The sequence below is a fragment of the Nocardioides sp. Root240 genome (assembly GCF_001428825.1).
Lineage (GTDB): Bacteria > Actinomycetota > Actinomycetes > Propionibacteriales > Nocardioidaceae > Nocardioides.
Window position 1 is genome coordinate 430,440 of sequence record NZ_LMIT01000010.1, and the last position, 99,361, is coordinate 529,800.

The 99,361-nt window shown below is 72.0% G+C and carries 90 protein-coding genes and 1 tRNA gene (1 of these 91 running past the window's edge); 34 read left to right on the forward strand and 57 right to left on the reverse strand.

The features are described from left to right. The 3 genes from ASE20_RS12170 to ASE20_RS12180 all read left to right on the forward strand — a co-directional run. Positions 1-491, forward strand: the 3' portion of a protein-coding gene (locus ASE20_RS12170) for an HpcH/HpaI aldolase/citrate lyase family protein (protein WP_056894801.1). It extends 373 nt beyond the left edge of the window; 491 of the gene's 864 nt are visible here — the last part of the coding sequence; the start codon falls outside the window, past its left edge; its stop codon occupies positions 489-491. A 97-nt stretch (positions 492-588) separates the two neighbouring features. Next, the gene (locus ASE20_RS12175) at positions 589-939 is read left to right on the forward strand and encodes a TraR/DksA family transcriptional regulator (protein ID WP_056894802.1); all 351 of its coding nucleotides are present in this window, start codon (positions 589-591) and stop codon (positions 937-939) included. A gap of 12 nt (positions 940-951) precedes the next feature. Beyond that, complete coding sequence (locus ASE20_RS12180; RefSeq protein ID WP_056894803.1) at positions 952-1,356, forward strand: secondary thiamine-phosphate synthase enzyme YjbQ; 405 nt, start codon at positions 952-954, stop codon at positions 1,354-1,356. On the opposite strand, the gene ASE20_RS12185 is transcribed toward ASE20_RS12180, so the two are convergent. Further along, the gene (locus ASE20_RS12185) at positions 1,337-2,257 is read right to left on the reverse strand and encodes an SGNH/GDSL hydrolase family protein (protein WP_056894804.1); all 921 of its coding nucleotides are present in this window, start codon (positions 2,255-2,257) and stop codon (positions 1,337-1,339) included. The two genes, ASE20_RS12180 and ASE20_RS12185, sit on opposite strands and share 20 nt — an antisense overlap. Next, positions 2,254-3,432, reverse strand: coding sequence for a PucR family transcriptional regulator (locus tag ASE20_RS12190; protein ID WP_225869097.1), 1,179 nt, complete (start codon positions 3,430-3,432; stop codon positions 2,254-2,256). Before ASE20_RS12190 ends, ASE20_RS12185 begins: the two co-directional genes overlap by 4 nt. A gap of 106 nt (positions 3,433-3,538) precedes the next feature. Here ASE20_RS12190 and ASE20_RS12195 point away from each other — a divergent pair, with 106 nt between their 5' ends. The 4 genes from ASE20_RS12195 (at position 3,539) to ASE20_RS25160 (ending at position 7,079) form a co-directional block, all read left to right on the forward strand. Further along, positions 3,539-4,669 (forward strand): ferredoxin reductase, encoded by a 1,131-nt coding sequence (locus tag ASE20_RS12195; RefSeq protein ID WP_225869098.1) that lies wholly within the window; start codon positions 3,539-3,541, stop codon positions 4,667-4,669. A 26-nt stretch (positions 4,670-4,695) separates the two neighbouring features. Beyond that, positions 4,696-5,937, forward strand: a complete 1,242-nt coding sequence (locus ASE20_RS12200) for a fatty acid desaturase family protein (RefSeq protein WP_056894806.1) — start codon at positions 4,696-4,698, stop codon at positions 5,935-5,937. A 93-nt stretch (positions 5,938-6,030) separates the two neighbouring features. Beyond that, positions 6,031-6,825 (forward strand): crotonase/enoyl-CoA hydratase family protein, encoded by a 795-nt coding sequence (locus ASE20_RS12205; RefSeq protein ID WP_056894807.1) that lies wholly within the window; start codon positions 6,031-6,033, stop codon positions 6,823-6,825. Between the two features lie 104 nt (positions 6,826-6,929). Further along, positions 6,930-7,079, forward strand: a complete 150-nt coding sequence (locus ASE20_RS25160; RefSeq protein WP_164483673.1) for a hypothetical protein — start codon at positions 6,930-6,932, stop codon at positions 7,077-7,079. Between the two features lie 4 nt (positions 7,080-7,083). On the opposite strand, the gene ASE20_RS12210 is transcribed toward ASE20_RS25160, so the two are convergent. Next, positions 7,084-8,790: a hypothetical protein gene (locus ASE20_RS12210; RefSeq protein ID WP_162261011.1), complete on the reverse strand. Its 1,707-nt coding sequence runs from the start codon at positions 8,788-8,790 to the stop codon at positions 7,084-7,086. 139 nt (positions 8,791-8,929) lie between these two features. Between ASE20_RS12210 and ASE20_RS12215 the strand changes: the two genes are divergently transcribed. Beyond that, positions 8,930-9,229: a DUF1294 domain-containing protein gene (locus tag ASE20_RS12215; RefSeq protein WP_056894809.1), complete on the forward strand. Its 300-nt coding sequence runs from the start codon at positions 8,930-8,932 to the stop codon at positions 9,227-9,229. On the opposite strand, the gene ASE20_RS12220 is transcribed toward ASE20_RS12215, so the two are convergent. From ASE20_RS12220 to ASE20_RS12235, 4 genes are all read right to left on the reverse strand, one after another. Continuing rightward, positions 9,198-10,769, reverse strand: coding sequence for a glycosyltransferase family 2 protein (locus ASE20_RS12220; RefSeq protein ID WP_056894810.1), 1,572 nt, complete (start codon positions 10,767-10,769; stop codon positions 9,198-9,200). The two genes, ASE20_RS12215 and ASE20_RS12220, sit on opposite strands and share 32 nt — an antisense overlap. Positions 10,770-10,859: 90 nt before the next feature. Next, positions 10,860-11,783 carry an oxidoreductase gene (locus ASE20_RS12225; protein ID WP_056894811.1) on the reverse strand — a complete coding sequence of 308 codons (924 nt, stop codon included), beginning with the start codon at positions 11,781-11,783 and terminating at the stop codon, positions 10,860-10,862. Between the two features lie 8 nt (positions 11,784-11,791). Next, positions 11,792-12,607, reverse strand: a complete 816-nt coding sequence (locus tag ASE20_RS12230; RefSeq protein WP_056894812.1) for a maleylpyruvate isomerase family mycothiol-dependent enzyme — start codon at positions 12,605-12,607, stop codon at positions 11,792-11,794. Positions 12,608-12,870: 263 nt separating this feature from the next. Then, positions 12,871-14,736, reverse strand: a complete 1,866-nt coding sequence (locus ASE20_RS12235) for an acyl-CoA dehydrogenase (protein ID WP_056894813.1) — start codon at positions 14,734-14,736, stop codon at positions 12,871-12,873. 183 nt (positions 14,737-14,919) lie between these two features. Here ASE20_RS12235 and ASE20_RS12240 point away from each other — a divergent pair, with 183 nt between their 5' ends. Continuing rightward, positions 14,920-15,378, forward strand: coding sequence for an RrF2 family transcriptional regulator (locus ASE20_RS12240; protein ID WP_056894814.1), 459 nt, complete (start codon positions 14,920-14,922; stop codon positions 15,376-15,378). A 179-nt stretch (positions 15,379-15,557) separates the two neighbouring features. Continuing rightward, positions 15,558-18,167 carry a hypothetical protein gene (locus tag ASE20_RS12245; RefSeq protein WP_056894815.1) on the forward strand — a complete coding sequence of 870 codons (2,610 nt, stop codon included), beginning with the start codon at positions 15,558-15,560 and terminating at the stop codon, positions 18,165-18,167. Positions 18,168-18,177: 10 nt separating this feature from the next. On the opposite strand, the gene ASE20_RS12250 is transcribed toward ASE20_RS12245, so the two are convergent. Next, positions 18,178-18,846: a hypothetical protein gene (locus ASE20_RS12250; RefSeq protein ID WP_056894816.1), complete on the reverse strand. Its 669-nt coding sequence runs from the start codon at positions 18,844-18,846 to the stop codon at positions 18,178-18,180. A gap of 116 nt (positions 18,847-18,962) precedes the next feature. Here ASE20_RS12250 and ASE20_RS12255 point away from each other — a divergent pair, with 116 nt between their 5' ends. After that, a complete protein-coding gene (locus ASE20_RS12255) occupies positions 18,963-19,418 on the forward strand; it encodes a nuclear transport factor 2 family protein (RefSeq protein WP_056894817.1) in 456 nt (151 codons plus the stop codon). 70 nt (positions 19,419-19,488) lie between these two features. After that, positions 19,489-19,977: an FBP domain-containing protein gene (locus ASE20_RS12260; protein ID WP_056894818.1), complete on the forward strand. Its 489-nt coding sequence runs from the start codon at positions 19,489-19,491 to the stop codon at positions 19,975-19,977. 13 nt (positions 19,978-19,990) lie between these two features. On the opposite strand, the gene ASE20_RS12265 is transcribed toward ASE20_RS12260, so the two are convergent. The 5 genes from ASE20_RS12265 to ASE20_RS12285 all read right to left on the reverse strand — a co-directional run bounded on the left by ASE20_RS12265 (position 19,991) and on the right by ASE20_RS12285 (position 25,697). After that, positions 19,991-20,623, reverse strand: coding sequence for a DUF2461 domain-containing protein (locus tag ASE20_RS12265; RefSeq protein ID WP_056894819.1), 633 nt, complete (start codon positions 20,621-20,623; stop codon positions 19,991-19,993). Positions 20,624-20,642: 19 nt separating this feature from the next. Then, the gene (locus ASE20_RS12270) at positions 20,643-22,685 is read right to left on the reverse strand and encodes an SMP-30/gluconolactonase/LRE family protein (RefSeq protein ID WP_056894820.1); all 2,043 of its coding nucleotides are present in this window, start codon (positions 22,683-22,685) and stop codon (positions 20,643-20,645) included. Positions 22,686-22,705: 20 nt separating this feature from the next. Then, positions 22,706-23,872, reverse strand: a complete 1,167-nt coding sequence (locus ASE20_RS12275) for a hypothetical protein (protein WP_157538509.1) — start codon at positions 23,870-23,872, stop codon at positions 22,706-22,708. Then, positions 23,847-24,599: a hypothetical protein gene (locus ASE20_RS12280; protein ID WP_157538510.1), complete on the reverse strand. Its 753-nt coding sequence runs from the start codon at positions 24,597-24,599 to the stop codon at positions 23,847-23,849. The genes ASE20_RS12275 and ASE20_RS12280 overlap by 26 nt, the downstream gene beginning before the upstream one ends. A gap of 276 nt (positions 24,600-24,875) precedes the next feature. After that, positions 24,876-25,697 carry a DUF3592 domain-containing protein gene (locus ASE20_RS12285; RefSeq protein WP_056894823.1) on the reverse strand — a complete coding sequence of 274 codons (822 nt, stop codon included), beginning with the start codon at positions 25,695-25,697 and terminating at the stop codon, positions 24,876-24,878. 69 nt (positions 25,698-25,766) lie between these two features. Between ASE20_RS12285 and ASE20_RS12290 the strand changes: the two genes are divergently transcribed. Continuing rightward, positions 25,767-25,997 carry a hypothetical protein gene (locus tag ASE20_RS12290; RefSeq protein ID WP_056894824.1) on the forward strand — a complete coding sequence of 77 codons (231 nt, stop codon included), beginning with the start codon at positions 25,767-25,769 and terminating at the stop codon, positions 25,995-25,997. 14 nt (positions 25,998-26,011) lie between these two features. On the opposite strand, the gene ASE20_RS12295 is transcribed toward ASE20_RS12290, so the two are convergent. From ASE20_RS12295 to ASE20_RS12305, 3 genes are all read right to left on the reverse strand, one after another. Beyond that, positions 26,012-26,087 (reverse strand) — tRNA-Gly (locus ASE20_RS12295). 31 nt (positions 26,088-26,118) lie between these two features. After that, positions 26,119-26,892: an SGNH/GDSL hydrolase family protein gene (locus tag ASE20_RS12300; protein WP_056894825.1), complete on the reverse strand. Its 774-nt coding sequence runs from the start codon at positions 26,890-26,892 to the stop codon at positions 26,119-26,121. Positions 26,893-26,925: 33 nt separating this feature from the next. After that, positions 26,926-27,381 carry a hypothetical protein gene (locus tag ASE20_RS12305; protein WP_056894826.1) on the reverse strand — a complete coding sequence of 152 codons (456 nt, stop codon included), beginning with the start codon at positions 27,379-27,381 and terminating at the stop codon, positions 26,926-26,928. Positions 27,382-27,409: 28 nt separating this feature from the next. On the opposite strand from ASE20_RS12305, the gene dcd reads away from it, so the two are divergent. Continuing rightward, the gene (dcd, locus tag ASE20_RS12310; RefSeq protein ID WP_056895176.1) at positions 27,410-27,985 is read left to right on the forward strand and encodes a dCTP deaminase; all 576 of its coding nucleotides are present in this window, start codon (positions 27,410-27,412) and stop codon (positions 27,983-27,985) included. A gap of 104 nt (positions 27,986-28,089) precedes the next feature. Then, positions 28,090-29,082: a siderophore-interacting protein gene (locus tag ASE20_RS12315; RefSeq protein WP_225869099.1), complete on the forward strand. Its 993-nt coding sequence runs from the start codon at positions 28,090-28,092 to the stop codon at positions 29,080-29,082. Here the strand turns inward: ASE20_RS12315 and ASE20_RS12320 are convergent, their stop codons facing one another. From ASE20_RS12320 to ASE20_RS12365, 11 genes are all read right to left on the reverse strand, one after another. Then, positions 29,083-30,999 carry a CocE/NonD family hydrolase gene (locus ASE20_RS12320; protein ID WP_056894827.1) on the reverse strand — a complete coding sequence of 639 codons (1,917 nt, stop codon included), beginning with the start codon at positions 30,997-30,999 and terminating at the stop codon, positions 29,083-29,085. Between the two features lie 101 nt (positions 31,000-31,100). Then, positions 31,101-31,232, reverse strand: coding sequence for a hypothetical protein (locus tag ASE20_RS25840; protein ID WP_263969873.1), 132 nt, complete (start codon positions 31,230-31,232; stop codon positions 31,101-31,103). A 154-nt stretch (positions 31,233-31,386) separates the two neighbouring features. Beyond that, positions 31,387-32,223, reverse strand: a complete 837-nt coding sequence (locus tag ASE20_RS12325; RefSeq protein ID WP_056894828.1) for a DUF4097 family beta strand repeat-containing protein — start codon at positions 32,221-32,223, stop codon at positions 31,387-31,389. Positions 32,224-32,248: 25 nt separating this feature from the next. After that, entirely contained in the window at positions 32,249-32,794 is a 546-nt protein-coding gene (locus tag ASE20_RS12330) for a pilus assembly protein HicB (protein ID WP_225869100.1), read from the reverse strand. Between the two features lie 69 nt (positions 32,795-32,863). Next, complete coding sequence (locus ASE20_RS12335; RefSeq protein ID WP_056894829.1) at positions 32,864-34,492, reverse strand: AMP-binding protein; 1,629 nt, start codon at positions 34,490-34,492, stop codon at positions 32,864-32,866. A 157-nt stretch (positions 34,493-34,649) separates the two neighbouring features. Continuing rightward, entirely contained in the window at positions 34,650-38,042 is a 3,393-nt protein-coding gene (locus tag ASE20_RS12340) for a (Fe-S)-binding protein (protein ID WP_318655573.1), read from the reverse strand. A gap of 225 nt (positions 38,043-38,267) precedes the next feature. Then, a complete protein-coding gene (locus ASE20_RS12345) occupies positions 38,268-40,781 on the reverse strand; it encodes a hypothetical protein (protein ID WP_056894831.1) in 2,514 nt (837 codons plus the stop codon). A 125-nt stretch (positions 40,782-40,906) separates the two neighbouring features. Continuing rightward, complete coding sequence (locus tag ASE20_RS12350; protein WP_056894832.1) at positions 40,907-41,737, reverse strand: hypothetical protein; 831 nt, start codon at positions 41,735-41,737, stop codon at positions 40,907-40,909. Next, positions 41,734-42,066 carry a hypothetical protein gene (locus ASE20_RS12355; RefSeq protein WP_056894833.1) on the reverse strand — a complete coding sequence of 111 codons (333 nt, stop codon included), beginning with the start codon at positions 42,064-42,066 and terminating at the stop codon, positions 41,734-41,736. The genes ASE20_RS12350 and ASE20_RS12355 overlap by 4 nt, the downstream gene beginning before the upstream one ends. Continuing rightward, positions 42,063-42,575 (reverse strand): hypothetical protein, encoded by a 513-nt coding sequence (locus ASE20_RS12360; RefSeq protein ID WP_056894834.1) that lies wholly within the window; start codon positions 42,573-42,575, stop codon positions 42,063-42,065. Before ASE20_RS12360 ends, ASE20_RS12355 begins: the two co-directional genes overlap by 4 nt. A gap of 55 nt (positions 42,576-42,630) precedes the next feature. Further along, the gene (locus tag ASE20_RS12365) at positions 42,631-43,176 is read right to left on the reverse strand and encodes a hypothetical protein (protein ID WP_056894835.1); all 546 of its coding nucleotides are present in this window, start codon (positions 43,174-43,176) and stop codon (positions 42,631-42,633) included. A gap of 83 nt (positions 43,177-43,259) precedes the next feature. On the opposite strand from ASE20_RS12365, the gene ASE20_RS12370 reads away from it, so the two are divergent. The 3 genes from ASE20_RS12370 to ASE20_RS12380 all read left to right on the forward strand — a co-directional run bounded on the left by ASE20_RS12370 (position 43,260) and on the right by ASE20_RS12380 (position 47,618). Further along, a complete protein-coding gene (locus tag ASE20_RS12370; RefSeq protein ID WP_056894836.1) occupies positions 43,260-44,744 on the forward strand; it encodes a M1 family metallopeptidase in 1,485 nt (494 codons plus the stop codon). Between the two features lie 53 nt (positions 44,745-44,797). Then, positions 44,798-46,345, forward strand: a complete 1,548-nt coding sequence (locus ASE20_RS12375) for a hypothetical protein (protein ID WP_056894837.1) — start codon at positions 44,798-44,800, stop codon at positions 46,343-46,345. A gap of 103 nt (positions 46,346-46,448) precedes the next feature. Further along, positions 46,449-47,618, forward strand: coding sequence for a CaiB/BaiF CoA transferase family protein (locus ASE20_RS12380; RefSeq protein ID WP_056894838.1), 1,170 nt, complete (start codon positions 46,449-46,451; stop codon positions 47,616-47,618). Here ASE20_RS12380 and ASE20_RS12385 read toward each other — a convergent pair. The 13 genes from ASE20_RS12385 to ASE20_RS12445 form a co-directional block, all read right to left on the reverse strand. Beyond that, positions 47,608-48,075, reverse strand: coding sequence for a GNAT family N-acetyltransferase (locus tag ASE20_RS12385; protein ID WP_056894839.1), 468 nt, complete (start codon positions 48,073-48,075; stop codon positions 47,608-47,610). The two genes, ASE20_RS12380 and ASE20_RS12385, sit on opposite strands and share 11 nt — an antisense overlap. Before the next feature lie 101 nt (positions 48,076-48,176). Then, complete coding sequence (locus ASE20_RS12390; protein WP_056894840.1) at positions 48,177-49,283, reverse strand: ring-opening amidohydrolase; 1,107 nt, start codon at positions 49,281-49,283, stop codon at positions 48,177-48,179. Between the two features lie 2 nt (positions 49,284-49,285). Further along, positions 49,286-50,233, reverse strand: a complete 948-nt coding sequence (locus ASE20_RS12395) for a carbamate kinase (RefSeq protein ID WP_056894841.1) — start codon at positions 50,231-50,233, stop codon at positions 49,286-49,288. Positions 50,234-50,255: 22 nt separating this feature from the next. Continuing rightward, the gene (locus tag ASE20_RS12400) at positions 50,256-51,050 is read right to left on the reverse strand and encodes an SDR family oxidoreductase (RefSeq protein WP_056894842.1); all 795 of its coding nucleotides are present in this window, start codon (positions 51,048-51,050) and stop codon (positions 50,256-50,258) included. Between the two features lie 25 nt (positions 51,051-51,075). Next, on the reverse strand, positions 51,076-53,103 hold the full coding sequence (locus ASE20_RS12405) for a hydantoinase B/oxoprolinase family protein (RefSeq protein ID WP_225869101.1): 2,028 nt from the start codon (positions 53,101-53,103) through the stop codon (positions 51,076-51,078). 1 nt (position 53,104) lies between these two features. Further along, entirely contained in the window at positions 53,105-55,192 is a 2,088-nt protein-coding gene (locus ASE20_RS12410) for a hydantoinase/oxoprolinase family protein (protein ID WP_056894843.1), read from the reverse strand. 252 nt (positions 55,193-55,444) lie between these two features. Next, positions 55,445-56,848 (reverse strand): amidase, encoded by a 1,404-nt coding sequence (locus tag ASE20_RS12415; protein ID WP_056894844.1) that lies wholly within the window; start codon positions 56,846-56,848, stop codon positions 55,445-55,447. Then, complete coding sequence (locus ASE20_RS12420; protein ID WP_056894845.1) at positions 56,845-57,468, reverse strand: SRPBCC family protein; 624 nt, start codon at positions 57,466-57,468, stop codon at positions 56,845-56,847. Before ASE20_RS12420 ends, ASE20_RS12415 begins: the two co-directional genes overlap by 4 nt. Beyond that, positions 57,465-59,870: an aerobic carbon-monoxide dehydrogenase large subunit gene (cutA, locus tag ASE20_RS12425; RefSeq protein WP_056894846.1), complete on the reverse strand. Its 2,406-nt coding sequence runs from the start codon at positions 59,868-59,870 to the stop codon at positions 57,465-57,467. Before cutA ends, ASE20_RS12420 begins: the two co-directional genes overlap by 4 nt. 61 nt (positions 59,871-59,931) lie before the next feature. Continuing rightward, positions 59,932-60,429, reverse strand: a complete 498-nt coding sequence (locus ASE20_RS12430) for a (2Fe-2S)-binding protein (RefSeq protein ID WP_056894847.1) — start codon at positions 60,427-60,429, stop codon at positions 59,932-59,934. Next, positions 60,426-61,304 carry an FAD binding domain-containing protein gene (locus ASE20_RS12435; protein ID WP_056894848.1) on the reverse strand — a complete coding sequence of 293 codons (879 nt, stop codon included), beginning with the start codon at positions 61,302-61,304 and terminating at the stop codon, positions 60,426-60,428. Before ASE20_RS12435 ends, ASE20_RS12430 begins: the two co-directional genes overlap by 4 nt. Beyond that, positions 61,301-62,668, reverse strand: a complete 1,368-nt coding sequence (locus tag ASE20_RS12440; protein ID WP_200952786.1) for a uracil-xanthine permease family protein — start codon at positions 62,666-62,668, stop codon at positions 61,301-61,303. Before ASE20_RS12440 ends, ASE20_RS12435 begins: the two co-directional genes overlap by 4 nt. A gap of 176 nt (positions 62,669-62,844) precedes the next feature. Further along, positions 62,845-64,074, reverse strand: a complete 1,230-nt coding sequence (locus ASE20_RS12445; protein WP_056894849.1) for a PucR family transcriptional regulator — start codon at positions 64,072-64,074, stop codon at positions 62,845-62,847. 119 nt (positions 64,075-64,193) lie between these two features. Here ASE20_RS12445 and ASE20_RS12450 point away from each other — a divergent pair, with 119 nt between their 5' ends. The 3 genes from ASE20_RS12450 to ASE20_RS12460 are packed head-to-tail and all read left to right on the forward strand — an operon-like array spanning position 64,194 to position 67,887. Further along, positions 64,194-65,006: a DUF2877 domain-containing protein gene (locus ASE20_RS12450; RefSeq protein ID WP_157538511.1), complete on the forward strand. Its 813-nt coding sequence runs from the start codon at positions 64,194-64,196 to the stop codon at positions 65,004-65,006. After that, positions 65,003-66,475: an FdrA family protein gene (locus tag ASE20_RS12455; protein ID WP_056894851.1), complete on the forward strand. Its 1,473-nt coding sequence runs from the start codon at positions 65,003-65,005 to the stop codon at positions 66,473-66,475. Before ASE20_RS12450 ends, ASE20_RS12455 begins: the two co-directional genes overlap by 4 nt. Next, positions 66,472-67,887 carry a DUF1116 domain-containing protein gene (locus ASE20_RS12460; RefSeq protein ID WP_056894852.1) on the forward strand — a complete coding sequence of 472 codons (1,416 nt, stop codon included), beginning with the start codon at positions 66,472-66,474 and terminating at the stop codon, positions 67,885-67,887. The genes ASE20_RS12455 and ASE20_RS12460 overlap by 4 nt, the downstream gene beginning before the upstream one ends. Before the next feature lie 108 nt (positions 67,888-67,995). On the opposite strand, the gene ASE20_RS12465 is transcribed toward ASE20_RS12460, so the two are convergent. Next, positions 67,996-68,640, reverse strand: a complete 645-nt coding sequence (locus tag ASE20_RS12465; protein ID WP_157538512.1) for a serine/threonine-protein kinase — start codon at positions 68,638-68,640, stop codon at positions 67,996-67,998. 89 nt (positions 68,641-68,729) lie between these two features. On the opposite strand from ASE20_RS12465, the gene ASE20_RS12470 reads away from it, so the two are divergent. Next, complete coding sequence (locus tag ASE20_RS12470; protein WP_056894854.1) at positions 68,730-69,710, forward strand: GGDEF domain-containing protein; 981 nt, start codon at positions 68,730-68,732, stop codon at positions 69,708-69,710. Here the strand turns inward: ASE20_RS12470 and ASE20_RS12475 are convergent. From ASE20_RS12475 to ASE20_RS12525, 11 genes are all read right to left on the reverse strand, one after another. Further along, positions 69,679-70,968 carry a dihydrolipoamide acetyltransferase family protein gene (locus tag ASE20_RS12475; RefSeq protein WP_056894855.1) on the reverse strand — a complete coding sequence of 430 codons (1,290 nt, stop codon included), beginning with the start codon at positions 70,966-70,968 and terminating at the stop codon, positions 69,679-69,681. The two genes, ASE20_RS12470 and ASE20_RS12475, sit on opposite strands and share 32 nt — an antisense overlap. A gap of 12 nt (positions 70,969-70,980) precedes the next feature. Further along, positions 70,981-71,958, reverse strand: a complete 978-nt coding sequence (locus ASE20_RS12480; RefSeq protein ID WP_056894856.1) for an alpha-ketoacid dehydrogenase subunit beta — start codon at positions 71,956-71,958, stop codon at positions 70,981-70,983. Next, the gene (pdhA, locus tag ASE20_RS12485; RefSeq protein WP_056894857.1) at positions 71,958-73,085 is read right to left on the reverse strand and encodes a pyruvate dehydrogenase (acetyl-transferring) E1 component subunit alpha; all 1,128 of its coding nucleotides are present in this window, start codon (positions 73,083-73,085) and stop codon (positions 71,958-71,960) included. The genes ASE20_RS12480 and pdhA overlap by 1 nt, the downstream gene beginning before the upstream one ends. A 109-nt stretch (positions 73,086-73,194) precedes the next feature. After that, complete coding sequence (locus ASE20_RS12490) at positions 73,195-74,076, reverse strand: hypothetical protein (protein WP_056894858.1); 882 nt, start codon at positions 74,074-74,076, stop codon at positions 73,195-73,197. Positions 74,077-74,155: 79 nt separating this feature from the next. Then, positions 74,156-74,647, reverse strand: coding sequence for a hypothetical protein (locus tag ASE20_RS12495; protein ID WP_056894859.1), 492 nt, complete (start codon positions 74,645-74,647; stop codon positions 74,156-74,158). Beyond that, positions 74,644-75,630 (reverse strand): putative zinc-binding metallopeptidase, encoded by a 987-nt coding sequence (locus ASE20_RS12500; RefSeq protein ID WP_056894860.1) that lies wholly within the window; start codon positions 75,628-75,630, stop codon positions 74,644-74,646. The genes ASE20_RS12495 and ASE20_RS12500 overlap by 4 nt, the downstream gene beginning before the upstream one ends. Before the next feature lie 34 nt (positions 75,631-75,664). Next, the gene (locus ASE20_RS12505; protein WP_056894861.1) at positions 75,665-76,540 is read right to left on the reverse strand and encodes a transglutaminase family protein; all 876 of its coding nucleotides are present in this window, start codon (positions 76,538-76,540) and stop codon (positions 75,665-75,667) included. After that, positions 76,537-79,026: a circularly permuted type 2 ATP-grasp protein gene (locus ASE20_RS12510; RefSeq protein ID WP_056894862.1), complete on the reverse strand. Its 2,490-nt coding sequence runs from the start codon at positions 79,024-79,026 to the stop codon at positions 76,537-76,539. The genes ASE20_RS12505 and ASE20_RS12510 overlap by 4 nt, the downstream gene beginning before the upstream one ends. Beyond that, on the reverse strand, positions 79,023-82,319 hold the full coding sequence (locus ASE20_RS12515) for a DUF2126 domain-containing protein (protein ID WP_056894863.1): 3,297 nt from the start codon (positions 82,317-82,319) through the stop codon (positions 79,023-79,025). Before ASE20_RS12515 ends, ASE20_RS12510 begins: the two co-directional genes overlap by 4 nt. Before the next feature lie 189 nt (positions 82,320-82,508). After that, a complete protein-coding gene (locus ASE20_RS12520) occupies positions 82,509-83,243 on the reverse strand; it encodes a DUF4878 domain-containing protein (RefSeq protein ID WP_056894864.1) in 735 nt (244 codons plus the stop codon). Continuing rightward, a complete protein-coding gene (locus ASE20_RS12525; protein ID WP_056894865.1) occupies positions 83,240-83,650 on the reverse strand; it encodes a hypothetical protein in 411 nt (136 codons plus the stop codon). Before ASE20_RS12525 ends, ASE20_RS12520 begins: the two co-directional genes overlap by 4 nt. A 101-nt stretch (positions 83,651-83,751) precedes the next feature. Here ASE20_RS12525 and ASE20_RS12530 point away from each other — a divergent pair, with 101 nt between their 5' ends. From ASE20_RS12530 to ASE20_RS12545, 4 genes are all read left to right on the forward strand, one after another. Beyond that, on the forward strand, positions 83,752-84,453 hold the full coding sequence (locus ASE20_RS12530; RefSeq protein WP_056894866.1) for a GntR family transcriptional regulator: 702 nt from the start codon (positions 83,752-83,754) through the stop codon (positions 84,451-84,453). A gap of 212 nt (positions 84,454-84,665) precedes the next feature. Beyond that, positions 84,666-85,058, forward strand: a complete 393-nt coding sequence (locus ASE20_RS12535) for a phage holin family protein (protein ID WP_056894867.1) — start codon at positions 84,666-84,668, stop codon at positions 85,056-85,058. Next, positions 85,058-85,573: a low molecular weight protein-tyrosine-phosphatase gene (locus tag ASE20_RS12540; protein ID WP_056894868.1), complete on the forward strand. Its 516-nt coding sequence runs from the start codon at positions 85,058-85,060 to the stop codon at positions 85,571-85,573. Before ASE20_RS12535 ends, ASE20_RS12540 begins: the two co-directional genes overlap by 1 nt. Before the next feature lie 102 nt (positions 85,574-85,675). Then, the gene (locus ASE20_RS12545; RefSeq protein ID WP_056894869.1) at positions 85,676-86,530 is read left to right on the forward strand and encodes a 3-hydroxybutyryl-CoA dehydrogenase; all 855 of its coding nucleotides are present in this window, start codon (positions 85,676-85,678) and stop codon (positions 86,528-86,530) included. A gap of 63 nt (positions 86,531-86,593) precedes the next feature. Here ASE20_RS12545 and ASE20_RS12550 read toward each other — a convergent pair whose 3' ends face one another. After that, on the reverse strand, positions 86,594-87,097 hold the full coding sequence (locus ASE20_RS12550; RefSeq protein WP_056894870.1) for a MarR family winged helix-turn-helix transcriptional regulator: 504 nt from the start codon (positions 87,095-87,097) through the stop codon (positions 86,594-86,596). Between the two features lie 113 nt (positions 87,098-87,210). On the opposite strand from ASE20_RS12550, the gene icmF reads away from it, so the two are divergent. From icmF to ASE20_RS12565, 3 genes are all read left to right on the forward strand, one after another. Beyond that, the gene (gene icmF / locus ASE20_RS12555) at positions 87,211-90,381 is read left to right on the forward strand and encodes a fused isobutyryl-CoA mutase/GTPase IcmF (protein WP_056894871.1); all 3,171 of its coding nucleotides are present in this window, start codon (positions 87,211-87,213) and stop codon (positions 90,379-90,381) included. A 118-nt stretch (positions 90,382-90,499) separates the two neighbouring features. Then, positions 90,500-90,850 (forward strand): YciI family protein, encoded by a 351-nt coding sequence (locus ASE20_RS12560; protein WP_235538811.1) that lies wholly within the window; start codon positions 90,500-90,502, stop codon positions 90,848-90,850. Between the two features lie 53 nt (positions 90,851-90,903). Continuing rightward, positions 90,904-92,163, forward strand: a complete 1,260-nt coding sequence (locus tag ASE20_RS12565; RefSeq protein ID WP_056894873.1) for an RNA polymerase sigma factor — start codon at positions 90,904-90,906, stop codon at positions 92,161-92,163. Here the strand turns inward: ASE20_RS12565 and ASE20_RS12570 are convergent, their stop codons facing one another. Further along, positions 92,164-93,420, reverse strand: a complete 1,257-nt coding sequence (locus tag ASE20_RS12570; RefSeq protein WP_056894874.1) for an MFS transporter — start codon at positions 93,418-93,420, stop codon at positions 92,164-92,166. 148 nt (positions 93,421-93,568) lie between these two features. Between ASE20_RS12570 and ASE20_RS12575 the strand changes: the two genes are divergently transcribed. After that, the gene (locus tag ASE20_RS12575; RefSeq protein ID WP_056894875.1) at positions 93,569-94,066 is read left to right on the forward strand and encodes a thioesterase family protein; all 498 of its coding nucleotides are present in this window, start codon (positions 93,569-93,571) and stop codon (positions 94,064-94,066) included. A gap of 19 nt (positions 94,067-94,085) precedes the next feature. Here the strand turns inward: ASE20_RS12575 and ASE20_RS12580 are convergent, their stop codons facing one another. Together ASE20_RS12580 and ASE20_RS12585 are read right to left on the reverse strand one after the other, a co-directional pair. After that, positions 94,086-94,439, reverse strand: a complete 354-nt coding sequence (locus tag ASE20_RS12580) for a DUF2568 domain-containing protein (protein ID WP_056894876.1) — start codon at positions 94,437-94,439, stop codon at positions 94,086-94,088. Between the two features lie 61 nt (positions 94,440-94,500). Continuing rightward, the gene (locus tag ASE20_RS12585) at positions 94,501-95,394 is read right to left on the reverse strand and encodes a family 16 glycosylhydrolase (RefSeq protein WP_056894877.1); all 894 of its coding nucleotides are present in this window, start codon (positions 95,392-95,394) and stop codon (positions 94,501-94,503) included. A gap of 131 nt (positions 95,395-95,525) precedes the next feature. Here ASE20_RS12585 and ASE20_RS12590 point away from each other — a divergent pair, with 131 nt between their 5' ends. Both ASE20_RS12590 and ASE20_RS12595 read left to right on the forward strand, forming a co-directional pair. After that, on the forward strand, positions 95,526-96,308 hold the full coding sequence (locus tag ASE20_RS12590) for a helical backbone metal receptor (RefSeq protein WP_056894878.1): 783 nt from the start codon (positions 95,526-95,528) through the stop codon (positions 96,306-96,308). Between the two features lie 120 nt (positions 96,309-96,428). After that, on the forward strand, positions 96,429-96,662 hold the full coding sequence (locus ASE20_RS12595; protein ID WP_056894879.1) for a hypothetical protein: 234 nt from the start codon (positions 96,429-96,431) through the stop codon (positions 96,660-96,662). 90 nt (positions 96,663-96,752) lie between these two features. On the opposite strand, the gene ASE20_RS12600 is transcribed toward ASE20_RS12595, so the two are convergent. Then, positions 96,753-98,402, reverse strand: a complete 1,650-nt coding sequence (locus ASE20_RS12600; protein ID WP_056894880.1) for a helicase HerA-like domain-containing protein — start codon at positions 98,400-98,402, stop codon at positions 96,753-96,755. 57 nt (positions 98,403-98,459) lie between these two features. On the opposite strand from ASE20_RS12600, the gene ASE20_RS12605 reads away from it, so the two are divergent. Both ASE20_RS12605 and ASE20_RS12610 read left to right on the forward strand, forming a co-directional pair. Continuing rightward, positions 98,460-98,756, forward strand: coding sequence for a type II toxin-antitoxin system VapB family antitoxin (locus ASE20_RS12605; RefSeq protein ID WP_056894881.1), 297 nt, complete (start codon positions 98,460-98,462; stop codon positions 98,754-98,756). Between the two features lie 5 nt (positions 98,757-98,761). Further along, positions 98,762-99,298: a LytR C-terminal domain-containing protein gene (locus ASE20_RS12610; protein ID WP_056894882.1), complete on the forward strand. Its 537-nt coding sequence runs from the start codon at positions 98,762-98,764 to the stop codon at positions 99,296-99,298. The last annotated feature ends 63 nt before the right edge of the window (positions 99,299-99,361 follow it).

Consider the following 99,361-nt stretch of genomic DNA (forward strand, 5'->3'; position numbering starts at 1 on the left):
TGGTCGAGACCCCGATCGGCATGCTCAACGCGCTGTCGATCGCGACCGCTTCCGAGCGGCTCACCGGCTTCGTGATGGGCACCAACGACCTCGTCAAGGAGCTGTACGCCGAGCACGTCCCCGGCCGCCAGCCCGTGATCACCGGCCTCGGCCTCGCCCTCCTCGCGGCCCGCGCCGCCGGCATCGTGATCATCGACGGCGTCTACAACGACGTGAAGAACATCGACGGCTTCCTCGCCGAGGTCGAGCAGGGCCGCCAGATGGGCTTCGACGGCAAGACCCTGATCCACCCCGGCCAGGTCGAGGGCGCGAACACCGGCTTCGCCCCGAGCGAGCAGGCCGTCGAGGACGCCCGCGGCCTGATCCAGGCGTGGGAGGACGGCAAGGGCTCCGGCGTGGTCACCTACAACGGCAAGATGGTGGAGAACCTCCACGTCGAGTCCGCCGAGCGCACGCTCTCGATCCACGACGCGATCCAGGCCCTGGCCTGACGGGGGTTCGTGACCTGTTCCTGCGGTTGATGACGGTTGCAACCGTCACCAACCGCAGGAATCCCCGCCGGAGCGGGGATTCCTGCACCATGGAGTGATGGAGCAGGACGACGTACGAGCACGGCTCGACGCCGAGCGCGACGCCGCCCTGCAGCGGCTGGCGGACCTGAGCTGCGACCACGACGCGATCGTCGCCGCCTCCCGCGACACCAACGCCGACGACGAGCACGACCCCGAGGGCGCGACGATCGCCTTCGAGCGCGCCCAGGTCGACGCCGTCGCCCGGCTCGCCCGGCACCAGCTCCTCGAGCTCGACGCCGCCCTCGCCAGGCTCGCCGCCGGGACCTACGGCGCCTGCGAGGCGTGCGGGCTCCCGATCTCGCCCGAGCGCCTCGACGTCCGCCCCGCTGCGCGCACGTGCATCGCTTGCGCCGCCGCGCGACGCTGACAGGATGGCGGGGTGGACAGCGAGACCCGCACCTACCGCACCGGCGACCGCGAGGCCGTCCTCGACCTGACCCGCGACTGCGAGGCGTACGTCGCCGACCGCGCCGACGGCCTGCTGCACGTCTTCGTCCCGCACGCCACCGCGGGCATCGCGATCCTCGAGACCGGCGCGGGCAGCGACGACGACCTCCTGGCCGCCCTCGCCGACCTCCTCCCCGCCGACGACCGCTGGCGCCACCGGCACGGCTCGCCCGGCCACGGCCGCTCGCACGTGATGCCGGCGCTCGTGCCGCCGTACGCGACCGTGCCGGTGCTCGGTGGCCGGCTCGCCCTCGGCACCTGGCAGAGCATCTGCCTGGTCGACCTGAACGTCGACAACGAGGTGCGCGAGGTGCGGTTCAGCTTCCTCGCGGGCTAGAAACCAGCTTCTCCAGCAGGTCCGCGACGGCGTCCTGCTCCTCCGCGTACGGGTGGTACGGCAGCGCGTCGCGCTCGGGCGCTGCGCCCGCGATCCACGGATCCTTCGAGCACATGTCGTGGCCGGCCATCACGTCGGTGAGGTCGAGGAACTCCGCGCCGCCGCGCTTCGCGCCGTCGCGCTGGGCCCGCACCATCTGCTCCACGATGGCGTGGGCGAGCGGGTAGTCGCCCTTGGCCAGGGCGAGCTGGTCGCAGGTGCCCCGGGCGGGGAAGACCTGCGGGTAGCCGATCACGACGACCCGCGCTCGCGGCGCCCGCTCGGCGATCTCCGCGACGGCATCGTCGATCCGGTCGGCGATCATCTCGATCTGGTCCTTCAGCGGTACGTCGAACTCCTTGACCAGCTCCGTGCACGGCGCCCCGTCGGGGTCCTTCACGCCGAGCCCGATGCAGGTGGTGACGAGCCGGTTGAAGATCTGGCGGTCGTTGCCGCCGATCGTGAGCGTGACGAGCCGGGTGTCGGAGGTGACCGCGTCCAGCTGCGGCGGGACGGCCGGGCCGTTGACGGGCTTGTGCTCCTCGGTCAGCGCGGAGGAGTCGGCACCTCCGCAGCTCACGTCCACGAGGTCGAGCTCCAGCTGCTCGGCGAGCAGGTGGGCGTAGTTGCCGGCGGTCTGGGCGCAGCCGGTCGAACCGGTGTCCACACCGAGCTCGGGGCCGGCGGCGTAGGAGTCGCCGAGGGCGACGTACCGGCTGCCGGGGCCGATCGACGTGCCGGCCGACGGGGTCGGGTCGACGGTCGGGGGGTTGTCGTCCCCGCAGCCGACGGTGGTCGCGGCGACCACGCCGACCACCGCTGCAAGGAGCCAGCGCTCGGCCACGGATCCAGGCTTGGTCACGACCCGTCCTCCTCCATCCCCAGTGCGAGCGTCAGCGCCAGCACGGTATCGGGGTCCTCCAACCGGTCGCCGTAGAGCTCCCTCAGCTGGGTCATGCGGTACCTGATCGTCTGCGGGTGCACGAACAGTGCCGCGGCCACGTCGTCGCGCCGGCCCTGGTGGAGCAGCCAGGCGCGCAGCGTCTCGCGCAGCTTCTCCGCGGCGGCCGGGCGGAGCTCGGCCAACGGCGCCAGGACGACGGCCCGCAGGTCCGCCAGCGCCTCCGGGTCGGCCGTCAGCACCAGGCGTGGCAGGTGCTGCTCGGTGTCGCCGGTGAGGCCGAGGGCCCGCGCACGGACGACCCGGTCGTAGGACTCGCGGACGTCGAGCCAGGGGCGCGGCGGACCGACCAGCGCCTCCCGGTCACGCACGGCGCGCAGGAGCACCGCGCGCCCGCGGTCGTGGGCGTCGGGCACCATCAGCAGGGCGGCGCCGTCGAGATCGGGCAGATCGGCGGTGAGCAGGGTTCCCCGCCGCAGGGCGCGGAGCAGGGAGCCGGCCTGGGACTCGGGGACGATCACGGCGGTCAGCGTCGTCGGCGGCGTCCACTCGGCGCGCTCGGCGGACGCGAGCAGGGTGGCCTCGGGGGCACCGGTGATCAGGTGGCGGGCCAGCCGCTCGGCCATCCGCTGCCGCAGCCGCCCCTCGGTGGCCGACTCGTCGCGGTGCCCGGCGACCGAGGCCGCGGACAGCTCGTCGATGTAGGCGAAGACCAGCTCGGCGAAGGACGCCATGGTCGCTGGGCCGATGCCCTGCTCGACGGCCTTGGCGGACAGGTGCTGCCAGGAGACCCGTGCCCCGATCCGGTACGCCGACAGGAGGGCGTCCGTCGTACGCCCGCTCCGCACCTCGCCGCGCCCCAGCTGGTAGGCCCCGTCGACGGCCGAGGAACGCGGTGCCAGGGCGTCGGGGCCGCGGCGGTCGCTGATCAGGGAGAGGAAGCCGCCGAGCGCCACCTGCACGGCGCCGCGGATGGTCTCGCCCATGGGTCCGCTGAAGGCGTCCTCGTAGGGCGGCACCTCGCGGATGATCTGGTCGACGACGTCGTCGGCGACGGCGGCCAGCTCGCTCCGGATCGCGACGACGGTCTCGTGAGGGAGCAGGACGCTCTCGTCCGACCGTGGTCGGCGCAACACTCGACGCGGCATACCGCCCTCTTTTACTCCTGGCGAACAAAAGCAGTCCGAAGATTCACCGGCTGTGGTCATGAGTTTAGCGGCAGATGTTGGGAGTCTTGATGTTGTGAGCACCACGACTGCACGTCCCCGTACCGGGCGCCTGACGGGCGGGCTGCGCAACCTCCTCGACGCGGCGGTCACGCCGCTGAGCGTCGACGACCTGCTCGACCACTTCGCGCCGCTGCGTCCCGCCGCGACGGGCCTCCAGGGCCGGATCGTCGCGGTCGACGCCGAGACCGCCGACGCCGCGACCATCGTCATCAAGCCGGGCCGCGACTGGGCCGGGCACATCCCCGGCCAGTACGTCCGCGTCGGCGTCGACGTCGACGGCGTGCGCCTGTGGCGCACCTACTCGCTCACCCACGGCCCGCGCCGCGACGGCCGGATCTCGATCACCGTCAAGGCGATCCCCGGCGGCGCCGTGTCGCAGCACCTCGTCCGCACCGCCAAGGTCGGCCAGATGGTGCAGCTCGCGCAGGCCGAGGGCGACTTCGTCCTGACGCCGCCGGCCAACGGCGCGAAGCACAAGCTGCTCCTCGTCACCGCCGGTTCCGGCATCACGCCGGTGATCGGCATGCTGCGCAACCTCTACTCCCGCAACGAGGACGAGGCCCGCGCGGCCTACGACATCGTGCTGGTCCACTCGGCGATGAAGCGCGACGAGGTCATCTTCGGCCCCGAGCTGCGCGCCCACGCCGACGCCGGCCGCCTGCGTCTGGTCGAGCGGCACACCGACACCGACGGCCTGCTCACCATGAGCGACCTCGAGGCCGAGGTCCCCGACCTGGCCGAGCGCACGGCGTACGCCTGCGGCCCCGCCGGCCTGCTCGACACCCTCGAGGCGTTCTACGACGAGCGCCGCCTGACCCTCCACACCGAGCGCTTCCGCCCGACCGTCGTGGCCACCGGCGCCGAGGGCGGCACGATCAGCTTCACCGGCCCGTCCGGCACGACGGTCGAGGTCGACGGCGCCACGCCGATCCTCGACGCCGCCGAGTCCGCCGGGGTGCTGATGCCGAGCGGCTGCCGCATCGGCATCTGCATGGGCTGCGTCCTCCCGATGAAGTCCGGCGCCGTGCGCGACCTGCGCAACGGCGAGCTCACCGTCGCCGTCCCCGGCGAGACGCACCCCGACGGCGTCCCGATCCAGACGTGCATCAGCGCCGCCGCCGGCGACTGCCACATCGACCACTGACCTCCCCCACCCCCGAAAGGCTGACGATGACCACCATCACGCAGAAGCCCAGCAACCCGATCGCCCACCTCTCCCCCGAGCAGATCGAGGCACTCGGCGCCGAGCTCGACGCCATCCGCCAGGAGGTCCTCGACTCGCGCGGCGAGCGCGACGCGGCGTACATCCGCAAGGTCGTCGACGTGCAGCGCAAGCTGGAGCTCGGCAGCCGCGCCGTGCTGCTCGCCAGCATCTTCCCGCCGGCGTGGGTCGTCGGCACCGTCGGCCTGAGCGTCGCGAAGATCCTCGAGAACATGGAGATCGGCCACAACGTCATGCACGGCCAGTGGGACTGGATGCGTGACCCGAAGATCCACTCGACCACGTGGGAGTGGGACAACGCGACGCCGTCGGACGCCTGGAAGCACTCGCACAACCAGGTCCACCACGCGCACACCAACATCGTCGGCAAGGACAACGACCTCGGCTACGGCATCATGCGCGTCGACGAGGAGCAGCGCTGGCACCCGTTCTTCCTCGCGCAGCCGATGTGGAACTTCATCAACGCCTGCTTCTTCGAGTACGGCATCGCCGCCTACGACCTCGAGCTGGGTCGCAACCTGCGGGTCCCCAAGGAGAAGCGCAGCGAGGCGTTCAAGGCCAACCTCAAGGGCACGCTGACCAAGATCCGCAAGCAGGCCACCAAGGACTACGTCGTCAACCCGGCCCTCGCGATCCCGACCGGCTCGTTCCTCCCGGCCCTGGCGGCCAACTTCACCGCCAACCTGGTGCGCAACATCTGGTCGCACTCGGTCATCATGTGCGGCCACTTCCCGGAGGGCGTCGAGACCTTCGAGCTCAAGGCGATCCCCGCCAACGAGACCCGTGGCGAGTGGTACCTGCGCCAGATGCTCGGCTCGGCCAACTTCTCCGGCTCGACCGCCATGCACATCATGAGCGGCAACCTGTCGCACCAGATCGAGCACCACCTCTTCCCCGACCTGCCCAGCAACCGGTACGCCGAGGTGGCCCCCAAGGTGCGGGCCGTGTTCGAGAAGTACGAGCTCACCTACCTCACCCGGCCGTTCGTGCCGCAGGTCGCCAGTGCCTGGCACAAGGTCGTCCGCCTGTCCTTCCCCAACGGCTGGCTCGCCACGACCAACGCCAAGAACCTGCCCAGCCAGCTCAAGCTGCTCTACGCCATGACGACCGCCGACAAGCGCAAGCGCCGCGTCATGCAGCGCCTGCTCGACAGCGCGGCGCGCAAGCAGGAGCTCGCCCAGGCCGCCTGAGCGGACTCCGCCCGACCTAACGTCATAGGCACCGTGGGCTCCAGCCCACGGAACCTATGACGTTAGGTGGTTACTGACGGGTAGCATGGGCCCATGAGCACCGTGAGCTGCACGATCACCGACGGCATCGCCCACGTCCGGCTGGACCGTCCGGACAAGCTCAACGCGCTGACCCTCGAGACCCTCGAGGACCTCGTCAGCACGGCCCAGCGCCTGCGCCGCGACAAGACGCTGCGCGCGGTGATCGTCAGCGGCGAAGGCGACGCGTTCTGCGCGGGCCTCGACTTCGCCTCCGTGATGCGCAACCCCGCCGGCATCGCGAAGGCGTTCCTCCCGCGCCCCCTGCGCGGCACCAACACCTTCCAGGAGGCCCCGTGGGCCTTCCGCCGGATCCCGGTCCCGGTCATCGCCGCGGTCCACGGCCACTGCCTCGGCGGCGGCCTCCAGATCGCGCTGGCCGCCGACTTCCGCATCGCCACCCCCGACTCCCGCTGGTCGGTGCTCGAGGGCAAGTGGGGCCTGATCCCCGACATGTCCGGCATCCAGGCCCTCAAGGAGCTCGTCGGCATCGACCAGGCCAAGCTGCTCACGATGACCGCCGAGGTCTTCGACGGCAGCCGCGCGTTGGAGCTGGGCCTCGTCACCCGGCTCGACAACGACCCGCTCGCGGGAGCGCTGCGCCTCGCGAACGAGCTCTCGCAGAAGTCGCCCGACGCCGTCGCGGCCGCCAAGCGGCTGTTCAACGACACGTGGGCGTCCTCGCCCCGTCGTACCTTCGCCCGGGAGCGGGTCGAGCAGGCCTACCTGCTGGCCGCCCGGAACACGAAGGCCGCCCGCGAGGCGGCGTTCAAGAAGGCCGAGGCGGTCTACGGCCCCCGCGGTCGCTGACCGATCGGCCCCACCCGCAGGAAAAACCTCCACATCTGTCGTATCTGGCCGATGTCGTTCGTGGTCCTAGTGAGAGCACCCAGCGACACGAAGGAGACAGGGCGATGTGGACCAACACCAGCCACCAGCAGCACCTCAGCCACGACCTGCCGTGCCCGGTCTGCGGGCACGCCGCGCACACCTACCTCGCGTGCAGCGACACGTGCGCCTGCTCGCCGACCGTGATGCCGGGCTCGGTGCAGGCAGCCGCCTGACGACCTAGCCGCGCCGGGCCACCGCACGGTGGAGGAGGGCGTGGACGGCGGCCCAGGCCGCGAACCCGTCGAGCACCCACAGGGCGGGCAGGGCGACGGCGTCGAGGCCGGCGCGCCAGCCGCGGCGCCGCACGAGCACGCTCGCGGCCACGACCGTCGCGATCGCCACCACGAGCGCCACCTCGCCCAGGGCGACCCGGGCAGCCCGCTCGGCGAGCGATCCGTCCAGCACGGTGCTGCGCAGGGCGGCGACGAGGCCACCACCGAGCACGACCGGGTACGACAGGACGAGCGCGACCGAGCCGGTCCCGGCCACGATCTCGCGCAAGGCCGGCCACGAAGGGCTCCCCCTCCGCAGGGTCGCGACCGTCTCTGCCAGCTCGCGTTCCAGTACGTCGGCGCGGTGGGCCATCCAGTGGCGGTCCCGTGCCTGGGCGGCCCGGGTCGACCACGAGTCCAGGGTCTCGACCCGCAGCGGCGGCTCGCCGGCCGCGGACCGCCCGCGGCGGTCGAGCAGCAGGCCGAAGCCGCCGTACCGGCGGAGCAGGCGCATGTTGAAGTGCACGGACGTGACGTCGGAGGAGCGCAGCGGACCGCCGGCGCCGGCGACGTGGAGGACGACGTCCGCTCCGGGCCCACCGGGCGAGACGGTCCGCTCCACGCGCAGCCCGACGAGCGGGGACGGGGCGAGGCGGCCCTCGAGCCGCGCGGCCAGGTCCGCCTCGAAGACCGCGACGGCGCGGCGCAACTGGTCCGGCGCGGGGCGCTCGTCCTGGTCGTAGGCGACGACGTAGCGGCCGCGGGCGAGAGCGAGGGCGTGGTCGCAGGCCCGCACCACGTCGAGGAAGTCCGCGTCGGGCACCCGCGCCACCCGCACCCAGCCGCGGGGGTTCGTGCCACGCAGCGCGCCGACCGTCGCGGTGTCGCCGCGCGCGACGACCAGGATCGCGTCGGTCCGCTCACGGGGGTAGTCGACCGCACGGAAGTTGTCGAACAGCTCCTCGAGCCCGGCCGCGCCGCCACCGACCCGCACGATCACCGTGTACAGCGGCAGGTCGCGGTCCGCCTCCTCGTCGCCGGGCGAGCCCTCGGGCAGCCGGTGGGCCGTGCGGGCGTCCTCGGCCAGCAGCGTGTAGCCGGTCGCCGCCTGGATCACCCCGCCGACGAGGAAGACCACCGACGCCACGAGCAGCACCACACCGAGCGCCCCGAGCGGGAGGACCAGGGCCCCGACCGCGGCGAGGAGGGCCCCTGCGACGGCCAGGCACCAGTGGACGGGCCGCACCGGCCCCGGGACGGAGCCTGACGCCCTGTCCCCGATCCGGTTCAGCCGTACGTCGAGCGCGACCCGGTCGAGGTCGTGCTGCGTGCACGCGACGAACCCGACCTCGCGGTCCGGGAACACCTCCAGCACCTCGACCACGAGGTCCTCCGTCGGCGGTACGGCCGACGCGACGACCACGCGTCCGTCGTCGGTCAGCTCGCAGGCCAGCCAGCCCAGCTCGACGGCCCGCTCGACGTCGATCTCGGCGAGCAGCGCCGGGTGCGGTGGCGCGGCGACGAGGTCGCGCCGTCCGTGCCGCCACGCGCGGGCCAGGGCGGCGTGGAAGTCCTCGGCGCTGATCAGCCCGGCGTCGATCAGGTGCTGGCCGACCTGGCCGCCGCGCTGGCGCTGTCGCTCGACCGCCCAGTCCACCTGGTCACGGTCCACAAGTCCTTCGTCGACAAGCCGGTCGGCAATCGGTTCCACGCATGACCCCGTCACCGACGATACGGCGTCGCGGTCCTGATTCCCTCGCTCGGCGAGCAACCTTTACCTTCCGCTCAGGCGACGTGAAACGCTGCGCACCGTGGTGATCGAACGCGGCGACGTCCTGCTCGCCCTCGCGACGGCGTCCGTCGTCCTCAGTCTCGTGGCGCTGTTCCTCTACCGCGCCGACAAGCGCGCCGCGCAGCGCGGCACCTGGCGCACGCGCGAGTCGACCCTGCACCTGGTCGCCCTGCTCGGCGGTTGGCCGGGCGCGCTCGTGGGGCGCCGGCTGTTCCGCCACAAGACCCGCAAGCAGCCGTTCGTGACCATCCTCTGGCTGACCGTCGTCGCCCACTGCGCCGGCGCGGTCAGCCTGCTCGTCGCGGCGAGGCCGTCCTGACAACGAGCGCCGCGACCGCGACCCAGGCCGCGACGGCGTGGAGCAGCCAGTGTGCCGGCAGGGCGAGGGCGTAGAGCGCCGCCACCCGCCCCCGGCGCCGCGCGACCGCGACCGCGGCCACCACGACCGCGCCGCCGAGCACGATCGCCGCCTCGCCCATCCCGAGCCACGCGATCTGCTGCGCGAGGGCACCGTCGGCGCCGGTGCCGCGCACAGCGGCGACCAGTGCGCCCACGACGGCGACGGGGTAGGCCAGGAAGGTGAGCGGGATCAGCACCTCCCGTACGACGACGGGGTGGCCCGTCGCGCGCGCCCTCCGGACCGCCCGCACCCACGCCTCGGCCCGGTCGTGCGTCCACCGGATCGGGCCGGGATCCGCGGCACGCACCGAGATCGAGTCGAAGGGTTCGATCCGCACCCCGGCGGGCAGGTCGCTGCTCGCCAGCGCGAAGCCCCCGTGGCGACGCAGCAGCCGCATGTTGAAGTGCGTGGAGGTGGGCACCCGCTCCTCGGTGAGCCCGCCGAGGTCGAGCGCCTCGTCGACCGCCGTCATCCGCGCGAAGCCGGACCTCCCGGCGGCATCGGCGCGGCGGGCGGCGCGCAGGCCGACGAGCGGCACCGCCCCCGGTCCGGCCGAGAGGCCCGCGTCCAGGTCCGCCTCGAACGCCGCGACCGCGCGCCGGAGCTGGTCGGCGGCCGGTCGCTCGTCGGCCGCGAAGGCGACGACGTAGCGGCCCCGCGCCAGCGCGAGGCCGTGGTCGAGCGAGGCCACCGGGTCGTCGTACCGCTCGGCGGGGACGGGGACGACCCGCACCCACTCCGGCGGAGCCGCCCGTCGTACGCCGGCCGCGGTCGTGGCATCGTCGGCAGGCACCAGCAGCAGCGCGTCCAGCCGGTCGGGCGGGTAGTCGAGGCGGCCGAGGTCGGCGAGGGCGTCGCGTACCGATGCCTCGTCGGCGGCCGGCAGCAGCACGGTGTAGGCCGGCAGCAGCGTGTCGTCGCCGTCGCCCTCACCCGCCGCGACGACCGGCGTCAGTCCTGAGTAGCTCCCCACCGACTGCGACGCAGCGCCCAGGAGGAACACCAGCGCGAAGCAGAGGACGACGACCGCCAGCACCTCGAGCGGTACGAAGAAGGCCGCCACCAGTGCTGCCGCGCCCAGCACGGCGACGAGCGCGTAGTGCAGCGGCCGGACCAGGTCGGCGGGGGGCGGTTGCGCCGCGCCACGGGGCTGCCGCAGCCGCAGCGCCGCCAGCGCGACCGCGTCCAGGTCGCGGCGGGTGCACGCGACGAACTCGATCCTGCGCCCGGGGAAGCGCTCCTCCACCTCGGCGAGCAGCTCCTCCACGGCCGGCACGGACGTCGCGACGACGAGCCTCCCGTCGACCGTCAGCTCGCAGGCGACCCAGCCGAGCTCGACCACCAGCTCCGGGTCGACCTCGGCGAGCAGGTAGTCCTCCGGGGGACTCGCCACGAGGTCGCGTGCCGGCAGCTGCAGGTGCTCGGCAGCCGCGTCCAGCCGGCTGCCGTCGGGGTCCACGCGGGTGAGACTAGGCGGGCCGCTGCGCGATCGTCCTCGGATCGCCCGAACCTTTGCCTGAACCGGTGACGGTCAGCCTGCGTTCAACGCTCAGGGGTACTGCAGGTCGACGGTCTCCTCGCTGATCTCCCACAGCTTCCGGGCCGCTTCCTCGTTGCGGGCCAGCCTGCTCCGGCCGACGATCCGCGGCGGTCCGATCATCTGCCGGGGGCCGCTCGGTCCGACGAAGGTGTTGCCGGGCAGGTCCGCGGTCGCCGCCATCAGCGACGGCCAGGCACCGGCCGCCGCGGACTGCGACACCGCCTTGATGCCGGCGTCGAGGATCGTGGCGATGCCACCGGACGAGCGTCCGTACTGGCCGTTCGCCGCGAGGTGGGTGCCGGCGAAGCCGGGGTGCGCGGCGAGCGCCCGCACCGGGAGGTCGGCCTCGGTGAGTCGCCGGTCGAGCTCGGCGGTGGCGTAGAGGTTGGCGAGCTTGGTCTGTCCGTAGACCTTCCACCGGTGGTAGCGCCCCGACTGCTCGCGCGGGTTCCCGAGCGGCGCCTTCCCCGCGAAGGTGTGGAACAGCGACGCCACGTTGACCACGCGCCCGTCGCCGCTCTGCACGAGCTGCGGCAGCAGCAGGCCGGTGAGCAGGAAGGGGCCGAAGTGGTTGGTCGCCATCTGGATCTCGAGCCCGTCGGCCGTGCGCGAGTACGGCGTGCCCATCACCCCGGCGTTGTTGACCAGGACGTCGATCGAACCGATCTGCTCGGCCGCGGCAGCCGCGGCGCGCACCGACGCGAGGCTCGCGAGGTCGAGGTGCAGGGCCTCGAGGGTGGCCTCCGGCACCTCCTTGCGGATCGCGACGACGGTCTCCTCGACCTTCGCCGGGTTGCGCCCGGCGAGCACCACGCGGGCGCCCCGGCGGGCCAGCTCCAGCGCGGTGTGGTGCCCGAGGCCCCCGAGCGTCGGGCCGGTGACGATGACTGTGCGGCCCGTCTGGTCCGGCAGGTCGGCGACATTCCACTTCATGGTCGTCCTCAGGGGGTGGTGGCGAGCCGGTCGGCGATGCGCTGACCGAGGTCCTGGTCGCCGGAGATCCGCACCGCCCCCGGTACGGCGGGCCGGCGGCCGCCCGCGAGGACGATGAACGTCTCCCGGTCCATCGTCAGGCGTACGTCGGGGTCGGCCGGTGCGACGTCGAGGCGCCGGCCGCGGCCGTCCTCGCCGATCCCGACCGCGAAGGGGTCGCTGCCCGCGACCTCGAGCACCGCCGTCGTTCCGGCGGGAGGGGAGACGCGCTTGCCGACGACGAAGCCGAACGCCTCGACGAGGTAGTCGGCGGTGTGCTGGGCGCCGGCGGAGTCCATGCCGCCCGGGCGGCCGACAGCGCGGCGTACGTCCTGCTCGTGCATCCACACGTCGAGCGGCCGGTTGCGCAGCAGGGTCCGGGTGTTCCACCCGATCAGGCCGAAGATCCCGTGCGCCGTCGCGCCGGGGTCCGTCGGCGGCGCGGCCTGCAGTGCGGCGTACCGCTCGGCGGTGCGGGTCCGGAGCTCGTCGACGATCGACGCCGGCTCGCGGTCGCGCCGCGTCACCACGCCGATCTCGGTGAACTGGCTCATCGGGCTGGTTGCGTGCGGAGCGTCGCCGATGTCGGCCTGCTCGTCGGGGCCGCCGGCCAGCAGCGACTCGAGGTGCGCGGTGTGGGAGGCGACCGCCTTCACGTCCCAGCCGGCCAGGTCGGTGGGCCGCGCCCAGTCGTCCGGCCCCAGCTCCTCCAGCAGCGCGACGAAGTCCTGCACGGAGCTCCACCACGCGTCGACGTACCGGCCCAGCAGCTCGCCATCGCTCACGTCGCCGATGCTAGTGGTCATCCCCGGAAGTTGTACGGGGATGGCCTGTGTTCCGGGTGCGTGCATCGCAAGGCTCCGGCGCGCAGCCATACCTGTCGTCCAGCAAGCGTCGGCAACGCCGCGAGGTGCGCACCCGGGGCACAGGACACCCGTGGAGCTTCCGGGGATGACCACTTGTCACGGACAACCCCGGGAGATGCCGACGGCCGCCCCGGTGGACCGGGGCGGCCGTCGTACTGCACCAGCTGCGACTGATCAGGGGATCAGAACGCGGCCTCGTCGAGCTCCATCACGTCCAGGCTCGTGCCCTGGGCGATCTTCAGCTCGGCCGAGAGGCGCGGCAGGTTGAGCTGCGCGAACCACTGGGCCGCGGCGACCTTGCCCTCGTAGAAGGCCGTGTCGGCACCCGAGCCGCCGTCGAGCTCGGCCAGCGCGACCTCGGCGCCGCGGAGCAGCAGCCAGGCGCACACGACGTCGCCCAGCGCCATCAGCACGCGGGTGGTGTTGAGGCCGACCTTGTAGATGTTCTTGATCTCGTCCTGGGCGGACATGAGGTCGTTGATCATCAGGCCGACGATCGCCTCGGCGTCCGCGAGCGCGTTCGCGAGGAGCTCGCGCTCGTTCTTGAGCCGGCCGTTGCCCGCCTCGGACTCGATGAACGACTTGATCTCCGCGGCGAGGTGGCCCAGCGCCTTGCCCTGGTCCTTGACGATCTTGCGGAAGAAGAAGTCCTGGCCCTGGATCGCGGTGGTGCCCTCGTAGAGGGTGTCGATCTTCGCGTCGCGGACGTACTGCTCGATCGGGTACTCCTGCAGGAAGCCCGAACCACCGAAGGTCTGCAGCGACTCGGTGCCCAGCAGGACCCACGAGCGCTCCGAGCCGTAGCCCTTGACGATCGGCAGCAGCAGGTCGTTGACCGCCTCGGCCAGCTCGTTCTTCTCGCCGGCGGCCTTGGCGATCTGGACCTGGTCCTGCCACGTCGAGGTGTAGATGACCAGCGAGCGCATCGCCTCGGCGAAGGACTTCTGGGTCATCAGCGAGCGGCGCACGTCGGGGTGGTGCGTGATGGTGACGCGCGGCGCCGCCTTGTCGGAGGCCTGCGTCAGGTCGGAACCCTGGACGCGCTCCTTGGCGTACTCGAGGGCGTTGAGGTAGCCCGTGGAGAGCGTCGCGATGGCCTTCGTGCCGACCATCATGCGGGCGTTCTCGATGACGTCGAACATCTGGCGGATGCCGTCGTGCACCTCGCCGAGCAGCCAGCCCTGGGCGGGCTCGCCGCCGCCGACCTGCGGGTCGCCGAAGGTGAGCTCGCAGGTGTTGGACACCTTGATGCCCATCTTGTGCTCGACGTTGGTGACGTAGACGCCGTTGCGCTCGCCGGTCAGCTCACCGGTCTGGTGGTCGAAGTGGTACTTCGGGACGAGGAAGAGCGAGAGGCCCTTCGTGCCCGGCCCACCGACGCCCTCGACGCCCTTCGGGCGGGCGAGGACCAGGTGCATGATGTTCTCCTGCAGGTCCGACTCGGCGCTGGTGATGAAGCGCTTGACGCCGGAGATGTTCCAGGAGCCGTCCTCGTTCGGGGTGGCGAAGGTCTTGCCCGCACCCACGTCGGAGCCCGCGTCGGGCTCGGTCAGCACCATGGTGGCGCCCCAGAGGCGCTCGACCATGATCTCGGCGATCCGGACGTCGCGCGCGACGCCGTTGGCGTTCTTGAAGACGACCGAGCCCATCGAGGGGCCGGTGCAGTACATCCAGATCGGCGCCTGCGCACCGAGCACCATCTCGCCCGAGGCCCACACCAGCGACGGCGGAGCGGTCGTGCCGCCGATCTCCTCCGGCAGGCCCAGGCCCCAGAAGCCGGACTCCATCCAGGTGTCGTAGGACTTCTTGAACGACGCCGGGACGGGCGCGGTGTTCGTCTTCGGGTCGAAGACCGGCGGGTTGCGGTCGGAGTCGACGAAGGAGGCCGCGAGGTCCTCGCGGGCGATGCGCTCGACCTCGGAGAGGATCTCGCGGGCGGTGTCCGCGTCCATCTCCTCGTAGAGGCCGGTGCCGAGGTACTGCTGCACGTTGAAGAGCTCGAAGAGGTTGAACTCGATGTCGCGCAGGTTGCTCTTGTAGTGGCTCACTGTTCCCACCGTTTCCAGGATCGGAATGCTGTGTCTGATGGCGGCTACTCGCCAGTAACTTCCATGATACGGGCGGTGCTAACTGCCTGCAAGCAGAACCCCCGATCGAATGGCTCACACCCCATTCGGCACCAGAGCACGTAGGTCGACTGAATCGATCGAGCAATCTGAGACACTTGACCCATGCGCGTCTCCGCCAAGTCCGACTACGCCCTGCGCGCCCTGATCGCGATGACGGGGCGCTCCGACGGCCGCGCCGTGAGCGCGGAGGAGCTGGGCCGGCTGCAGGACATCCCCCACGGCTTCCTCCAGGCGATCCTCGCCGACCTCCGCCGCGCCGGCATCGTGATGTCGCAGCGCGGCCAGTCCGGCGGCTGGCGGATGGCCCGCGAGGCCGGCACGGTCTCGGTCGCCGACGTGATCCGCGCGGTCGACGGCCCCCTGGTCTCCGTCTACGGCCTGCGCCCGGAGGCCGTGAACTACAACGAGTCCGCCGAGGTGCTCCAGCACGTCTGGATCGCCGCCCGCCGCGCGCTGCGCGAGGTGTTCGAGAACGTCTCGATCCAGCAGCTCGCCGACGGCTCGCTGCCCGAGTCCGTCAAGGCGCTCACCGTCGACGAGGACGCCTGGGCCCCGCACTGAGTCGTTTGGCCGTCGCTGCGCTCCGGCATGTCGCGCCGCCTGCCAACGCCGTTTCTTCCTCCCCCGCTCGCTCGTTCCTCGCTCGCTCNNNAGATGCTTTCCGCCTCGACGGTTGGGACCCCCTCCTGACTCTGGGGGCAACGGCTCAGCCGCACCGGTGAGCCACCGATCCGGCAGGCATGCGCCGCCTCATCGTGTCCTTCGCCCTGGGACTCGCTTTCGTCGTACCGTCCGCCCTCACGCACTTCTCGGACGCGCCGCTGCAGGAAGCGCGCTGCCCGAGCGGTGACGGGCTCGACTGGGTGCTGCCCGGTGCGTGCGAGCACGCCGACGAGGCGCCGCCGGGCGTCGACGTGACGGAACCGGTCCCGACCGCCGAGCTCAAGGAGCGCGACGGCGGCGGGGCGGAGGCGTACGCCGCGGCCCAGGAGCTCGGCGTACCCGCACCGGCACAGGCGGCCGCGACGAGCCCGGCCGTGACCTGCGAGGGCGACGGCAGCGCCGGCTACCGCACCCAGGCGATGTACGTGGTCGAGGCGGGCAGGACCAACCGCTTCTCCGCACTGCAGGCCAGCTTCCAGCTGTGGGCCGCGGGCGTCGACGACGTCGTGAACCGGTCCGCGGCGCTGACCGGCGGCGTGCGACACGTCCGGTACGTCACCGAGGCGTCCGGCGGCAGCTGCGTCGCGAAGGTCCTCAACGTGACCGTGCCCGCGGGCTCGCTCGCCTCCTTCAACTCCTCCATCGCGGCCATCCAGGCGCTCGGCTACACCGAGCCGAGCCGCAAGTACCTGATGTGGACCGACGCGACCGTGCTGTGCGGGATCGCGTCGATGTACCCCAACGACAGCGACAGCCAGGGCAACCCGAACAACGGCAGCTACGCGCAGTACGCCCGGGTCGACTCCGGCTGCTGGGGCTTCGGCGACGGTGCCACGCAGCACTCGGTCGAGGCGCACGAGCTGCTGCACACCTACGGCGGCGTCATGAGCACCGCGCCGCACGGCACCCGCGCCGGTCACTGCTGGGACGAGTCGGACACCATGTGCTACGCCGACGGCGGCGGCTTCGCGATGCAGCAGGTCTGCCCGGCGGAGCGCGAGTACCTCTTCGACTGCAACAACGACGACTACTACTCGACGTACCCCGACCCGGGGAGCTGGCTCGACGGCCACTGGAACGCCGCGGACTCGCGCTTCCTGATCGGCGGCGGCAACGGCTCCGGAGGCGGTACGCCGGGCGCGCCCACCGTGCTCGGAGCGACCATCGCGGTCAACAACCCCGCCGTCCCCGGTCTGGCGACCCAGGCCTCGGTGACCCCGGCGCTGCCCACCGGCCGCACCGTCGCGAGCGTGCAGTGGAAGTCGCCAAAGGCGGACTGCTCGTTCAGCACGCCGACCGAGGTCCAGACCGAGGTCACCTGCAGCGCGACCTCCTCGACCGCGACCACCGTGACGGCGACCGTGACCGACTCGACGGGTGCGACGAAGGCGGTCACCAGCCCGCTGACCTTCGCCACCGGCACGACCCGCGCGGTGAGCATCGCGCTGGGCGCGGCCGGACAGTCCCCGGCCGATGGCGGCACGGCCGGCGTGTGCACCGGCGCGGCCTTCCCGTTGAACGCGACGGTCCTCGACACCGCGAGCGGCCGGCCGGTCAAGGGCCTGGCCACGGCGCTGACCAAGCAGACCACGACCATGACCGCCCCGGCCAGCGCCGGCTCACCCGTCACCGGGGCGACCGGTGTCGCGACCCAGCCGCAGACCGCGACGGTCTCGACGACCTACCGCGGCCGGACCGCCGCCGGGAACGTGTACGCCGCCGCCGGCCCCGCGACTCTCGTCGCCGCACCGGCGACGTGCACGACGTCGCTCACGGCCGAGCTCGCCGCCGACCGGGTCTGGTACGGCGACACCGTCGCCGTGACGGGCGACCTGAGCGCCACCAGCGGCGCGGCCACCGTGGTCCCGTCGGGCGTCAGCCTCGCGGTCCGGCTGACCACCGACGCCGGCAAGGGGCTCAGCCTCGGCACCGTGAAGACGGCTGCCGACGGGTCGTACTCCTTCGCGGCGAAGCCGACGGCCAACGGGACGATCAGCGTGGCCCTCACCGCCGGCACGTCCTACACGGGCGGGGCGGCCACCGCCGGCACGATCACCGTCGACGTACCGGACACCCTGATCACGGGTGCCGTCGACAAGACGTCGGTGGCGTACGGGCAGACCGTCACGGTGACGGGCACCTTGCGCCGCGACGCCGGCGGGACCACGTCACCGCTCGCGAGCAAGTCGGTCAGCGTCTACGTCACCCCCGCGGGCGGCACGGCCGTCAAGGTGGGCGCCGCCTCGACCAAGGCGGACGGGACGTTCAGCATCGCGGTCGCGCTCAAGGTGAGCGGCACCCTCTCGGTCTCCTACGCCGGCGCCTCCGGCCAGCCCGCAGCCAAGGTCGACGTCGGAGCGGTCACCGCGGTGTCCTGGAGCACGGCGGTGACGGCGTCCGCGTCGTCCTCGACGGTCGCTGCCGGCGGGTCGGTCACGCTCTCGGGCTCGGTGTCGCGGACCTGGTCAGGCGCCACCTCCCCCGCCCCGGCGATCAAGGTCAAGGTCACCTTCCGGGCGACCGGCAGCAGCACCACGACCGTGGTCTCGTCCGTCACCACGACGACGAGCGGGACCTTCACGGCGAAGGTCTACCCGAAGGCGAGCGGCACCTGGACGCTGACGGTCAGCGACGTGGCCGGCTATGTGAGCGCCAACAGCAGTCCGTTGACCATCACGGTCAGCTGAGCCAGGAGGGTCAGGCGACCTGGCCGAGCCTGCGCTTGAGCTTTCGGCGCTTGCGGTCGAGCTCCTCGAGCCGGACCTCGAGGGAGGCGTTGCGGCGGGCGAGACGCTCGAGCTCGCGCAGCGCGTCGGGGAGCGACTGCACCGGCCCGGTGGCGTTCGGGACCGTGTCGAGGCGCAGCGACGCCGTCCCGAACCCGACGAGCTTGCCGAACGTCTTCCAGACGTCCCTGGGCTCCCTGCCGTCGGTCTCGATGACGTGCAGGCGCTCGGGCTTGCGGACAGCGGACGCCCAGCGACCGAGCGTGGCGGTCTCGTCGTCGATGCCGGTCGTGACGACGACGTGGACCTGGTAGCCCGCGAGTCCGTCGACCAGCAACGCCACCTGCTCGGGCGCGGCGTGGGCGAGGAGCGGCTGGCTGAAGACGAGGTCGGACCTCGTCCGCTGCGCACGGCGCACCAGGCGGGTCCACTGGCCCTCGACGTCCGCGCGCTTGAGGCCCCAGTCCTTGTGGGCACGGGTCATCTCGACGGCGGCACGGAAGCTCTCCGCCGGCGCGTGGGCGAGCGAGGCCACGCCGAGCTCGACGAGTGCCTCGTGGTGGTGGGCGAGCGCGGGTTCGATCACGTCGCCGGTGCCCGGCATGCCGACGTGGATCCACGCCTTGAGCTTCTTGGCCATGCTCGCACGGTGACAGCGGCCGATGAGCGCTCCGTGAACCGTCGGTGACCGGCGGGCGTGCTGCTCGGTGACATCAGCCACTAGAACCTGTTCTAGATTCGCCCTACGCTGGCCCCATGATCACCTCCGACGCGATCGTCTGGAACGCCGCGAACGATCCGCACCCGGCCCGCGCCGCCTCGCAGCGCTCGTACTCCGCCGTCGCGAAGGGCGACCTCGCCGAGTGGCTGACCGTGTACGCCGAGGACGCCGTCCTCGAGGACCCGGTCGGCCCGTCGATGTTCGACCCGGAGGGCAAGGGCCACCACGGGCACGCCGGCATCGCCGCGTTCTGGGAGAAGGCCATCGCCCCGATCGACACCTTCGAGTTCCAGATCAACGATTCCTTCGCGAACCCGGGCAGCAACACCTGCGCCAACATCGGCCGGATCAAGACGTCCTTCGCCGACGGCTCGCACACCACGACCGACCTGATCATGGTCTACGTCGTCGACGACGAGGGCCGCGTGAAGTCGATGAAGGCGTTCTGGGAGCCGGACCGGACGATGGCGAGCTTCACCGCCGCCGGCTGACCGGCCGTTCGCGGCTCCGTCGCGGCTCCGTCATCAAAACGGGTGGCGCGGGTTCGTAGGGTGGATCGACGTGAGCCCCCTGACCGAGCAAGAGATCCGTGCGTCCTTCGTGAACTGCTCCAAGGGCGAGGCCAAGCGGCTGAACGTCCCTCGCGACCTCGCCGACCAGCCGTGGGACGACCTCGACTTCCTCGGCTGGCGTGACCCGCAGTCGCGCACCCGGGGCTACCTCGTGGCGGAGCACGACGGCGCGCCGTACGGCGTGGTGCTGCGCGCCTCCGACGCCGGCGGCAACGTCCCCCGCAAGAACCTCTGCAGCCTCTGCCTGACCCCGCACTCCGCCGGCGGGGTCGCCCTGCTGGTCGCGCCGCGTGCCGGGAAGTCCGGCCAGAACGGCAACTCCGTCGGCACCTACATCTGCGCCGACCTGCAGTGCTCGCTCTACGTCCGCGGCCGGAAGAAGACCGACATGGGCCGCCTGCCCGAGTCACTCCCGATGGAGCAGCAGGTCGAGCGGCTGCAGGCGAACCTCGGGGCCTTCTTGGCGCGCGTCGGCTGATTCACGCGTTTCCCTAGGGGGTCGTCGCGGTCTCGATCCAGTTGACCAGAGGCCGCAGCCGCCGCCAGTCCTCCCGCACCTTGTCGAGCAGCTCGGCGGTGTGCACGAACGGCTCGAACCCGTACGACCGCATGCCCAGCACCGTCTTCATGCGCAGCAGGTCGATGCGCGGGTGCTCCTTGTCGTAGCCGCGCGGCACCGTCTTGAGCCGCTCCCCCGCCACCTCGAAGCCACCCTTCTCGAGGTCGCGCAGGATCCGCTGCAGCGCCTTGCCCGTCTTGTCATCGGCCATCGCCTCCCGCAACGCGGCCAGCCGCTCACCGCCGGCCTCGTAGATCCCCCCACCGACCCGTACGCCGGGCGCGGCCACCTCGACGTACCAACCGGTCGCGGCAGCGACCCCGACGAAGGCGCCCTGGTGGGTCTTGTAGGGCGTCTTGTCCTTGGCGAAACGGACGTCGCGGTAGGGCCGGAACACCTTCGCGGCGCCGAACTCCTGCGCCAGCGCGTCGGTGAGCGCGACCATCGGCGCCTTCACCGCGTTGTCGTAGGTGGCCTTGTGGGCGTCCCAGAAGGACTTGGTGTTGTCGACCTCGAGGTCGTCGTAGAAGTCGAGGGCGGCGACGGGGAAACCGGAGAACTCCACGGCGCGAGCCTACGACCCGTCAGCGGATCGCCACCGTGTACGCCGAGTAGCGAGCCAGGCTCGTGTACCCGGCTCTCGCCGCGGTGACCCTGACCCGGATCTTGTGGCCGCGGGTCGACGCAGGAAGCTTGAGGGTCCGCGCGGTGGCCCCCTTGATCGCCGTACTGCCCCGGAACCACTGGTAGCGGTAGGTCAGCCCGCCGGGGGTCCAGGTGCCGCGGTTGGCGGTGAGAACGTGGCCCACGTGCCGAGTGCCGGTGACGGACGGAGCAGCACTGTTGGTGAGGATGCCCGCTGCCACGGCACCGGTCTGAGCCGACGTCGCGGTACCGGTGGCGTACCCGCCCTTCGATGCCGTCACCCGCACGCTGATCCGCATCCCCCTCACGCCAGCGGTCGGCGTGTACGTCGAGCCGGTCGCTCCGCTGATCGCCGAACCGTTCGCCTGCCATTGGTAGGCGTAGCTGCCGGCGGGGTTCCAGGTGCCGGGGGAAGCGCTCAGCCGGACTCCCACCCGCGGCGTCCCACTGACCTTCGGTTGCGAGAGCGCCGTCATCGGCAGCCCGCCCTGCTCCGAGACGACGACCCCGGACGACGTCGCCGAAGCAGGGGCGAAGCCCGCCTTCGATGCGGTGACCCGCACGCTCACGGTCGTGCCCACATCGCCGGCAACCAGGGTGTGGGAGTTGGCGGTCGCCCCGCTGATCGCACCCCCGTTCCTCAACCACTGGTACGTCGGCGACGTGCCTGACGGCGTCCACGAACCGGCGGCAGCAGTGAGCGTGCCGCCCGGCTCGGCTGCACCCGCGATGGTGGGGAGCTCGACGTTGGAGACCACACCGGCTTGGACGACCTTCGATGCCGAGGGTGCCCAGCGCGGTTCTCGGCCGTCCTTCCGCGCCTGGACCCAGACCGTCAGAGCTCGCCCTGCGTCGGCGGGCCCGGGTGTGTAGGTCGAGGCGGTCGCCCCGGCGATCACCGTCCCGTCGACGACCCATTGATAGGCGAAGGTCGTCGGTGCCGGATCCCAGGAACCGGACGTGCTCGCGACCTGGGCGCCGACGGAGGGCGTGCCGACGATCGCCGGCGGCACCGTGTTGACGATGACGGAGTCACGCGCCACGAACTTCTGCACGTGACCGTGGAAGTCGCTGACATAGATGCCGCCGGTCGCATCCACCGCAACTCCGAAGGGCGCCGTCGTGGTGGTCCCGTTCGGGACGGTCCACGTGCTCACGAGCGTGCCCGTGATGGAGAACTGCTGGATGCGAGAGCTAAAGGCATCGGCGACGTACAGGTTGCCGGCGGCGTCCACCGCGGCCCCGTGCGGCACGACGGTTCCACCGTCGAGGTCTCCCTCGACGTTCCACCGGGCGAGGAATCCACCGGAGCTCGTGAACTTCTGCACCCGGTTGTTGAACGTGTCGACGACGTAGACCTTCCCGCTGGTGTCGACCGCGATGCCGGAGGGCGAGCTGAACTGACCGTCAGCGGAACCGGCGGAACCCCACCCGGCCAGGAACACCCCGGAGCTCGTGAACTTCTGCACGCGGTCGTTGTCGGAATCGGCGACGTAGACGCTCCCGTCGGGCGCCACGGCGATGCCCAGCGCGCCGCTCAGCTGGCCTTCGGCCGAGCCGTGACTCCCCCACGAAGCCACGGATGCGCCGCTGGCGGTGAACTTGAGCACTCCCAGGTAGTAGTCGACGACGTAGACGTACCCGGTCTCGTCCGTGGCCACGGCGACAGGCGCGGGCAGCAGGTCGGTGCCGCCCCACTGGCCCACGAACTCGCCCTCGGCGGTGAACCGCTGGATCCGGTGGTTGCCCGTGTCCGCGACGTAGACGTCCGAGGCGCCACCCACCGCGATCCCGTAGGGGAAGTCGAACTGCCCCTCCCCCGCGCCGGAGCCGCCCCACGTCCTGACGAGGACGGGTGGGTCCGAGGGCGCAGCCCAGGCCGCCGGGAGCAGGCCGGTCAACAACGAGACCCCCGCCAGCAAGGACGTCAGGATCAGCCTCGACCTCGTGCCTGCACGCGAGGCGGCGTTCACGGTGGACATGAAGGGTGACCGCTCGCTCGCTACTTGATCGGCACCGTGAACGCCGAGTACCTCGCGGCGCTCGCGTAACCCGTCCGGGCAGCGGTGATCCGCACCCGGATCCTCTTGCCTCTCACGCCTGCCGGGAGCTTGTAGGTCCTGCCCGTCGCGCCGGTGATCGCAGCCGTTGCCTTGAACCACTGATACCTGTAGGTCAAGCCAGTCGGCGACCAGCTACCGACGGAGGCCGTCAGCCGATATCCGACCCGCTTCGTCCCCGCGATGGTGGGCAAGGACCTGTTCGTCACGATGCCTGCGGCCACCAGCGCCGTCTTCGCCGATGTCGCCGAAGCCGATGCGAGACCGACCTTCGACGCAGTGGCCCGAACGCTGATCCGCCTGCCCTTCACGCCTGACGTCGGCGTGTACGTCGCCGCGGTCGCCCCCACGATCGCCGAGCCGTCCGCGAGCCACTGGTAGGCGAAGGTCGCGCCCGACGGGCTCCACATGCCGGGCGACGCGGTCAGCCTGACTCCCACCCGGGGCGTTCCGACGACGGTGGGCGGCGCCGTGTTCTGCAGCGCGTCGGGGGTCGGCGGCACCTCCCCGATGGTGAAGCTGGTCGTGTTCACGGCGGGCTCGCAGGGGAACTGCAGCCTCGCGTCGAGGGACGCCGCCAGGAAGGCCGTCGAGGCCTGGTCGTCGTAGAAGGCGTCGATCGTCCAGTTCGAGCCGACGAAGCTGGCCGTCACGGTGAACGACCCGTCGAAGGTGCCGGACTTCGCGACGATCTCGCGGTTGAAGCCGCCCTGGCAGCCATCCCAGCTGAATTGGATGCCGTAGCCACCTTCGGGAAAGGCCGCGATGCCCTCGGCGTGGTACCCCACGGTCATGGTGTCACCGTTCACGGCGAGGCCCGTCAAGGAGACGAGGGGGGACGAAGTGGCGTCACCGGCACCGTCGTGGGCCACGGACGCGGCGTAGGACGCCAGCACCGTGTCCGTCGGGCCAGCATCGGCGGCGGCGCTGGCTGCGAAGGCGAGGACGAGGGAACAAGCGACCCCCATGATCGCCACGAGACCTCTGGAGCTCTTCATGAGCGTGATCCTCCTGCGAAGAGGTCCTCCGGAGACGGCGTCGGACCGTTTCCGGACGAACCCCGGACACCACGCCGGCCGTTCCCTACGGAATGCGGACCCACTCGACACCGACGCGGAAGGCGGCGGGCAGCGAGCTGATCACGACGAGTGCGATGAACCCGCTGATCACCTTGTCCCCCATCGACGTGACGAGGTTCGAGAACCCGACCGCGGCAACCAGGCCGTTGCCGAGATCGAGGAACGTCTGCGTGATGAAGTCCTGGCCCTGCCCCACCGAGCCCCCGAAGACGACGACCAGGATGGGGACCGCCACCAGCGTGCAGGTCGTCGCGACGAGGACGTTGAGCAGGAGGAAGCGCGGCAACGTCCGGACCATCCGAAGACGACGGGCGCCGTAGCCCCAGACCAGCGCGCCGGCGACGTTGACCAACGCGAACGGGATCGACACCCAGCCGCTGCCGACGGCCCCGACGACATTCGTGGTCGCGCCGACCGCCGCGCCTCGCCATGGCCCGAGCGCGACAGCGGCGATCGCCGTGCCCACCATGTCGAGGTAGATCGGAAGGTGGAGCACATCCACCATGACGCGGCCCACCAGGTTCGCAGCGATGCAGGCCGTCGCGAGGACGAGGGCCTGCCGCAGCGTCGGAGGAGCAGCCGCCAGCTCGTCCGCCGGCGCCCTGTGCGCGTCACGAACCCACTGGTCGACGTCCGCCACCGTCCCGCCCAGAGCCTCGGCGATCTCGTACAGGAAGTCCACGTTGAGCCGGGCCCGTCCCGGACGGAGCGAGTCGTACACGGTCGACCTGGCCGCACGGGCCGCGTGGGGACTCACCCCCGCACCTTCGCGCGACTCCGTGATGCGCTGCGCTATCACTTCGTACGACGGATTCCCTGCGCTCTGGCGAAGCTCCTGAAACCTCGCCACGACGCCGTCCCACGGGTTGTGGAGTGGTGGGCTCAGTTCTTCCCGGGACAACTCCAGACCTCCATGGCGAGCGGTGAGCGTGTCATCCCGAGTGACGTGGCGACGGGAGGATCCTAGGGGACGAGGAACGCCCGGAGCGGTCGCTGGGACGACGGACGGGCGGTCCGTCGGTGTCGCCGGACGTCACGGCCGGCGCGCGCGGTCACCGGGGCCTCGGTGGCCGCTCTCCATGTCAGGAGCTGTGACCGGCGGCACCTCGGCCACGCGCGGGACCGGCACGTTCCACCGCAGTGCGTGCTGCATCGCCACCACCATCGCCCGGTCGTCCGTCGGGTCCGCCGGGTCGTACCAGACCGTCGTGCGCTGCCCCTCGAGCACGAGTCCGTGCTGCGGGATCGTCATCCTCCGGTGCAGCCGGTAGGCGTGGTCGCCGATCACGAAGCGGAAGGTGACCGTGGTGATCACGTTCGACGCCTCCTCGAAGTCGTCGGGGTCGAGGCCGGAGTCGAGCACCGTCGCAGGTACGGCGGTGCCGCGCGCGATCAGGTCGAGCTCGTGGCGGTAGCGGCGACGCCGCCGGGAGACGGCGACGTAGCCGAGCACCATCGCTACCGCACCGGCGAGGGCGAGGCCGATGGCGACCAGGGCATAGGTGTCGCCGGCGCCGAGGTGGGAGGTGGCGATCAGCAGGCCGAACGCACCGGCGGGCAGCGACGTGCCCCAGGAGTGGAGCTGGCCGACGGCGAGCGGGTGGCTGTCGACCATGAACGACCACATGACGAGGCCGACCACGGCGATGATGCAGCCGCCGATGGTGGCGATCCCGATGTCGTCGCCGGCGACGTACGACGCCGGGGCGTCCTCGTTGGCGTCGATGACGGTGCAGCCGATGCCGTAGCCCGCGAGCAGGCTGCCGGCGAGCAGGAGGACCTGCGCGACGGCCAGGCCGACACCGTGCGTGGGACGCGGGACGAACTGGAAGGGGGACGGCTCCGAGACGGCCATGGCGTCATGAGACCGTCCCGGACGGCCTTTCGGCAAGGGGTCTCCCGGCCTGTGGCGAATACTGGTCGCATGGCGAAGAAGCGATGGAGCGCCCTGGACCCCCGAGCCCGCAAGGCGATCCTGGTGGCGGGAGCCGTCGACGGCGTCCTGCGGGCGGCCGCGCTGATCGACCTCCAGCGACGGCCCGACGACGAGGTGCGCGGCTCGAAGCGTCGCTGGGGAGCGGCTCTGGCGCTGGTGAACTCTGCAGGCGTCCTGCCGGCGGCGTACTTCCTGCGCGGGCGTCGTCCGAGGGCCTGAGCAAGACCAAGGCGTGGAGCGGATGACGAGGTTCGAACTCGCGACATTCAGCTTGGGAAGCTGACGCTCTACCAACTGAGCTACATCCGCACGACCCCGGTTGCCCGGAGCGTGGAGGATGCTACCCGATGGGTGCGAGCGCCGGACGCTTCGGCTCCACCCCGTCGCCCGACGACCGGCCGGTGACCCGGCGCTGGACCCAGGGGGCCAGGTGGGAGCGGGCCCAGGCGAGGTCGGCGGCGCGCTGCTCCCGCGCGCTCAGGACCGGTACGACGACCGGCGGCAGCGGCTGCAGGTCGTGGGCCACGCCCAGGGCGTCCAGCGCGGCGATGGCGATCGACTGGTGGCCGACGGCGTTGAGGTGGAGGCGGTCCTCGTCCATCACCTCAGCGACGGTCCAGCCGCGCATCCGCCACATGTCGACGAGCGTGGCGCCGTGCTTCTCGGCGATCTCGCGGACCCACTCGTTGAAGATCGCGGTCCGGCCGCGGATCACCTTCATCATGCCGCTGTTGCCGGTGTCGGCGATGGTGAAGACCACGACGTGCGCGCCGCTGCCCGCGATCCGCCCGATCGCCTCGTCGTACGACGCCGCGAGGTCGTCGAGGTCGACCTTGGGCCGCAGCACGTCGTTGCCGCCGCCGTGGATGGTGACGAGGTCGGGGCCGAGCGCGAGGCCGGCGTCGACCTGCTCGTCGATGATCGCGGGGAGCTTGCGGCCACGGATCGCGAGGTTCGCGTAGCCGAAGTCGACGCCGGCGGCACGGGCGTCGGCGGCCAGCGCCTCGGCGGTGCGGTCGGCCCAGCCGCGCAGGCCGTTGGGACGTGCCGGGTCGGGGTCACCGACCCCTTCGGTGAAGGAGTCGCCGAGCGCGACGTACTTGCTGAAGGTCACCGATCCATTGTGCGCGGCGGGTCGAACGGCGCGTCAGAGGGGCAGGGACGCGAGGTCGGCGGCGATGATCTCGCGGTCCTCCTCGTCCTGCTCCGTCGCGAGCAGCGCCAGGCCGCGGTCGCGGGCAGCGAGGGCGCCCGGCCGGTCGTCGGCGAGCAGCAGCGCGCGGGCGAGCGCCTCCTCGGCGGAGGCCCGCATCCATGCGGCAACCCCGGGACGGGCGGCGTACGCGAGGCAGCGGCGAGCGTGGTGCAGCGCCGGCTCCGGGCGGCCGAGCTCGACGTACACCCGCGAGCACTGCCACTCCCCGCCGGCGCGGTTCTCGTCGGTGCCGACAGCGTCCCAGTGGAAGCGGGAGGCGTGCGCCATGTGCAGCATCCGGTCGGTCTCGTCGTCGGTCCGGCCTGCCTTGTCGAGCAGCGCCCACGTCCCGTTGAAGAGCGCCACGGCGAGCGCGCGCTGGTCCACCTGCTGTTGCTCGTCTGCCATCGGGGCTCCTGACGGTAGTGTGCCGACCGTGCTGCTCAGCGACAGGGACATCACAGCAGAGATCGACCGCGGACGGATCGCTCTGGAGCCCTACGACCCCGCGATGATGCAGCCGTCGTCGATCGACGTGCGGCTGGACCGGTTCTTCCGGGTCTTCGACAACCACAAGTACCCCTCGATCGACCCGGCGGCGGACCAGTCCGACCTGACCCGTGTCGTCGAGCCGGAGGGCGACGAGCCGTTCATCCTGCACCCGGGCGAGTTCGTGCTCGGGTCGACGTACGAGGTCGTGACCCTGCCCGACGACATCGCCGCGCGCGTCGAGGGCAAGTCCTCGCTCGGCCGGCTCGGGCTGCTCACCCACGCCACCGCGGGCTTCGTCGACCCCGGGTTCTCCGGCCACGTCACGCTCGAGCTGGCGAACGTCGCGACGCTGCCGATCAAGCTGTACCCCGGCATGAAGATCGGCCAGTTCTGCTTCTTCCGGCTGACCTCGCCGAGCGAGCACCCGTACGGATCCGAGAAGTACGGCTCCCGCTACCAGGGCCAGCGTGGTCCGACGCCGTCGCGGTCGTTCCAGAGCTTCCACCGCACGTCGATCTGACAGGTTGCTGACGGGTTCCTGCGGTTGTTGACGGTTGCAACCGTCATCAACCGCGGGAATCCCCGCCTAGGCGGGGATTCCTGCAGTTAGGTTAGCCTGACCTCATGACCGTCGAGCAGAACGAGTACGTCGCGACCCTGCCCATGCTCCTGAGCGAGCTCGAGGTGGTGCGGGTCGAACGGGTCACGCCGTCCTTCGTCCGCATCGAGCTGGGCGGCGACGAGCTCGCGGAGTTCGGTACGCCGGGGCCCGTGCTCGACCAGCGGATCAAGATCGTCTTCCCCAACGCCGCCGGCGAGCTGCCGTCGTTCGCGGACGCCGACGAGTCCTGGTGGACCACCTGGATGGAGATCCCCGAGGACCAGCGCGGCTCGATGCGGACCTACACGGTCCGCGACGTGGTCGGCACCGGCACCGACACCCGTCTGGTCGTCGACATCGTGGTGCACGAGACCGACCACCGGGGCGCCGACGACCCGCTCGACGGCGCCGGCAACACGTGGGCGCTGCAGGCTCGCGCCGGCCAGCGGCTCGTCGTGATGGCGCCGCGGCGCGGCCACGAGTTCGGGGGGATCGAGTGGTCCCCCGGCAACGCGAGCAGGCTGCTCCTCGTCGGCGACGAGACCGCCGCGCCCGCGATCCGCGGCGTGCTGCGGGACCTGCCCGCCGACGCCCGGGGCGCGGCCTTCCTCGAGGTGCCCCTCGACGCGGACGTCCTCGACGACGTGGCCGCGCCGCCGGGCGTCCAGCTCACCTGGATCCCCCGCAACGGCGGCGCACGCGGCGAGGAGCTGCACGCGGCGGTCCTCGCCCACCTGACGGGGAGCGCTCACACCGAGGCGATCACGGTGTCCGACGACGAGATCGACCCGGACCTTTGGGAGACCCCGGTGTACTCGTCGTCCGGCGAGCAGGTGGCCGAGGCGACCGCCGTACCGACCGAGGGGACGCCGTACGCCGGCCTCTACGCCTGGATCGCGGGCGAGTCCAAGGTCGTGACCGGCCTGCGGCGCAAGCTGGTCAACGACCTCGGCCTCGACCGCAAGCAGGTCGCCTTCATGGGCTACTGGCGCGAGGGCGTCTCGATGCGCTCCTGATCAGGGGCGCACGGCCAGCGTGATCGACGACGGGTAGGCCGTCCCGGTCCGCACCGTCACCGGCACCAGCTGGGAGAGCAGGTCGGTGAGCGGCGAGAGCAGGTGCGGGACGTCGAACGCCTGCACGGCGATCCGCAGCCGATGTCCCGGCTGGATCGCGGCGCCGGTCGGGAACACCTCGACGTCGACGGGTGCCACCTGTCCCGAAGGCAGCTTGGACTGGGTCGCCTTGGTGAACGGGTGGTACGGCTGGAGCAGCTTCCCGTCGAGGTAGCGCGACCTCGCCGTGTCGAGCGTGCGGTGGGAGATGACCTGCCAACCGCCGGTGATCCTGTGAACGCTCCCATCGGGCGCGACGTCCTCGATCGCGACCGAGAGCATGCCGTCACCGGTCGGCGTGGAGACGTAGAGCCGCGCGTTGACCGGGCCCTGGAGGCGCACCGCCCTGGTGACCGGCGGGGTGTCGAAGGTCAGGCCGCCGTAGTCGTTGAGCTTGTTGTTGGTGAAGCACGGGAAGTCCTTCAGCAGCATGTTCGCCACACCCGCGGTCCACTGGTTGGCCGAGCGGGTGCACAGGCCGGTGACGGGGATCGGCGGGACGATCGAGGAGCCAGCTGCCGGCGTACCGGTGACGAGCCCGCCGGTGCGGCCACCGACCGCCGAGCTGCCGGACAGCTTGTAGACGCGGGCCGACAGGTCGCTGTCGATCCACTTCGCCTTGCGCACCCACTTCCCGGTGCCCTGCTCGTAGTAGGTCAGCGGCGCGATGCTGGCGAGCTGGCCGTCGCGGCCCTTGATGTAGTGGTCGAACCAGCGCAGCTGCAGCTCGGCGAGCGTGCCGTAGCCGGCCTTCGCCACCTCGGCGCCGGACGAGCCCTGCAGGTGGTCCCACGGGCCGAGGATGAACTTCGTCGGGACGCCGTTCCTCTGCAGCGCCTCGAAGTCGAGCGGGGTGCCGCGCTGGAAGAGGTCGTACTCACCGCCGACGAAGAACGTCGGGACCTTCACCTTGTTGATCGTCGTGATCGGCGAGCGCTCACGGTAGAACGGGCCGTCGTAGGCCGGGCTGCCGCCGAGCAGCGCCTGCACCGCGAGCGGCAGCGTGAACCCGAGCCCGCCCATCAGGTGGTCGGTCGCCATCTTGAAGCCGGCCGCCGGCTCCTGAAGGCCGTACGCCGGCGGAATCACGCCGGTGACCGTGACCAGGCCCAGCCACAGCGGGATGAAGCCGACGTCGATCTGGCCGCCGGAGGCGACCACATCGCGGTAGACGTCCGCTGCCGGCACCTGCGGGAAGATCGCCTTGAGGCCGGCGGGCTGCTGGGCAGCGGCGAGGAGCTGCGAGATGCCCATGTACGACGCGCCGGTCATGCCGACCTTGCCGTTGCTCCACGGCTGGCGGGCAGCCCAGTCGACGATCGCGCCCGCGTCCTTGCCCTCCCGGGCGCTGAACGCGGCCCACTGGCCCTGCGACGTGCCCGTGCCGCGGGCATCGACGGTGAGCTGGGCGTAGCCGCGCTTGACGAGGTACCCCGGGTCTGCGCCCGCGAGCACCGCACCACCGCCGGCGGAGAGCACCAGCTTGTTGTAGGCGGTGATCGTCACGATCACCGGCAGCCGGGTGGTGACCGGCTTGCCGTCGGCCGTCGCCGGCCGCTGCAGGTCGCCGCGCAGGATGACGCCGTCGTCCATCGTGATCGCCAGGTCGCGGGTGGTCACGGTCTGGGAGTACTGCTCGCCGCGGGGCGTCCAGCCGCCCGCGGCGGCCGCCACGGCGGTCGGGACGGAGGCGGTCGCAGCAGGTGCGGCGGTGGCCGCGGGTGCGGCCTGGGCGGGCGGGGCGGCCGGGACCAGGGTCGCGGCGGCGAGCACCGCCCCGGCCAGGGCGGCCACGGGGCGCGGCAGACGGACCTTCATGCGGGTTCTCCCTCCTCGCGGACCCCTGCGGGTCCACGAGGAGCAACGAGGGAGATACGCCGTCCGTCACGGCGTACCAGAACCGGTTCTTGCGAAGGTCCTCAGAAGAGGGCGAGCGGCGTACGACGGCCCCGGGCCGCCTTGGCCCGGGCGACCACGCGCTGGCGCGCGGCCCGGCGGATCCGCTCGTCGACGTCCTGGCGGCTGCGTTGCTCGTGGAGCATCTCGAACATCACGGACTCCTTTCGTTGGGTCCCCCGCGTAGGTTTCCGCCGCACGTCGCGCCGCCCGCCGTTTCTGGACGGAGGAGCGAGCGAGGGATGAGCGAGCGGGGGAGGAAGAAACGGCGTTGCAGGCGGCGCGGCCGGCCGAGCGGAGCGAGGGCAATCAGGCGGGGACGAGGGCGACGTCGCCCGAGACGGTGGTGGCACGGATCTCCACGTGGTCGACGCCCGGCTCCGGCTGGCCGGTGGACGGCAGGGTCGAGCTGATCCGTCCGGAGATCGACGTGATGTCGGTCCAGACCGGCGTTCCGGCGGGGACGCCGACGACGATGTCGCCCGATGCTCCCTTGGCACTGATCCGGCCGCGACGCGCGCTGCGGATCGCGACCCGTCCGGAGCCGGTGGTGCTGGCGATGTCGTCCTCCGACCGGAGCACCTCGAGGTCGCCCGAGCCGGTCTTGACGACGACCGGGCTCAGCGCGTGGCCGATCCGGATGTCGCCCGACCCGCTGGAGATCGAGGTAGTCCCGGCCGCCGAGTCCAGGACGACGTCGCCGGACCCGCTGCGGACCTTGAGCGCGCCGGCGACGGCGCCGATCGCGACGTCGCCGGAGCCGGTGTCGACCACGGCGCTCTCGCCGATGCACTCGAGGCGCACCTGCCCGGAGCCCGCCTTCACCTTGGTCGCGGCGACCTCACCGGTGACGTCGATGTCGGCGCTGCCGCTCTTGGCGACGAAGCTGCTGCCGGTCGGCACCTCGATCTCCATGTCGAGCGACTGGTCGCCACGGAAGAGTCCCCCGCGCCACTTGGGCGCGATCACGCTGATCCGGTCGCGGTCGTGGGTCACGGTCGCCTCGTCGGCGCGGAGGCCGGCGACGCGGACGTGCGTGATGGCGGTGTCGGTCGCGACGACGACGATGCGACCAGCGCCGTTCTCGACGTACAGCTGGACGGGGGCGGGGGTGTCGAAGGTACGGACGAGGGGTTCGCCGTTCATGGGGTGCTCCTTGGAGGGGGTGGGCTCAGAGCCAGCCGGTCATCCGGCGGTTGCCGGGCCGGCCGCTGCTGAAGGGGAAGTCGCCGCCGAACGGGACGCTCGACAGGTCGACGTCGACGTGGACGGCGCGCTCGCTGGTGGCGCTCCGGATCAGGTTGACCAGCCAGGTGTTGAGCGACTGGCCCGCCTGCGCGGCAGCATCGTCCGCGCGGGTCTTCAGGGACTCGGGCAGCCGCAGGCTGACCCGGGCCAGGCCCTCGTCCTCCGCGGCGGACGGAGCCGGGGGAAGCGGGACGGTCGACGCGGCGGGTGCCGCCGGGGCGTCCGGAAGGCCCTCCTCGACGACGAAGTCGAGGTCGCGGCCGTCGAGCCGGACGTCGACGCTGCCGCTGGACATCGCCGCGGTGATCTCGGAGGCGGCCTGGCTGATCGCCTCCATCACGGCCAGCCGGACGGCGGGATCGAGCGCGTAGCCGAGCCGCTCGGCGCTCTGCCGCGCCTCCGGGCCGGCGCTGTCGGCAGCGGCCAGGAGGTCGCGGCGGAGGCTGTCGACGTACGGCGTGAGGTCCATGGACATCACTATGACGTCACGATGACGTCATGTCAAGGAGATGTGGCGTCACGGTGACGCCTCGCGGCGTCAGCCCAGGCCGAGGAGCTCCGTGGACCGCTCGCGCATCTCCACCTTGCGGACCTTGCCGGTCACCGTCATCGGGAACTCCTCGACCACGAGGACGTAGCGCGGGATCTTGTAGTGCGCGAGCTTCCCGGTCGCGAACGCCTTCACGCCCTCCGCGTCGAGCGCCGGCGCGCCGGCGCGCATCCGCACCCAGGCACACAGCTCCTCGCCGTACTTCTCGTCGGGGACGCCGACGACCTGCACGTCCTCGACGTCGGGATGGGTGTAGAGGAACTCCTCGATCTCGCGCGGGTAGATGTTCTCGCCGCCGCGGATCACCATGTCCTTGATCCGGCCGACGATGTTGCAGTAGCCGTCCTCGCGCATCACGGCGAGGTCGCCGGTGTGCATCCAGCCGTCGGCGTCGATCGCCTCGGCGGTCTTCGCCTCGTCGTTCCAGTAGCCGAGCATCACCGAGTAGCCGCGGGTGCAGAACTCACCCGGCTCGCCTCGCGGCACCGTCTCCCCCGTCGCCGGGTCGACGATCTTGATCTCGACGTGGGGCGCGGCCCGCCCGATGGTGGAGGTACGGCGGTCGAGGTCGTCGTCCGCGCGGGTCTGGCAGCTCACGGGGCTGGTCTCGGTCATGCCGTACGCGATCGACACCTCGGCCATGTGCATGTCGTCGATGCAGCGCTTCATCACCTCGACCGGGCAGATCGAGCCGGCCATGATGCCGGTGCGCAGGGTGGACAGGTCGTGACCGGCGAAGTCGGGGGCGTTCTGCATCGCGATGAACATCGTCGGCACGCCGTACACCGCCGTGCACCGCTCGTCCTCGATGGCCTGCAGCGTGATCGCCGGGTCGAAGCCGGGCGCCGGGATCACCATCGTGGCACCGTGGGTGATGCAGCCGAGGTTGGCCATCACCATGCCGAAGCAGTGGTAGAAGGGCACCGGGATGCAGAGCCGGTCCTGCTCGCTGAACCCGATCAGCTCGGTCACGAAGTAGCCGTTGTTGAGGATGTTGCGGTGGCTCAGCGTGGCGCCCTTGGGGAAGCCGGTGGTGCCGCTCGTGTACTGGATGTTGATCGGGTCGTCCGGCAGCAGGGCGCGCTGACGCTCGGTGAGCGCGTCGGCCGGGAGCTGCTCGCCGGCGGCGACGAGGGCCTGCCAGTCGTCGGTGTCGACGTAGACGGTCCGCTCGAGGCCGGGCACCTCACCCTTCGACGTGACCTCCTCGACCATGCCGCGGTAGTCGCTGGTCCTGAAGCTCGTGACGGTCAACAGCAGGCGCAGGCCGGACTGGTTGACGGCGTAGGCGAGCTCGTGGGTCCGGTACGACGGATTGACGTTGACCAGCACGGCACCGGCCTTGGCCGCGGCTAACTGGACGATCGTCCACTCGGCGCAGTTCGGCGCCCACATGCCGACCCGGTCGCCCTGCGCGATGCCGCTGGCGATCAGCCCGCGCGCGACCTGGTCGACCGCGTGGTCGAACTCCCGCCAGGTCCACCGGCGCCCGCTCGCCACCTCGACCAGCGCCTCGCGGTCGGGCCACAGCCCGACGGTGTGCTCCAGGCGAGCGCCGATGGTCTCGTCCAGCAGGGGCGTCGTGGTCTCTCCGGCGGCGTACGACAGCTCGGTCATGGGTCCATCGTGCCGCGCCGGTGACCGCCGTCACACCCCTCGAAAGGAGGTGGGTGGGTCAGTGGTGCAGGAATCCCCGCTCCGGCGGGGATTCCTGCGGTTGCTGACTGTTGCAACCGTCAGCAACCGCAGGGAAGGGTCAGCAACCCTCGATCCCTCAGAGGTCGAACAGGGACTCCGCCGCGTTGATGTCGACGTCCGTGCGGGGCTGGTGGGCCTCGCCGGAGTACGACGCGGGCTGGGCCGGGGCGGCGGCCGCAGGGGCGGCGGTCGGCTCGGCCTCGGCCTCCGGCTCCGGCTCCGGCTCCGGCTCCAGCTCAGCCTCGGGCTCCGGCGCCGCGACGGGCTCCTCGACCGCGACCGGCTCGGGTTCGGCGGCCGGGGCCTCCTCGACCGGTGCCGCGACGGGCTCCGGCGCTGCAGCAGCAGCAGGACGCTCGACCGCAGCGGCCTCGGGGGCCGCGATGTCGAACAGCGAGCCCATGGCGTTGATGTCGACATCCGTCTTCGGCGCGCTGGCGGTGGAGCTCGAGGACGCCGGGGCAGCCGCGGACGTCTCAGCGACCGGAGCGGGCTCGGGAGTCACGGGCTCGGGCTCGGGCTCGGCGGCCGGCTCCGGGGCAGCGGCCGGGGCGGGGGCCGCGGCGGCGGGCTCGGGAGTCACGGGCTTGGCGTCGGTCGCTTCGCTCCCCGCCTGCTTCGCATCGGGGGTGGCGATGTCGAACAGCGAGCCGCCGGCGTTCAGGTCGACCGACGGTTCCGGAGCGGCCGGCGCAGCCGGGGCGGGGGCAGGAGCCTCCGCCTTCGGCGCCTCGGCTGCCTCCGCAGCGGGAGCAGCAGCGGGCGCCTCCTCGGCCGGGGCGAGGTCGAACAGCGAGCCACCAGCGCCCAGGTCCGCGGCCGGCTTGGCCTCGGCAGCAGCGGGCGCGGCGGCCGGCTTCTCCTCCGCCGGAGCAGCCGGAGCAGCGGGCGCGGGCGTGTCGAACAGCGAGCCGCCGTCGTCGAACAGCGAGCCGCCACCCGCCGGCTTCTCAGCCGGCTTCTCGGCCGACTTCTCAGCGGGCTTCTCTGCCGGCGCCGCGGGAGCGGAGTCGAACAGCGAGCTGGAGTCGTCGAAGAGCGAGCCGCCACCGGCCGGAGCCGCGGGCTTCTCCTCGGCGGGAGCAGCCGGGGCAGGGGTGTCGAACATCGAGCCCGGGTCGTCGAACATCGACGAGCCACCGGACGCCTTCGCGGCCGGGCCGACGTCCTCGGTGGCCACGACCGTGTCGTCGCTGATGGTGACGTCGCCGGCCTCGGGCTCGGCCTTGGTCTCCACCGACTGCTTCTCGGTCGGCGCAGCAGGAGCGGCAGCAGGTGCGGCAGCCTTCGGCTGCAGCGGCGTGCCCTCGCCCGGCTTGAGCTTGGTGGCCTGCTCGCCCTTGACCGACGCGAGCAGCATCTGCGCGACGTCGAGGACCTCGACCTCCTCGCGCGCCTCGCCGTCGGCCTGCATCTTGGTCAGGCCGTCGGAGATCATCACGCGGCAGAAGGGGCAACCCACGGCGACCTGGTCGGCGCCGGTGCCGACGGCCTCGGCGGTGCGGTTCAGGTTGATCCGCTCACCGATGGTCTCCTCCATCCACATGCGGGCACCACCGGCGCCGCAGCAGAAGGACTTCTCCTTGTTGCGCTCCATCTCGGCGAACTCGGCGCCGGGCAGGATCTCGAGGAGGTCGCGCGGCGGCGTGTAGACCTGGTTGTGGCGGCCCAGGAAGCAGGGGTCGTGGTAGGTGACCTTGCGGGCGTGCGCCCCGGCACCCGTGGCCACCGGGGTCAGCTTGCCCTCGCGCACCAGGCGGTTGAGCAGCTGCGTGTGGTGGATGACCTCGAGCTCGAGACCGAGCTGGCGGTACTCGTTCTTGAGGGTGTTCATGCAGTGCGGGCAGGTCGAGACGACCTTCTTGGCCTTGGCGTCGTTGAGCGTCTCGATGTTCTGCTGGGCCAGGCCCTGGAACACGAACTCGTTGCCGGCGCGGCGGGCCGAGTCACCGGTGCAGGTCTCGCCGTTGCCGAGTACGCCGAAGCTGACGCCGGCCAGGTCGAGGAGCTCCGCGACGGCGCGGGTCGTCTTCTTGGCCCGGTCCTCGTAGGCACCGGCGCAGCCGACCCAGAACAGCCAGTCGACGGACTCGAGGTCCTCGATCTGGTCGCCGACGACCTTGACCTCGAAGGGCAGGTCCTTCGCCCAGTCGAGGCGCGCCGTGGCGGACATGTTCCACGGGTTGCCCTTGTTCTCGAGGCCCTTGAAGAGGCCGTTGAGCTCGGACGGGAAGTTCGACTCGACGAGGACCTGGTAGCGACGCATGTCGACGAAGTGGTCGACGTGCTCGATGTCCACCGGGCACTGCTGGACGCAGGCACCACAGTTGGTGCACCCCCACAGGGCGTCCTCGTCGATGACGAAGTCACCGCCCTCGGGGTTGTAGAAGTAGTCGAGGACGCCGTCGGACTGCTCGCGGTCGGTCTTGCCGACGAGGGCACGCGGCTCGGCGCCGCCGGCGACGGCGTACGCCTCCTCGCGCATCGCCATCATCATCAGCTTGGGCGAGAGCGGCTTCTCGGTGTTCCAGGCGGGGCACTGCGACTGGCAACGGCCGCACTCGGTGCAGGTCGTGAAGTCGAGGATGTCCTTCCAGGAGAAGTCCCAGATGGAGCCGGCGCCCAGGACGGCTTCCTCGTCGAGGTCGTCGACGTCGTCGAGCGTGATCGGCTTGCCGCCGGAGGTCAGCGGCTTGACCGCGCCGAGAGCGGTGCGGCCGGACTCCTCACGCTTGAACCAGATGTTGAACCACGCCGTGAAGCGGTGCCAGGCGACACCCATCGTCAGGTTCGTGGAGATGACGATGAGCCAGATCATCGCGGAGGTGATCTTGAACATCGCGATGAAGAAGATGATGTTCTCGAGCGAGCCGATCGAGTCGTGGCCACTCGGGTAGAGGTTGCCGACGTACTGCGAGATCGGGAAGTGCGCGCCCGTGGCATGCCCCAATGACTCAGGGTTCTCGACGCCGTGGGCCCGAGCCAAATTGTGCTCGGCGCCGCGGATGAAGAGGATCGCGGAGCTCTCGAGGAGCACCATCGCCTCGACGAAGAAGGCCTGCCACTGCGTCGAGCCGAAGAAGCGGCTCCTGCGGCCGAGCTTCCGCGGCTGGTGCGAGAGGCGGTAGTAGATCAGCGGGAGGATCGCGAGGGAGCCGAGCAGGCCGAGGATCTCGGCGGTCCACTCGTAGACGGCCCACTTGCCGATGATCGGGATCGTCCACTCGGGGTCGAACAGCTGCGGGAACGCCGCCGCGACCGCGGTCGAGAGGAAGAGGAAGGCTGCGAACGCGAACCAGTGCAGCGCGCCGACCCACGTCCACTGCAGCATGCGCGTGTGGAGGAAGGTCTCCTTGAGCATCGTGACCGTGCGGCCGACCGGGTTGCCGGTGCGGCCGGGGGCCGGCTGGCCCTTGCGGATCACGCCGAGCATCGCCGCGACAGCGCGGGCGGTGAGGGCGATGGCCACCACCGAGATGGTCAGCGAAACGACGATCGCAATGGTCTGCATTGGCGACAACTCCACTCGTCTGCAGGATCAGGGCACGCACGGGTACGCGGGCCGAGCCTAGGGCCAACGTCGGCTACGGCGAACCAAAGGCTAGCCTTACCAACGCCGGGACAGGCGCGGCTGACGCCCGCATACTACCGGCAGGTAACTTCCTGCGGAGCGTGACGAATGCCTCAGCAGTCCTCAGGAGAAGGCCAGCCCGCTGACCTTCCCGGCGCTCGTGAAGCTCACCCGAACCGGCACCTTGGCGCGGGTGGCGGTCCGCGCGCAGAAGGAGTACGTCGTCCCGAGCCGCTCGAACGGCTGGCCGACCGCCCGCAGCACGGCCTCGGTCGTCATCCCGGTCCGCACCAGGCCCTGCACCTCGCTGACGCTCTTGCGCAGGTCGGCGTTGCGGCACGAGTCCGCGCGCACGCCGTACGAGCGCTCCCACATCTGCAGGTAGGCCTCGGCGCCGCGAGCCATGTCGTCGACGATCTTCTCGCCGTCGCCGGCGTTCTGCGCGTCGGCGATCCTGCGCAGGTCCTCCACCCAGTCGGGGTAGAGGCCGTACTGCGCGACGCCGTCGACGTTGATGTCCCAGGTGCGCTGGCCCGCCTGCTGCTTGTCGATCGTCACGCCGCCGAGGCCGGTGAACGGGTAGGTCACCGGGTTGGCGACGTCGGCACCACGGGGGTTGCCCTGCGCACCGAGGCCGTTGATGTCGGCACCGAAGCCGAACCCGAAGTAGTAGCGCGAGTCCGCCCAGCCCAGGTGGCGACGCCACTTCGCGACGAAGCCGGTCGAGTCGCCGGCGTACGGCGTGATGAAGCCGCCGGCCTTGTAGATCCGCGGGTAGGTGTCCGGCGTCGACCACGAGTGGCTCGAGATCACGCCCGGGTAGGCGAGGTCCTCGATCACGTCCATCGAGGCGGCCCGCGCCTTCACGGAGAGGTGGTCGGGGTCGAAGATCATGTTCCGCTGCGCCATGCCCTTGATCGTGTGGACGCCGAGCTCGGTCAGGCCGCGCTTGTTGCAGTGCGCGGGCGGGCCGTAGAGCGGGGTTGCGGGCAGCAGGCCGAGGATCTTGCCGACGGCACCGAAGAGGGCGTCCTGCTGGTCGGCGTCGAGGTCGGGGAGCACGGCGATCTGCGGGTTGTCGGCAGACTCCCCGTCGGCAGGCTCGCAGTGCTCCATCGCCCAGAAGGAGCCGGTCTCGAGGAAGTTCGCCGTGTTGACCAGCGGGCCGATCGCACCGGCGTCACCGGCGACGCCGGCGAGGGCGTTGTCGAACTTGTTGACGAGCTCCATCTGGCGCACGCCGAGCGCCCTCATCTCGTCGAGGTTGGCGTCGATCTCGGCCGTGGTGCAGGCGGGGAAGTCCTTGCCGAGCAGCTTCTTGTACGTGCAGCCGAACGGGATCGAGGTCTCGATCCCCATGACCACGGCCATCTTGCCGCTGTTGATGACGCGGCGCGCCTCGAACGGGTCCTTCACGATCCGGTAGAAGCCCTTGCCCGGTCCACCGAACTGCGCGTCGATGTAGTCCTGCATGATCCGCATGTCCTTGGCCTGCAGCCGGATCGAGGTCATGTCGTCGCAGGAGTTCCGCTTCAGCGGGTAGAGCTGGCAGAGCTTGTTGTTCTCGACGAGCAGGTTGACGAACACCCGCTGGCCGCCGCGCCACGCGCGCTCCAGCCAGCGGTAGTAGGTGCCCTCGTGGGTCAGCGACTCCGGCGCCGGCCAGTCCTTGAAGGTCGGCCAGCCGACCGGGTCGTGCGACGCCTCGCCCGACAGCACCGACTCGAGCAGCGCGCCCTTGCCCTGCGTGAAGGTGTGGTCGGGGCAGTCGACGAGCGCGTACGGCGCGCCGTACGCGTGCCACGGGCGGCCGCAGTGGACCTTGCCGCCGAGGAACTCGAACGCCATCCCGTGCGTGTGCGCGTCGACGAAGCCGCGCACCTCCTGGTAGGTGGTCTCGCCGGCGAACGGGTCACCGGTGACGTTGATGTCGGCCTCCGGGTACGACGGGCAGCCGGTCGCGGTCCGCAGCGAGAACGTCGTACCGGCACCCTTGGTGAGCTTGCCGGCGACGACGGTGAGGGCCTTGCCGAGGCCGACGTCGAAGCGGAAGCCGCCGACGACCTTGGTCGCGGTCCAGTCGGCGGCCGCGCTCGGCTTGGCGGCGACGCCGACGCCGGTGCCCTGGACGGCGAGCTCGCCCTGCGGCGTGTGCAGCAGGTAGCCGCCGAGGCGGGTCGCCTTGAAGTAGTAGGGGCCGAAGGCCTTGCCCGCGCCGGTCAGCGCGTAGCAGCCGCCGGCCATCGCGTAGCGGTCCGCCGGGACGGCGGTCCGGGCCGGGTAGGCGGCGACGTGCACGAGGTTCGGGTCGGGCAGTGCGCGCTGCTCGTCGACGTAGGCCTCGGCCGCGGTGCGCTCGGCGGCGGTGGTCGGGTCGACGGCCTCCTCGCCGACGGCCAGGCCGCGGGAGACGTCGTTCTTCGTCGCCGGGTCGTTGTGGTTGTGGGGAGCCAGGAGCGCGTCGTCGTGCGGGATGCCCTGCGCCGACTTCTGCTGCTCGACGGCCGCGGCGAGGCTGGTGACACCACCGCCGCCGGTGGGCAGCGAGACGGCGACCCCCACGAGGACGGCCGCCACCGCGCCGGCCACACCGATCCGACGGACCAGACCCTGCTCCGTCCGGGACTCCTGCGCCACGACCCACCTCCGCTTCTCGGGGCACCTCGAGGTGACCCCGGTCACCCCTGCAACGACTCAGGGTGGCACGAGTGACGCAGGAAAGTGAATAGCGGTCAGGTTTTGGGACCGGGCCGCCCGACGGACTACTTGACCGCCCAGGCGCCCGGGTCGTTGATGGTGTCGCTGGCACCCTCGGAGATGCTGGGCCACTCGTTGCCGGCCAGGCCGCCCGAGGTGCCCTGCAGGGCCAGCCAGTTGATCGTGTCGACGGTGGCCTGGTTGGTGAAGAACTCCAGCAGGATGTCGCCGATGTCGACGACCTTCTGCCAGACCTTCGCGGCGGCCTCGAGCGCGGTCGGCACCTCGAAGGAGATCACCTTCGACGCATCGGTGGCACTGGCCAGGATCTCCAGGATGTCGGTGTAGCTCGACGCGAACTCGTAGATCAGCTTGCGCCAGAGCTCGAGGATCTTCAGCGCCGCGGCGCTGGTGAGCTTGCCGCCCTCCTCGAGCGCCTCGCCGAGCTTCTCCAGGTTGGAGACCTGCACGGTGGCGACGGTGGCGTACTTGCGGGCCGCGTCACCGCCCCAGGCGGCGTCGATGTCGCTGGCGATCTCGGCGTCGTTGCGCTGCTTGAAGATCATCGCCTGCGCGGTGACGTAGTTCTCGGCGTAGATCTGCAGCTTGCCCGGGTTGCCGGCGAGGTCGTTGATGGCCTGCTGGACCTTCTCGACGATGTCCTCCATGCCCTTCACCAGGGCCGGGAAGATCTCGGCGTTCCACTTGTCGATGGCCTTCGACAGCACGTTGCCGTCGAAGGGGTTGATGTCGGAGAGGAACTTGCCGAACGAGCTCAGTCCGTCGTTCAGCATGTTGGCGATCTTGTTGACCGCCTCCCAGTAGTCCTCCTGGAACTGGACGTACTTCTCGTTGAACTGCTCCAGCAGGTCGGCGAAGGTGGTGGGGTCACTCACGGCTCGATCATCCTGTCGAGGACGGCGAACTCGGTCTTCACCGTGGAGTCCACTCCGTCGTAGTCGTTGGCGGTGCTGGTCAGGGCGGCGTCGAGGTAGGTGAAGTTCCCCTTGGCCTTGTCGACGGCGGCGAGCATGTCGTTGCTCCAGTTGTCGTAGCTGGTGGCCACGCCCGACGAGCCCGCGAGCACGCCGAAGTCGTTGCCGTGCCCGACGCCGGGGAGGATCTCGGTGTGCGCGCTGGCCATGTCGCTCGCGGCCGTCGACCACATGGTCGCGGCGGCCCGGAGCGTCTGGCTCTTGACGTAGAAGGAACCGCGGTCGGTCATCGCTCGTCTCGCTTTCGGTAGGCGTCGGCGAAGGCCTGCGTGATCGCATCGCCGACGTTGGAGGGGCGGGCATTGGCGAGCCAGCCGGGATCGGCGACGACCGGTCCCCACGAGCTGGCGAGGGCGAGGGTCACCGTGACGCACTCGTTGGCGGAGATGCCCTCGGTCGGGCTGAAGCGGCGCTCCAGCAGCGCCGTCGAACGCGGCGCGCGCGGCCGGGCGACGTGCTGGCCCTGGCGGTTCTCGACGGTGCGGATCGGAGGGTGCCCGTCGAGACCGGCGATCCGGCGGTCGGGGTCGAGGCCGCGGTCGGGATAGAGCGCCTCGAGGCGGTCCATCACCGCGGCCCGGTAGGCGTGCTCGACGGCCGCGGCGAGCGCGGCCGGGTCGTGCACCGAGTCGCGCTCGCGGACCTCGACCTGGCGGACCCGGTCGGTGGCGTCCACGGTCACCGTGACCGCGCCCGTGGGCTCGTCGCCGGTGCCACCGGTTTCGTTGGCGTAGGTCATCGTCCTGCTTCCGGGATGAGAGGTGTGGATGGGTGGAGGGAGGGGCGACACATGTTCAGTAGGTCGCCTCGGCGCTGCTCGCCAACGCCGCGAGGCCGGCGCGCAGCCGCTCCCCCGGGGTCGGTACGTCGGCAGCGAGCTGGATCTCGACGACGCGGTCGTCGTCCGTGAGCAGCACGGCCTTGGCCACGCCCGTGTCGGCGCCGGTCGGGAAGGCCCGCACGCACGCGGTGACGTCGGTGCCGATCCAGTCGGGGTCGACCTCCGGCTCGGGCGCGTTGTCCCGGGGCAGCAGGGCGCAGCGCTCGTCGTACCGGTCACGGCCGGTGCCGACGGCACCCACGGTGACCACGCTGGAGCCCGCGGACCGCTCGCACCGACCGGCCTGCTCGCCGGCAGCGGCCGACGCGGTCCAGCCGAGCGAGGTGAGCGCGGTGTCCGGGATCAGCTCCGCGCACGCCGTCGTGGGATCGGCCGTCGGCGAGCCGGACGTGGCGACCGTGGTCGGGTCGTCGCCGGTCCGGTCCACGTCGGGGTCCTCACCGCACCCGGCAGTGCCGAGCGAGAGGGCGAGGGCCACGACGAGGAAGCGGAGGTGCACGCGGCGACTCGTTCCCCGCACCCCGGCCACCAAACACCCGGGGCACCGGCATGATGGCGGCACGATCCGGGAAGGGACCCTCGATGAACCGCACTGCTGGTGGGGCACGCCTGCGTACCGGCGCGCTCGTCCTGCTGCCCGCGCTCGCGCTCGCGGCGTGTGGCAGCCATCGCGTCCCGTCCGGCCAGGCGCCCACCGCGGCGCCGACGTCGACGCCGTCCGGCACCCCCTCGGATACCGGGGCCGGCGACCTCGCGATCGCGCGCAGCGAGACCCGCGAGGACTCGGTCTACCCCGACATCGGTGACCCGTTGGTCGACGCGCTGCACTACGACCTCGGCCTCACCTGGGATCCCGCGAAGGACCGGCTCACCGGCCGCGAGGTGCTGACCTTCCGTGCCACCGGCGACTCCGCGACCATCCCGCTCGACTTCAACGAGCAGCTCGCGATCTCCGAGCTCACCGTCGACGGCCAGCCGGTCGAGCACACGGTCGCCGGGACCCACCTGACCGTCGAGCACCCGATCGAGGCGGACGAGCAGTACGAGCTCGGCCTCACCTACGCCGGCACGCCCGCGCCCGCGCCCGCCCCGAGCACCCGCTCCGACTTCACCCAGGGCGTCGGCTGGAGCGTCACCGGCGACCACGAGACGTGGACCCTGCAGGAGCCCTACGGCGCCTTCACCTGGTACGCCGTCAACGACCAGCCGTCCGACAAGGCGCTCTACGACTTCACCCTCACCGTGCCCTCGCCCTGGTCGGGCGTCGCGAACGGCGTGCTGCGGAGGACGACCACGCGGAGCGGGCAGACGACCAACCGGTGGCACCTCGCGGAGCCGGCGGCGTCGTACCTGGTGACGGTGGCGTTCGCCGACTACCAGCACACCGACCTGAAGTCGGCGAGCGGCGTGCCGATCCAGGTCTGGGCGCCCGCCGGCGGGAAGGCGCTGCCCGGGGGCACCAGCACGGCGCCGGCGGCGATCGACTGGCTGGAGAAGGTGCTCGGTCCGTACCCGTTCGACTCCTTCGGCGTGGTGGTCGTCGACAACGACAGCGGCATGGAGACCCAGACGATGGTCACCCTCGGCGACACCGACTACTCGCTGTCGCCGGCCGTGATGGTGCACGAGGCCGCGCACCACTGGTACGGCGACACGGTCACCCCCGCCGACTGGTCGGACGTGTGGATGAACGAGGGCATGGCGATGTACCTGCAGGGCATGTGGGAGGCCGAGCAGGAGGGCATCACGATCGAGGACAAGATGGACCAGTGGGCGGCCTTCGAGGTCCAGCTCCGCGAGGCCGCCGGGCCGCCCGCGGCCTTCGACCCGGCGCAGTTCGGTGACGGGAACATCTACTACGGGCCGGCGCTGATGTGGCAGGAGCTGCGCGAGCGGATCGGCGACGACGCCTTCTTCCGGGTGCTGCGGGAGTGGCCGGCGGCGCAGGAGAACGGCACGGCCGACCGCGAGGAGTACTGGGACTGGATCGAGCAGGAGACCGGCGAGGAGCTGTCGGACTTCTTCGACGCGTGGTTGCTGGGCAAGCAGACGCCGGCACGCGACTGAGGCTTTGCCTCGCACCCCTTCCCCCGCACTGGAACACGTTCTAGTCTCCGGGGATGCGCCCCCGCTCCCTGGCCGCTGCCGCTGCTGTCGGCATCCTCGCCCTGGCCCTCGGCTCGCCCGCCGCACCCGTGCACGCCGACGACGGCTTCGCGCTGCCCGGGCTGCCCGCGCTGCCCGCGCTGCCGACGATCCCGGGGCTGCCGATCCCGCCGCTGCCGACCGACCTGCTCGTGCCGCGGTTCACCGGCGCTCCGGTCACGGCGCAGCCGCTGGAGGCGCCGCCGGTGCCGCAGAACCCGTGGCTCGCACCGAACGGTCGCAGCAGCATGCACAACGACGCGTACAGCTCCGACGCCTACACCGTCGCGGGGCCGACCGGGCGGGCGCTGACGATGCGGACGGCGTCGTACGGCATCCGGGAGTGCGCGACGATGGGCTTCGACTCGCACGACCGGATCGTCGGGCTGTGCGGGGGTCTCGAGGGCTTCACGATGATGGTCATCGACCCGGTGACGCTGCGCGCGATCTCGCAGCTGCAGGTGTCGGCGCGCGACTTCAGCAAGGCCGCGAACCCGTTCACCGACCTGTGCGGCGGGACCTACTTCTTCCTCGACGCCGAGGACCACGCGTTCGCGACGACGACCGACTCGTCGATCGCCGAGGTCGTCGTCGGCGTGGACGGCAGGCTGACCAAGGGCCGCAGGTGGCCGCTGGCGTCGTACCTGGGCGCGGACGACTGCCTCGTCGCGACCGGCGTCGACTGGTCGGGCAGGGTCTGGTGGTTCAGCCAGGACGGCACCGTCGGCACGCTCGACCGTGCCACCGGCGTCGTGAGGAAGCTGGAGCTGCCGGAGGGCGAGGGCATCTTCAACTCGGTCTCCACCGACGAGACCGGCGGCGTCTACTTCGTCTCGACGCACCAGGCCTACCGCCTCGACGCGGCCGCGGACGGGACGCCCGAGATCACGTGGGCGATCCCCTACGACCGCGGCACGACGGTGAAGCCGGGCATGCTCTCGCAGGGCTCCGGCACCTCGCCCACGCTGATCGGCGAGCGCTGGATCGGCATCGCCGACAATGCCGAGCCGCAGAGCCACGTCATCGTCTACGACCGGCGGCGCGGCGTCCCGGCCGGCGAGCGCGAGCACTGCTCGGTGCCGGTGCTGCAGTCCGGGGCCAGCACGACCGAGAACAGCCTCGTGGCGGCGGGCAACTCGCTGATCATCGAGAACAACTACGGGTACGCCGGCATCACCTCCACGCTGCTCGGGAGGTCCACGACCCCCGGCGTCTCGCGGGTGATGATCGACGACGACGGCTGCCACGTCGCGTGGACGAACTCCACGGTCGCGCCGACGTCGGTGCCGAAGGCCTCGCTCGGCAACGGCCTCGTCTACGTGTATTCGAAGCCGCCGCGCAAGGACCTGCTCGACGCCTGGTACGTCACCGCGATCGACATCCGGACCGGCGAGACCGCGTGGAGCCGGCTGACCGGCACCGGCATCCAGTGGAACAACCACTACGCCGCGATCTACCTCGGCCCTGACGGGGCGTTGTACGTCGCGACGATCGTCGGCCTGATCCGGCTCGCCGACGGCTGATCGGCGGCTGATCGGCGGCTGATCGACGGCACAGACCGCAGGTGGCGGCGTTGGCAACTGCTGCCATGTCGCCGCCGGCGGCGCGCGGCCTAGCGTCGCCGACATGTCTGCACCACTGGCCGATGTGCTCGTCCTCGACCTGACCCGGGCGCTCGCGGGACCGCACGCCGCGATGATGCTCGGCGACCTCGGCGCGCGGGTGATCAAGGTGGAGAGCCCGGGCGGGGACGACACGCGCGGCTGGGGGCCGCCGTTCGCCGTACCGGAGGAGGGGAGCCGGGAGTCGACGTACTTCCTCTCGGCGAACCGCAACAAGGAGTCGATCACCCTCGACCTCAAGGACCCGGCCGACCAGGAGGTGCTGGCGCAGCTGATCACGCGCGCCGACGTGCTGATGGAGAACTTCCGCGTCGGCGTGCTCGACCGGCTCGGCTTCCCCGTGTCGCGGCTGCACGAGCTCAACCCGCGGCTGGTCGTCCTGCAGATCACCGGCTTCGGGCACGACGGCCCGGAGGCGCACCGCTCCGGCTTCGACCAGATCGCGCAGGGCGAGGGCGGGCTGATGTCGCTCACCGGCATCGCGGAGCCGACCAAGGTCGGCGTACCGATCGCGGACCTGCTGGCCGGCATGAACGGTGCCTACGGCGTGGTGGCCGCCCTCTACGAGCGCGAGCGCACCGGCCGCGGCCGCGTCGTGCACACCTCGCTGCTGGCCGGCATGGTCGGCGTGCACGCCTTCCAGGGCACCAAGTGGACCGTCGCCGGCGAGGTCCCCGGCCTGGCCGGTGGGCACCACCCGTCGATCGCGCCCTACGGCATGTGGCAGACCGCGACCGGGCCGGTGCAGATCGCGTGCGGGTCGGAGAAGCTCTGGCAGGCGTTCTGCGCGGAGTTCGGCCTCGACGCCGACCGCCCGGGCCTGGCGAGCAACCCCGAGCGGGTCGCGAACCGTGCCGAGGTGATCGCCCTGGTCGACTCGCTGCTCGCCGACCTGTCGGCCGAGGAGGCGCTGCACCGGCTCGACCGCGCCGGCGTACCGGCGGGGAGGGTGCGCTCGCTCGAGGAGGTCTACACGTGGGACCAGACGCTGTCGCAGGGCCTGGTCCTCGAGGTCGAGCACGCGACGCTCGGCCCGGTGCGCCTGCCCGGCCCGGCGCTGCGCTTCGACGACAACGCGTACGCCGGCGGGCGGGCCGAGCACGTCGCTCCCCCGACGCTGGGGCAGCACAACGAGTCCGTGCGGGAGTGGCTGGCGGCCGACCTCAGCGCGTGAGGTCGGCGCCGAACACGAGCGCAGGTCCGCCGGACTTGACCACCTCGCGCTCGAGCGCGAGGCCGATCCCGCGCGCGACGCCCTGGGAGGCGAGGTTGTCCGGGCGGATGATCGCGACCAGGTGGGCGATCCCCGCCGCCCGAGCGGCGTCGCGGACTGCAGCGGCGGCCTCGGTGGCGTAGCCCTTCCGGCGGAGGGACGCGTGCACGTGCCAGCCCGCCTCGACGTACCAGTCGCCCTCGACCTCCTGCATCGTGAGCCCGCAGTCGCCGACGAACACGCCGTCGTGGGTCTCGACGATCCACAGGCCGAAGCCGTGCTCGGCGTAGTTGTCGCGTTGCCACTGGATCCAGCCCTCCGGCCCGCGCGACCCACCGAGGTCGAGCGTCGAGACGGCCGGCAGGTCGGCCTCGGTCATCTCGCGGAAGCGGAGACGCGGGGTCGGGTCCGGGAGCACGCCGCCACGCTACTGTCCGCGGTCACCTCCCCTGCCCGTCCAGGCGCGCCGAGGGGCCCGACGCCTCGCACGGTCGGGCCCCTCGGACAGGCGGTCGGGAGTCAGCCCAGGTCGACGATTGCGGCGACCGGGCCGCCACCGTCCGGACCCTGGTGGGCAGCGGAGACGGAGACGAAGACGGCCGGGTCGCCGGTGACGGCCGCGGTGACGCCGCCGACGCAGGACTTGATCTGGCGGTGCCAGTGCACGTCGGAGTCGTCGAGCATCGCGTTGCGGCGGCCGCGGACCTGACCGTCCTGGGAGACCTCGCACTTGAGGAAGACGTTGACCAGGCGGCCGTCGAGGTCGGCGGTGCGGGGACGCTCGGGCAGGTCGAGGCCGGCGGACCTGATGGCCTCCCAGATGCCGTCCTGGTCGAGGGCGTCCTTCATGACCGAGTGGCCGATGCGGTAGCGGCCGCCGACGCCGGCGGCGTTGCCGACGACGACGATCTGGGCCTGGTCGAGCTCGACGCCCGACGAGCAGGAGGCGACCGAGGAGTAGAGGTCGCGGTTCTTCATCACGTCGGCGTCGGTGGGCATCTCGATCTCGCCGAGGGCGACGGCGATGCCGAGGCCGGTGACACCGTTGGAGAGGTCCATCGACTCGTGGGTGTGCTCGGTCCAGACCTGCTGGCCGCGGCTGTGGGCGTCCCGGATGGTGTGGATGGTGAGCAGCGGGGTCTTGGTCTGCACGTAGTGCACGTCGGAGGGGTCGGTGATGCCGGCACGCTCCATGGCGACCTTCACCCCGGCGGCGACCTTCTCGATCATCGCGACGTACCCGATCTCCTCGGGCAGGATCGGCTCGCTCATCGCGAAGCCCACGGTGAGGCGCTGCTCGGCGCGGCTCGGGTCGTCCTCGGGTACGTCGACCGTCGCGAAGATCGTCGCGTGGGGGCTGATCACGCCGTCGGTGCCGCCGGACCACACGATCGGGACCTGCTTGACCTGGTCCGCGGGCGCGCCCTTCGCGACCAGCACCTCGCGGAAGGCCCGGTCGGCGATGATCCGGGTGTAGTCGTTGACGCCGCCGTTCCCCTCGGTCTTGCCGATGATCGCGATCACCCGGTCGGCGGCGAGGACGCCGTCGTCGATCAGCGTGGCCAGCTCGGAGGCGTCCGCGACGGAGTGGATCGGGACCTTGCGGACCTCGATGGCTGCGGGCATGGTCAGGCTTCCTTTCGGTTGGGGGTGACGATCGTCCCGACGCGCCCGGAGGCGGCCGCGACGATGGAGTGCAGATCAGTGATGACGCCGCGGCGTCCGGACTGCTCGACGAACCGGCACACGGCGTCGACCTTCGGGCCCATGGAGCCGCCGGCGAAGTGGCCCGCGTCGGCGTAGGCCCGCATCTGGTCGAGGTCGACCTCGCCGATGTCGTGGGCGTCCGGCGTACCGAACCCCAGGACGGCGTGGGCCACGTCGGTGGCGATCACGAGCAGGTCGACCTCGACGGCGCGCGCCAGCAGGGCGGCACCGAGGTCCTTGTCGATGACCGCCTCGACGCCGGCGAGGGTGCCGTCGAGGTGCCGCACCGTCGGGATCCCCCCGCCGCCGTTGGCGATCACGACGAAGCCGGCGTCGACGAGGGCGACGACCGCGGGGGCGTCGAGCACCTCGAGCGGCTCGGGTGAGGCGACGACGCGGCGCCAACCGCGCTCGCCGCGGTCCTCCCAGGTCTCGCCGTGCTCGATCATGGTCTGCGCCTCGTCGGCGGAGAGGTAGCGCCCGACCGGCTTGCTCGGCCGGGCGAACGCCGGGTCCGCGCCGTCGACCAGGGTCCGGGTGACCAGGGCTGCCGTGGGCCGGGAGATGCCCCGGGCCGCAAGGGCGCCGTCGAGGGCGTTCATCAAGATGTCGCCGAGGGTGCCCTGGGTCTGTGCGCCGCACCAGTCCAGCGGGACGGGCGGGACGACCTGCGCGGCGAGCTCGTTCTTCACCAGCAGGTTGCCGACCTGGGGGCCGTTGCCGTGGGTGATCACGACGTCGACGCCCTCGGCGACGAGGTCCGCGACGGCCACCATGGCCTCGGTGGCCGCGGCGATCTGGTCCTCGGGCCGGGCCTTGCCGTCGGGCGACGTCATCGCGTTGCCGCCCAGCGCCAGGAGGATTCTCATGCAGCGAACCTAGTGAGCCGGATCACGGCCGTTCATCGTCGGGAACAGCCAACGCGGGCGGGCAGGGCTGGCAACTCCTGCCAGCCAGCACGTCGGCGGCCGGGCGGGGCGAGCGGCCGAGCAGGGCGGCGAGCGGGACGCCGCCGGTGGGCAGGCCGTGGTCGTCGTAGTAGGCGAACATCGCGCGCAGCCACGGGTGCTCGTCGGCGGCCGGCTCGATGCGACGTGCGGTGGCACCGAGGGCAGCGGCGAGCTCGGCGACGGTGACGAGCGCAGGTCCACCGAGCTCGTACGTCGCGCCGGCGTGGCCGGGCCGGGTCAGCACCACGGCCGTCGCCTCGGCGACGTCGTCGAGGTCGACCAGGCCGAAGGGCCGGTCGACGGCATAGGGCACGTCGAGGTGGCCGGTGGTCGCGGCGGCACGCGCCGCGGGGAGGAGGTTCTGGGCGTAGGCGCACGGCTGGAGCAGGGTCCAGTCGAGGCCGGAGCGGCGGACCAGGTCCTCCGCGACGGCCTTGCCCAGGTGGTGCGGCATGGCGGGGACGTACGGCGAGGCGACCGAGTGGTAGGTGACGCGAGCGATGCCCGCGGCACGGGCGGCGGCCAGCGCCGCGGCGACGAGCCCGGGCTCGTCGGGGTGAAGGTTCGGCGCGATCACGTGGACCGCGTCGGCACCGGCGAGTGCAGCCGACAGCGACGAGGGCAGGTCGGCGAACGCGGCCCGGCCCAGGGGGCGTGTCGCCACGCCCACCCGGGCCAGGGCCGCACCGACGGCACGGCCGGTCTTGCCGGATCCACCGAGGATCGCGACCTCCATCGAACGGGTCCTCCGGAGCGCGGCGTCAGACGCCGAGCAGGTCGACCGCCGCGGCCGAGGCTCCCCCGGAGAGGGTGCCGTAGCCGGGACCGCGGTCGAAGAAGGCGTCGTCGGCGGCGGGTACGGGACGGGAGGCCCGCTCGGAGGCGGTGGCCGCGGCGTCGTACCCGAGCTCGGCCTGTCCTGAGCCTGTCGAAGGGTCGTCGGCCAGCTCCCCGGTGAGGACCACGCCGTAGTCGGCGAGCGCCGCCTCCGGCGAGACCTTGCGCCACACCACGTCGCGCACGACGAGGGCGGGGTCGCGCTCGAGCGGGTTGCCCCAGCCGCCACCGCCGGTGGTGCGGATCCGGATCGTCTCCCCCGCGACGACCGGCTCGGCGTCGGCGAGGGCGTCGACGTCGCGCTCGTTGGGGCCGCCGGGGTCGATGGTGACCTGGAAGGGCCGCCCCGCCTTGCCGCCCTTGACGCCCCAGCAGGCGAGGATCGAGCGGTCCGCGATGGACATGAAGTGCGCGTCCTTGAGCATCCGGATGTGCTTCTCGTAGCCGAGGCCGCCGCGGAACTGGCCGGCGCCGCCCGAGTCGAGGGCGAGGCCGAGCGACTCCACGACGAACGGGAAGCGGGACTCGGTGAACTCCGTCGGAAGGTTCCGCGAGTCCGGTACGACGTGGATGGTGTCCTCGCCGTCGGCGTAGTAGCGGCCGCCGGAGCCCCCGCCGAGCACCTCGCGCATGAGGTACGACCGGCCCTCGAGGTCCTCGCCGTAGACGCCGGTGTAGCGGATCGTCTCCTGGTCGGCGGGCATCCGGCCGTCGACGGCCTTGGCGAGCACCCCGGCGAGCACGCCGAGCAGGCGCAGGATCACGAAGGTGCGGGCGTTGGTCGGCGCGGGGAACACCGGCGTGAGCAGGGTTCCCGGCGGCGGGAAGCGCATGTCGATGAGGGGGACGACGCCCTCGTTGACGTCGAGCTCGGCCATCCGCTCGGGGGTGTCGGCGAGGTTGCGCAGGATGGGCGCCAGCCACTTCTTGAGGAAGACCCCGTCGGAGTAGTCGCCGCAGTGGTTGATCGGCCCCTTGGCCTGCGGGCCGGTGCCGGCGAAGTCGAGGACCAGCCGCTCCCCCTCGGGGTCGTCGGCAGCCGTGCGGGTCAGCGTGATCCGCTGGGTGTGCAGCTGGGGCTCGTCGACGCCGTCGTGCTCGGCGTAGTCCTCCCAGGTCCAGGTGCCGACCGGGATCTTGGCGAGGATCTCGCGCCGGTAGGTCTCGGTGGACCGGTCGATGATCGCGTCGAAGCAGGACTCGACGGTCTCGGTGCCGTAGCGGTCGAACAGCTCGCCGAGCCGGCGCGCGCCCATCAGGCAGGCCGAGCACTCGGCGTCGAGGTCGGCGGCGAGCGACTCGGGCATCCGCGAGTTGCGGGTCATGATCGTCAGCGCGGCGCGGTTGGGGACGCCGGCGTCCCACAGCTTGATGGGTGGTACGGCGAGGCCCTCCTCGAACACGCTGGTCGCGTGCGAGGGCATCGACCCGGGCACCGCACCCCCGATGTCGTCGTGGTGGCCGAAGGCCTGGATGAACGCGACGACGCGCCGCTTCCCCTCCGGCCCGGCGAACACGGGGACCGTGACGCAGAGGTCGGGAAGGTGACCGATGCCGCCCTCGGAGAGGTAGACGTCGTTGTGGAAGAAGACGTCGCCCTCCTGCATCTCCTCGATCGGGAAGTCGCGGGCGACCGGGTGGACCAGGGCGGAGTACGAGCGCCCGGTGAGCTTGCGCAGCAGGCGGTCGTGGATGCCGGCGCGGAAGTCGTGGGCGTCGCGGATCATCGGGCTGCGCGAGGTCCGCGCGATCGCGGTCTCCACCTCGTGCTCGACGGCGGCGAGCGAGCCCTGCACGATCTCGACCAGCACCGGGTCGGCGCTGCGGCCGGCGTCAGCGGTAAGCGTCCCGAACGGGAACTGGGTCGGCGCCCGGCGCGAACCGGTGTCCGCGTCGTGGTGGTGGGCGGCGGGAGCGGAACCGTTGTGGACGGTCTGGCAGCTCAGGCACATGTCAGCTCTCCTCGGTCTGCTGGGTGCGCGTCACGATGATGTTGGCGAAGTCGTCGACCCGCGCGGTGAAGCCGGGGTGGACGGGCACGGTGGAGCCGAACTCCTCGATGACCACCGGGCCGGTGAGGACCTGCCCCGCCGGCAGGTCGGGACGCCAGAAGATCGGCGTCTCGACGTACCCGGCCTCGGCGTCGAAGCAGACCGACCGGGTGCCGGTCGGTTGCGGCGCCGGCCTGGGTGCGTCGGCACGCAGGATCTCGGGACGCTTGATCGGGCCGATGCCGGACACGCGGAGGTTCACCACCTCCACCTGCTGCGACGGGTCGCCGGAGAAGTCGTAGCCGTAGAGCACCCGGTGCTCGGCGTGGAAGCGGTCGGCGACCGTCGTCAGGGTCTCGGTCGTGACCGGCCCGTCCGGTACGCCGACCCGGACCTCGAACGCCTGGCCGAAGTAGCGCACGTCGGCGGTCCGCACGAACGCGTGGTCGGCCTCGGCGAATCCCTCCTTCGTGAGCGCCGCGGCGGCGCGCTCGGTCAGGGCGTCGTAATCGTGCTGGAGGTCGGCCGGGTCGAGGTTCTCCTGCAGGGCGACGTGGGTCTGGACGTAGTCGTTCTTCACGTCGACGGTCAGCAGGCCGAAGGCGGACACGTTGCCGGGGTTGGGCGGGACCAGCACGGTCGGCACGTTGAGGATGTCCATCAGCCGGCACAGCAGCAGGGAGCCGGAGCCGCCGAAGGTGGTGAGCGTGAAGTCGCGGACGTCGAGGCCGCGCTTGACGGTGACCTGACGCAGCGCGTTGGCCTGGTTCCACGCGGAGATCTCGAGGATGCCGGTGGCGCACGCCTCGGCGGTGATGCCGAGCTTGCCGGCGAGCTGCTGGATCGCCGCGCTGGCCGCGTCGACGTCGAGCGGGATCTCTCCGCCGAGCAGGTGCGGGGGGATCCGGCCGAGGAAGACGTGCGCGTCGGTGATGGTGACCTCGGCCCCGCCCTTGCGGTAGCAGATCGGGCCCGGGTCGGCACCGGCCGAGTGGGGGCCGACCTTGAGCGTGCCCTCGGGCGAGAGCCACGCGATCGAGCCGCCACCGGCCCCGACGGTGACGACGTCGATCATCGGGATCTTCGACGGGTACACGCCGACGCTGCCCTCGGTGGTCAGCGTCGGGTCGCCGTCGATGACGACGGACACGTCGGTCGACGTACCGCCGCCGTCGGAGGTGAGCACCTTGTCGAAGCCGGCGACCTTCGCGATCAGCGCGGCGCCGAGCGCGCCGGCGGCGGGGCCGGACAGGACGGTGGTGATCGGCTGGTGCACGACCTCGTCGGCCGAGAGCACGCCGCCGTTGGACTTCATCACGTAGAACGGGACGGTCCGGCCGCTCTGCGTGGCCAGGCGGTCCTTGATGTTGGTGACGTAGCGGCTGAGCTTGGGCTTGACGGCCGCGTCGACGAGCGTGGTCATCGACCGCTCGTACTCGCGGTACTCGCGCAGCACCTCGCTGGAGATCGAGACGACGGCGTCCGGGTGCTCCTCGGCGAGGATCGCGCGCATCCGCTCCTCGTGCGCGGGGTTGGCGTAGGCGTGAAGGAAGCAGACACCGAGGGTGTCGATCCCCTTGGCCCTGAACCAGCGCGCGACCCGGCGGGCGCCGTCCTCGTCGAACGGGCGGATCTCCGCGCCGGTGAAGTCGAGCCGGCCGCCGACGCCCTGCACCAGGTCGCGCGGGACGATCCGGTCCGGCTTCACCCAGAAGTACGAGTTGCCGTAGCCGTCCGGCACCGACTGCCGGGCGATCTCGAGCATCGCCTCGTAGCCGGCCGTGGTGATGAAGCCGAGCGCGTCGACCTTGCCCTCGAGGAGCTGGTTGGTCGCGACCGTCGTACCGTGGCTGACCGCGACCACGTCGTCGAACTGCGCGCCCGCGATCTCCAGCACCTTGTCGATGCCGGCCAGGAACCCGTCGGCCGGGTTGCCCGGCGTGCTCGGGGTCTTGGTCGTGACGACCTCACCGCTGTCCTCGTCGAAGGCGACGACGTCGGTGAACGTGCCGCCGGTGTCGATGCCGATCCTGATCCGCCTCGCTGTCATGACTCACATTCAAGTGAACCTGCGCGGGGTGCGACGACGGCATCATCTGCCGATCAGGGAGAGGATCGCGGGCAGATGTTGCCCGCCGGCGCGATGGGAGTTTCACCGGCCGGCCGGTGATTCTCCCGACCTTGGACGACAAAACTCATGCTGGGACGAGGAAACTTCGTCGTCCAAGCGTGAGTTTCACCGGCCGGCCGGTGAAACTCATGCTGGGACGACAAAACTCCCGCGCGGCCAGCTGGGGACCGGTCAGGCGCGGAGCCACTCGAAGGCGCGGGCGACCTGCAGCAGGCGGAGGTCGGCGCCGTGGGGAGCGACCAGCTGGACGCCGACGGGGAGGCCGTCGGCCGTCGTACCGGCGGGGACGGAGATGGCCGGGCAGCCGGTGACCGTGATGAAGTACGCCGACCTCATCCAGTCCAGGTACGACGCCATCGGCCGGCCGTTGATGGTGGTCGGGAACTCCTGGTCCGCCGGGAACGGCGGCACCTGGGAGACCGGCAGCACGAGCAGGTCGTGGTCGGTGAAGAAGGCGCGCATGGTCTCGCTCAGCGCGGTGCGCTGGGCGTATGCGCGGGCGACGTCGGCACCGGTCAGCGACGCACCGGCGCGGATGTTGTCGGCGAGGGAGGCCTTGAAGGACGTGGGGTGCTCAGCGAGCAGGGGGCCCAGGCGGGCCTGGAAGTGCCAGGCGCGGAGGGTGCGGAAGGTGTCGTCGGCCAACCCCAGGTCCGGGTACGACGACCGCACCACCGCGCCCGCGGCGGCCAGCGCCCGGCCTGCCTCCTCCACCACCCGGGCCACCTCGTGGTCCACCTCGAACGCAGCCCCGAGGTCGACGGAGAGCCCCACGCGGAGGCCGCGCAGGTCGGCGGGCGCCGGGCCGGCGAAGACCGCCCCGGGATCCCCGAGGGCTTGGGGAGCACGCGGGTCGGGCCCGGCCAGGACCGAGAGCAGCAGGGCGAGGTCGCCGACGTTGCGGGCCATCGGGCCACCGACGGAGGTGGTCTCCCAGTGGTTGAGCTGCGGCCACTCGGGCACGCGGCCCAGGCTCGGGCGCAGGCCGACGACGCCGCAGAAGGACGCGGGGTTGCGCAGCGAGCCGCCCATGTCGGAGCCGTCGGCGAGGGGCACCATGCCGGATGCGAGGGCGCAGGCCGCTCCCCCGCTCGAGCCGCCGGCGGACCGGGTGGGGTCGACCGGGTTCAGCGTGGTGCCGAAGACCGTGTTGAAGGTGTGCGACCCGGCCGCGAACTCCGGCACGTTGGTCTTGCCGATCGTGACGGCACCAGCGGCGCGGACCCGCTCGACGATCAGTTCGTCGCGATCGGGGACGTGGTCGGCGTAAAGGGGCGAGCCCCAGGTCGTGCGCCAGCCGCCGACCTGGTGGGTGTCCTTGAACGCGAACGGCAGGCCGTGCAGCGGACCGACCTGCTCGCCACGGGCCAGCGCCTCGTCGGCCGCGGCCGCACCCTCGCGGGCCCGCTCCTCGTCGAGCGAGACGATCGCGTTGAGCTGCGGGTTGCGCTCCGCGATCCGCTCGAGGTGCAGGTCGAGCAGCTCGCGGGCCGAGATCTGCCGGCTCCGTACGGCGGCCGCCTGGTCGCGCGCGCTGGAGTCCGGGGTGAGGGAGACGGTCGCGGGGTGATTCATCGACGACGGCCCAGCACCGCGCCGACCACGACGCCGGCGAGGACCAGCCCACCGCCGACCACGACGCCGGCGAGGAAGGAGTCACCGCCGACGGCAGCGCCACGGGAGGACTTCGGCGCCGCGGAGTAGACCGGCGTGCCCTCGGCGGACACCGAGGCCTCGACCGGCGCGGCGACAGGCAGGCCGTGGGCGATGACGCCCTCGACGTTGCCGAAGAACTCGGCGGCCATCCGGCGCGAGACACTGGTGAGCATCCGCTGGCCGACGCCACCGATCATGCCGCCGACGACCGCGTCGGCGTCGTACGACAGCACCGTCCGGCCCCCGTCGTCCTTGAAGGTGACCAGCACGGTCGCGTCGATCGTGCCCGGCGCACCGGCGCCCTTGAGCCGCATCGTCAGACCCTCGCCCTCGCGGAGGTCCTCGAGGACGCACGAGCCCGAGTAGGTGCCGCGGATCGCGGCGACTCCGGCGCTGACGGTCATCGCGTAGGCGTTCGTGCCGGTCGCCTCGAGCTGCTCGCAGCCGGGGATCGTCGCGACCAGCACGCGCGGGTCGAGGATCGCCTCCCAGACCTGGGCGACGGGGGCGGCGATGGCGTTCTCACCGGAGATCTTCACTTCGGCTCCTGGGCGTGGGGGACGTGGGCCGCACGGAGCGCGAACAGCTCCGACGGCGAGATGGGCATGGCGGTGATGCCGAAGGTCGGCGACACCGCCCGCTCGGCGTCCTCGATGGCCGCGGCGAAGGCGGCGGACCCGGGGATCACGCCGGCCTCGCCGGCGCCCTTGATGCCGAGCGGGTTGAGCGGGGAGGGCGTCTCGAGGTGGTCGATCTCGATGCTGGTCGGCACCTCGGTGACGTACGGCATGAGGAAGTCCATGAACGAGGCGTTGAGCAGCTGACCGGACTCGTCGTAGGCCATCCGTTCGTAGAGCGCGCCGCCGACGCCCTGCGCGACGCCGCCGTGGATCTGGCCCTCGACGATCATCGGGTTGATCAGGTGCCCGCAGTCGTGGACCACGGCGTACTTGAGGATCCGGATCTCGGCGGTGTCGACGTCGGTCTCGACGATGACGGCGTGCATGCCGGACGCGAAGGTCGAGCGCGGCGGCGAGTAGAAGTCCTTGCCCTCCAGGCCCGGCTCGTCGTCCTCGGCGACCGGCGGCTTGTCCGGGTCGCCGACGTTGAACTGGGTGGCGGCCTTGGACGCCTCGTCGAAGGCGTAGCGCAGCGGGTTCGACAGGACGGCGATCGTGCCGAGCGGGATCGAGCTCTCGGTGCCCTTGACGCTGACGACGCCGTCGACGATCTCGAGGTCCTCCACGTCGGCCTCGAGCGCGTCGGCCGCGATCCGCAGCGCCTTCTCCTTCGTCCGCTTGGCGGCGAGGTGGATCGCGGAGCCGCTCATCACGGCCGCACGGGAGGCGAAGGTGCCCACGGCGTACGGCATCCGGCGGGTGTCGCCCGTGGTGATCTCGACGTCCTCGAAGCGCACCCCGAGCTCGTCGGCCACGATCTGCGCGAACGCCGTCTGGTGGCCCTGGCCCTGGGTGGTGAGGCCGGTCGCGACCTTCACCTTGCCCGACGTCTCGATGTGCACGTGGGCGCCCTCGTAGGGGCCCACGCCGGTGCCCTCGACGTAGCAGGCGAGGCCGAGGCCGACCCGCTTGCCGAGCGCCGCCTGCTGCTCGCGGAAGGCCGGGAAGCCGTCCCAGTCGACGAGCTCCTTGATCTTCTCGAGCATCGCCGGGTAGTCGCCGGAGTCGTACTCGAGCTCGCGGCCGTCCTGGAAGATCAGCCCGTGGTCGTAGGGGAACTCGTCGGGCTGGATGAAGTTCGCGGCCCGCACCTCCGCCCGGTCCATGCCGAGCTCGGCGGCGATCGCGTCCATGGTCCGCTCCATGACGAAGCAGCCCTGCGGCCGGCCCGCGCCACGGTACGGAGTCACGATCACCGTGTTCGTGTAGAGCGAGTCGAAGCGGACCCGGTAGGCGCCCGGCTTGTAGGGACCGAGCAGCTGGGTCGAGGTGATGATCGGGACGATCAGGCCGTACGGCGTGTAGGCGCCGTGGTCGTGCCAGAACCGGACGTCCAGCCCGAGCACGCGGCCGTCGTCGTCGAAGCCGACCTCGACGTGGTGCACCTGGGCACGCTCGTGCGCGGAGGAGATGAAGTGCTCGCGCCGGTCCTCGGTGAACTTCACGGCACGGCCGAGCCGCTGCGCGGCGAGCGGGACGAGCAGCTCCTCGGGCCACGGGTGCACGATCTTGACGCCGAAGCCGCCGCCGACGTCGGGGGTGATCACGTCGACCTGGCCGAGGTCGAGGCCGAGCTTGGCGGCGACCGCGGCGCGGACACCGGTCGAGGTCTGCGTCGACGACCACACCTGCAGCCGGCCCTGGTCGGGGTCCCAGCGGGCGACGACGCCGCGGCCCTCCATCGGCATGCAGGCGCTGCGCTCGATCTGCAGGTCGAGCGCGAGGCGGTGCGGCGCGGCCGCGATGGCCGCCGGGGCGTCGCCGTTGGACTGCTCGGTCGTGGCGGCGACGTTGCCGGGCACGTCCTCGTGCACGAGCAGGTCCGCAGCGCGCGCGGCCTCGATGCCGACCACGGCGGGGAGCAGCTCGTAGTCGACGACGATCCGTGCGAGGGCGTCCTCGGCGACGTACCGGTCCGTGGCGACGACGAACGCGATCGCCTCGCCGACGTGGTTGACCTCGTCCTTCGCGAGCGCGTACTGCGTGCGGCCGTGGGTCAGGGTCGGGTGCGGGATCAGCAGCGGCAGCGGCTCCGCCATCGCGCCCTCGAGGTCCTCGTGGGTCCAGACCGCGTGCACGCCGTCGAGGTCGAGGACGGCGTCGACGTCGATCGACAGGATCCGGGCGTGGGCGTGCGGGCTGCGCAGGACCGCGGCGTGCAGGGCGTCGGGGGCGACGTCGTCGACGTAGCGTCCGTTGCCACGGACGAAGCGGTCGTCCTCGACGCGCTGGACCTTGGCGCCGACGAGCTTGGCGCTCATCGGGGTCCCCGCGAAGTTGTTCGGGGGAGCGAAGCGGAGGAGAAGAACTTCGTGGGGTGGTTCATGCCGAATCCCTGTCCTCGCGGGCGATCTCGGCCGCGCGGCAGACCGCCTTGACGATGTTCTGGTAGCCCGTGCAGCGGCACAGGTTGCCGGCGACCATGTCGCGGGCCTCGTCCTCGGTGGGGTCGGGGTTCTCGGCGAGGCCGGCGGTGATCGTGGTCAGGAAGCCCGGCGTGCAGAAGCCGCACTGCAGGCCGTGGCACTCGCGGAAGGCCTGCTGGACCGGGCCGAGCGAGCCGTCGGGCCGGGCCAGGCCCTCGACGGTGGTGAGCTCGCTGCCGGCCGCGGAGACGGCGAACGTCAGGCAGCTGCGCATGGGGGCCCCGTCGACGAGGATCGTGCAGGCGCCGCAGACGCCGTGCTCGCAGCCGACGTGGGTGCCGGTCAGGCCGAGGTCGTGGCGCAGCGCGTCGGACAGCAGCCGCCGGGCCGGGACCGCCACCTCGTGCTCGACCCCGTTGACGCGGAGCCGGATGCGGTGGATCTCTTCGGTCACGACTGCTCCTGACGGGCGTGCTGGCGGGCGTGCTGGTGGGCCGCGGTGACGACCCGCGCGGTGAGCACCCGGGCCAGGTGCGCGCGGTAGTCGGCCGTGGCGTGGATGTCGGTCTCCGGCTCCAGTACGGCGAGCGCGGCGTCGGCCGCGCGGGCGAGTGCTGCCGGTGTGGTCTCCCCGTCGAGCGCCTCGGTCAGGTCGACCACCGCGGGGACGTCGGACACCGAGAGGTAGCCCGCCCGGGCGCTGACGACGCGACCGTCCTCGACGGCGACGACCGCCGCGACGCCGCACATCGCGTAGTCACCGTGGCGTCGCGCGATCTCCTCGAACGCGACCCCGCTCCCGCCCGCCAGGGCCGGGAAGAAGGCCTCCACCGCGATCTCGTCGTGGTGCAGGCTCGACTCGAGCGGCCCGACGTACAGGTCGTCGGCGGCGATGGTGCGCCGGCCCTGCGGTCCGACCACGTCGACCGAGCCGTCGAGCAGGCGCAGCACCATCGGCATCTCGGCCGCGGCGTCGGCGTGGACGAGCGAGCCGACCGTCGTACCGCGGTTGCGGATCGTGGCGTGCGCGACGTCGGCCAGGGCCAGCGGCACGAGCGGCTGGACCCGCGCGACGTCCGGGTCGCGCAGGACCTGCGCGTGCCGGGCGAGGGCGCCGATCCGGACTCCGTCGGCGTCGGCCCGGACGTGGTCCAGGTCGGGCAGGCCGTTGATGTCGACCAGCACCGCCGGGGCGGCCAGCCGCATCGACAGCAGCGGCACCAGGCTCTGGCCGCCGGCGAGGACCTTGGCCTCCGGGTGCCCGGCCAGGGCCTGGAGGGCTTCCCCCAGGGACCCCGGCCGGACGTAGTCGAACGGTGCGGGCTTCACAGCCTCTTGGTCACCTCTCCCGACGTCGCGGTCTCCGAGCGTCCCTTCACGGCGTGGAAGAAGACGATCACGACGATGGTGCCGAGGGCGATGCCGCCGAGCTTGAAGTCGTCGCTGAAGGTGAGCTCCACTCCACCGATGCCGGCGATCAGTCCGCCGGCGAGGCCGACCATGTTCACCGGGTTGCCGAAGTCGACGTTGTTCTCGACCCAGATCTTCGCGCCGACGAGGCCGATCATGCCGTAGAGCACGACCGTGATGCCGCCGAGGACGCCGCCGGGGGTGGCGTTGACGATCGCACCGAACTTCGGGCAGAGACCCAGCAGGATCGCGACTGCGCCCGCGACGTAGTAGGCCGCGGTGGAGTAGACCTTGGTCGCCCCCATGACGCCGATGTTCTCGGCGTACGTCGTCGTCGGAGAACCGCCGAAGGCGCTGGCGAACGCGGTGGCGAGGCCGTCGGCGCCGATCGCGCGGCCCATGTAGGGGTCGAGGTTCTCGCCGGTCATCTCGGCGACCGCCTTGACGTGGCCGGTGTTCTCGGCGATGAGCGCGATCACACCGGGGAGGACCAGGAGGATGAAGGTCAGCGAGAAGCTCGGGCCGTGGACGACCGAGACACCGTCGGTCAGTGTGCCGTGCGGGAAGCCGATCCACTTGGCGTCGCCGACGGCGTCCCAACCCCAGGTGCGGTCGTGGTCGGTCGCCGTCGCGCCGAGCGCCGGGACGACAGAGTTGATGGTGCCGAAGACCGCGTCGAAGATCCACGAGATCACGAACCCGAAGACCAGTGCGAGGAAGACCGCGATCCGCGACCAGAAGCCCGGCAGCAGCACGGCCGCACAAACCATGAACGCGGCGGTGGCGAGGGCGACCCACTGGTCCTGCGGCCAGTACACCTTCGCCACGACGGGAGCCAGGTTGAAGCCGATCAGCATGACGACCGCGCCGGTGACAGCGGGCGGCAGGATCTTGTGGATCAGTCCGGCGCCCGCGAAGTGCACCAGCACGCCGACCGCAGCCAGCACGAGGCCGGCGACGAGGATCGCGCCGGTGACGTCGGCGGAGTCGCCGCCCTGGGTGCGGATCGCCGCCACGCCGGCGACGAAGGAGGCGCTGGTGCCGAGGTAGCTGGGCACCTTGTTGCTGCAGATCAGCAGGAAGCCGATCGTGCAGATGCCCGAGAACATGATCGCCAGGTTGGCGTCCAGGCCCATCACGATCGGGAAGACGAAGGTCGCGCCGAACATCGCGACGACGTGCTGCGCACCGAGGCCGATCGTGCGCCCCCACGGGAGTCGCTGGTTCGGTGCGACCGGCTCACCGGGAGCCGGGTTCACGACCTCCCACTTGAACATCGACATCTGTTGTCCCTCCTAGTCCGGCGGCCACGAGCGGGTCGCATCAGGGGCTCCGAGGGGCACCAACCTATTGAGGCCCAGATCACACCTCACTGGCCACTTTCGCCAAAGGATCCCGAGGAAGTGCTGTCGCATGTTGCCCGCGATTCCGTCCCCGTTCACAGGAGCGACATCCCGGATCATCGGGTGACGACTTCGAGGACCTTGAGCGCAACAGCGACGTCGAGCCGGAGGTTCTGGTCGGACGCGACCGGGCCGAGCAGACGCTCGAGCTTGCCCACCCGGTAGCGCATCGTGTTGTAGTGGAAGAACTGCGTGCGCGCGGCCTCGGCCACGTTGAAGTTGGTGTTCAGCAGCACCTGGAGGGTCTCGCGCAGGGTGGCCGCCTCCTCGGTGGACTCGGCGAGCTCGCCGAGCACGTCGTAGGCGAAGGCACGCAGCTCCGCGACGTCGGGGACCATCGCGATCAGCCGGTGCAGACCGAGCTCGTCGAACCAGGTGGTCGTGCTGCCACCCCGGAAGCGGCGGCCGACGTCGACCGCGCGGCGCGCCTGGGCGTAGCTGTCGGGGAGGCCGGCGGGGCCGCCCGTCACCCGGCCGACGCCGGCGGTGAACGGGCGTCGTCCGCCGCCCTTGTCACCCGCGACGGCGTGCACGAGGCGTCGTACCAGCTCGGCGGTCGCGTCGGGGTCGGCGGCCGGCAGCACGGCCACGACCTCGGAGCCGAAGTCGGCGATCGGGATCCCCTTGTCGATGCCCGCGGCCACCTGGCGCCAGGCGTTCGCGAAGCGCTCCTGCCAGTGCCGGCGGTCCTCGACCGACGCCGCTGGCTGGTACGACGGCTGCGGGTCGATCTGCGCGGCGAGCACCACCATCGGTCCACCGAGGTCCCACCCGAAGCCGACGACGTGCTCGCGCACGAACTCCTCCGCCCCGGCCCGGCCGAGGAAGACGTCGCGCAGGAAGTCGCCGCGGTACTTGTTCTCCACGGCCGAGACCGCCTGCTCGCGGGTGACCCACAGCGCGATCGCGGTCGCCGCCCGCTGGAGGGCGGCGAGCTCGACGTCGGTGAGGTCACGCTCGACGACGGCGACCAGGTGGCCGAGCGCCTGGTTGGGCGCGGTCAGGGCGAGTCGGTGGACGCGGGCGCCGGTGACCGGCTGGTTCTCGCGGCCGTACCACTCACCGATCCACTCGACGCGGAGTCGACCGGTCTCGTCGGTGAGCGAGGCCTCCTTGAGGCGCTCGCGCATGGCGTCGTCGATCAGCGCGGCACGCTCGCGGCCGTCGGTGGTGGTGACCGCGACGTGCGCCCGCAGCGCCTTGCCGATCGCGGCGACCAGCTCGTCGAGGTCGGCGTCGGCCAGCACCAGCTGGGCCAGCGCCTCGGCCAGCTGCTCCACATCCATGGAGCCATCGTCGGAGACGGAGGGCACCGGGGTGGCTATCAACTCTTGCCCGAGTTTCGACCTGACGTTGGCAATGCTCACCATTCGATGGACGATACTCAGCCGTTAGCGTCCGACAAGTGCCGGATCCCTCTCCCCGCTCGACAGCGGCCCCTGTCCGGGTGCCCGGCGCCGGGTCGCCGACGCTGCGACGGCTGCTCGCGACGGGCCCTGCGAGCGGGCGGGTGCTGCACTCCTCCGCCTCGGCGGCCTACGTCCGGTTCGGCGAGGGGCCCGGCAACCGCGTCGTCGGGATCGTGACCCGGCAGGCCGTCCACGTGCCCTGCGCGATCGCCACCACCCTCGCCGAGCTGCCCGAGGTCATGGTCGGCGAGCGGGTCACCGTGCACGACGGACGTCTGCTGCTCGGCGGGCTGGCGGTCGGCGTCGACCGGCTGGTCGCGACCACCACGCCGCCGATGGGCGACCCGCGGCTCGCGGGACGGCAGCTCGCCGCAGTGCTGCCGGGCCTGGACGTGGTGCGCAGCCAGCTGCCCGCCGCAGCGCTGGTAGCGCTCACATCCGGCTCGGCCGCCGCCGTACCGGAGCTGGTGGGGCGGGGCGACGGGCTGACGCCCGTCGGCGACGACGTGCTGGCCGGCTGGCTGGTCACCACGCGCGCCGCGGGCCGCCCGGTCCACGCCGTCGGGACGGCGGTGCTGGGCCACCTCGGCCGCACGACCGACCTGTCCGCGACCCTGCTCGCCGACGCGGTCGCCGGGGCGTCGATCCCCCAGTTCCGCGCCGTCCTCCTCGCCGCCGACACCGGCCGCGAACTCACCCACGCCGTCACCGAGCTCCTCTCGGTCGGCCACACCTCCGGCGCCGGGATGCTCCTCGGCGCCGCGCTGTCCCTGACCACCACCCCACTCCTCGAGAGGAGCCCTCGATGACCGTCGAGCACGTCGAGATCCGTCCCGGTGCGTACGCCGACAGCGTCGCCCTGCTGCAGGTGAGCCGCGACGTGGCGGCCACGCCCGGCGTCGCCGCCGCCCAGGTCGCGATGGCGACCGAGCTCAACCTGGAGGTGCTCGCCGGGATGGGCTTCGACGTCCCGGCGGCGTCGGCGAACGACATGGTCGTCGCGCTGCGGCTCGACGATGAGAACGCTCTCAGTGCCGCACTGGCCGCGGTGGACGCCGCCCTCGCCGCCGTCCGGAAGGGCTCCTCCGGCGGCGGCCAGGTCACCGTGCCACCCCGGACCACGGCCTCCGCGCTGCGTCGGTCCGGCGGGGGCCTCGCCCTGGTGTCCGTGCCCGGCGCGTCGGCGCTCGTCGAGGCGATGGACGCGCTCGACGCCGGTTGCGACGTGATGGTGTTCAGCGACAACGTGCCGGTCGAGCAGGAGCTCGCCCTCAAGCGGATCGCCCGTGACCGCGGACTGCTGGTCATGGGACCGGACTGCGGCACCGCCGTCGTCGGCGGCCTCGGCCTCGGCTTCGCCAACGCGGTGACCCCCGGCAACGTCGGCATCGTGGCCGCCTCCGGCACCGGCTGCCAGCAGGTCCTCGCGCTGCTCGACGCCGCGGGCGTCGGCGTCGCGGCGGCGCTCGGCGTGGGCGGTCGCGACCTCTCGTCGGCGATCGGCGGCATCTCGACCATGACCGCGCTGGCGCGGCTCGACGCCGACCCGTCCGTCGACCACGTCCTCGTCGTCTCCAAACCGCCGGCGCCCGAGGTGGCGACGGCGGTGGAGAAGTACGCCGCCGGGCTGTCCACGCCCGTCCGCTTCGCCCTGCTCGGCGCCGGCCAGCCGGACCTGACCACGCAGGTCGAGGCGCTCCTGGGCGACCTCGGCGTCGCCGTACCGGAGTGGCCGTCGTGGGGCACCCCGGCCTCGTCGGCCGGCGGGAGCGCGCTGCGCGGGCTCTTCGTCGGCGGTACCCTCTGCGACGAGGCGATGCTGCTCGCGGCCGCCACGCTCGGCGACGTGCGGAGCAACATCCCGCTGTCGCCGGAGCTCGCGCTCGACAGCAGCCTGCTCGCGCCGGGGCACCTGATGATCGACTTCGGCGACGACGGCCTCACCCGCGGCCGGGCACACCCCATGATCGACCCGACGCTGCGCCTCGAGCACCTCGCGAAGGTCGCCGCGGACCCCGACACCGCAGTGATCCTGTTGGACGTGGTCCTCGGCCACGGGGCGGAGGACGACCCGGCCGCGGGTCTCGCGCCGGCCGTCCGCGCGGCGCGGGCCGCGCGCGAGGTACCCGTCGTGGTGGCGTGTGTCGGCACCTCCGCCGACCAGCAGGGCCTGGCCCGTCAGGCGGAGGCGCTGGCCGCGGCCGGCGCGGAGGTCCACCTGTCCAACGCCGCCGCCACCCGGCGCGCGGTCGCCCTCGTCACCGGAGGAGCCCGATGAGCGCCCTGCTGCCCAGCCTGCCCCCCACTGCCGTCGCCGCCGTCGGCGCGGACATGTTCGCCGCCGCCGTCGACGCCCAGGCCGTCCCGGTCGAGCGGGTCGCCTGGGCGCCGCCGATGGACGGTACGACGGACGACCTCGCCACGGTCGCCGCCGACCCGCTGCGCCGCGACGCCAACGCCCTCGCCGTCTCGCGGATGCTCGACGTGCAGGCGATGCTCGTCGGCGTCGCGCCGGCGTCCGAGCTGCTCGGCCTCGAGAAGGGACAGTTCCTGCACGCCGGACCGCCGATCGAGTGGTCGCGCGCGTCGGGCCCGATGCGCGGCGCGTTGATGGGCGCGGCGGCCTTCGAGGGGCTGGTCGAGGACCCGGAGGACGCGGCGGCGCTGTTCGCGGCTGGGTCGTCGGTGTCCCTCGACCCCTGCCACCACCACGGTGCGGTCGGGCCGATGGCGGGCGTCGTGTCGCCGTCGATGTGGATGTTCGTCCTCGAGGACCCGGCCACCGGGCGGCGTACCTTCTGCTCGCTCAACGAGGGCCTCGGCAAGGTGCTGCGCTACGGCGCCTACTCCCCCGACGTGCTGACCCGGCTGCGCTGGATGCGCGACGTGCTCGGCCCCCTGCTCGGCGAGGCCGTGGCGGCGGCCGGGCCGATCGACGCGACCGCGATCCTCGGCCAGATGCTGCAGATGGGCGACGAGGCCCACAACCGCAACCGCGCCGGCACCCTGATGCTGCTGCGCGACCTGGCCCCGTCGCTGGTTCGCTCCTCGCGATCCTCCGAGGAGGTCGCCGAGGCGTTCGCCTTCATCGGCGGCAACGACCACTTCTTCCTCAACGTCGCGATGCCCGCCTGCAAGCTGGCCCTCGACGCCGGGCGCGACATCCCCGGCTCGACGATGGTCGTGGCGATGGCCCGCAACGGCACCGACTTCGGCATCCAGGTCTCCGGCACCGGCGACCAGTGGTTCACGGGCCCCGCCCAGCTCGCCGACGGCCTCTTCCTCGGCGACTACGGTCCCGACGACGCGAACCCCGACATCGGCGACTCCGCCATCACCGAGACCGCCGGCATCGGCGGCTTCGCCATGGCCGCCGCCCCCGCCATCGTCCGCTTCGTCGGCGGCACCGTGCCCGACGCCCTCGCCACCTCGCGCCGGATGCGCGAGATCACCATCGGCGAGAACGACCGCTGGCCGATCCCGGTGCTCGACTTCGCCGGCGCCGCCACCGGCATCGACGTCTCCGCGGTCTGCCGGACCGGCATCCTCCCCCAGATCAACACCGGCATGGCCGGCAAGGTCGCCGGTGTCGGGCAGGTGGGCGCCGGCCTGGTCACGCCTCCGGCGTCGATCTTCCCGGCCGCGCTGGCCGAGCTGGCGCGGCGGACCTGCGCCCGGGCGCAGCACTGAGCCCGCTTGTAACTCGGTGTCCGTGCCACTGCCACGGACTCCTGACCGGTCAGGACACCATGGCAGTGGTACCGGACACCGAGTTACAAGCCGCGACCGCGGGCGGCCTCAGGCGGCGAGCGCGTCGCGGACCTCCGCGGCCGACGGCTCGCCGGCCAGCGCTGCGTGGAGGACCCGCCGCACGGTCCGGGTACGACGCCCGGGCAGCACCGTCTCGAGCAACCGCGCGAGCGCCTGCACGTCCTCGGCCGGCGCTGCCCCTCCGATCCGGTCGGCGATGCCGAAGTCGGCGAGCAGGGCGACGACATCGGGCCCCCGCTTGCGGAGCAGCACGTTCGACGGCTTCACGTCGCGGTGCACCACGCCCACCCGGTGCGCCTCGGCCAGACCGTCCGCGACCTGCGCCACCACCCGCACCGCCAGGTCCGCCGGGAGCGCCCCGCGCCGGAGCCAGCCGCCGAGGTCGCCGTCGGGCACCAGCTGGCTGGCGATGTAGAGCCGACCGCCGACCTCGCCGTGCGCGAACACCTGCACCACGTGCGGCGAGTCCAGCGCCGCCTGGGCGCGGGCCTCTCGCCCGAAGCGCAGCCGGAAGTCCGGGTCGTCAGCCCGCTCCGGGGTGATCAGCTTGAGCGCGACGTGGCGGTCGAGCGTGGTGTCGACGGCGTCGTACACAGTGCCCATGCCGCCCTGCCCGAGGCGTCGCTCGATCCGGTAGGGACCGAGCTCGTCGGGGTCGGGTGGCAGCGGCACCACCCCGTTCTACCTGCTCGGCGACCGCTCGCGTCCGGTCATCCCCAGCCGGCGCTCAGCTCTCGGTCCGCACGGCCGAACAGGGTGGCATGGAGTGGGCGGGCCCGGTGGGCGAGGCGGCGTACGGCGCCGACGCGTTCACCGCGGCAGCGCGGAGGGTCGTCGACTACCTGAGCCGCGCCACCCCGCTGGAGACCTGGTCCGTCTCGCGGGTCGCGGGCGGTGAGCAGGTCCACGTCCACGTGCGGGACAGCGAGCTCATCACGACCGGCCAGCGCGTGGACTGGCAGGACAGCTTCTGCCGCCGGATGACCACCGGTGCAGCCCACGTCGTCGTGGACAGCGCCGCGGACCCGGACTACGCCCCGCTCCCCGCGGCGCAGGACGTCCGCGCCTACGTCGGGTACCCCATCGCCGACGAGAACGGGGAGCTCTTCGGGATCCTCTGCGGTGTGGGCGACACGCCCCTCGCGGACGCCGACGCCGTCGACCCGGTCCTGGTCGAGATGCTCAGCGGCCTCCTCTCGACCCAGCTGGTGGTGTCGAGGGCGGCCGACCGCGAGGTGCGGGCGGCGCAGGTCGCCGCGGCGCAGTCGGACACCGACGCGCTGACCGGGCTGACGAGCCGGCGGGGCTGGGACCTGTTCGTCGACGACGCCCAGCGCCGCATCGACGCCTTCGGCGACCTGGTCGCCGTGGCGGTCGTCGACCTCGACGGCCTGAAGCTCGTCAACGACACCGCCGGCCACGCGGCCGGCGACGAGCTGATCCGCCGGGCCGGTCGCGGACTGCGCGCCGCGGCGGGACGCCAGGACAGGGTGGCCCGCTACGGCGGCGACGAGTTCGCGATCCTCACCAACAACGTGCCGGTCACCGACCTCGATCGGCACTACGCGCGCTTCGTCGAGGCGTTGGCCGGCGAGGGCGTCCGCGCGTCGCTGGGTCACGCCTGGACGGGGCCCGGCACGGCCACGGTCGCCGACGCCTTCGAGCGCGCCGACGCCGCGATGTACGCCGTCAAGCGCAGCCGCGCCGGACTCAGAACAGCAGCGCCGTCCCCGGGTCGTTGATCATCCCCGCGACGTCGGCGAGGAACTGCGTGCCGGTCGCGCCGTCGATGTGGCGGTGGTCGAAGGACAGCGACAGGGTCATCACGTGACGTGGGACGACCTGGCCGCCGACCACCCACGGCTGGGGCTTGATCGCGCCGAGGCAGAGGATCGCGGACTCGCCGGGGTTGATGATCGGCGTCCCACCGTCGACCCCGAACACGCCGATGTTGGAGATCGTGAACGACCCGCCGGCGAGGTCGTGGGGCTGGGTGCGTCCCTCGCGCGCGGTCGAGGTGAGCACCTCGAGCTCGTGGGCCAGGTCGGCGAGGGGCAGGGCCTGGGCGTCCTTGATGTTGGGGACGACCAGGCCGCGCGGGGTGGCGGCGGCGATGCCGAGGTTGACGTAGTGCTTGATGACCACCTCCTGGGCGGCCTCGTCCCAGGTGGAGTTCACCAGCGGGTTGCGACCGAGGGCCAGGACGCAGGCGCGTGCGGCGATCAGCAGCGGGCTGACCTTGACGCCCGCGAGCTCGCGTCGCTCCTTGAGACGCGCGACCAGCTCGACCGTCGCGGTGGCGTCGATCGTCGTCCACGTGGTCGCGTGGGGTGCGGCCGAGGCGGACGCGACCATGGCGGCGGCCATCTGCTTGCGGACGCCCTTGATCGGCTCGCGGGTCTCGCGGCCGGTGGGCGGCGCCACGACGGCGGACGGTACGACGGGCGCGAAGGTGCCGACGGCGGCCAGCACGTCCTCCTTGCTCACCGTCCCCTTCGGCCCGGTCGGGGTCAGGGCGGCCAGGTCGATGCCGAGGTCGCGGGCGAGCCGGCGGACCAGCGGTTTGGCGAGGGCGCGGGTGTCGCCGCGGCCGGGGTCCCGTGACGGCCGCGGCGCGACCTCCTCGACCGCCGAGGGGGCCGCCTTGCGCGCGCGCCGCTTGAGCGTGCGCTGGCGCGGCCCGTAGCCGACCAGGGTCACGTCGCCGACCGGCGGCACGTTCGTATCGATCACCTCGGGACCAGCAGGAGCGGCCGACGGGTCGCCGATCCGGATGATCGGGGTGCCGACCTGGACGGTCTCGCCCTCCTTGGCCAGCAGGCCCAGCACCACGCCGGCATAGGGCGAGGGCAGCTCGACGAGCGACTTGGCGGTCTCGATCTCGACGACCACGTCGTTGACGGCGACCACGTCGCCCTCCTTGACCCGCCACGCGACGATCTCGGCCTCGGTGAGGCCCTCGCCGACGTCGGGGAGCTTGAACTCGTTCACACCCGTCATGACCAGGTCCTCTCAGTAGCCGAAGGTGCGGTCGACGGCGTCGAGCACCCGGTCGAGGTCGGGCAACCAGGCCTCCTCGATCCGGGCGGCCGGGTAGGGCGTGTCGTAGCCGCCGACCCTCAGGACCGGCGCCTCGAGCGAGTGGAAGCACTCCTCGGTCACCCGGGCGGCGACCTCGGCGCCGAGGCCGAGCGTCTGGTGGGCCTCGTGGACCACGACGAGGCGACCGGTGCGTCGTACCGACTCGATGACGGGCGCCAGGTCGAGCGGCGAGAGCGTGCGCAGGTCGATCACCTCGATCGAGCGGCCCTCCTCCTCGGCCACGGCGGCGACGTCGAGGCAGGTCGACATCGTCGGGCCGTAGCCGACCAGGGTGACGTCGGAGCCGGGACGTACGACGCGCGAGTGCCACAGCGGCGGCAGCGGGGCGCTCTCGTCGACCTCGCCCTTCGTCGAGTGGTAGAGCCGCTTGGGCTCGAGGAAGATCACCGGGTCGTCGGCGGCGATGGCCTGCTGGAGCATGCCGTAGGCGTCGGCCGGGTTGGAGCAGGTGACCACCTTGAGGCCGGGCGTGTGGACGAACTGCGCCTCGGGCGACTCGCTGTGGTGCTCGACGGCGCCGATGCCGCCGCCGTACGGGATCCGGATGACCATCGGCACCTTCACCCGCCCCTGGCTGCGGAAGTGGAAGCGGGCCACCTGGCACACGATCTGGTCGTAGGCGGGGTAGACGAAGCCGTCGAACTGGATCTCGACCACGGGCCGGTAGCCGCGCAGGGCCAGGCCGACGGCGGTGCCGACGATGCCCGACTCGGCGAGCGGGGTGTCGATGATCCGGTCGTCGCCGAAGTCCTTCTGCAGGCCGTCGGTGATCCGGAAGACGCCGCCGAGCGTGCCGACGTCCTCGCCCATCACGAGGACCTTCTCGTCGTCCTCGAGCGCCTTGCGCAGGCCGGCGTTGAGCGCCTTGGCCACGGTCATCGTCACCATCAGAGCACCTCCTCGAAGGATGCGGCGTGGGCGTCGTACGCCGCCTGCTGGGCCGCGAGCTCGGGCGTCTGCTCGACGTGGACCAGGTCGAAGATGTCGTGGGCGACGGGCTCCGGGAGCTCCTTGCACTCGCGGCGCATCCGCTCGCCGAGCGCGTCGGCCTCGGCCGCGATCGCGGCGAGGTAGGCGTCGTCGACCAGGCCTTCGTTGCGCAGGTGGGTCTCGAGCCGCGCGATCGGGTCCTTGGCCTTCCACGCCTCGACGTCGCCACCGCGCCGGTAGCGGGTCGGGTCGTCGGTGGTGGTGTGTGCGCCCATCCGGTAGGTGTAGGCCTCGACGAAGGTCGGGCCCTGGCCGTCGCGGGCCCGCTGCAGCGCCGCCTGCACCACGGCGTAGGTCGCCAGCACGTCGTTGCCGTCGACGCGGACTCCCGGGAAGCCGAAGCCCTGGGCCCGGCGGTAGAGCGGGATCCGCGTCTGGCGCTCCAGCGGCTCCGAGATCGCCCACTGGTTGTTCTGGCAGAAGAACACGACCGGCGCGTTGTAGGACGCCGCGAAGACGAACGACTCGTTGACGTCGCCCTGCGAGGTCGCCCCGTCGCCGAAGCAGGCGACGACGGCCGTGTCGCGCTCGGGGTCGCCGGTGCCGACAAGGCCGTCGCGCTGGACGCCCATGGCGTAGCCGGTGGCGTGCAGCGAGTGCGCGCCGACCACGATCGAGTAGAGCCCGAAGTTGTGGTCCTGCGGGTCCCAGCCGCCCTGGTCGGTGCCGCGGAACAGGCCGAGCAGGCGGACCGGGTCGATGCCGCGGGTCCAGGCGACGCCGTGCTCGCGGTAGGTCGGGAAGGCGAAGTCCTGGGGCCGCATCGCCCGGCCGGCGCCGATCTGGGCCGCCTCCTGGCCGAGCAGTTGGGGCCACAGGCCGAGCTCGCCGTGCCGCTGCAGCGCGGTGGCCTCGTTGTCGACGCGGCGGACCAGCACCATGTCGCGGTGGAAGCCGCGCAGCTGGTCGGCGGTGAAGTCCGTGTCGAAGGCGGCGGGGTGGACCCGCTCGCCCTCGGGCGTCAGGAGCTGGACCAGCTCGGGTTCGTCGGCGCCGGGGGCCGGTCCGAAGACAGCGTCGGTCATCGCCACTCCTGGTGGGTCCGTGGCAACCGGGTTCGCCGCTGCACGGGTGGGGGAACAAGTGGGCAGGCGGCCCGACTCTAGCCACTCGGGTGGGTGACCGTGTGCCGGATCACTGATCCCACGATACTCGCGGGTCCGGCTCCTGCTCTCGGGAAGATCGCCAGAGCGACCCGGCGACCAGCACGATGCCCACCGGTACGGCGACGAGGAAGCCCCGGGCGTACGGCGACAGCGAGCTGAGCACGGTGTCGAGCATGACCCGGACCAGGTCCTGGTCGCGGGTCTGCGCCTTGTCGACGGCGGCGTCGGTGAGCGGTCCGACGGCGACCATCACGACCACGGCACCGAGCGCACCGCCGAGCGCCGCGAGGCCGAGCGTGCGGATCCGGCCGCGCCACCCCGAGGCGAGCAGCACCGCAGCCGCCACCATGCCTGCCCACAGGAACGGCAGGGCCCGGGCCGGACCGTGCGCCGCGCGGTACGCCGGCCCGGCGTCCACGATCTTCGCCCGCTCCACGACCGGGACCTGCAGCGGGATCCTGGGCAGCACGGCGATCGGGATGCCGCGCCCCGCCAGTTCGGCCAGCACCAGGGCGACGACCCGCGACCCGTCGACGGTGAGGTAGCCGGACCGCGAGGCGTCCGGGTCCTCGAGGATCGCGATCACGTCGTCGTGCAGGTCGGTGTTGGTCTCGCGCCAGTAGTCCGGGAAGGCGGGGCTCTCGACGACCGTCCGGGCGGCCTCCCGCGCCCACTCGCCGACGGCGGCCGGCAGCTGGATCGGGACGTACTGCTGCAGCGCGGCGACCGCCGCAGCCGAGGCGGAGTCGGCCATGACGGTGCGGACCGCGGGGTCCTCGGCGAGCGGGGCGACCGTGTCGACGTACTCCTGGCGGTCGTCGACGCGCGCGGTCACCCACGTCGTCGCGATCACGAACGGCGCCAGGATCGTCGCCACGACGACCAGCAGGAAGGCGGAGAAGGTCCTCATCGTCGTCGCGTCAGCGCTCCTCGTCGTGGGGCGCGGGCGGCGGCTCGATCACGTGCGACATGGGGCATTCCTACCGGCTCTAGACGTCGTCGGCAGCCGCGACCCGCCAGTCGCCGTCGACCCGCGCGAGCTGCAGGGTGCCGCGGTCGGCGGCGCTGCCGCCCTGCCACAGGGCGTCGAACCCGGTCCGGTCCTCGCCGTGGTAGCGGAACTCGACGACGTACTCGACCCGCGCCACGTCGTCCTCGTCGGAACGCACCTGGACGCTGACGTCCACGTCGGTGTCGTCGGCGTAGTCGAGGAAGGGGTTGTCGGCGTTGGCCTTCGCGGCGGAGTCGGCGAAGGCGTCGCAGTCCGCGAACGGGTGACCCTCGAAGAGGACGTGCTGCCAGTCCTCGGTCGCGAGCTCGCACTCGGTCGTCCAGTCGCCGGTCCACTGCGCGGTCAGGAACTCCTCGGCGACCTCGTCCGGTCCGGGGCCCCGGTTCGCCAGCACGAGCGCCACGGCACCGCCGACCACGGCGACGGCGAGCAGCAGCACGATCCCGACGACGGTACGACGACGGCTCACGACGTACCTGCAGCCGGTCCGGCGCCGGCCAGGCCGGCGACGAAGTCGAGCTTGTCCAGCACCGGGGCGGGGATCACGAAGGGGTACACGTCGTCCTTGCCCATCGAGCGGTTGATCTGGTTGAGCGCCACCGACAGCGGGACCCACACGGCCCGCACCAGGTCGCGGAAGACGCTGAACGCGGCGACGTCGACCGTCACCAGGCCGTAGGCGGCTGCTGTCTCGCAGGTGTCGTTGATGTGCAGGTAGTGCGCGAAGGTCTCCGCGAAGTCCTCGAACGGGTGCATGGTGGCGTAGGTCGTGATCGCCCACCCCTCCCAGCCCGCCGGCGGGCCCCCGGCGTAGTGGCGGTCGATCGCGGCCTGGTAGTCGGCGGTCTCGTCACCGAAGAGCTCGCGGCAGCGGGCCAGCCGGTCCGGGTGCGCCTCGGTGACCAGCCGGGACTGGAGGAAGTGGCCGACCTCGTGGCGCAGGTGGCCGAGCAGCGTGCGGTACGGCTCGCCGAGCTCCTCACGGATCCGCTCCCGCCGCGCGTCGTCGGACTCGGCCAGGTCGATGGTGATCACGCCGTCCGCGTGCCCGATCACGACGTTCTCGTCGACGCTCGACAGCATGTCGAAGACCAACCCGTCGAGGTCGAACCCGAGCGAGTCGAGCTCGACGACGAGGTGCCGCTTGGCCGCCTCGGCGGCGGGGAACTGCGCCATGCCCTCGAGGTCCTCGGCCGCCGGCCGGGTGCGGGTCAGGTCGCACGCCGAGCACTGGCCCCCCTCGATCGGCGCCAGCCAGGTGCAGCCCGAGAGGTTGAGGTTCGCGCACACGTGCCAGACCAGGCCGGCCTGGTCGACGTACCGGCCGTCGGCGTCGAGCGGGACGAGGTCACGCTCGGTGCGGGAGAAGCCGAGCGCCGTGCCGCAGGAGACGCAGACGGAGTTCTCGAAGAAGAGCGGGCTGTCACAGATCCGGCAGGTGAACGCGCGCATCAGGTTTCCTTCCGGTCGGGTCGAGCGGGGACCATCAGATCGGCGCCACGTCGACGGAGACGGCGAGCTGGGACTTCTTGGCCTCGGTGAAGATCACGCCCTTGAGGGGAGGGACGTCGCCGTAGTCGCGGCCCCACGCGAGGGTGACGTAGCGGTCGTTCTGCCACTGGTCGTTGGTCGGGTCGAGGGCGAGCCACTCGTCGTCGCCGAGCCAGACCGCGACCCACGCGTGCGAGGCGTCGGCGCCCACCACGCGCTCCTTGCCGGGCGGCGGCTCGGTGGCGAGGTAGCCGCTGACGTAGCGCGCGGCGAGGCCGTGGGCACGCAGCGCGGAGAGCGTGAAGTGGGCGAAGTCCTGGCACACGCCGGCGCGCTTGGCGAGGATCTCCGAGACCGTCGAGGTGACCGTCGTGGCGGTCGCGTCGTAGTCGAAGTCGGCGTGGATGCGGTGCACCAGGTCGGTGACCGCCTCGCCGACCGGCCGGCCCGGGGTGAGCGAGTCGGCGGCGTAGTCGCGCGCGCCGCCGTGCACGGGGACCGCGGCGCTCGGCAGCGCGAAGTCGGTGGCCCTCCACGCGCCGGGGGCGGCCGGTGACAGCAGCGGGCGCACCGACTCCCACGGTCGCGCGGCGGCCTCCTCGTCGACCGCCGGCGGTACGACGTCGACCTCGCCGCTGCCGACGACGACCAGCTGGCTGTGCGGGCTGGTCACCTGGAAGTAGGTGACCGTGTTGCCGTAGTAGTCGGCATCGCGGCTGAGGTCGCCCGGCTCGGGGTCGACCCGCACGTCGTAGCCGGTCACCTGCTGCCACGGCAGCGAGCGCGGGACGAGGTGGCCGATGCCGTAGCTGTCGGTGACGTCGTCGTCGTAGGTGTAGGTCGTGCGGTGCTCGACCCGGTAGCGCGTCATGTCGTCGCCTCGGTCAGGTCTGGGAGCACGCCGAAGCTGCGCGGGCGCGGTCCGGTCGCGAAGTGCAGGTCGCGGACGGCCTCGGCGATCCGCTCCAGCTGCGCGGTGACGTCGTCGAGGAAGACCACCAGGTGCGGGCGCTCGACACCGCCGATGGCGACCAGCGCGGAGACGTCGGTGCCCTCGACCTCGGCGATCAGGTCGTCGAGCAGCCGCTCGGGCCGGGTCGAGCCGGTCGAGGCGACCTGGCCGGCGAGGTGCTCGTGCAGGCGGTGGAGAGCGAACACCAGCGAGCGCGGGTTCTCCGGGTCCATCAGCAGCAGGTCGAGGACGCCGGCCGGGCGGACGTAGTCGCGGTAGCGGCGGCGGTGGGTGACCGAGCTCTCCGCCGCGGTCAGCACGGCGGCCAGGACCTCGCGGTCGACGTCGAGCCCGCGGCGCTCGGTGGTGAGCCGGAGCAGGTGGCAGACCTGCAGGCTGCGCTCGAGGTAGCGCCCGGCAGCGGCCATGTGCCAGCCGGCGTCGCGGATCATGCTCGCCGTCACGCCCTGCAGCGCCAGCACGGCGGTGAGCATCCGGCCGGCCGACTCGGCGACCTGGTGGCTGTGGTGCGACCCCTCGAGGACGGCGGTGGCACGGTCGACCGAGCCCATCGCGCGCCAGGCGTCGGTCGACATCTGGTCGCGCACGCCGGTCAGCGCGTCGCGCAGTCCGTCGAGCGAGTGGGCGGCCGAGCCGGCGCGGTCCGGGTCGAGGAGCACCGAGCGCAGGTCGTCCTCGTCGTCGTCGTACGCACGGCCGGAGAGGCGGTGCACGGCCGACATCAGCACGTCGGAGCTCACGCCACCGGTCGTGCGCGGACGGGTGCGGTAGTCCGCGACCAGCACGTGCGCCGCGAGCACCAGCCGGAGCATGTCCTCGGCACGCTCGGAGTAGCGCCCGAACCAGAACATGTCGTCGAGCACGCGCGGCACGGTCGCCGGCAGCGAGCGCACGGCCGTCATCGGCAGCACGTCGGTCAGCCCCTGGTCGGGCTGCGAGGTGTCGTCCTTGAGGACCCAGACGTCCTTGCTCGCGACCGTCCGGTCGCCGTCGCGGGCGGTGGCGAGGCCGCCGAGCAGCGGCCGGTACGCCGAGCCGTAGCGCAGTGTGAACGCTCTCAGCAGCACGTCGGCGGGCCGCGCGGTGCGCCCGCGCCAGGTCGGCGACTGCGAGAGCTGCATCCGCTGCTGGCCGACGAAGGCGTGCGGCCGCGCGGCGACCGTGAGCCGGATCCGCTCGGGCGAGGCGCCGGTGAGGGTCAGGTCGGAGCCGTCGATGGAGCGCACCACGACCTCGTCGAGGTGGTCGAGCACGTGGTCCAGCCCGTCGGGGTCGCCGCACCACCAGGTCGGCACCGACTCCAGCCGCAGCGGCTCACCCAGCAGGTGCTCGCAGGCGGCGGGCAGGAAGGGCAGCAGGCCGGGGTTCTCGAGGACGCCCGAGCCCAGCCCGTTGACCACGCGGACCCGGCCGCGCCGCACGGCCTCCGCGAGACCCGAGACGCCCAGCTGCGAGTCGCCGCGCAGCTCCAGCGGGTCGCTCCACGCCGCGTCGACCCGACGCAGGATCACGTCGACGCGCTCCAGGCGCTGCGGCGTCTTCATCAGCACCCAGCCGTCGCGCACGGTCAGGTCGCTGCCCTGGACGAGGGGGAAGCCGAGGTTCGAGGCGATCGCGGCCTGGTCGTAGTAGGTCTCCGAGTGCAGCCCCGGGCTGAGCACCACGACGCGCGGGTCGGGCAGGTCGCCGGTCGCCGACTGCAGCAGCGCCGACCGCAGCGCCCACAGGTACGGCGCCATCCGGTGCAGGTCGGCCTCGCGGTAGAGCTCCGGCATGACCCGGCTGAGCACGCGGCGGTTCTCCAGCGCGTAGCCGAGGCCCGACGGCGCCTGGGTGCGGTCACCGAGCACGCGCCAGGTGCCGTCGGCGTCGCGGCCCAGGTCGGTCGCGGACAGCACGAGCGGCCGGGGGTCGACCGACGACTGCCGGGCCATGATCCGCGTGAAGCCACGGTGCCCGAGCACGACCGCCGGCGGCACGATGCCCTCGGCCAGCAGGGTCTGCTCGCCGTACAGGTCGGCGAGGACGGCGTTGAGGAGCTCGGCGCGCTGGGCCAGGCCGACCTCGAGCTGCCGCCACGAGGGGGCGTCGACGATCAGCGGGACCGGGTCGAGCCGCCAGCGGGTGGGTCGCTCGCCGGGCCGGGAGTAGGTGACGCCGTCGTCCTCGAGGAAGCGCGCGATCTCGTCGGCGACGCGCCGCATGTCGTCGGCGTCGATCCGGGTCGCGACCTCCGCGAGCCGCTTCCAGGGCGCGCGCAACGAGCCGTCCGGGCCGACCACCTCGTCGTACCGGCTCGTGACCTCGGCGTCACCGCCACCGTTCCCGGACCCGGCCAGGGTCGGCTGGGTGAGTCCCGCGGCGTAGTCCCGCAGAACGGTCACGGGCCGCTCCGCGGCGTCCTCGACGCCACGCGCCGCAGGTCCAGGGTGTGGGGGTACTCGGTCGACGCGACCTCGCGCGCCAGCCGGCGCAGCACGGCGACGTCGATCGGGCCGGCCGTGTGGCGGCGCGGCTCGAAGCGCGCGGCACGGCGGGCCTCGGCCTCCTGGGCGTTGACCGGCGGGTGGTCGTAGGTGCGGCCGCCCGGGTGCACGACGTGGTACGTCGCCCCACCCAGGCTCACACCGGCGGCCACGTCGACGACGTCGAAGGTCAACGGCGAGTCGACCGGGATCGACGGGTGCAGCGCCGACCACGGCGCCCAGGCCTTGTAGCGCACGCCGCCGTAGTGGCCCGTGGGGACGGGTCCGGGGTCGACGGCGGTCAGCGGCACGGGAACACCCTGACATGTGACGAGGTGGCGGTCAGGATCGATTCCACGCACCGTCACCTGGATCCGCTCGACCGAGGAGTCGACGTAGCGCGCCGTGCCGGAGCCGGTCGCCTCCTCGCCGAGGACGTGCCACGGCTCGACGCCCTGGCGCAGCTCCAGGCTGATGCTGCCGGCGACGTCGGCGAAGCCGATCCGCGGGAACCGGAACTCCGTGAACGGCGCCAGCCACGCGGGATCGAAGTCGATGCCCGCCGCGACGAGGTCGGCGACGACCTCGTGGATGTCGGCGATCGCGCCCTGCGGGAGCAGGAAGTCCTCGTGCAGCCGGGTGCCCCAGCGCACCAGGGGCGCGGTCGACGGGTCGATCGGCCGGTCCCAGAACATCGCGACCAGGCTGCGCACGAGCAGCGCCTGGACCAGCGCCATCTGCGGGTGCGGCGGCATCTCGAAGCCGCGCAGCTCCAGGAGCCCGAGCCGGCCGCGGGTCGAGTCCGGGCTGTAGAGCTTGTCGATGCAGAACTCGGCGCGGTGGGTGTTTCCGGTGAGGTCGGTCAGCAGGTGGCGCAGCGCGCGGTCGACCAGCCACGGGCGCGGCTCGCCCTCGGCGGCCGTCCGCAGCACCTCGGCGCAGGCGATCTCCATCTCGTAGACCGACTCCGGCCGGCCCTCGTCGAAGCGCGGTGCCTGGCTGGTCGGGCCGATGAAGCGGCCGGAGAAGAGGTACGACAGCGACGGGTGGCGCTGCCAGTAGGTCACCAGGCTGACCAGCAGGTCCGGCCGGCGCAGCAGCGGGCTGTCGACCGGCTGGTGCCCGCCGAGGGTGAGGTGGTTGCCGCCGCCGGTGCCGGTGTGGAGGCCGTCGAGGTCGAACTTCTCGGTCGACAGCTTCACCCGCCGGGCCTCGGAGTAGAGCGCGGTCGTCAGGTCGCGCTGCTCGGCCCAGGACCGGGTCGGCTGCACGTTGACCTCGATGACGCCGGGGTCGGGCGTGACCGACAGCTGCACGAGCCGCGGGTCGGGCGGCGGCTGGTAGCCCTCGAGCACGACCGTCGTGGCCGTGCCCGCGGCGGCGGTCTCGACGACGTGGAGCAGGTCGGCGTAGTCCTCGAAGCGGGTGGTCGGCGGCAGGAAGACGTGGACGTGCCCGTCGCGCTCCTCGAAGGCGAGCGCCGTCCGGTCGGCACCCTCGGCCGTCGCGAGGGCGACCGGCGGGATGCCGGGGACGACGGACTCCCCCGCCTCGAGGTACGACGGCTGGGCGGGCGCCTCCGGGTCGGTCCAGTCGATCGAGTCCAGCGGCAGCCGGAGCCCGACGGCGCTGGTACCGGGGCTGAGGACCAGCCGGCCGCGGCGGAACCGCCAGTCGGGGCTGGTCCAGCCGGTCTCGCCCGTTGTGAGCGGTAACACCCAGCCGGTCGGCTCGGTGACGTCGGCGTCCAGGCGGGCGACCAGGTCCTCGGTGGCATCGCTCTCACCGGCCGTCGGCCGGTCGCCGTCGGGCTGGGCGACGTGGGCGACCAGCGCGGCGAAGGGGTCCTCGAAGGCCGGCCGCAGCTGGTCGCCGGGGAGGCCGAGGAGACGGGCCACCTCGGCGCCGACGGCCTCGGCGGCGGCGCCGGTCGCGGCCCCGGGCGCCCACGGGTCGGCGAGCAGCGCCGGGTCCGCCCACAGCGGCTCACCGTCGGCGCGCCACTGCAGCCCGATCGCCCACCGGGGCAGCGGCTCGCCGGGGTACCACTTGCCCTGGCCGCGGTGCACGACGCCGCCCTCGGCGTACCGGGTACGAAGGCGGTCCGCGAGCTCGGTCGCCAGCCGGCGCTTCTCGGGACCGTCGGCGTCGGTGCTCCACTCGGGCGTCGAGGAGTCCTCGAGCGAGACGAAGGTGGGCTCGCCGCCCATCGTCAGCCGCACGTCGCCGGCCTCGAGCCGCTTGTCGACCGCCGCGCCGAGCTCGTCGATGCGGGCCCACTGCGACGCCGTGTACGGCGCCGTGACCCGCGGGTCCTCGTGCACCCGGGTGACGGTGTTGCTGAACCCGAAGGTCACCTCGACGGGGTCGGTGGCGCCCTCGATCGGCGCGGCGGAGCTCGGGTGCGGCGTGGCCGAGAGCGGGATGTGTCCCTCGCCCGCGAAGAGCGCGCTGGTCGGGTCCATCCCGACCCACCCGGCACCGGGCAGGAAGACCTCCGCCCACGCGTGCAGGTCGGTGAAGTCCTCGGTCGGGCCGGTCGGGCCGTCGAGGCCCTCGGTCGCGAACGCGTCGGACGCCAGCTGGACGAGGTAGCCCGAGACGAAGCGGGCGGCCAGGCCGTACTGGCGCAGCAGGCTGACGAGCAGCCACGCCGAGTCGCGGCACGACCCGATCCCGCTGGCGAGGGTGTGGTCCGGCGTCTGGACGCCCGGCTCCATCCGCACCGAGTACGCCACGTCACGGTGCACCGCGGAGTTGAGCTCGGCGAGGAACTGCACGGTCGCGACGCCGTCCTCCGGCAGCGGCGGCAGGCCCTCGCGCCAGGCGCCGGTCGCCTCCGAGTCGGCGACCGGGCGCAGGTACGGCGCGAGGTCCGCGGCGAGGTGCTCGTCGTAGGCGAACGGGACGCGCTCGGCGTACTCCTCGATGAAGAAGTCGAACGGGTTGATCACCATCAGGTCGGCCACCAGCCCGACCGTGATGTCGAGGGTCTTCACCTTCTCGGGGAAGACCAGCCGGGCCAGCCAGTTGCCGAACGGGTCCTGCTGCCAGTTGACGAAGTGCCCGGCCGGCTCGACCTTCAGCGTGTAGGCCTCGATCGGCGTACGGCAGTGCGGGGCCGGCCGCAGTCGCACGACGTGCGGCCCGACGGCGACCGGGTGGGCGAAGTCGTACGTCGTGCGATGCTCCAGCGCGACCTTGATCGACATGGGGTCAGCCTAGGGACCCGCACCGCATCGCAGGTTTCGGCGAGGTCACGACCCCCGGGCTGCTCGTCGCGCCGCCCGCCGTTTCTGCACGGAGGAGCGAACGAGGAACGAGTGAGCGGGGGAGGAAGAAACGGCTTTTCGAGGCGGGGCGACATGCCCGAGCGGAGCGAGGGCCTGACGAGCAGAGCGTCATCCGGCCTGGCTGATCCGCCAGTGCCCGTCCTCCTGCACCAGGCTCACCGTCGACGACTCCTTGTCGCCGCCGAAGATGATCTGCACCGGCACCTTCGCGGTCGAGCCGGTGATCGTCGCCTTGCCGACCGCGTAGTCGACCTGGTCCTCGAAGCCGGTGGGGATGTCGTCGGGGTCGCAGTTCCCCTCCTTCTCGAGGTACGCCTCGGTGACCAGGTCCTCGGCGGTCGCGCAGTCGCCGCTGAACACCGAGTTCATGAACGCCTCGACCACCGCCTCGGGGTCGTCGGCGACGGCGTCGGCCGTGCTGCTGCCCTGCGGCGACGGGGCGTCCGTGGTGGATGCGTCGGTGGCGTCCGTGGAGTCGGTGGCGTCGGTCGGTTCGGTGGGCTCGTCGGTGGGCTCGTCGGTGCCGGTGTCGTCGCTGGGCGAGGTGCTCTCGCTGGTCGTGTCGCGCCCGTCCGCGTCGTCGTCACCGTCGTCGTCGCCCGTCAGCAGCAGGACGAGGCCGACGACGACCCCGACCAGCGCGAGCGCGCCGAGGATGCCGAGGGCGATCAGCAGTCCCTTGCCGCGTCCGGAGGGACCGCCCGGCGGCGGGAAGCCCGGCGGGCCGCTCGGGGGGCCACCCGGCGGGAAGCCGGGCGGCGGGAAGGCCGGCGGGGGACCCGGGGGCGGCGGCGGGTACGAGGGAGGCGGGACGGCGCCGTACGGCTGGTTCGGGTCGCTCATTGCATCTGCTCCAGGTAGTCGGAGAACCAGTCCTCGATCTTCGAGGGGTCGGTCGGCATGCCGGAGAACAGCTCGCTCGGCGGGATCTCGGTCCCGTTGCCCGGCAGGTCGGGGAAGTCGGACGGGTTGATCGAGGGGAAGTCCGACGGGTCGATCGAGGGGAAGTCCGACGGGTCGATCGTGGGGGTGTCGAGGGTCGGCGCTGCGCTGCCGTCGCTCTCCTCGGTCACCGAGGACGTCGCGTCGTCGGTCGTCGTCCCCGACTTGTCGTCATCACCACGCTGGGTCACCAGGAGGATGCCGACGACCACGACGGCCACCGCCACCAGCGCGCCGAGCACACCGATCGCGATCCGCAGGCCCTTGCCTCCTCCGACCTGGAGCTGGCTGGGAGTGGGTTCGGGCACCTTTTCTCCTGGGGTGGTGATGCGTGGGGGGCGCCCCCCACCGTATCCATCCCGCGCCGCACCGCCTCGCCGGTGCGGCCGCACGCGGCACAATGGCACCCATGTCCGCCGTACCCGCTGCCCGGAAGGCGTTCTCCGCCCTGGGCGTCGAGCACGCCTCGACGGTCTCCCGGGTCGCCGCGGAGCTGCGGCGGGCAGTGTTCGAGGGTGAGCTGGAGAGCGGCACGCCGCTGCGCGAGATCGCGCTCGCCGAGTCGCTGGGCGTGTCCCGGCCGACCGTGCGCGAGGCCCTGACCGTGCTCGTCGCCGAGGGCCTGGCCACCCGCGAGCCGCACCGCGGCGTCGCCGTCGCGACCCCGCGCGCCGACTCGGTGCGCGACGTGTGTCGCGCCCGGTGGGTCCTCGAGGGCGCCGGCGTCCACGCCTGGACCGTCGCCGATCCGGCGCGGCGACAGCGGGTCCGGGACACGCTCGACGCCTACACGGCCGCGGTCCGGGGTGGTGAGGCGTCGTACGAGGAGCTCAATGAGCGCCACCTCTCCTTCCACGTCTCGCTCGTGGAGCTGACCGGCAGCCCGCGGCTGGTGCAGATGGCCGAGGCGCTGATGGACGAGCTCAAGCTCGCCCTCGCCCAGGTCGACCGCCTGCACCGCAACGCCCACGACGAGGCCGAGGCCCACGAGGGTCTGGTCGCCCTGCTCGAGGCCGGCGACATCGACGGTCCCGGCGGCGCCGCCGCCTTCCTGCGCAAGCACATCGACGACGCCGAGGTCGAGGTCATCGAGGCGCTCGGGCTGGAGTGAGGCCGCCGCACCTGAGCGGAGCGAAGGTGCGGATGCAGGCCGAAGGTCGAGGAGCGCCGGCGAGCTCGCGCAGCGGAGCAAGCGAGGTCGTGGCGCGTCACGAGACCCGAGCCCGTTGCGTGGCGGAACCCGCCTGCAGCCCGTGCAAGGCGTCTCGTCGCGGTCGCTGCGCGACCTCCTCGACGTACCCGGCGACCTGCCAGACTGGGGCCATGATCGCCTTCCTCTCCCGCTGGGGGATCACCGCCGCGTCGCTGGCGCTCGCCGCCGGGCTGATCGACGGGATCTGGTTCAAGGGCGCCACCGAGGGCCGCGCCGAGATCGACGACAAGATCGTGCCGCTCCTCGTGGTCGCGCTGATCTCGTGCGGCATCACCGCGTGGGTGAAGCCGGTGCTCACCCTGCTGTCGATCCCGTTCATCCTGGTGACGCTCGGGCTCTTCCTGATCGTGCTGAACGCGTTGCTGCTGCGGTTCACCGCGTGGCTCGCCGACCAGGCCGACCTCGGCTTCCACGTCGAGGGCTTCTGGCCGGCCGTGTGGGGTGCGATCATCATCAGCGTCACGACCTGGTTCCTCGACGCGATCGTCGGCGTCGAGGACTGATGACCGCCTCCGTCCCCGCGCCCCGCTCCCCGGGGCGCTACGTCGTGTCCGTCGTGTGCCTCGGCAACATCTGCCGATCCCCCATGGCCGACGTCGTCCTCCAGGCCCGCGTCGCCGACGCCGGGCTCGACGACCGGGTCGAGGTGCTCAGCGCCGGCACCGGCGACTGGCACGCCGGCGACCGGATGGACCGCCGGGCCGCCGCACTCCTCACCTCCGAGGGGTACGACGCCAGCCGTCACCGCGCCCAGCAGGTCCTGCCCGACTGGCTCGACCAGCACGACCTCGTCCTCGCGATGGACCAGGAGAACCTGCGCGACCTGCGCGCCCTGGGTGCCCTCGCCGGCGCCGGGCCGCAGCGGCTGCGCCTGTTCCGCGACTTCGACCCGGCGGGCCCGGGCGACGTACCCGACCCGTACTACGGGGGCGACGCCGGCTTCCGAGGCGTGCTGGACATGGTCGAGCGCACGGCCGACGCCCTCGTCGCGCAGCTCGCGGCCGTCGTACCCGACTGACAAAGGACGCGCGGGTTCTTTGTGGGGTCGGTCGTGGAGGGCGGTTGACGCAGGTCGTAGATTGCTAGGACGTCCTAGTAATTGCGGTAGAGGAGAACACAGATGACGAACATCGAACGGGTCGGCGTGGTCGGCGGCGGCCTGATGGGGTCAGGCATCGCCGAGGTGAGCGCCCGCGCCGGCAAGGACGTCATCGTCGCCGAGTCCTCCCCCGCGGCCGCCGACGCCGCCCGCGCCCGACTGGAGGCCTCCCTCAAGCGCGCGGAGAGCCGCGGCAAGATCACCTCCGCCGACGAGGTGCTCGCCCGGATCCGCGTCGTCGACGACCTTACCGCCCTCGCCGACCGCGACCTCGTCGTCGAGGCGATCGTCGAGGACGAGCAGGCCAAGACGGGCCTCTTCCGGCAGCTCGACGAGATCGTCACCTCCCCCGACGCGATCCTCGCCTCGAACACCTCCTCGATCCCGATCATGAAGCTCGCGGTCGCCACCAGCCGCCCCACCCACGTGCTCGGCGTCCACTTCTTCAACCCGGTCCCCGTGCTCTCGCTCGTCGAGCTGGTCCCCTCGCTGATGACCGACGAGGCGACCACCGAGCGCGCCCGCGCCTTCGTCCAGGACGACCTCGGCAAGCACGCCATCGACTGCCAGGACCGCGCGGGCTTCGTCGTCAACGCCCTGCTGATCCCGTTCATCCTCTCCGCGATCCGGATGTTCGAGTCCGGCTTCGCCTCCGCCGAGGACATCGACCAGGGCCTCGTCCAGGGCGCCGCCCACCCCCAGGGCCCGCTCGCCCTCGCCGACCTGATCGGCCTCGACACCGTCAAGGCCGTCGCCGAGTCGCTCTACGAGGAGTTCAAGGAGCCGCTGTACGCCGCCCCGCCGCTCCTCGCGCGGATGGTCGAGGCGCGCCTGCTCGGCCGCAAGTCCGGCCGCGGCTTCTACACCTACGGCTGATCCCGCTTCTCCTGCTGGGCTCCGCCCGCACCCGGTGCGGGCGGAGCCCAGCAGGAGCCGACGTCAGTCCGGGAAGTCCCCCGACGACCGCCGCACCTTCCGCAGCAATTGGTAGGCGTCGCCCTGCTGCCGGTCGGTGAGGCCGGTGATCGCGAAGTCGATCCCCTCGACCGCGGCGGTGGCCTTCTTCACCGTGCTGCGGCCGGTCGCCGTCAGCCGGGCGAGGGTACGACGCCGGTCGTCCTCGTCCGGGACGCGCTCCACGAAGCCCTGCGCCTCCAGTCGGTCGATCGCGCTGGTGACCGAGGTGGGGTGCACCATGAGCCGCTCGCCGATCTTGCTGAGCGGCAGCTCGCCGCGCTTGCTGAACAGCAGCAGCACGAGCACCTCGTAGCGGGAGAAGGTCAGCCCGAAGGGCTTCAGGGCGCCGTCGAGGGCGCCGATCATCAGCTGCTGCACGCGCATCACCGACGTGGCCAGGCGCATCGACGTCGCGTCGCCGAAGTGCTGCTCCCACAGGTCGCCCGCACGATCGATCGGGTCGAAGGGCAGGCGCGGGTCGGGCATGGGGCGACCCTATGACATCGGCCACGCGGACGGCGGCAGGCACTTCCCATATTTACTAGGACGTCCTACTATCGGAGGTCCGAGCACTTCCGAACGCCGCGGAGGATCCCCGCATGTCCGACACCGCCCTGCACGTCCCCGAGCACCCGGTCCGCCTGGTCACCGCGTCGAGCCTCTTCGACGGTCACGACGCATCGATCAACATCATGCGGCGGATCTTCCAGAGCCAGGGCTGCGAGGTCATCCACCTCGGGCACAACCGCTCCGTGGCCGAGGTGGTCGAGGCGGCGATCGAGGAGGACGTCCAGGGCATCGCGGTGTCGTCGTACCAGGGCGGGCACGTGGAGTACTTCGAGTACCTCACCGAGCTCCTCCGCGAGCGCGGCGCGGGTCACATCCGCGTCGTCGGCGGCGGCGGGGGCGTGATCGTCCACGACGAGATCGACCGCCTCCGCAAGTCCGGCGTCACCATCTTCTCCCCCGAGGACGGCCAGCGCCTCGGCCTGCCCGGCATGGTGAACACGGTGGTGAAGGACTGCGACGTCGACCTGTGGGAGACGGGGAGCGTCACCGCCGACCAGGTGCTCAGCGGCGACCGCACCGCGCTCGCCCGGGCCATCACCGGCGCCGAGCTCGGCAAGCTCGACGACGCCCTGCTCGAGCGGCTGCGCAGCGCCGCCGCGGAGCGGCACGTGCCCGTGCTCGGCATCACCGGCACCGGCGGCTCGGGCAAGTCCAGCCTCACCGACGAGCTGGTACGACGCCTGCGCACCGACCAGCAGGACAAGATCCGGGTCGCGGTGCTCGCCGTCGACCCCACCCGGCGCAAGGGCGGCGGCGCGCTGCTCGGCGACCGGATCCGGATGAACAGCCTGGACCTCAACGGCCCGGGCCTGGACCGCGACCGCGTCTACTTCCGCAGCCTCGCCACCCGAGGCGCGCACGAGGTCCCCGAGCACCTCACCGACGTGCTGGACGTCATCAGGTCGGCCGGCTTCGACCTCGTCATCGTCGAGACGCCGGGCATCGGGCAGGGCGACGCCGCGATCGTCCCCTTCGTCGACACCTCGCTCTACGTGATGACACCCGAGTTCGGCGCCGCCTCGCAGCTGGAGAAGATCGACATGCTCGACTTCGCCGACGCCGTGGCGATCAACAAGTTCGAGCGCCGCGGCGCCGCTGACGCGCTGCGCGACGTCGGCCGCCAGATGGTCCGCAACCGCGAGGCGTTCGGCAAGCAGCCCTCGGACATGCCCGTCTTCGGCACCTCGGCCGCGACCTTCGACGACGACGGCGTGACGGCGCTCTACCAGTTCCTGCGCGGCCTCCTCGTCGACAAGGGACTCGTCGCCGACGAGGGCCTGCTCGCCGCGGTGGAGGGCAAGCAGTCGACCCGGATCCAGCAGGTGCTGCCCGGCGAGCGGGTGCGCTACCTCGCGGAGATCGCGCACACCGTGCGCGGCTACCACGCCGACACCGAGCTGCTCGTCGCCAAGGTACGCCGTGCGCAGCGCTTCACCGCCGTGGCCGAGGAGCTCGACGAGATCGAGGACCTCGCGGCCGCCGCCGCCCGCGCCAACGACGACCTGCCGCTGGACGTGCGCGACCAGCTGAGCGAGTGGCCCGCCGTCGTGGCGTCGTACGACGAGGACACCCGCGCCAACGGGCGGGTCTCGCTGTCCGGCAACCACGTGCCGCGCGTCGCCGTACCTCGCTACGACGACCAGGGCGAGCTGGTCCGCTTCTGGCGCCGGGAGAACCTGCCGGGCAGGTTCCCCTTCACCGCCGGGGTCTTCCCGTTCAAGCGCGCGGACGAGGACCCGGCCCGCATGTTCGCGGGCGAGGGCGACCCGTTCCGGACCAACAAGCGCTTCAAGCTGCTCTCCGAGGGACAGCCCGCCACCCGGCTGTCGACCGCGTTCGACTCGGTCACCCTCTACGGCCGCGACCCTGACGAGCGCCCCGACATCTACGGCAAGATCGGCACCTCGGGCGTCTCCGTCGCCACTCTCGAGGACATGAAGGCGCTCTACGACGGCTTCGACCTCCTCTCCCCGACCACGTCGGTCTCGATGACGATCAACGGCCCGGCGCCCACGGTGCTGGCGTTCTTCCTGAACACCGTCATCGACCAGGCCAAGGAGCGCGGCATCGATCCGGCCGAGGCCCTGAAGACCGTGCGCGGCACCGTGCAGGCCGACATCCTCAAGGAGGACCAGGGCCAGAACACCTGCCTGTTCTCCACCGAGTTCTCGCTGCGCTGCATGGCCGACATCCAGGAGTGGTTCATCCAGCAGCAGGTGCGCAACTTCTACTCGGTGTCCATCTCGGGCTACCACATCGCCGAGGCGGGGGCGAACCCCATCAGCCAGCTCGCGTTCACGCTGGCCAACGGGTTCACCTACGTCGAGTCGTACCTCGCCCGCGGCATGGCGATCGACGACTTCGCGCCCAACCTGTCGTTCTTCTTCTCCAACGGCATGGACCCCGAGTACTCCGTCATCGGTCGCGTCGCGCGCCGGATCTGGGCCGTCGCGATGCGGGACAAGTACGGCGCCAACGAGCGCTCGCAGAAGCTGAAGTACCACGTGCAGACGTCGGGCCGCTCCCTGCACGCGCAGGAGATGGACTTCAACGACATCCGCACCACCCTGCAGGCGCTCATCGCGATCTACGACAACGCGAACTCCCTGCACACCAACGCCTACGACGAGGCCGTCACCACCCCGTCGACCGAGTCGGTGCGGCGCGCCCTCGCGATCCAGCTGATCATCAACCGCGAGTGGGGGCTGGCGATGAACGAGAACCCGCTGCAGGGTTCGTTCGTCATCGACCAGCTCACCGACCTGGTCGAGGAGGCGGTCCTGCTGGAGTTCGACCGGATCTCGGAGCGCGGCGGCGTCCTCGGCGCGATGGAGACCGGCTACCAGCGCGGCCGGATCCAGGACGAGTCGATGCTCTACGAGCACAAGAAGCACGACGGCACGCTGCCGATCATCGGCGTCAACACCTTCCGCAACCCCGCGGCCGGCGACGGCACCCCCGACGAGATCGAGCTCGCCCGCGCGACGACGGAGGAGAAGGACTCCCAGCTCGCCCGCGTGCGCGACTTCCAGGGCCGCCACACCGACGAGGCCGCGGCGGCGATCGCCCGGCTCAAGGAGGCCGCCACCAGCGGTGAGAACGTCTTCGCCGTCCTCATGGACGCTGCGCGGGTGTGCTCGCTGGGCCAGGTCACCGAGGCCTTCTTCGAGGTCGGCGGGCAGTACCGCCGCAACGTCTGAGAAAACTTTCGAGGCGCATGTCGAAAGCGTCCGCGGTCGTTCGACGTAGGTTCGTAAGTCACCCACCTACGACCGAGAAGGACTGATCAAGATGCCGCGTTTCATGGGTTTCGTGCGGATGGAAGAGGGACAGGGCATGCCGCCGCAGGCGCTGTTCGACGCGATGGACGTCTACATCGGCGAGCAGGCCCAGCAGGGTCACTTCCTCGACGGGGGCGGCCTGTTCGGCCTCGAGGACGCCGTGAACTTCGTCGTCCGTACCGGTGAGGTCACCCGCGTCGACGGCCCGTACGCCGAGGCGCGGGAGGCCGTGGGCGGCTGGGCGCTGCTGCAGTACGACAGCCTCGAGGAGGCCATCGCCGGGCAGGAGGAGTTCGCGCAGCTCCACGCCAAGCACTGGCCCGAGTGCACGATGGTCGCCACGCTGCGCCAGGTCCCCGACGAGCCGCCGACGCCGGCCGACGCCTGACCGACCGGCTCACCACGCGTCGTGTGCCGTGCGGCCAGCCCTAGGCTGGCCGCATGGCCGACGCCACCACCGCCGACGCGATCACCGCCACCTGGCGCCTCGAGTCGGCCCGCCTCGTCGGCGCGCTCGCCCGGATGACCCGGGACGTGGAGCTCGCGGAGGACCTCGCCCAGGACGCGCTGGTCGCCGCCCTGGAGCACTGGCCGACGTCCGGCGTCCCCGAGAACCCGGCGGCCTGGCTGATGACGACCGCCAAGCGGCGCGCCGTCGACACGTTCCGGCGCGCCGAGACGCTGCGCCGCAAGACCGACGAGCTCGGCCACGCCGCGAGGGAGGTGAGCACGATGCCCGACCTGGACGCCCAGGTCGACCACATCGAGGACGACGTCCTGCGACTGGTCTTCCTCTGCTGCCACCCGGCGCTGACGCCCGAGTCCCGTGCCGCGCTCACCCTGCGCCTGGTCGGCGGACTGACCACCGACGAGATCGCACGCGGCTTCCTCGTGCCCAGCACCACGATGGGCCAGCGCATCTCGCGCGCCAAGAAGACCCTCGCCGAGGCCGGCGCGGAGCTCGAGCTGCCGACCGGCGACGAGCGCACCCGCCGCCTCGACGACGTGATGGCGGTGGTCTACCTCGTCTTCACCGAGGGCTACGTCGCCACCGCGGGCGACGACTGGACCCGGCCCGACCTCGCCCAGGAGGGCATCCGCCTCGCTCGCCTGCTGGCCGGGATCGCGCCCGAGGAGCCCGAGGTCCACGGGCTGCAGGCGCTGCTCGAGCTGCAGGGCTCACGGATCCCGGCCCGCACCGACGCCGACGGCGAGCCGGTGCTGCTCGACGACCAGGACCGCGACCGCTGGGACCAGCTGCTCGTGCGCCGCGGCCTCGCCGCGCTCACCCGCGCCGAGGAGCTCGCCTCCCGCGGCCTGCCCGTCGGCCGCTACTACCTCCAGGCGGCGATCGCCGCCGTCCACGCCCGGTCCGCGAGTGCGAAGGACACCGACTGGACCCGCATCGCCCGCCTCTACGACGTCCTGGCCGCCGCCGCGCCGGGCCCGGTCGTCGAGGTGAACCGCGCCGTCGCCCACGGTCGTGCCGCAGGCCCGGCGGCCGGGCTCGCGGTCCTCGACGCGATCGACCCCGGAGCCCTGCGCGACTCCCCGCTCGTCCCGAGCGTCCGCGGCGACCTGCTCGAGCGGGCCGGCCGGCAGGCGGAGGCAGCTGAGCAGTTCGACGAGGCGGCCCGCCGTACCCGCAACGAGGGTGAACGCGCGCTGCTCCAGCGCCGGGCCGCGAGCAACCGCGGCTAGTCAGCCGACCAGCACGCCCCGGTCGTCGGCGACCGCGGTCGACCCCCCGGCCGGCGTGGGCGTGAGCAGCCAATTGGCCACCCCCGCTGCCAGCACCAGCACCGCCGCCACCAGCGGTACGACGAGCGCGGCGTCGGTCCCGAAGCGGTCGGCCAGGGTGCCGGTCACCACCGAGGCGGTGGCCTGGCCGACGATCACGGCCGAGCCGAGCATCGTCATCACGGTGGCCGAGCGGCCGGCCGGGCTGCGCAGGGCACCCAGGCTGTACTGGGTGACCATGGTCGGCCCGACGCCCGTGCCGACCACCAGCAGCAGCAGCGCCATCTGCGCGACCGATCCGACGAACGGCAGCACCGCGGTGCCGGCCACCAGCACGCCGGCGAAGACCAGCCAGCGGGCCCGCAGCGTGAACCGCGACGGGAGGAGGGCGACGCCGAGCGCGAAGGCGGCGGAGCCGATGCCCATCACGCCGTAGACCAGGCCGGCGGCCTCGGGGTTGCCGTGCTCGCCCATGAACGCGGTCAGCGAGGTGAGCATCGAGCCGAAGAAGAGGCCGACGCCGAGGATGCCGGCGACCACGACGACGAGCGCCGGACGGGCGAGGTCGGACGCGGGGGCGGTCTCGACCGCCGTACCCCGGGTGGAGCGGACGTCGACCGAGGTGGGGTGGACCGCGAAGGCCGAGACGAAGACCAGCGTGACGACGGCGGCTGCGGCGACCGGGGCCCACGGGTCGACGGCGGTGCCGAGCAGGCCGACGAGGAAGGGACCGACGATGAAGACCATCTCGTCGGCGGCCGACTCGTAGGCCATGGTCGCGTCGAAGGTCCGCTCGCGGCGGGCCGGGGCGATGCGGGCGGCGATGATCTCGACCAGCCGGCTGCGCGACATCGGTGCGATCTGCGGCGCGCTCGCGCCCACCACGAAGGCGACGGCGAGGACGGCCGCACCGGGCAGCGGGCTGTAGACCACCCAGGCCATCAGGCCCAGCGCCGCGGTCGACGCCACACCGGCGACGAGCAGCACGGGCCGCTGGCCGAACCGGTCGGCGGCCGCGCCCAGCAGCGGGCCGAAGCAGGCGGCACCCACGCCGACCATGGCGGAGCTGAGGCCACCGAAGGCGAGCGAGTCGCGGCCGGCGACCACCAGGGTCAGCACGCCCACGACCATCATGGCGTAGGGCAGTCGCGCCACGAGCGCGATCGGGAAGTACGTCGGGCCGGTCGCGCGGAGCAGCGACGGGGAGTGATCGGTCATGTCCTCGGAGGTCCTGCGGTCTGGTGCCGCCTTGGACCGCCGGTCGAGCCGGCGCGAGGTAGATACACGAGTGGATCTGTTGGTCCCATCCTACGCCGGCGTGTGGCGGTGACGGCAATCAACGGCCGGCTCTTAGTAGGGTCCGGACATGAGCACGCAGCCGACGTACGACCAGCTCGTCACCCTCCCCGCCTACGCCGTCCAGCCGGTGCCGAACGCGTTCGAGGACAGCAACGGCTTCCTCAACGTCCGGCACTACCTGGGCATCGGCAGCGAGGGCCTCGACGAGTCGCTCCACCAGATCGGCATCCCGTTCAACTGGCCCATGATCAGCGGGTTCGCGTGCCTGTCGGCCGAGCACCACCTGACCTACCAGCACGAGCTCAAGACCGGCGACGAGATGTCGGTCCGCGTGCGCATCCTCGGGCGCTCGGACCGCGCCGCGCACGCCGTGGTCTACGTCCTCGACGACACCAACCAGCGGGTCGCCTGCGTCTTCGAGGAGATCTTCCTCTGCGTGCAGATCGCCGACCGAAGGACGGCGCCGTGGCCGGCCGACATCGCCGCCGGCCTCGACCGGCTGGTCGCCGAGCACGCCGCGATCGGCTGGGAGCCGGTGCTGTCCGGCTCGCTCGCCCTGCGCTGACCCGCGACGGCGGGGGCGGCTAGAGCTGCTGCTCCTCGACGAGAACCCGGATGCTCGGCAGCAGCGCCAGGCCGTTCACCACGACCGAGAACACCAGCAGCGCGAGCGCCCAGTCCCCGTGACCGGCATCGGCCAGCGCCACGCAGGCCAGGCCGAACACGACGACCTTGGCGACGGGTCGTACGACGGTGCCGCCGTACCTCGCCTTGGGCGAGGCGAACAGGAACCACACCGTCATCGCGACGAGGGGCAGCAGCCAGACGAGCAGCCACTGCGGGTCGTGGTGCCCTCCCCAGACGCCGAAGGCGGCGACCGCCAGCAGCTCGTCGACGAACACCAGCGCCATGACCGACCACCCGAAGATCGCACTCACCCAGCGATCATAGGGCGGGCGCGCGAAGGCCCCGTCCGTCACCGGACGGGGCCGTCACGGGTCAACGCCAGACGCGCACCCAGTCGACGCTCATGGTCGCCGAGGTGGGCGTGTCCGCGACGACGCTGTTCCAGCCGCCGCCGAACACCTGGGTCATCACGAGGTAGAACGGCTGGTCGAACGGAGCCGAGCCGGCGAGCGGGGAGGCGTCGAGCCACGAGTGCTCGAAGCAGACCCGGTCGTCGTAGAGGAAGCGCATCGAGGTCGACGTCCACTCCACCGCGTAGTCGTGGAACTGGCTGCTCGCGCCGGCCACGGGGCAGTTGAAGCCGGTGCTCTGCAGCGGGTTCTCGCCGGTGTAGTGGACCGACGGGTAGACCTTCCCGGGGTCGCCGCTGAACCACTCGGCGACGTCGATCTCGCCCGAGGCCGGCCAGGCGCCGTAGGTGTGCTGCTGCGGGTAGAGCCACAGGGCGGAGTGGATGCCCTGGATGGTGGTCTCGGGCATCCTGGCCCGGAACTCGAAGCGGCCGTAGGTCTGGCTGAACTTGCCGTACCCGACGACGGTCGCCGCGCTGATGTCGGTGGTGAAGGCGCCGTACGGGCTCTGGCACACGAACGGGGCCGACTCCTTGCGGACGGTCAGCCGGAGCACGCCGGACCCGACGGACACGTTGTCCGGGTCGTCGACGTAGCAGCCCTCGTTCTGGCCCACCGGGACGCCGGTCACCGAGGTGTCCTGGACCATCCACTTGGTGCGGTCGAGCGCGCTGCCGTCGAAGTTGTCCTCGAACGAGCAGGTGTAGCGGCCGCCGCCCGGCTTGGCGAGGCGCTCGCCGCCGCAGGCCTGCTGCTTGGGCGGCGCGGCCGACGTGGGCGCGGTCGCGACCGGCGCGAGCGCAGTGACGGATGCCGTGATCGCACCGACGGCGCACAGCAGACGAAGACGCAGCATGATGGAACCTTCCCCCCGGGGTCCCCGACGCCCGGCCCCGACGGGGCTCTCCTGAGCGACGGCAACAAGTTTCAGGGGAGATCCTTGCCCAGCCGGAGTGATCTCGGCCATACATGGAAGCCCGGAATGAGATGACCCGAACGAACCATCACCACACATCGGTCGGGCGACCCCTTGCCGACGACCTCGGACACCCGGTCCCGCTGACCGCTCCGGCCCGCCGGATCGTGTCCCTCGTGCCCTCCATCACCGAGGCGCTGGCGACCGACGTCCCCGACCGCCTGGTCGGCGCCACGGACTGGTGCACCCACCCGGCCGACCTCGACGTCACCCGTGTCCGGGGCACCAAGAACCCCGACCTGGCCGCCCTCCGCGCGCTCGAGCCCGACCTCGTGGTCGCCAACAAGGAGGAGAACCGCGAGCTCGACGTACGCCGGCTGCGCGACGCCGGGGTGGCGGTCTGGGTGACCGACATCGAGACGGTCCCGCAGGCACTCGACTCCCTCGACCGCCTGTACGACGAGGCGCTCGGTCTCGCCCGGCCGACATGGCTGGAGGCGGCGCGGTCCCGGTGGTCGGGCCCGGTCCCGGAGGCACGTGGCCGGGCCGTCGTCCCGGTCTGGCGGGACCCCTGGCTGGTCGTCGGGCCGCGCACCTACACCGGCGACCTGCTCCGCCGGCTCGGCTGGGTGAACGCCTTCGACGACGGCCCCGACCGGTACCCGACCGTGCCGCTGGGCGCGATCGACCGGGACGACGTCGACCTGGTGCTGCTGCCCGACGAGCCGTACGTGTTCACCGAGGACGACGGGCCCGAGGCCTTCACGAAGGTGCCGACGAGGCTGGTGTCGGGGCGGCTGCTGACCTGGTACGGACCGGCCATGGTCGAGGCCCACGACACGCTCGCGGACTGACCCGCCCAGGCACCGTGCGAGGCCCCGCCTCGAGCACTGTCATGGGTGTCACAGGCTGTGACACCAATTCGTAACCGATGGGCCGGATTGCCGAAACCTCACGGGCGCACAGTGGAGGACATGAAGAAGACGACCTCCCCTGAGACCCAGACCGGCCGTCACCTCGAGAGCGTCGGCACGAACCCTGCCGACGCCGTCGAGACTGATGCCGTTGCTCGCGCCGTTGCCCGCCGGGCCGCCCTCCGCGACCGTCACGCCCAGAACCTCACCCGGCTGATGGACCAGCGCAGCGACCTGCGCGGAGTGAACTCGCTCGCCGACTTCGTCGACGACGCCGTCCGCTGGACCGCCTGACCCTCGATCCCCCACCCCCCGACCGCCGCAAGGGACGTCATGCGAACCGGTCGCTCCGGCGACCGCTTCGCATGACGTCCCCGCCGTTCTTCAGCGCCGGCGGCGCGCGGTGCCGAACATGCCGCGGGCGATCTCGGCCGCGGCGGTGCGCATGAACTGCTTGAACGCCGACGACTTCACGACGTCCTTGACGATCTCGCCGGCGCCACCGCCGTCGTCCTTCCTCCTCGCCTCCGCCTTCTTCGCGGCCGGCTTGTCGGCGGCCTCCTCCTCGGCCTTCGCCTTCTCGGCGGCCGCGGCACCGTCCTCGAGCTTCTTGGCGAGGATCTCCCGGGCGGACTCGCGGTCGACGACCTCGGCGTACCTCGCGTAGCGCGGGCTGGCCTTGACGGTCGCCTCCATCGACTCGGCACTGCTCGGCGCCATCAGCGACTCGGGAGCCCGCAGCCGCGTCCAGGCCACCGGGGTCGGCGCGCCCTTCTCGCCCATCACCGTCACGATCGCCTCGCCGATGCCGAGCGTCGTGATGACCTCGCCGAGGTCGGCGTACGCGCTCTTCGGGTAGGTGTTGACGGTGGCCTTGAGCGCCTTCGCGTCGTTGGGCGTGTGCGCGCGGAGCTGGTGCTGGACGCGGGAGCCGAGCTGCGCCAGCACGTCGTCGGGCACGTCGGTCGGGCTCTGCGTCACGAAGAAGACGCCGACGCCCTTCGACCGGATCAGCCGCACCGTCTGGGCGATCGACTCCAGGAACGGCTTCGAGGCGTCCTTGAACAGCAGGTGGGCCTCGTCGAAGAAGAACACCAGCTTCGGCTTGTCCACGTCGCCCACCTCGGGCAGGTCGTGGAAGAGGTCCGCGAGCAGCCACGTCAGGAAGGTCGAGAAGATCGCCGGCCGGTCCTGCAGGTTCGGCAGCTCGACCAGGCTGACCAGGCCGCGGCCGTCGGGCGCCTGCTGGAGGAGGTCGGCGGAGTCGAACTCCGGCTCCCCGAAGAACGCCTCGGCGCCCTGGTCGGCGAACGCGATCAGCTCGCGCAGGATCACGCCCGCGGTCGCGGCGGACAGTCCCCCGAGCTCCTTCAGGTCGGCCTTGCCCTCCTCGCTCGTCAGGTGCTGGACGACGGCGCGCAGGTCCTGGAGGTCGAGCAGCGGCAGGCCCTGCTTGTCGGCGTAGTGGAAGACCAGGCCCAGGCTGGACTCCTGGGTGTCGTTGAGGCCGAGGACCCGGCTGAGCAGGATCGGGCCGAAGGACGTCACCGTCACCCGGACCGGGATGCCGGTGCCCTGGCCACCGAGCGCGTAGTACTCGACCGGGAACGCGGTCGCCTTCCAGTCCTGGCCCACCGACTTCGTGCGCGCGAGCAGCTTGTCGTTGGCCTCGCCGGCGGTGGCGATGCCGGACAGGTCGCCCTTGATGTCGGCGGCGAAGACCGGGACGCCGTTCGCGCTGAGCTGCTCGGCGAGCAGCTGGAGGGTCTTGGTCTTGCCCGTTCCGGTCGCGCCGGCCACCAGGCCGTGCCGGTTGAGCATCCCGAGCGGGATCCGGATCGTGCTGCCGCTCAGCTGGTCGGGGCCCACCATCAGGCCGCCGAGCTCGAGGGCGGGACCCTCGAACGCGTAGCCGGGGGCGACGGCCTCCTCGACGGGATTCGTGGCGGCGGGTACTGCCTCGGCGGCAGGCGCTGCCTCGGCGGCGGGGGTCTCGGGTGCGGGCGTCTCTCCGGGCGTCTGCTCCTGCGTCATGTCCGGAACTCTAAGCCGAACATGGTGTCGCAGGTCAGACCCGTAGACTCCGAAGCCGTGATCTTCAAGCGTGTGGGGATCGGGCGTCCCTACCCCGATCACGGACTCACCTCCAAGGGCTGGGCCGCCGTCCCCCCGCGCCAGGTCCGCCTCGACGAGCTGGTGACGACCAAGGACACGCTGCAGCTGACGTCGCTGCTCGACGAGGACTCGACCTTCTACGGTGACCTCTTCGCCCACGTGGTGTTGTGGAGGGGTGAGTACTACCTGGAGGACGGGCTGCACCGCGCCCTGCGCGCGGCCCTGCAGCAGCGCAACGTCCTCCACGCCCGCGTGATCCGGATGGAAGGCTGACGACGATGGACGGTCTCGACGTCAGGGACGGCAGCCGCTCGGCGATGACCCTCGCCGTGCTGGCAGTGGTGTTCCTGGCCGGCGTGGCGTGGGCGTGGTCCCGCGTGACCGAGCCGTTCCCGGAGAAGGTCGAGGCCGCCCCGTGCACCGAGACGCTGATCTCGGCCGGTGACGACGTCGCACCCCCGCAGGTGATGGTGACCGTCCTCAACGCCGGCGGCGCCAACGGCCTGGCCGGCAAGACGATGGACAAGCTGGTCGGCTTCGGCTTCGGCGCCGGCAAGACCGGCAACGCCCCGACCAACACCGGACCGGTGTCCGCGCAGGTGTGGGCGGACGACCCCGACGACCCGGCTGCGGTGCTGCTGGCGTCGTACCTGGGGCGGGGGGTGGAGATCGTCGACCAGCCGTCCGGCTACCCGGGCATGACGATCGTGGTCGGCAAGCGGTTCAACGGCGTCAGGAAGGGCCACCCGACGGTGACCGCCAAGAAGGACGCCTACGTCTGTACGCCGCCGCTCAGCTCAAACCCGGATGTTTGATGGCTCGCTGCGCTCGCATGTCGCGCCGCCTGCCAACGCCGTTTCTTCCTCCCCCGCTCGCTC

Coding starts and splice junctions, on each gene's coding strand:
- ASE20_RS12460 (WP_056894852.1), top strand. CDS start 66,472: ATGAGCGCCCTGCTGCCCAGCCTGCCCCCCACTGCCGTCGCCGCCGTC.
- ASE20_RS12400 (WP_056894842.1), bottom strand. CDS start 51,050: ATGGAGGTCGCGATCCTCGGTGGATCCGGCAAGACCGGCCGTGCCGTC.
- ASE20_RS12415 (WP_056894844.1), bottom strand. CDS start 56,848: ATGAATCACCCCGCGACCGTCTCCCTCACCCCGGACTCCAGCGCGCGC.
- ASE20_RS12455 (WP_056894851.1), top strand. CDS start 65,003: ATGACCGTCGAGCACGTCGAGATCCGTCCCGGTGCGTACGCCGACAGC.
- ASE20_RS12575 (WP_056894875.1), top strand. CDS start 93,569: ATGAGCACGCAGCCGACGTACGACCAGCTCGTCACCCTCCCCGCCTAC.
- ASE20_RS12225 (WP_056894811.1), bottom strand. CDS start 11,783: ATGAAGTGGAATGTCGCCGACCTGCCGGACCAGACGGGCCGCACAGTC.
- ASE20_RS12285 (WP_056894823.1), bottom strand. CDS start 25,697: ATGGCCGTCTCGGAGCCGTCCCCCTTCCAGTTCGTCCCGCGTCCCACG.
- ASE20_RS12600 (WP_056894880.1), bottom strand. CDS start 98,402: ATGACGCAGGAGCAGACGCCCGGAGAGACGCCCGCACCCGAGACCCCC.
- ASE20_RS12500 (WP_056894860.1), bottom strand. CDS start 75,630: ATGCGCGCGTTCACCTGCCGGATCTGTGACAGCCCGCTCTTCTTCGAG.
- ASE20_RS12440 (WP_200952786.1), bottom strand. CDS start 62,668: ATGTCGATGTTCAAGTGGGAGGTCGTGAACCCGGCTCCCGGTGAGCCG.
- ASE20_RS12380 (WP_056894838.1), top strand. CDS start 46,449: ATGTCTGCACCACTGGCCGATGTGCTCGTCCTCGACCTGACCCGGGCG.
- ASE20_RS12520 (WP_056894864.1), bottom strand. CDS start 83,243: ATGAGCGACCCGAACCAGCCGTACGGCGCCGTCCCGCCTCCCTCGTAC.
- ASE20_RS12405 (WP_225869101.1), bottom strand. CDS start 53,103: ATGTGCCTGAGCTGCCAGACCGTCCACAACGGTTCCGCTCCCGCCGCC.
- ASE20_RS12570 (WP_056894874.1), bottom strand. CDS start 93,420: ATGACCGATCACTCCCCGTCGCTGCTCCGCGCGACCGGCCCGACGTAC.
- ASE20_RS12545 (WP_056894869.1), top strand. CDS start 85,676: ATGACGAACATCGAACGGGTCGGCGTGGTCGGCGGCGGCCTGATGGGG.
- ASE20_RS12370 (WP_056894836.1), top strand. CDS start 43,260: ATGAACCGCACTGCTGGTGGGGCACGCCTGCGTACCGGCGCGCTCGTC.
- ASE20_RS12360 (WP_056894834.1), bottom strand. CDS start 42,575: ATGACCTACGCCAACGAAACCGGTGGCACCGGCGACGAGCCCACGGGC.
- ASE20_RS12490 (WP_056894858.1), bottom strand. CDS start 74,076: ATGAGGACCTTCTCCGCCTTCCTGCTGGTCGTCGTGGCGACGATCCTG.
- ASE20_RS12565 (WP_056894873.1), top strand. CDS start 90,904: ATGGCCGACGCCACCACCGCCGACGCGATCACCGCCACCTGGCGCCTC.
- ASE20_RS12505 (WP_056894861.1), bottom strand. CDS start 76,540: ATGACGCGCTACCGGGTCGAGCACCGCACGACCTACACCTACGACGAC.
- ASE20_RS12540 (WP_056894868.1), top strand. CDS start 85,058: ATGACCGCCTCCGTCCCCGCGCCCCGCTCCCCGGGGCGCTACGTCGTG.
- ASE20_RS12270 (WP_056894820.1), bottom strand. CDS start 22,685: ATGTCCACCGTGAACGCCGCCTCGCGTGCAGGCACGAGGTCGAGGCTG.
- ASE20_RS12175 (WP_056894802.1), top strand. CDS start 589: ATGGAGCAGGACGACGTACGAGCACGGCTCGACGCCGAGCGCGACGCC.
- ASE20_RS12355 (WP_056894833.1), bottom strand. CDS start 42,066: ATGACCGACCGCGGTTCCTTCTACGTCAAGAGCCAGACGCTCCGGGCC.
- ASE20_RS12245 (WP_056894815.1), top strand. CDS start 15,558: ATGCGCCGCCTCATCGTGTCCTTCGCCCTGGGACTCGCTTTCGTCGTA.
- ASE20_RS12550 (WP_056894870.1), bottom strand. CDS start 87,097: ATGCCCGACCCGCGCCTGCCCTTCGACCCGATCGATCGTGCGGGCGAC.
- ASE20_RS12335 (WP_056894829.1), bottom strand. CDS start 34,492: ATGACCGAGCTGTCGTACGCCGCCGGAGAGACCACGACGCCCCTGCTG.
- ASE20_RS12470 (WP_056894854.1), top strand. CDS start 68,730: ATGGAGTGGGCGGGCCCGGTGGGCGAGGCGGCGTACGGCGCCGACGCG.
- ASE20_RS12590 (WP_056894878.1), top strand. CDS start 95,526: ATGACCCGAACGAACCATCACCACACATCGGTCGGGCGACCCCTTGCC.
- icmF (WP_056894871.1), top strand. CDS start 87,211: ATGTCCGACACCGCCCTGCACGTCCCCGAGCACCCGGTCCGCCTGGTC.
- ASE20_RS12315 (WP_225869099.1), top strand. CDS start 28,090: ATGACCGTCGAGCAGAACGAGTACGTCGCGACCCTGCCCATGCTCCTG.
- ASE20_RS12530 (WP_056894866.1), top strand. CDS start 83,752: ATGTCCGCCGTACCCGCTGCCCGGAAGGCGTTCTCCGCCCTGGGCGTC.
- ASE20_RS12330 (WP_225869100.1), bottom strand. CDS start 32,794: ATGGACCTCACGCCGTACGTCGACAGCCTCCGCCGCGACCTCCTGGCC.
- ASE20_RS12410 (WP_056894843.1), bottom strand. CDS start 55,192: ATGACAGCGAGGCGGATCAGGATCGGCATCGACACCGGCGGCACGTTC.
- ASE20_RS12585 (WP_056894877.1), bottom strand. CDS start 95,394: ATGCTGCGTCTTCGTCTGCTGTGCGCCGTCGGTGCGATCACGGCATCC.
- ASE20_RS12445 (WP_056894849.1), bottom strand. CDS start 64,074: ATGGATGTGGAGCAGCTGGCCGAGGCGCTGGCCCAGCTGGTGCTGGCC.
- ASE20_RS12480 (WP_056894856.1), bottom strand. CDS start 71,958: ATGGTGACGATGACCGTGGCCAAGGCGCTCAACGCCGGCCTGCGCAAG.
- ASE20_RS12255 (WP_056894817.1), top strand. CDS start 18,963: ATGATCACCTCCGACGCGATCGTCTGGAACGCCGCGAACGATCCGCAC.
- ASE20_RS12250 (WP_056894816.1), bottom strand. CDS start 18,846: ATGGCCAAGAAGCTCAAGGCGTGGATCCACGTCGGCATGCCGGGCACC.
- pdhA (WP_056894857.1), bottom strand. CDS start 73,085: ATGACCGACGCTGTCTTCGGACCGGCCCCCGGCGCCGACGAACCCGAG.
- ASE20_RS25840 (WP_263969873.1), bottom strand. CDS start 31,232: ATGTTCGAGATGCTCCACGAGCAACGCAGCCGCCAGGACGTCGACGAG.
- ASE20_RS12515 (WP_056894863.1), bottom strand. CDS start 82,319: ATGTCGATCAAGGTCGCGCTGGAGCATCGCACGACGTACGACTTCGCC.
- ASE20_RS12240 (WP_056894814.1), top strand. CDS start 14,920: ATGCGCGTCTCCGCCAAGTCCGACTACGCCCTGCGCGCCCTGATCGCG.
- ASE20_RS12560 (WP_235538811.1), top strand. CDS start 90,500: ATGGAAGAGGGACAGGGCATGCCGCCGCAGGCGCTGTTCGACGCGATG.
- ASE20_RS12595 (WP_056894879.1), top strand. CDS start 96,429: ATGAAGAAGACGACCTCCCCTGAGACCCAGACCGGCCGTCACCTCGAG.
- ASE20_RS12535 (WP_056894867.1), top strand. CDS start 84,666: ATGATCGCCTTCCTCTCCCGCTGGGGGATCACCGCCGCGTCGCTGGCG.
- ASE20_RS12320 (WP_056894827.1), bottom strand. CDS start 30,999: ATGAAGGTCCGTCTGCCGCGCCCCGTGGCCGCCCTGGCCGGGGCGGTG.
- cutA (WP_056894846.1), bottom strand. CDS start 59,870: ATGAGCGCCAAGCTCGTCGGCGCCAAGGTCCAGCGCGTCGAGGACGAC.
- ASE20_RS12290 (WP_056894824.1), top strand. CDS start 25,767: ATGGCGAAGAAGCGATGGAGCGCCCTGGACCCCCGAGCCCGCAAGGCG.
- ASE20_RS12325 (WP_056894828.1), bottom strand. CDS start 32,223: ATGAACGGCGAACCCCTCGTCCGTACCTTCGACACCCCCGCCCCCGTC.
- ASE20_RS12390 (WP_056894840.1), bottom strand. CDS start 49,283: ATGCCCGCAGCCATCGAGGTCCGCAAGGTCCCGATCCACTCCGTCGCG.
- ASE20_RS12305 (WP_056894826.1), bottom strand. CDS start 27,381: ATGGCAGACGAGCAACAGCAGGTGGACCAGCGCGCGCTCGCCGTGGCG.
- ASE20_RS12205 (WP_056894807.1), top strand. CDS start 6,031: ATGAGCACCGTGAGCTGCACGATCACCGACGGCATCGCCCACGTCCGG.
- ASE20_RS25160 (WP_164483673.1), top strand. CDS start 6,930: ATGTGGACCAACACCAGCCACCAGCAGCACCTCAGCCACGACCTGCCG.
- ASE20_RS12610 (WP_056894882.1), top strand. CDS start 98,762: ATGGACGGTCTCGACGTCAGGGACGGCAGCCGCTCGGCGATGACCCTC.
- ASE20_RS12375 (WP_056894837.1), top strand. CDS start 44,798: ATGCGCCCCCGCTCCCTGGCCGCTGCCGCTGCTGTCGGCATCCTCGCC.
- ASE20_RS12395 (WP_056894841.1), bottom strand. CDS start 50,233: ATGAGAATCCTCCTGGCGCTGGGCGGCAACGCGATGACGTCGCCCGAC.
- ASE20_RS12200 (WP_056894806.1), top strand. CDS start 4,696: ATGACCACCATCACGCAGAAGCCCAGCAACCCGATCGCCCACCTCTCC.
- ASE20_RS12475 (WP_056894855.1), bottom strand. CDS start 70,968: ATGACGGGTGTGAACGAGTTCAAGCTCCCCGACGTCGGCGAGGGCCTC.